Source organism: Marinomonas profundimaris (assembly GCF_000508165.1).
GTDB lineage: Bacteria > Pseudomonadota > Gammaproteobacteria > Pseudomonadales > Marinomonadaceae > Marinomonas > Marinomonas profundimaris.
Genome location: NZ_AYOZ01000001.1, coordinates 288,357 through 403,699, shown reverse-complemented (window position 1 = coordinate 403,699; position 115,343 = coordinate 288,357). Strand labels below are relative to the sequence as shown.

Here is a 115,343-nt window from a genome sequence, read left to right as displayed (position 1 = left end):
AGAAAATCATTTACCAAGCCTGCTAGCTCTGCCCCCTCGTACCGCCATCAATAAGCAGAAGCGGACGCCACGCGTTCGGCTGATAAACCCATCGCGATTTTTAGAGATTGCGTAGACGACATCGCCATAACATTCAATTGATCCGTGTAAACGTCATTAGGAAGCTGAATGTCTGTACGCTGCGCCATGACGGTTTTAAATTTTTCAATATCCACGGAATCAGGGCCGTTTTTAATCGAATTTAACTCGTCTGCTGTCAGGCTTGCCATGCCAGCACCCGGTAAATAAATCGCACCTGTAATAAAGTCTACGCCAAATGCCACCACACCAGGAACAAAGAAAAACAACAACCCAATGGCGTCAAGCGCCGCAACACCAACGTCTATTTGACCGTTAGTTTGTCCGCGACGTTCAGGATAAAGTAAGGTTCCGCATGCCGTTACCTGTGTAACAAGCAGCGCCGCTGCAATGCCTCGCGTGATATACGTAACACCTAGAGGTTTCTTCAAATACGTCATATTGATTCCTTATCAGAGATGAATATCGCGCCACTCTATATCGAAACACGGGGACAGCACAAACCAAACCATCTTTGTTTCACAATGCTTTCGAGCTACACAGACGTTATTTGCTCATCGAGCTTGTCGATGATGTAAGCACCAATTGGAAAGGCGCTGGTCGCCGCTGGTGAAGGCGCGTTGCATACATGCAGCGTTCTTGGGCTGTGTGCAAACAGAAAGTCATGCACCAAACTACCGTCGTTCATCACGGCTTGCGCTCGAATGCCAGCGGGGTATGGCTGCAAATCATCCAACGTAATCTGGTCGCAATACTTTTGCACTTGCGCTAAATAGCCCGGCTTATACCAAGAATTTTTGGTTTCCACCAAACCGGTTCGCCAATGATTCATCAACAGTTTCCAAAAACCAGGGAAACGCACCATATCAAAAATGTCTCTCATGTCGATGTTAATTTTGCCATAACCTTCACGTTTCCAACCTTGTACGGCGTTTGGTCCAACGGTGACCGAACCATCAATCATACGAGTCAAATGTACACCCAAAAAAGGTAAATCTGGGTCTGGGATCGGATAGATCAGATGGTTCACAATCTGGTTGTGCTTTTCAGGTAATTTATAATATTCACCGCGAAAAGGAATAATCTGAAAATCCGTTGGAATATTGAGCATTTTGGTCAGTCGATCCGCCATCAACCCACTGCAACTGACAAGATAAGACGCGTGAACCACATCGTTGTTTAATGTGATGGCAACACGCTCGTGACTTTCTTCCAAGCTCACAACTTGGCTATTTAAACGAAGCTCGCCGCCTTCTTTGGTAAAGAGTTCCGCCAGTTTTTGGCAAATTTTTCGATAATTCACGATGCCAGTAGACGGGACAAACAACGCCCCCAGCCCTTTTACGTTGGGTTCGCGGGCATTTAACTGCGCTTGATCCAGTTTATGAACTTCTAAGCCATTTTCATGACAACGTAGGTATAAAGCTTCCATGCGTTCATACTCCAACGCATTGGTCGCCACTAATAACTTCCCACACTCATCAAATTCAATGTCATGCTGATGGCAAAACGCTTTTGTGGCTTTTGCTCCTCTTTGGCAAAAATCGGCTTTTAAACTGCCTGGCGCATAATAAACACCCGCATGAATAACACCCGAGTTATGGCCAGTTTGATGCGTACCGACGTCCGCTTCCTTTTCGATCAATAAAATTCGGTAGGTAGGATAACGTTGAAGCAGTTGCCAAGCCGTTGATAAACCGACAATGCCAGCCCCAATGACCGCGATATCGTAAGTTCCTTCCTTTAATTGACTCGCCACAGCAATGCCTCTTTTTAAATGAATTTTAATTGTCATTATGTCACGGTTACGCGATAAAAAAACCAGATCAACATGTCTGCTGTCTGGTTTTATATTCTATTTTCCTTTGAGTAACGTTAAAAAATGGTCTTTATTTTTTCCCCACTGAATACGTCATGGAAACCTTTCTACTCGCTTGAAATTCCGCCATCGTTTCACCTCGCATGCTGGCATACACTTCTGGGTTTGACTTTCCTAACACGGCGGAAAGCTTTTCTAACCCAAAGAAGATCGCGCCATATTGGATCATTTCAATCCAGCGTAGATGTCGAATCATGTCTTTCTCTTCCTCTGTTAAGTCATACTCTGACATGAGCTCTTCTTGAGAAGATAAGAATTTTTCACGGTGTTCAGATATGGAAAGTCGACGCAAAAAATCATTGATTCGATACGCTTTATGACTCACTTCTAAGGTGAAAGGATAGGTTCCTTCTAACGCTTCAATACCGTCCAGTTGCTCATTCAAATACGCGTCAGGAACAACCTGCGCCACGGTGTCTGTGTCTTCATAAATAACGGTAGCGATGTTGGTCATAGAAGGCAAATAGGTACTTCGATGCACTTGCTTTACTTGATCCGACAGCGCACCACGCATAATAAGCCACATAATAACTTCTGCGCCTTCGTATCCGCCTTTTGTCGCGTATTCCGCATGCGTTAGCTCTGTAAGCGCACTAGGATCGGATTCGAGCTTATCGAGAAACTCGTTGTCCCACGCTTCATCGTTAAAACCACAACGCTCGCCATGAACTTGATGCGACAATCCACCCGTTGCGACAATTGCCACTCGCATATTGTCATCGGGAAAACTTTGAATGGCTTTGCGCAGCGCTTTGCCTAATTTATAACAACGTTTTGCGGTCGGCGCTGGAAACTGTAAAACCCCTACTTGAAGCGGTACAACTTTTCCCTCCCAAACACGGTCATTCACTTCTGGGGCGATCATAGAGAACGGAGAGAAAAATCCGTGATCCAGTGGCTTTTTCTGAAAGGTTGCCAGATCAAATTCGTCGTTCATCAAGGATTGAGCTATATGCCGTGACAAATCAACATGACCTTGCGCCGCGGGATAATCTCTCGCGCCACCGCCTTCGTCTGCGGTTTCATAGGCGTCATCCACACCGAGTGTGAACGGCGAATAATGATCAAAGAAAAACGAAGTTATATGGTCATTGAATATGAGAAACAGCACATTCACTTCCTTCTCATGAACCCAGTTTTGCAGTGCACTGAAGTCATCAAATATCGGCTTCCATGCCGCATCGTTTCCCTTTTTCGCATCTTTTGCAAACGCAATAGTAGGCGAATGTGACGCGCCAATGCCGCCAATAATTTTAGCCATGATAGATTTACCCTATGATTTTTTTTTGGAACAGTGGATACAGAAGAAGAATAATCATAAACTAAAAATACAACAATCCAGAAAATTGGAACGAACCGTTTCCCTATGAAAACAATAACCACAAACTTACAACACCACCTCAGCGATATCCCTGCGTTTGTACAAGTAGTGGAAACCAAAAGCATGTCACAAGCGGCAAAGCAGCTCGGGGTATCAAAATCAACGATCAGCAAATCCATTGCCCGTTTAGAAGAAACACTAAATTTGCGATTACTCGAACGAAACTCTAGAAACATTTGGGTAACAGCAGAAGGGCAAACACTGTATCAGCATGCTTGCCAAATCCTTCAACTCGTCAATGAAACAGACAATGCGATTGCTGGCCTGCAAGCAGAACCCGCCGGACGAGTTAAGGTCGCGATGCCGATGGCCTTCTGTCGTGAATTACTCGCTCCGAAACTCCATGTTTTTCAGTCTCGCTACCCTAAGATTCAATTGGACATTATGACCAGCGGACACTCACTTGATATTTTTCAGCACGAAATAGACATTGGCGTCATTGTAGGAAGTCTTGAAAATTCGGAACTTATCGCTACGCCATTGTATTCAGGCAAACTCAGATGGATTACGACACCTCAATACTTGTCGACGCAGGTCACTACACTAACGCCAGACACGTTAAAAACCCATATTCACATTTGTGAAACACGCTATGGGGGCGATCGCTTTCCAGTGCAATATGGAACAGAAAAAGTACACCTGAACCTGCAAACAAACATCACTCACTGCAACGATCCATTAACCGTACGCGAGGCGATATTGTCAGGCTGTGGCATTTCCCTGCTTCCGGAACAGTATTGTATGAAGCAAATAGCGACGGGGCAGTTAATTGAGGTGGCTAAAGAGATTAAACCCGACATTGAAGCCGCAAAGTTAACGGCGCTTTATCCCAGTAGGAAAAACCGTTCGCAGCGAATTGATATCGTATTGAGGTTTTTAAAAGAAGTATGCGATGAGCTAAAGAATGAAACAACGTAGCACGAAAACACGATGAATCAGCCCCGGTTCAAATTATAGCAAGACCGATTTGCTTAGTGCTTGTTGTCGTTAGAACGCCAATGCCGTTCAAATATAACCGGTGATCGCCGATATTTTTCAATACATTGTTGACACACACACGCCCTATTTACATCGCCTTCTGATAGTAATGCTAACAACCCTGATGGCACATGGGTATTAAAGCACCAGCAAGCTTGATCCGACTGAACGGAACAATCATTGTGCTCATGGCAAAATGGACAACGTTTCATAACAACACTTCATGATCAATTGATTTTATTGTAGACAAAAAAATCCCTGCCGAAGCAGGGATTTTAATCATCAGTAATGCTTTAAAAATGACTCGCTTACCAGCCAGTAATTTCTTTAAGACCAGCACCGATATCAGCCAAAGAACGAACCGTTTTCACGCCCGCATCTTCTAGTGCTGCAAATTTCTCATCTGCTGTGCCTTTACCGCCAGAAATGATCGCGCCAGCATGACCCATACGCTTACCAGCAGGTGCAGTAACACCAGCAATGTAAGAAACAACAGGCTTAGTCACGTTTGCTTTGATGTAAGCAGCCGCTTCTTCTTCCGCTGTACCACCGATTTCACCGATCATAACAATCGCTTCAGTCTGTGGATCGTTTTGGAACATTTCCAATACGTCGATGAAGTTAGTACCTGGGATTGGATCACCACCGATACCGACACAAGTAGATTGACCGAAGCCAGCGTCAGTCGTTTGTTTTACAGCTTCATAAGTCAAGGTACCAGAACGAGATACGATACCTACTTTACCTGGCATATGGATATGACCAGGCATGATGCCGATTTTACATTCGCCAGGAGTGATAATACCTGGGCAGTTAGGGCCGATAAGACGAACGCCTAAAGCATCACACGCTACTTTACAGTCAAGCATATCCAAAGTAGGAATGCCTTCTGTGATACAAACGATTAGTTTGATACCAGAGTTAGCCGCTTCAAGGATAGAATCCTTACAGAAAGGCGCTGGTACGTAGATTACAGTCGCTTCCGCGCCAGTTTGCTCTACTGCTTCTTTTACTGTGTTGAAAACAGGTAGGCCAAGGTGAGTTTGACCACCTTTACCAGGTGTAACACCACCCACCATTTTTGTTCCGTATGCAATCGCTTGCTCGGAATGGAATGTACCTTGTCCGCCAGTGAAACCCTGACAGATAACTTTAGTATCTTTATTAATTAATACAGACATTATTTGCCCTCCGCAGCTTTAACAACTTGGATAGCTGCATCTTTAAGACTGGTAGCCGCGATGATATCAAGATCAGATTTCGCTAGTACTTCACGACCAAGGTCAGCATTCGTACCTTCTAGACGTACAACAACAGGCACGGTAACGCCTACTTGTTCAACTGCACCGATAATACCTTCAGCGATCATGTCACAGCGAACGATGCCACCAAAGATGTTAACCAATACCGCTTTAACATTGCTGTCAGAAAGGATGATTTTGAATGCTTCAGCAACACGTTCTTTTGTCGCGCCGCCGCCTACATCTAGGAAGTTAGCAGGTTTGCCGCCGTGTAGGTTTACGATGTCCATTGTACCCATTGCTAGGCCGGCACCGTTAACCATGCAGCCAACGTTTCCGTCTAGTGCTACGTAGTTAAGTTCCCACTGTGCTGCATGCGCTTCACGCTCATCTTCTTGAGATGGATCGTGAAACTCTTGCATTTTCTTCTGACGGTAAACTGCGTTGCTGTCGATGCCAATTTTGCCATCTAGACAATGAAGGTTGCCTTCGTCAGTGATTACCAATGGGTTGATTTCTAATAGTGCGAAATCGTAGTCGTGGAACATTTGAGACAAACCAAGGAATACTTTAGTGAATTGCTTGATTTGAGTTGGGTTAAGACCCAATTTAAATGCCAATTCACGAGCTTGGTAAGGTTGAGCACCAACTAGCGGATCAATGATCGCTTTATGGATTAGCTCAGGTGTTTCCTCAGCCACTTTCTCAATCTCAACACCGCCTTCAGTAGAGGCCATGAAAACAACGCGACGTGTAGAACGGTCAACAACAGCACCTAGGTACAATTCGTTTGCGATGTCAGTGCAAGACTCAACTAGAATCTTAGCAACTGGCTGACCATTTTCATCAGTTTGGTAAGTAACTAGGTTTTTACCCAACCAGTTTTGTGTAAATGCTGCAACTTCTTCATAAGAATCAACAAGTTTTACACCGCCTGCTTTACCGCGACCACCAGCGTGAACCTGAGCTTTAACAACCCACTTGTCTCCGCCAATTTTTTTCGCTGCTTCCACTGCCGCTTCCGGCGTGTCTACTGCGTACCCTGTAGATACTGGCAGACCGTATTCAGCAAAAAGCTGTTTAGCCTGATATTCATGTAAGTTCATTTGATTCTTCCGCTCATCTGAATGATTGACATAAGCTCTGTCCGCTAAGACAGAAATTACCGGCTTTAAAGCCGGCAAATCTAATTTTTATTAACGCTTTTTACGGTTTGCAATATGGATGGCATGACCATCTACTGCCAACGCTGCTTCATGTACCGCTTCACTTACCGTTGGGTGAGCGAATACAGTCAAAGCGATGTCTTCTGCTGTGGAGCCAAACTCCATAGCGATAACCGCTTGAGCGATCAAATCAGCCGCATGGCCACCAATAATATGGCAACCTAAAATGCGATCTGTTTCTTCACAAGCAATCATTTTAACAAAGCCATCTGTGTCATTTGCTGCCATAGCACGACCAGAAGCTGCAAATGGGAATTTACCCACTTTGAATTTAATGCCTTCCGCTTTCAGTTCTTGCTCATTTTTACCAACCCAAGCAAGTTCTGGGTGAGTATAAATTACAGAAGGAATGCAGTCATAATTCATTTGCGCTTTATGGCCAGCAATAATGTCCGCAACCATCACACCTTCTTCAGATGCTTTATGCGCAAGCATTGGTCCACGTACGATATCACCAATCGCGAAAACACCTGGAACAGAAGTACGGCACTGCTCATCCACGAACACAAAACCACGTTCGTCCAATTTCACACCGGAATCGTCAGAGAAACAACCTTCCGTGAATGGCTTACGACCAACGGCAACAATCAACTTATCGAATGTTTGTTTTTGCTCTTCGCCTTTCGCATCAAGGTAAGTAACTTCTACTTCTTCGCCATTAATCTGGCTACCTGTTACGCGAGCGCCAGTACGGATATCTAGATGCTGCTTCTTGAAGATTTTTGCCGCTTCTTTAGCAAGATCTTGATCACAAACGCTTAAGAAAGAATCCTGCGCTTCAAGCACAACAACTTCAGAACCCAAACGAGCCCATACAGAACCCAACTCTAGACCGATAACGCCAGCACCAATTACGCCAAGACGCTTAGGTACAGCACGGAAATCAAGCGCACCTTCGTTATCAACGATGATGTCACCTGTGCGTGGCGCTGGTGGAATATTGACAGGAATAGAACCCGTTGCCAAAATCACGTTTTCAGCATCGATAACCGTAACCGTGCCATCGTGCGCCGTGAATTCTACTTTTTTGTTCGCTAGAACTTTACCGAAGCCTTCAAAGCTAGTAACGCCATTTGCTTTGAAAAGACCAGTAATACCGCTGGTCAATTGATCAACGATTTTGTCTTTACGGTCAACCATTGTGTTGACGTCCATAGCGACATCACCAACACTAATACCGTGAACGCCGTAAGCTTCTTTCGCATCATGGTATTTGTGCGAAGAATCCAACAAGGCTTTAGAGGGAATACAACCCACATTCAAACAAGTACCGCCTAGACGCGGCTTACTATCTTTGTCCAACCATTTTTCAATACATGCTGTTTTCAGACCTAACTGAGCAGCACGAATTGCAGCAACATAGCCGCCAGGGCCGCCGCCAATTACAACAACATCAAATTTATCAGACATAAGAGGTTCCATTTTTTCAGTCAAACTGAGCAGCGCTTTATGAGCGCTGCTGCAGAATCAATTCATACTCTACATTGGTATGAACACTTAAATTTACGTACTAAGATTTTAAACATTAAATCTCAAGTAACAGACGTGCTGGGTCTTCTAGCAAATCTTTGATTGTTACTAAGAACTGTACCGCTTCTTTACCGTCAATCATACGGTGATCATAAGACAAGGCTAAGTACATCATTGGCTGGATAACAACCTGACCATTTACCGCCATTGGACGATCTTGGATTTTATGCATACCCAAGATAGCCGTTTGTGGTGGATTAATAATCGGAGTAGACATCAAAGAACCAAACGTACCGCCATTAGTAATGGTGAACGTACCGCCTTGCATGTCATCCATACCCAATTTGCCATCACGTCCACGGATTGCAAAATCCATGATATTAGATTCGATGTCAGCCAAGCCCATGGCTTCTGTGTTACGCAATACAGGAACCATCAAGCCACGGTTAGTAGAAACCGCAACACCAATATCTTGGTAGCCATGATAAACCATGTCGTTGCCATCAATAGAGGCATTAACCGCTGGGAAACGTTTTAGTGCTTCAGTAGCCGCTTTAACGAAGAAAGACATAAAACCAAGTTTCGTGCCGTTATGGGCTTTCATAAACTCGTCTTTGTATTTCTTACGGATCTCCATAACAGGACCCATGTTGACTTCGTTGTATGTCGTCAACAAGGCCGCTGTTTGCTGAGCTTCAACCAAGCGCTTCGCAATCGTGGCACGAAGGCGAGTCATTGGAACGCGTTTTTCAATGCGTCCGTCAGCACCCAAGGCCGGCATTGCTGCCGCGGCAGCTGGAGCAGCAGATTTAGCCACTGGTGCCGCCGGAGTAGATACTTTCGCTTTTGCTGCGGCATCAACATCTTCTTTTGTGATACGACCGCCTTTACCGGTACCTTTTACTTGCGCAGCCGTCAAACCAGCTTCTGCCAATGCTTTGCGAGCAGCAGGGCCAGCAACACCATCTTCGTCCGCTTCTTCTGTAGCGGCAACAGGTGCTGCAGCAGCAGGCGCTGTCGCTGCACCAGAAGCGCCAACTAAGAAATTAGCCAACACTTCATCGCTTAAGACCGTTTCGCCTTCCGCTTTAAGAATATCGCCAATCACGCCATCCGCTGGTGCAACAACCTCTAGAACAACTTTGTCTGTTTCGATATCAACGATGTGCTCATCGCGTGAACAAGCTTCACCTGGCTGTTTGTGCCAAGCAGCAACCGTGCCGTCGGCAACAGATTCAGGAAAGGTTGGCGCTTTAATCTGAACAGATTCAGACGCTGCTGTTGGCGCTGCAGGAGCTGCTGAAACAGGAGCCGCTGCTGGTGCTGCTTTTTCAGCTGGTGCTGCAGATGCCGCTGCACCAGCAACAAAAGTCGCCAAAACTTCATCGCTAAGTACGATGTCGCCTTCCGCTTTTAATACGGTTTCAAGTACGCCGTCAGCTGGAGCCACGACTTCCAAGACAACTTTGTCTGTCTCGATGTCAACGATGTGCTCATCACGTGCACAGGCTTCGCCTGGCTGTTTGTACCAAGTAGCAACGGTGCCGTCGGCTACAGATTCTGGAAAAGTAGGTGCTTTAATTTCAATGCTCATTTTATACCCTTATCTCTTTGACAGGCTATGGTACTAACCAACTAATGCGTCGTTGACCAGTGCTTCTTGTTCTTCAACATGGATAGACATGTAACCAGCCGCTGGTGCAGCAGACGAAATTCGACCCGCAAAGCGGATTTTTAATTCCGGATACAATTTTTCCAATACTCGATTCATACGGTGACGATTGGCATGCCAAGCACCTTGGTTTTTCGGCTCTTCTTGACACCAAACCAAGCTCTCAACATTTTTGTACTGTTCTAACACAGACTCAAGGTCAGCGTATGGGAACGGGTACAACTGCTCTAAACGAATCACAGCAACATCATCTTTTTGCAGTTCTTCACGACGATTAAATAAGTCGAAATACACTTTACCGCTACAAAGGACAATACGTTTAACTTTGTCCGCTGCAATCGTTTCAGATGATTCTGGTAATACCGTTTTAAAGCTTCCTTCCGCCAAGTCTTCCAAAGTAGATATTGCTTGTTTATGACGCAACAAGCTCTTAGGAGACATAATAATAAGCGGACGACGCATAGGACGAATCGCTTGACGACGGATGATATGGAAAATCTGAGACGGTGTCGTTGGAACACAAACTTGGATATTGTATTCAGCACAAAGCTGCAAGAATCGTTCTAGTCTCGCCGAAGAATGCTCAGGACCTTGACCTTCATAACCGTGCGGCAACAACATTGTCAGACCGCATAAACGACCCCACTTATGTTCACCACTGGTAATAAATTGGTCAATCACCACTTGCGCACCGTTTGCGAAGTCACCAAATTGTGCTTCCCAAATAACCAAACCTTTCGGTGACGTACTTGCATAGCCATATTCGAATGCCAATACCGCTTCTTCAGATAAGTAAGAGTCATATAGATCCAACGTAGGCTGGTCTTCAGACAAATGCTTCAGAGGAATATAAGTACTGCCATCTTTTTGACTGTGTATAACAGCATGTCGATGCGAGAACGTACCACGACCAGAATCCTGACCCGTAATACGAATTGGGTAATCCTGTTCAAGTAACGTAGCAAATGCCAACGTTTCCGCATAACCCCAGTTAAGTGGTAATGCACCCGCTGTCATTTTATCGCGATCTTGGTAGATTTTCTGAACTTGGCGCTGAACAACAATGCCATCAGGGACGCTGGTTAATTTCTTAGCCATTTCCTGTAATTTGGCCATTGGGTATGTTGTATCACCCGCATCCGTCCATTCAACACCAATGTAAGGCTTCCAATCGACAAATGAACCGGTCTGAGATTCAAGCACAAGACTCTTAGAAACATGACGAGCATTGTCTAGATCTTCTCGGTTTTCATTCACCATTTGATCAGATTTCATTTGAGTTACAACAGATTCACCAACCAAACGCTCTGAGTACAAAGTACGAGTCGTTTTAAGCTTGCTAATCACACTGTACATCAATGGCTGAGTACCAGAAGGCTCATCCGTTTCGTTATGACCACGGCGGCGGTAACACACCATATCGATCACAACATCACGGCCAAACTCGTAACGGTAATCCAATGCCAGCTGAGTAACGAACAATACAGCTTCTGGATCATCACCATTAACATGGAAAATTGGCGCTTGAATGATTTTAGCAACGTCTGTTGCGTATTCAGTAGAACGCGAATCTTCCTGACGGTTAGTCGTAAAACCAACCTGATTGTTAATCACGATATGAACCGTACCACCTGTACGGTATGCGCGGGTTTGAGACATCTGGAATGTCTCCATCACCACACCTTGACCAGCGAAAGCGGCGTCACCGTGAATCGAAATAGGAACAACGGTTTTACCTGATGTGTCTTTACGACGATCTTGACGAGCTCGAACTGAGCCCTCAACAACAGGGGAAACAATTTCCAAATGTGATGGGTTAAATGACAGAGCGATATGCACTTCACCGCCCGCTGTAATCACATTTGAAGAGAAACCTTGATGGTATTTAACGTCACCAGACGTATTAACCAGTTTTTTACCTTCGAACTCATCAAATAGGTCTTTCGGGTTTTTACCCAAGGTATTAACCAAGACATTGAGTCGACCACGGTGAGCCATACCAATAACAACTTCTTTTGCACCCAGTGCACCAGAACGTTGGATCAGTTCGTTCATCATTGGAATTAGACTTTCAGCACCTTCAAGGCCAAAACGTTTTGCACCAGGGTATCGACTAGCAAGGTATTTCTCTAGGCCTTCCGCTGCAGTTAAACGCTCTAATAGGCTTTCACGGGTTTCTTGAGAGTATTCTGGACGGGAACGAACTGATTCGACACGTTGTTGAAGCCACGCTTTTTCCTGCGTATCAACAATGTGCATAAATTCATAACCGATGCTTCCGCAATAGGTCTTTTCTAATTCAGAAACGATTTCACTGAGCTTTAGTGATTCTTTATTAAAAAACAAAGACCCAACATTAAACTCAGTATCTAAGTCTGCACCTGTCAATTGATGATAACCAATATCAAGATCGGCTACTTTCTCACGTTTTTGCAACCCAAGCGGATCAAGTGTTGAATGTTGATGCCCACGAACGCGATACGCATTGATCAACTGCAATACATTGATTTGTTTCTGCTCATGATCTGAACTAGCCACTTGTCCTGTAGAAACAGGCATAGAGCGGAATTTGTTCTTACCAATCTGTAGAAATTGCTCTTGAATCACGGAATGAGGAAGATCCGTTGATTGTGCTTCGCTTACACGAGGCAATTGGTCAAAACATTTACGCCATTCTTCCGACACTGAGTTCGGATCGACGAGGTAGCTTTCAAACAACCCTTCTACATATTCCAAGTTTCCACCTGAAAAATGCGAGGTGCTCCACAGCAACTCCATTAAACTTTCGTGCATTCTCGATCACCCTTATGTTCGAGCCAGCTACCGGGGTCCCGGTATCAACCTAAGGCTTAGGTCGATCATTTTATCAGGCCCGTAAGGCTATTAAAGCCTCGATTTTTTGTTTATTTCCAGCTACTTTCGCCCTTTTACGTTTAATACTAAACCACTAAGAACCATTCATTTAAAAAATAAACCATCCTGAATCCCTTATCACTGAGTTAGTGGTTTTTCTTAGTGCATCCTTGCTCGTAAAGATCGAATTTTAAATTCTTTTCATTGCATTCTCTAGAAGAGAATACGCAAAAATGGCGGCATTGAATATGGATTCAAGCCGCCGGCTTTTCGTGGTCACACTATAGTATTATGAAAGACCACTCGAAGCATTATTAAGTCGCTCTTTGCAAAAGCATAGTACGAATATTACCAATTGCCTTAGTTGGGTTTAACCCTTTAGGACAAACATTCACACAGTTCATGATGCCGTGGCAACGAAACACGCTGAACGGGTCATCTAAATCACTAAGACGTTCCTGTGTTGCCGTATCACGGCTATCCGCCAAGAAGCGGTAAGCTTGTAACAAGCCAGACGGACCAACAAACTTATCTGGGTTCCACCAGAAAGATGGACACGCCGTTGAACAGCAAGCACATAGAATACATTCGTAAAGACCATCAAGCTTTTCACGCTCTTCAGGGCTTTGCAAGCGCTCAATTGCTGGTGCTGGCGCATCATTAATCAAGAACGGACGAATTTTCTCGTACTGCTTGTAGAATTGCCCCATATCAACAACAAGGTCACGCACCACTGGCAAACCTGGAAGTGGACGTAATATCAACTTACCTTTTTTGACCGCTTCTGACACTGGCGTAATACACGCCAAGCCATTCTTACCTGACATATTCATGCCGTCAGAACCACACACGCCTTCACGGCATGAACGACGATAAGAAATACTTGGGTCCTGAGCTTTCAACAAGTTCAAAACATCAAGTACCATCAGGTCTTTACCTTCAGGCAAATCAATTTCGTAATCCTGCATATAAGGAGCGTCGTCCTTCTCAGGATTGTAGCGATAAATACTAACTAACATTGACACAACTCCTTAGTATGAACGAATTTTAGGTGGGAAAGCTTCCATCGTTTTAGGCGCAAAATTGACATCGCGCTTAGTCACTTTCTTATCTGCCGGGTGGAACAACGAGTGTTTCAACCAGTTTTCATCGTCACGTTCAGTAAAATCATTACGAGCATGAGCGCCACGGCTTTCCTTACGGAATTCAGCAGGGATAGCGGTCGCCTCAGCAACTTCCAATAGGTTTTCAAGTTCAAGTGCTTCAATACGAGCCGTATTAAACGCCTGACTTTTATCTTCAAGGTGCAAGTTTTCAACACGTGCACGAATTGCTTTTAACTGAGCCAGACCTTTTTGCATTGCTTCGCCATCGCGGAATACACCAAAGTAAAGCTGCATAACACTTTGTAAATCATCACGAACTTGAGCAACACTTTCGCCGCCAGTCGTACTGTTTAGACGATTTAAACGAACCATCGCATTTTCAACGTTAGCACTATCGGCATCCAACAACTCAAACCCTTCGTCCAAAGATTTTTTAACCTGAAGACCAACTGCTCGACCGAAGACAACCAAATCAAGTAATGAGTTACCGCCAAGACGGTTAGCACCGTGTACAGATACACAAGCGGCTTCACCACATGCATAAAGACCACCAATAATAACATCTTCACCGGCTTCGTTTTGCTTAAGCGCCTGCCCACCAATATTTGTTGGAATGCCACCCATCATATAATGACAAGTAGGGATAACAGGAATAGGTTCTTTCACTGGATCAACGTGAGCAAAAGTACGCGACAACTCAAGGATACCTGGAAGGCGTTGATTCAACGTCTCTTCACCCAGGTGATCAAGCTTAAGCAACACGTGATCACCTTTAGGACCACACCCGCGCCCTTCTAAGATTTCAAGAACCATAGAACGAGCAACAACGTCACGCCCAGCAAGATCTTTTGCGTTTGGCGCATAGCGCTCCATGAAACGTTCGCCGTCTTTATTGATCAGGTAACCACCTTCACCACGACAACCTTCTGTAACAAGCGTACCCGCACCGTATATACCAGTTGGGTGGAACTGCCACATTTCCATATCCTGCATTGGGTAGCCAGCACGCAACGCCATACCGACACCATCACCAGTATTGATATGGGCATTGGTTGTCGATTGGAAAATACGACCTGCACCACCCGTTGCGATAACCGTTGCTTTCGCTTTAAGATAAACCGTTTCGCCAGTCTCGATACAAATAGCAATAACACCGACAACTTCATCTTTGTCATTTTTAACAAGATCGGTCGCATACCATTCGTTAAGGAAGGTTGTACCGCCTTTAAGGTTACCTTGATAAAGTGTATGTAGAAGCGCATGACCTGTTCTGTCTGCCGCCGCACAAGTACGAGCAGCCTGCCCGCCTTTACCGAAATCTTTAGACTGACCACCGAATGGGCGCTGATAGATACGCCCTTGTTCTGTACGAGAGAATGGTAAGCCCATGTGCTCTAATTCAAAAACGGCCTGAGGACCAACAGAACACATATACTCAATCGCGTCTTGGTCACCAATATAGTCTGACCCTTTAACAGAGTCATACATGTGCCAGCGCCAATCATCATTTGGATCATCACTTGCGATCGCACAAGTAATACCGCCTTGGGCAGACACTGTGTGTGAACGCGTTGGGAAAACTTTAGTAACACAAGCTGTATTTAAACCAGACTCTGTTAGCTGAAGCGCTGCACGCATACCTGCGCCACCACCACCGATAACAATGGCATCAAAAGAAATTGTACGAATATTTGCCATTACTTATAGCCCCCAAATAACCTGAACACCCCATACGACATAAACAAACATTGCTAAGCCACATAGAGATTGAAAGAAAAAACGAGGACCAGTAGCTTTAATATAGTCAGTAGAAATTGACCACAAACCAATCCATGAATGAATACCAATAGACAAAAGCACCATCAAACTGAAGATGCGCATCCATGTTGCTTCAAATAATCCGCTCCACTGATCGTATGTAAGATCAGGATTAAGCAACAAATAACCAATAATAAAAACGGTATAGAAAGACAAAACAAGAGCAGAAACTCGCTGCATCATCCAATCGTAAAGGCCTGACCGACCAAAACTTGTAATCTGAGTTACCATATCCACACTCCTGCTAACACAATGAGAACCGCAGCAATCACAAGGTTTGCAATAGCGGCGTTACGCCCACTTTCTAATTCTTCAAAATGCCCTAAATCCATAAACAAGTGTTTCACACCCGCTACAAAATGATACATCAATGCAGAAACAACGCCCCAAATAATAAACTTCGCAAGAAAGTTTGTTTGGAGTGCATTAACCACCGTATCAAAACCTTCTTGAGATTCTAGAGAAAGATCGAATGCATAAAACAAGAAAGCCAATCCTACGAAAAGGATAATTCCTGTTACACGATGAAGAATAGACACGATTGCTGTGACGGGTTGAGATATTGTTAAAATATCTAGGTTGACTGGTCTTTTTTTATTCACGATTTTTTACACCATCTTATCGATTGAATGGTCAATCACGACCCCATGTCTATACGTAACTACATTCGCTGTTGGATCAGAGTAATATAACCACGGCATAGGCCTGCTTTGAAAATCTCATCGATTTGCAAACAAATGTCTAAAAGCGACTCTCTTTTATCCATTAGCATAAACAAATCAATGAAATCGTCTGAGGCGCAATTATAGACCAGCGAAAAATACTAAGACAAATAGACTGAACAAGAGGTTTTCAATGATCACCATTCAGCAAATGAATGTAACCATAAGCCGAAACAATAATGGTATAAAATTACATGATTTTGCCCTCCTAAAAAACAAATAAAGACAATACTAATCAATAGGTTAAGGGCAAACAAAGACAACCTTGACTTTATAGCAACTCTCTACTTTGTCAGATAATTACAAAAATACGCACACGAATGTAAAGACTCTGTAAGCGATCAAGATTGACTTTCATAGGCTAGAAACAGTATTTTTTCCGCACCTTCTGGGCTAAGCAGGGTAAAACCACTCCCTTTTAGCTCCGAACCAGAATACGAAGGAGACCATAAATGGCTGATAAAAAAGCGCTACTCACAGTGGATGGGATCGATAAAACTATCGAACTACCTGTTCTTTCAGGCACATTAGGCACAGACGTTATAGACGTTCGCAGCTTAGGTGCTAACGGTGTATTCACCTACGATCCAGGATTTATGTCTACCGGCTCTTGTGAATCCTCTATTACCTATATAGATGGTGACGCAGGAATCCTTTTGCATCGCGGCTACCCAATTGCCCAACTTGCAGAGCATTCAGACTATCTTGAAACATGCTATTTGTTACTTTATGGAGAACTTCCTGATAAGGATCAAAAAGTAGAATTTGAAAAAACGGTTGGCAAACACACCATGGTGAACCAATCAATGCACAAATTCATTGAAGGCTTTAGAAATGATGCCCACCCTATGGCTATCATGTGCGGCCTTGTTGGCGCACTTTCTGCTTTCTACCAAGATCATATGGACATAAACAATCCTAAGCATCGTGAAATTGCGGCATTCCGCTTAATTTCCAAAATGCCTACGTTGGCAGCAATCTGCTTTAAGTATTCGAAAGATCAGCCAGTTATGTACCCACGTAACGACCTATCCTACGCTGAAAACTTCTTGTACATGATGTTTGCTACACCTTGCGAAGACTACAAAGTCAATCCAGTATTTGCTAAGGCAATGGATAAGATTTTCATTCTTCACGCTGATCACGAACAAAACGCATCAACCTCTACTGTACGCCTAGCAGGTTCTTCTGGCGCAAACCCATTTGCATGTATTGCGGCAGGTATTGCGACGCTTTGGGGGCCTGCTCACGGTGGTGCAAACGAAGCAGTACTAACCATGCTTGAAGAAATTGGTGACGAAGAAAACATTGATGAATTTATAGCAAAAGCAAAAGATAAAAACGATCCATTCCGCCTAATGGGCTTTGGCCATCGTGTTTATAAAAACTTTGATCCTCGCGCAAAAGTGATGCGCGAAACCTGTGATCAAGTTTTAGCTGAACTTGGCATGTCAAACGATCCTCTATTGAAGATTGCTAAACGCCTTGAACAAATTGCTCTCGAAGATCCTTATTTCGTAGAGCGTAAGCTTTACCCGAATGTAGACTTCTACTCAGGCATTATTATGAAAGCCATTGGCATTCCAACCAGTATGTTTACAGTGATCTTCGCTATGTCACGTACTATCGGCTGGATCTCCCACTGGAACGAAATGATCAGTGGGCCATACAAGATTGGCCGTCCACGCCAATTGTATGTAGGTCAACCTGAACGAGATTACCCTACCGACAAGTAATTTCTCATTTTAAAGACACAAAAAAGCCGCGTTTTTAACGCGGCTTTTTTTTGTCTAAAAACACACACTATTCTTCGTCTTCTTCAACAATCTCAGTCACTGTAGATTGGCCACATTTCAGGCATTCACCCTCTATCCATACCCTATCTTTCGTTTCAAACTCCTTAGGGTTACGCATACCTAAATCCACTTCCATACAGTGGTTACACCAAGTTTGAGACAAAAAATCATTTTGCTCCTCTATTGAGCGTGCAAAAAAATCACGCTCAATTACTTTCTCTTCCAACACGTCCGTCATTTATCGCACTCCACTGTATTGATAAGAAACAACCCTATTTGCATCCGGGTCCAATGCGTTTAATGGTGCCTTAATAAGCAAACGACTTAATGAAATCGAGTTGAAAAACTTCTCTTTGTCACCATCGATTTCAACAGAAAACGCGACTTTTTCCCCATCAACCTGCACCAAGATGACATCACGCACCACCCCGATACTTTCCAAATAAGATTGCACTTTATTCATGATTTTATAGCTCACAACCCCAGAGACCTGAACATTCAAACGACTGGCCGTACTACCATCACGCACCGACGCATAACGAGAGGAAAACACCTTCGCCAGCTTTGAACTCCCTTGCTCTATGATGTCGCTTAGCGTTTCTCCACTTAAATCAAATCGTTCCGTCTCGCCGCTTTTTAGCATTACTAGCAAACCACCACCAATGTGTCCGGCATAATGACTAACCCTCAACACTGCGACCGAATCTGTCTGATAACGATTACTCGCACTCGCAATGCTGTCTTCAAAAAAGCCCCATACATCCGATGCCGAAATGCTCTTTTTATCGACATCGTCCAATAATGGTGCATATATCGGCACCCCAAGCCCCCCCGTCACATGAGCAAATTCATTCAGCGTCTCTGAGGGCTCTCTTGAACCAGAAAGCGTTCTTACTCCGTTATTGTCACTCACCAACCAAATCAAAACGGATGGTCGGTTGTCCCCCCATACAGGCAAATTATGCTGAGACAAAAAATTGTCAATCGAAGCTTGATAAAAAGTCACCTTGACCTGCTTCCCAGGAACCAAACCATTCTCAGACGACAACAACTCACTTAAGGAAGCAACAGAGTGCTGCGCAACCCAAGTTGACGCTTTTTCCTTAGCTTGATCTAAAATATCGTCTGTAATCGCATCTTTATCGCCAGACACTTTCACCAGCACATTCTCTACGGCCAAACCAAATGCCTCATTCAGCATTTGTGCCTCCGATTGCGTTACCGGTAAATTAATTTCCGCCTTATAAAGCCCTTGAACAGGAACCGCATTCGCCGACGAAACAAACAAAACACTGATAAGTAATAAAAATATACGAGAATTCATAACCCTTCCTTCGTTTATTTGCCTATTCTACTGTCTTAATCGCAAAGAACCATAGCCCTAATGCGTCACTATGCTAAAATGCCTTTTTTTCCCTCGTACCATGATAAGGCATAGGCAATGACCAAGTCGGACAAACCATCGATTAGTTATAAAGACGCAGGCGTAGATATCAACGCTGGCAATCAACTTGTTGAACGCATCAAAGGCGTAAGCAAAAAAACTCGTCGCCCAGAAGTTATGGGTGGCCTAGGTGGATTTGGTGCCTTAACTCGCCTTCCAACAAAATACAAGAATCCCATTCTTGTCTCAGGCACGGATGGCGTTGGAACAAAACTTCGCTTAGCAATGGACCTTAACCAACACGACACAATTGGCATCGACCTTGTCGCAATGTGTGTAAACGACTTAGTCGTTGCTGGTGCAGAACCACTGCTTTTCCTTGATTACTACGCAACAGGCAAACTGGATATTGACGTTGCTGCAAACGTTGTAACAGGCATTGGCGAAGGCTGCTTGCAAGCTGGTTGTGCATTAGTTGGTGGTGAAACCGCTGAAATGCCAGGCATGTATCACGACGGAGACTACGATTTAGCGGGCTTCTGTGTTGGCGTTGTTGAAGAAGACAACATCATTGATGGTAGCAATGTTAAAGCGGGCGACAAACTTATCGCTCTTGGCTCGTCTGGCCCTCACTCAAATGGCTACTCTTTAATTCGCAAGATTTTAGAAGTAAGCAAAGCGGACCTCAATGAAAAAATTGACGGCGTGGCTTTAAAAGATGCCTTGATGGAACCAACCCGCATTTACGTGAAGTCTATCCTTAAATTAATGGAAAGCATTTCAGTGAACGCATTGGCTCACATTACTGGCGGTGGTTTGCTAGAAAACATCCCTCGTGTTCTTCCTGAAGACGCGGCCGCGAAAATCGATGCAGATAGCTGGAAACGCCCGGCTGTATTTGATTGGCTGCAAGAACAAGGCAATGTTGAGCAAGAAGAAATGTACCGCGTTCTGAACTGCGGCGTTGGCATGGTACTTTCCATTGATGCTGACAAAGCTGACGAAGCTCTTGCCATTCTGACAGCAGAAGGCGAAAACGCTTGGATTATCGGTGAGATTTGCCCTCGCAATGGCGGAAAAGATGTACTGATCTCTGATCTAGAGACGCAGGCATGAGTTTCCCTATCGTTGTCTTAATTTCTGGCAGCGGCAGCAACTTGCAAGCTTTGATAGATCAAAGCTTGCAAGGACAACTTAATATCAACATCTGCGCTGTTATCAGTAACAAAGCAGAGGCTTATGGCCTAGAGCGTGCCAAAGTAGCAGGCATACCAACTCATTCTCTAAGTCATAAATCATTTGATAGTCGCGAAGCATTTGACACTGAACTGCAAAAGCTCATTGATCAATATCAGCCTAAACTGGTTGTCCTCGCTGGCTTTATGCGTATTTTAACCGAAACATTTGCGCAACATTATGAAGGTAGAATGCTTAACATTCATCCGTCGCTGCTGCCGAAATATAAAGGTCTAAATACGCACCAACGTGCTATTGATGCAAACGAAACAGAACATGGTGTGTCTGTACATTTTGTTAGTCCAGAATTGGATGCTGGCGCGGTTATTCTGCAAGCCAGCACAACAATCGCAGAAGATGACACCGCAGAATCCTTAGCGAGTAAAGTCCACTCAATGGAACACATCATCTATCCTCTGGCCGTAAAATGGTTCAGTGAAGATCGATTAACATTCCATGATGGAAAAGCGTATTTGGATAAGAGCATGCTTTCAGAAAGCGGTATGCTTTATACCAAAGCGCTAACATAGATGTAGGAGAAAGTATGAGAACTCGTAAAATCCCAATGTGTTTAATGGCTATTTTTATGAGTATTCCCATGCTTTCTTTTTCCTCTACACCCGCACCGGATTCTTTCCTTACGCCTTATACTGCGGTCTATAGCACCGTTTGGAAAAAAGGCATCAGCCTCAAAGTGGAAGGCAAACAAACACTTTCAAAAAAATCAGACGACCTCTGGGCGTTCGTTTTTTCAGCAAACAGTATGATTGCATCTTTAGATGAATCCTCAACATTCCGCGTTGAACAACATCAAATCATTCCCATAATCTACGAATACAAAAGCGCTGTTCTCGGCAAAAAAAGAACCGCCACCCTCACTTTTGACTGGGAAAAAAACCTCGTCAGGAATGATGTAAAAGACAAGCCCTGGAACCTTGCTATTAACCCAAACACTCTAGACAAGTTGTCCATTCAATTGCAATTAAGGCAGGACTTGAAACTGGGTAAAAATGAATTCGATTATCAAATCGCCGACGGTGGTTATATCAAAAACTGGCGTTTTGAACGGGAAAAAATGGAAACCATTAAAACCAAGCTGGGCCGACTACTTGCCATCAAAATCATTCGAACGGACAATTTAGACAAAGGAAAGAGAACGTCTTTTTGGTTTGTGCCAAAACTGGATTATTTACTGGTTAAGCTTGAACATAAAGAAGATGGCGAATCGTATTATTTAGACATCGATTCTATTAAGTCACACTAAGAAGCAACATTAACTTAGCAAGTCTGGCGTATTCACATTGAGTAATTCTTCCGACTTGTCCCATAAAACCGAATCACATCCAAACGCCTCATAAAACGCCATGACGCTATAGCGCTCCCCCTTATCCAGAAACCGCTTTAAACATGCCAGAGAAGACTCAACAGGCAAAATAGCATGCAAAGGATGACCTCCAAAACCATCCGCCAAATACTGAATACGATCAGGAAACACCTTACTCGCTTCTTCAAGCCGAACAAAAGCATCGCGACTAATACAAGGGGTATCACAAGGTGAAATCAATAAATGCGATGTATTAGCGAACACTAAGCACGCCAACAATCCCGACAACGGCCCTTTATTCTGATAATCAGGGCCATCAGATACAACATCAAAACCAAGCGCTCCATAAGAATCGAGGTTACGATTAGCGTTGAGAAAAACAACGCTGGCCACATCCCGCAATACACGAGCGACCAACAACGCCATAGGAACCGACTGATACAGCATCAAGCCTTTATCCTGACTCAACATTCGCTCGCCTTTTCCACCCGCCAGCACCGCACCTGATAATGTCATGACCTTCACCTTTTATGCCGCTTTGATCAAACTATCTTTATTACGGTGTTGCCAAATTTCATCAGCCAACGCCAAGCACTCTTCATGAGTTACAACGCCGTAAATAAGCCCTGCAACAGACGCAAGCGTTTGCCTTACCGCCTGCTCACCAAACTGATCAATTTGAACACCACTCCAATGATCCGCCAGACGCGAAAGGTCTAAATTGTGCTTAAGACGCTTATGCTCTTTTTCCGCTTTTGGCCAGTCCATTTGACTTGCCATTCCATGCTGCCACTTTAGCAGCGTAACATCGCGTTCAGGGTTCACTTCCGCTTCACCATTGCCGCCTCGGAAGACGAGCACAGATGGATCGTTTAGTTGTTCACAAGCCGCGACATGCAAATCATCGTAACCACGATGAAACACACCGTGAACACTGTGATCCGCTCTAAATGGGTTCATCATTCGTACTACGGTATTTACAGGAGAACGTAAACCAAGTGTGTATTTTAAGTCCATCATTTGGCTTAACACTGGGTCTATACTATTCAATGAAATATACGCAAAACCAGTCTGATGAAGACGTTGCTTTATATCCAAATAAGAATGGCTAATAGGCAAACCCAAGCCCTTAATGGCTTCATCCACATAGATGCGATCTTCCCCCGTAAATGCATGACCGTGCATAACAACATTTAAGCCATTATTTGCCAATGCCAGCGCCGCCAACAAAAACCAAGGAAGCTCATTTCGCTTACCAGCATACGCAGGCCAATCTAGGTCCACTTTTATATTGAGTGTTTCTTTTTTCGCTAAGAAAAGACGCGTCGCCTTGGTAAAGCCTACAGTTTCTTCTACTGTTTCCTCACGAATTCGAATTAACATCCAAAAAGCGCCCAATTGCTCTGGGGCAACATCTCCGCGAAGAATCAGTGTCATGGCATGCTCTGCTTCCTCTACCGTCAAAGTGCGCGCGCCCTTTTTTCCTCTCCCTAGGATTCTGACATAAGGTGTGAAGTCGTTACTCATTCTGGTCGTCATGCGGACAACTCCGTGATAATAGGTATAAAGTGTTTCAATTCAGGAAGACAAGAACCGCAATTGGTGCCGCATTTAAGCTTCGCACCCAATCCCTCAACAGAGCAAACTCCGCCTGCGACGGCTTTTTCAATTTGCTTACTTCCGATCTGGAAGCACGAACACACTATCTCACCTTTGTCTTCAACATTGGCCGGTGAACCCACTAAGATAGCCATTCGTTCCAAATCCGATAGCACGTCATTATTAACCAATGTCATTGCTAACCAATCACAGGAAATCGATTCAGGTTTCGGATGCAAGTATACCGCGAGCGCCAGCTTTTGGTTATCAATATACGCCAGTCTTATTTGCTGAGTTTTGGGGTTGGTATATTCCAGCCACTCACCTTTTTCCTGATGCCCATCTGTAAATAAAGACTGGAGAGAAGCCACACTTTGCCCGACCGGCCAAACCACCTCGTAATGATAGCCATGCTCTGATGGGACGTAGCACCAATAAGTAAAGTCCAACGTTTCCAAGGGTGTTGCAGAAATCACCACACCATAAGCGCAGTTTTTCACTGCTTCCAGCGACACCTGAGCATGCTTGGATTCAGGTTGACCTGATAAAGGGTCGACGACTTGTGGAATAAGATTTGATACAACCGATGCATTCGAAAATTGCTGAGTCCAATGAATTGGCACAAACACATTCCCCGGCGCCACAGCACGACTGATTTTTGCTTTCAATAACACCTCACCATAAGGCGACGTAATACGAACGAGTGTTTTATCTTCTATACCGAGTTGCCTTGCATCTTTAGGATGAATTTCAACATAAGGCTGATCCGTATGCTTAGTGAGTAATGCCGCATCACCGGTTCTTGTCATCGTATGCCATTGATCTCGGACTCGGCCTGTATTGAGAGTAAATGGCCAGTCTGATGTTTTTTCTTGAAGCGGTAAAATGGGAACGATCGGCACAAACTTAGCCCGTTTATCTGGTGTAAAGAAACGGCCGTCTTCAAACATTCGCTTCGTTCCTTCCGGTCGGCCTTTTGGCACCGGCCACTGCACTGGCGTCAAAGCATCGTATTCAGACTTGGTAATCTGGCTAAAATGCCCAATATCAAAATCCCGTTTTCCGCTGTTCTCAAAAGCCGATAATGCAGCATGTTCTGCAAAAATTTCATGAACATTACGATAAGAAAATGCGGATTGATACCCAAGTCGTTTCGCGACTTCACAAATAGCCCACCAGTCATGTTGCGCTTCACCTGGCGCTGGTAATAGACCACGCTGGCGAGAAATCCTGCGTTCGGAATTGGTCACTGTGCCGTCTTTTTCACTCCAACCCGTCGCCGGAAAGAGCACATCCGCCATTGCTGTTGTGTCCGTGTGTGCTTTGCAATCACTCACAATCACTAATTCGCACTTTTCTAATGCCCGTCTAACTTGAGCAGTATCGGGCAAGCTCACCATCGGGTTCGTTGACATAATCCAAGCAACTTTAATTTTGCCTTCTTCCATTGCTTGAAATAAATCTACGGCTTTTAAGCCATTTTCAGTGGCCATATTAGGCGCCTGCCAAAATCGCTGAACCAACTCCAGCGCACCCGGTGTTGCAAAGTCCATGTGTGCCGCCAATTGGTTTGCCAAACCACCCACTTCTCGTCCGCCCATAGCATTCGGCTGTCCGGTAATCGAAAATGGCCCAGCGCCTTCTTTGCCTATTCGGCCTGTTGCTAAATGGCAGTTAATAATCGCATTACACTTGTCTACACCAGAGGAGGATTGATTGATACCTTGGGAATAAAAGGTCACCGTCTCAGGCGTTTCAACCCACCAATTGGCCAACTGCATTAAGTCTTCGTCACTAATACCACAAAAATTCGCGGCCGACGTCAACGTCGGCGTCGATTCCAACGCCTGATTTAGCGCCTCTTTAAAACCATTTGTGTGTCGAGATATAAAACCATTATCCAACACACCAGCCTGCACAGAGTGTTGCAGCAAAAATGAAAAAATAGCCGCATCGCTTCCCGGTTTAATGGCCAAATGCAAATCGGCAATATCGCAGGTGGCTGTCTCTCTAGGATCAACCACTACAACTTTCATATTAGGACGCTGCTTTTTCGCTTCCACTATTCTTTGATATAAAATGGGGTGCGTCCAAGCCGCGTTTGAACCGACCATAATCAATAAATCACACAGCTCTAAATCTTCGTAATTACAAGGCACCGTATCCGAACCAAATGCACGCTTATAACCCACTACAGCAGACGCCATACACAAACGAGAGTTTGTATCGACATTAGCCGTACCGATAAAGCCTTTCGCTAACTTATTGGCGACATAATAATCTTCGGTAAGAATTTGACCAGACAGATAAAACGCAAAGGAATCAGGACCATGATCTTTTACCACTTGTGCAATTTTTCCACTCACCGTTTCCAATGCTGAATCCCAAGAAACAACGTCACCATTCACGCTAGGAGCCAGTAATCTATCATCAGATTGCAGCGTTTGGGAAAGACTGCTGCCCTTAACACAAAGACGACCAAAATTGGCAGGATGATCAAGATCACCAGAAACAGGGGGAACCTCTGTCAGTCCAGATTTGGATGTAGAATCTGGAACCGTAAAATTGACACCACATCCTACGCCACAATATGGACAAGTCGTTTTTGCAATTGTTGCTGTCATGGACCTTCCTTTAAACCGTTTTCAAAAACACCTTAAAAAAACAAAAAAGGCCCAATCGCTTTTCTAGAAAAGCGATTGGGCCTCGTTGCCTTTTGTAATATCTGACTGCTTTATGTGTGAACCTTCGTCGGCTCAAGATGCATCAGTTATATAAAGTAAAGCAATTAACAAGCCAACTTCAAAAGGGTATTTTTACTTTCGTATCACTACTTTACAACCAATTAACGAACCGCATAGGCATCACGCTAGACACAAAGCACCAAAACGGCGCATCTATTTGAAAAATGCGCCGTCATGTTCAATGTCCGGCAATGTAAACATCATCGCCGTCTAACTTCACTTGCCAATGTGGCACACAAATATCTTCTTCCAGACACGCACCTGAAGACAAAACAAAGTGCTGCTTATACAACGGACTCGCAACAACCCAGACGCCTTGTAAATGTGCGATTAAACCTCTCGACAACACATTGGCTTTCCCAATAGGATCCCAGTTACCAATTGCAAAGATTTTGTCTTCTGATTCAGGTACATAAAAAAGCGCGACCTGCTCACCATTCACCATGGCAGCCACTCCGGCATCGACAACAAGATCACTTTGCTTACACACTAATTTCCACTGCATCGTCATCTTATTACCCCACTTTCGCTATTAACTGTTGTTTTTCAAAATCGGTTGCTGGGCGAACCTGATTACGCTCTTCCACAAACACGACATTCGTATCCGCGCCGTCATAGTTTACAAATTGGCGGAACGTTTTTAGCGCTTCTGGGTCTTCTAGCGTGGTTTTCCACTCACATTGAAATGTATCCACGACATGCGCCATGCGGTTTTCCAATTCTTCACACAAACCAAGCTTGTCATTAATCACTACGTCTTTGAGATACGCTAAACCGCCTTCTAAACCATCCATCCAAACTGACGTTCGCTGAAGACGATCGGCGGTTTTTGTGTAAAACATCAACACGCGATCGATGTACTTAATCAAGGTTTCGTCGTCTAGATCCGTTGCGAATAAATCGCCATGGCGAGGTTTCATTCCGCCATTACCACAAACATAAAGGTTCCAGCCGCCTTCCGTTGCTATCACACCGATGTCCTTGCTTTGCGCTTCCGCACACTCACGCGTACAGCCTGATACCGCGAATTTAATCTTATGAGGCGAGCGTAGCCCTTTATAACGATTCTCAAGGTCGATCGCCATTTTCATGCTGTCATTCACACCATAACGACACCACGTACTTCCCACGCACGATTTCACCGTTCGCAGTGACTTACCATACGCTTGCCCTGTCTCAAAACCCGCTGCAATTAACTTGGCCCAAATTTCAGGTAACTGGGCCAAGGTCGCACCAAATAAATCGATACGCTGACCGCCTGTCACCTTGGTATACAGGTTATATTCTTTGGCCACTTCACCTAACACAATCAATCTTTCTGGTGTAATTTCACCGCCAGGAATGCGGGGAACCACCGAATAGGTACCGTCCTTTTGCATGTTCGCTAAGAAACGATCGTTGGTATCCTGAAGACTGATGTGTTCTTTTTTCAGCACATAATCGTTCCAAACACTGGCTAAAATAGAACCCACAGCCGGTTTACAAATCTCACAACCATGGCCTTTACCATGTTTTTCTAGCAGGCTACCAAAACTCTTAATCTCTTCAATTTTCACCATGTTATATAAGTCTTGGCGCGTATAAGAAAAGTGCTCACAGATGTCTGTGCTGACCTCAACCCCAAGTGCAAGCAATTCATTATCAACCACTTTTTTCAACAGGGCCGCACAACCACCACAACCCGTTCCGGCTTTCGTCACACCTTTAACATCACCAACAGACAAGGCACCATTACAAACTGCATCGCTGATATCTTGCTTAGAAACGTTGTGACAACTACAGATTGAAGCGGTTGCTGGTAACGCATCAACGCCTAAGGCAGCTGGCGCGCCGTCCATCGCAGGTAAAATCAATGACTGCGCTTGTTCGGGTAGATCAATCGCGTTGAGGTAGTATTGCAGTAACGTATCGTAATAGCTGTTATCACCAACCAGCACCGCACCCAATAATTTCTTACCATCTTCAGAAACCACCATTTTACGGTAGCTTTGGCTTATCTCATCTTGATAAACAAAGACCTTACAGCCTTGTGTTTGAGCATGCGCATCGCCGACAGAACCTACATCACAACCAAGTAATTTAAGCTTTGTACTCATATCAGCGCCCGTAAAAGACACACTCACATCGCCTAACAAATGACCCGCAGCCGCTTTTGCCATGGTGTAACCTGGCGCAACCAAACCGTAAATACGGTTATTCCAAAGTGCACACTCGCCAATAGAATAAATATCTTCATCGCTCGTCTGACAATAATTATTAATGGTAATACCGCCACGCTCACCCATGTCTAAGCCAGACTGCTTTGCCAAGGCGTCTTGAGGGCGAATGCCCGCTGAAAACAAAATCAAATCGGTTTCAAGGTGCGTGCCATCAGCAAAGTTCATGCGATGAAAAGACGTTTCACCATCAACAATGTCTTTCGTCGCCGTGTCGGTATAGACCTTCACGTCCAAGCCCTCAATCATACCTTTAAGAACACTGCCACCTTTTTCATCGAGCTGAACAGGCATCAGGCGTGGTGCAAACTCAACCACACTCGTCTCAAGCCCTAGGTTTTTAAGTGCATTGGCGGCTTCCAATCCCAATAAACCACCACCAACCACCGTACCGCGCGTCACTGTTTTCGCACAGTCACGAATCGCATCCAAATCTTCAAGCGTACGATAAACAAAGGTATTGTCACGTTTGTGACCCGGAATTGGCGGCACAAAAGGATAAGAACCTGTCGCCAACACAAGCTTGTCGTAAGACAGCGACTCGCCGCTTTTTAGACAAAGTTGTTTCGTTTTACGATCTATTTCAGTGACCAAGCTATTGGTAAAATAACGAACACCGTTATCATCGTATAAAGTACCGTCCGTCATCGCCAAATCTGCCGCGCCTTTGCCAGTGAAATATTCACTTAAATGCACACGGTCATAGGCTAAATGCGGCTCTTCACCAAAAACAGTAATATGAAAAATTTCATGGCCACCTTGAGCGATTACTTGCTCTACAAAGTGATGGCCTACCATGCCGTTACCCACCACAACAAGATGTGGTTTATTCGCCGATAGAGGTGTATTGGAAGTCATCGTATTTCCCCTTGCTTACATTTTTTCTTATAACATCTAGAACGGCTTATTTAAGCTACTTGAGGACGGCAATACGCTTCGCCAAAAATCAGTAATTCAAGCATGTCAGAGATGTTTGTCTTGTTTTGAATAAGCTGGAAATACCAGCTTCCATCGGCGACGTTGCCATAAAGAATTGCCCCAACCAGTAAGCCGTCGTTGACCACCAGTTTGCGGTAATGATTTGCTCCTACATCTTTAAAAAAAATGCAGGAATCTCCCTGAGTTGGCTGAATCCTTCCGACTGAAAAAAGATTCACACCCGATACTTTGAGCTTGGTTGGTGTTGGCTCAATCGCAAAACGGGCTTCCTCTCCGTTCAACACCGCCATCAACACTTTGATCTGCGTCCAAATAGGTGCGACCAAACCAAATGTTTGTTGATCAAACTCACAACATTCGCCCAATGCAAACACATCCGAATGAGACGTTTGCATTTTTTCATCCACTAATATGGCTTGATCCACTTTCAAACCGGCGGCTTTCGCCAGCGCCACTTCTGGCGCAATACCAGCGGCCATTACGACTAAATTCGCCGCCATTTGTTCGCCATTCTGGCAAACGGCATGCGTCACCAAGCCTTCCTTCGATTGCAAAAATGAAGCGGGAGATTCACCTAATCGAAATTGAATCCCCATGCCCTCTAATCGTTTAAGCAAGAGTTGGGCCGATTCCACATCAAGCTGTCGATTTAACAACCATTTCGAACGATGAAACACGGTGACAACGTGACCACGCTTTGCCAGACCAACAGCGGCTTCCAAACCCAACAAACCACCACCAATCACACAGATTGGCTGTGCATTATCCAGTTGAGTCATTTGATCTACGTCTTGCCATGTGCGAAAACCCATAACATTTGACGCGCTTGCACCATCAATTGGCAATATTCTGGCTCGCGAGCCGGTCGCAATAACAAGCTTGTCATATGACACCGATTGACCGCTTTCTAAAACGAGTATTTTTCCAGCCAAATCCATGGAAACAACACCATCGCCAGAAATGATATGAATGCCTTCACGCTGCATTTTTTCGGTATCAACCAATGGCATTTCCGCATCCGAAATGTCATTCGCCAACAAAGAAGACAACATGATTCGGTTGTAGCCAACTTGAGCCTCTTCACCAATTAACGTAATGGAATAATGCGCGTTTTGTTGCTGCATTAAATCATGTGCCAGCTTGCTGCCCGCCATGCCTGCACCCACAATAACAATACGAACAAGATTCGATTGGAGAGTCATATTAAGCGTTTGCCACTTTATTATTTTCAGTGGGCTTTGCTTCTTTAACCGCCACGATGGGTTCGACCTTACGTTGCTTTTCATACAAAAAGGTCAGCACTTGTGCGCGGTAATCCACATATTTAGGGTCATTTGCTAACGCTAAGCGATCACGAGGACGCTCCAAATCGACACTCAAAATCTCACCGATGGTCGCTTCTGGGCCATTGGTCATCATGACAATACGATCCGATAACAGAACCGCTTCATCCACATCATGAGTAATCATAATGACGGTGTTGTTTAAGTCTTTTTGGATTTCCATAAGAGAATCCTGCAGATGCGCTCGAGTTAACGCATCCAAAGCACCAAAAGGCTCATCCATCAACAGCACGCTTGGCTCCATCGCCAGCGCACGCGCGATACCGACGCGCTGCTTCATACCACCTGAAATCTCATCTGGACGTTTATCTGCGGCGTGCGTCATGTGAACAAGTTCTAAGTTATGCATGATCCAATCGTGCATTTCTTTTTTGGATTTGGTTTTCTTAAAAACCTGTTTTACGGCCAATTCAACATTTTGATAAGACGTTAACCATGGCAGCAATGAATGGTTTTGAAAGACAACCGCTCTTTCTGGTCCTGGACCTTTAACCTCTTTACCATCCAATAGAATGCCGCCTTCCGTTGCGTCATACAGTCCTGCAACAATATTCAGCACCGTCGATTTACCACAACCAGAGTGTCCAATAAGAGAAACAAACTCCCCTTTTTCTATTTTTAAACTGACACTATCAAGCGCTTTAAATGAGCCTTTTGCCGTTGGGAACTCGATGGAAACTTTACTAATATCTAAATGTGTTGGCATGTTACTCTCCAATTAATCTGTCTCTAATGAACGTCTACTTAGCGCAGTACTTGTGTTTTATCCCAAGAGACATAGCGCTGAATCATTAACATCGCCCTGTCTAATAAAAACCCGATAAAACCAATCATCAACACAGCCACCATAATTCGACCTAACGAGTTAGAACTGCCATTTTGGAACTCATCCCAAACGAATTTTCCTAACCCTGGGTTTTGCGCCAACATTTCCGCCGCAATCAATACCATCCAAGCAATACCCAATGACAAGCGAAGTCCGGTGAACATCAAAGGAATCGCAGAAGGAATCACAATTTTCATCACATGTGTGACCCAACCCAAGCGCAATACCTTGGACACATTCAGTAAATCTTTTTCAACCGCCGCCACACCAACTGCGGTATTGATCAATGTTGGCCACATGCAACATAACGTCACTGTAAACATCGAGGTTAAAAAGGATTTCGAAAACATAGGGTCATCAGAAACATAACTCGCACTGACCACCATGGTCACCAAAGGCAACCAAGCAAGCGGAGAAACGGGTTTAAAAACTTGAATTACCGGATTAAGCGCACTGTACACAGAACTGTTCAAGCCGATCAAAATACCCAATGGAATCGCAATCAGACTCGCCAAACCGAAGCCTGCCAAAACGGTGTAAAGACTGGTAAAAATCTGATCGAAAAAAGTCGGCTTGCCGGTGTAATCTCTTAACTTACCAACATAGCTAGGGTCTTTCGCTTGACGTGCCGCAATACGTTTTTCTTGGCGCTCATAAAATTTATCTTCTTTAATACGCTCATTAGTATGCTCTGCAACAAGGCTATTCCATTGCTCATACACAACAACAGGGCCAGGAAACTCGCCCAAAGAAGTATGAACTCGACTTGCGCCAACCTGCCACAACAAAACAAACGCCAAAATACCAAAAAGAGGAAGCAGTAAACTTTTCACAGAAAAGTTTTCTACTTTCTCTTTCAATGACGCTATGGATAAGCTCGGTATATTCATATTTCTCTTCTCACTCTATTTGACGAAATAAGACAGCCAAATGACTGCCTTATTGTTTACTTCCGTTATATTTGGTCATCGCCTTTCAGACCAATTTTAAAGCTTTTCAAGTAATCATTCGGGTGCTTGCCGTCGTAGCTCACGCCATCGATAAAGTCGCTTTGCGCTGGTTTAAAACCATCTTCTTTATCAAAATCAGGAAACTCAGAGGCCGTCATCAAACCATCTTCTATCAAGGATTCAGCCGCTTGAGCATAGATATCAGGACGGTAAACATCTTTCGCAATCTTCATGAACCACTCGTCTGATTTTGGCTCTGCAATTTGCCCCCAACGACGCATTTGAGTTAGGTACCAAATCGCATCGCTGTAATACGGATACGTTGCGTTATGACGGAAAAACACGTTGAAATCAGGTACTTCGCGCTTATCGCCTTTTTCGTACTCGAACGTTCCTGTCATGCTGTTTGCGATGACATCGTAATCCGCACCGACATAGTCACTGCGTGACAATATCTCAACCGCTTCTGGACGGTTGGCATTGTTGTTTTCATCCAACCATTTAGCCGCACGTATCATGGCTTTTACGACACGGATGTGCGTATTAGGATTTTTTTCAGCCCAACCACTGCTCACACCAAATACTTTTTCTGGGTTGTTTTTCCAGATTTCATAATCCGTAATAACGGGAACACCAATGCCTTTAAAGACAGCCTGTTGATTCCACGGTTCGCCTACGCAATACCCTGAAATCGTGCCCGCTTCCATCGTGGCGGGCATTTGTGGTGGTGGTGTTACGGAAAGCAGCGCGTCTGCATTTATTTGTCCACTTGTGTCACCTTTCGCTGGTGCGTAGTAACCAGGATTAATACCTCCAGCCGCTAGCCAATAACGCAATTCGTAGTTATGAGTAGAGACAGGGAACACCATGCCCATTTTGAAAGGCTTGCCTTCGGCTTTATATCTGTCAATGACCGGCTTAAGAGCACTCGCACTGATGGGGTGAATCGGCTTACCATCAGCGCCGTTTGGAATGTTCTTTTTCATTTCCTTCCAAACGTCGTTTGAAACAGTAATACCGTTACCGTTTAGATCCATACTAAACGCCGTCACAATGTGCGCTTTCGTGCCATAGCCGATTGTCGCGCCAAGTGGCTGGCCCGCTAGCATATGCGCACCATCAAGCTGCCCATCAATCACGCGATCAAGCAAAACTTTCCAGTTCGCTTGTGCCTCTAACGTGACATAAAGACCTTCATCTTCGAAGTAGCCTTTTTCATAGGCAATCGCCAATGGCGCCATGTCCGTTAGCTTAATAAAGCCAAACTTCAGCTCTTCTTTTTCTGGATAACCTAACTCAGCCTGAGCCACTCCAGATAAAAGTGCAGAACCGACTAATAAAGAGATGCCCACTTTTTTAGCTGAATATGCCAGCTCAGGGAAAGGAAAAACCGCTTTCAAAGATCTCATGTTCATAGCTACGCTCCGCGTGTGGAAAGTCAAAAAACAAAAAAGGCGCGTGCAAATCACAATAATGTGTTTGCAGGCGCCTTTGCCATTCATAAACAGTTCTACATTGAACCATTAATAATGTGGGTGACAATCAAGCATCATTGCTAACGTCACCGAATTCTATATTTTAAATAATGCATGCATCATGCCAAAAGATACAACACACTGATTTATAAGAAAATAATGTTTTTTAACTTCTCACTATATGAATATAAACTGCCATCAACATCACGATGCTCGCACAACTTTCTTGCGGTGCGCACCATAAAAAGACACTCGATCAGTCTTTTTTCCTTGACGAGTCATCCGCATGAAAGTGGGCCTTACCTCCATCCACAGCAACCAACCATTCAGACTCTTCTTCAGCAGACAAACGCCATGAATCGTCACTCGCATCCTCAACCCCCAATGCCTTGAAATACAAATCTTGCCTGTAGACCTGCTCCGCGACATCACTTAAAGAGTCAATTTTGCCCAGCTGTTGCCAGCGATGCATTTGCGCCATGATCCACAATGCATAGCTCGGTAAAGGCTTGTTCGTTTCATGACCTGAGAAACGCTGATACGCCTCCATTGGCCAATCAAACTGCCCTTTTGGCTTTATGGAACCAAAACCATAAACCAATTGCTCAACGGTACAATTAAGAAAATCAGGATGGCTTAATATAGTAATAAGCTCAGTGTGATTTTTAGGATCATCGACCCACGCACAGGCTTTCTCCAGTGCTCGAATCATCGCCAAATGCCGTTCTGGTTCTTTCTCCGCCCACGCTGAATTCACGCCAAACACTTTTTCTGGCGTACTCCCCCAAATTTCATACCCCGTCACCAGCATATGACCCACACCCTGCTCTACCGCAAGACTGTTCCAAGGTTCGCCAACGCAATAGCCATCTATTTCACCTTGCTTAAGGCTGTCGACCATCTTGACCGGTGGAACAACGATAATTTGCACGTCTTTATCGGAATCAATACCAGCGCGGCTGAGCCAATCTCGTAATTGATAATTATGAGAAGAATAAGGATAAACCATTGCAAAACGCAGCGGTTCGGCTTGATCGTCACGGCTGTCTATGAATTTTTTCAACGCAATACCAGAACGCATCTCGGCAGAAGAGCCTGCGAATGACTGGAGTTGTTCATACAACGCATTACCAATCGTAATTCCGTTGCCATTATGGCTCACCGTAAAGCTGGTTTGCATGGCCGTTTTGATCGTGCCAATGCCTAAGCTCGCGGCAATTGGCATAGACGCCAACATGTGCGCGCCATCTAATAAATTGAACGCCACTTTATCTCGAATACTGGCCCATGACGCTTCTTTAGACAAAACCACGTCCACGCCTTCTTGGATAAAAAAACCTTTCTCCTGTGCAATAACAAAGGGAGCGCAATCGATTAATGGTATAAACCCCACACGAACAGGGGCGTTATTTTGAGTAGAACTATTTGATGTCTTTAGGCTCATCTTGAACCTCCCATCAGTTCCATCACTGAAATAATATTTCGAGCGACATCTGTCATACGTTGACTGCGATCCATCGCAAGCTTTCTAAGCGCTTGATACGCAGCAGGTTCATCACACTTTTGATGCTTCATAATCAAGCCTTTCGCTTTATCTATCAGTTTTCTATCTTCAAGCTGGCTCTTTACTGATTCCAGTTCAGAGCGCAGCGCATGAAATTCACGAAAGCGAGCTATCGCCACCTGCAACAGGGCTTTGACACTGCCACTCTGAACACCATCCACCACATACGCACTTACGCCAGCTCTTATGGCCGCTTCGACATGATGAGAATCGTCTTCTTCTGCAAACATCACAATTGGGCGCGGGTTGTCCTTAGTCAGTCGAGACATATTTTCCAGCATATCTCGATCGGGAGATTCAATATCAATGATAACCATATCAGGTTGATATTCGGTGACTGCCTCGGTTAGGTTTTTGGCATTTTCAAGACGCCTGATAACACGATAACCACTGTCCGTCATTGCTTGTTCCACAATGGCTGCTCTCGCGGGCTCATTATCAACAAGCATCACTGTTAACTCTTTTACTGGGGGCGCAGACATGGTGCACTCTCTTAAAAAACAATAAATACATTACGAGAGAATGCAAAATGTGCGCCATTTCGGCACACAAATAATGAATGAAAAAAACATCAGAAAGCCTCATTAAGAGGCTATTCGAGAACAGAAAGGAAGAATAGGAATAAAATAAAAATCAGAAGCGACCAAAAAAGGTGCAAGAGAACACTTTCTAACGGCTTATATTAGAGCGTGGTGTTGTAACTTTTCGCAAGTAACGCCAAAGCCAATCGATCCTTGGTATTGGTTTTTTTAAAAATAGACGTTAAGTGTGCTTTCACAGTACGCTCGGTAATGTCCATTTCAAGTGCTATCTGCTTATTAGGCCAACCTTTTGCAATAAGCTGCGTCACGCTCAACTCCCTTTCTGATAAGGTAGCCAGTTCACTATCATAGGTTTTTGCCGTAAGCGCCGACTGTTGAATAAGTTGTTGGATGAAAACTTTCCCACCCCAAATTTCACCCGAATCAACCACAGACAACACAAGTTTTAATTGCTCTTTACCAATATAAGGAGCGCATTGCCCACTGACACCAGCAGAAAAAAGTCTGAGCGCTGCGGCCTGGCTTGTTTGATTAGGAAATACGATGATTTTTTGGTTTGGGTACCTCGAACGCAATGCAACCACATCTTCAACTTGCGTTGAAAATGACTGATCTTCTAAATAAATAAAGCAATATTTAAACACGGCCGAAGCAGCTTTAAATGCATCATAGACATCTTCTAAACGCTCAACACGAACCAATGATTCTGCATCACCAACCACTTGATTCCAATGTTCCCATACCGCGTCATCTGTATTCCAACACAAAATTTTCAATATCAATCTCGTTTTATCAAGTGCAACCCAACTATTCTAACCAGCAAAAAAAACCGAAGTGTTAACATTTGTTACTCGTCTGCACTCCTAAAGATTTTTTTGTAATTACCGCTCACGAAGCGCATTCTGCTGCGCCTTTAAAATGGGCTTTAATAGGTAATCCAAAAGCGTCTTTTTGCCTGTAATAATATCCACTGTCGCTTGCATACCTGGAATAATAGGCAATGGTGCCTTCTCCGTTCCTAGGTAATTTTTATCGGTTCTAACACGAACCAGATAAAAGCTATTCCCTTCTTCATCAAGAATAGTATCCGCACTAATATTTTCCACTACGCCATGCAGACCACCAAAAATAGCAAAGTCGTAAGCAGATAGTTTTACGACGGCGCTAAACTTAGGCTGTATAAAACCAATATTTTCTGGTCGAACTTTCGCTTCAATTAACAAGGAATCTTCAATCGGGACTATTTCCATCAAATTCATACCCGGCTTAATAACACCACCGACCGTATTTAACTGGATTTGTTTCACGATGCCTTTTAACGGCGACCTAACCTGTGTTCTAGACACTTTATCTTGAAGAGAGACACTGGTCTCACGCAGTTGATCTAACTTACTTTTCACGCTCGTTAAGTCCTCTTGAGCATCCACCCGAAACTGAGCATCACTTTCTTCGAGTTTACTTTGTGCTTCTTTCAAGGCAGAACGAGCACGCGGAATCGCTAATTGAGTAGCGTCCAAATCCCCTTTCAATTGATTCACCTGGCGTTCCAATTGCAACAGCTCAACTCTCGATACCGCGCCTTGCTCAAAAGCAGGCCGAGTTAAATCCAATTCTTCTTTCGAAAAGACATAACTCTGTTTTAAATTATCTAACTTAGCTTGCTGCTCAACAATTTCTTGTTTTCTTTGCTCAATTTGCTGCTGGAAACCTGCTTGGTTCGTACGCAACGACTCCAATCGATTCTTGTATAAATCCAACTCTCGATTCACCACCAGAGGATATTCTTCCTTGGCGCTTTCCTCGAATTCCGGTGTCACACCATAAGATTCGGCCTGTAGACGCGTCGCACGAACCTGTAAATTAATAAACTCTGCTTGCTGCTCACGCAATGATGACAAGGCTTCCGTATTCTCAATGGTCATTAATATCTGACCACTATCGACAACCTGACCAACTTGCACGTTGATCTCTTTTAAAATACCACCTTCAAGATTCTGTATCTGCTGCACTTGACTGGAAGGAATGACCTTACCTTCTCCAACCGTTACCTCATCCAGCGACGTATAATTTGCCCACACCAACGCAACCGCGACAAAAACAAAAATAACCCACAAGATAATTCGTCCACCTCGTGGGGTTTTTAACATTAACGCAGCATTACGGTCGGTCAAATACTCTAAATCATCTTGTGAAATTTGGTTTTTGTTACTCATAATTAACTGACCTTCAGCTTGCCTTGACGCAATGCTTCGTGCACTTGCGCCTTTGGGCCATCCGCAATCAAGCGGCCATTATCCATAACAATAATACGATCGACCATATCGAGCATTGAGGCCTTGTGAGTAATCAATATTAACGTCTTGTTCTTCACGCCTTCTATTAAGCGGCGCTTCATTCGCGATTCTGTTGTATTGTCCATGGACGCCGTGGGCTCGTCCAAGATCAGAATGGGTGGATCAAATAACAACGCCCTAGCAATCGCAATACTTTGACGCTGACCACCTGAAAGCAACATACCTCGCTCTCCTACCATGCTGTCCAACCCGCTTGGCTTGCGATTTGCAAACTCCGACACACCAGACAAATCCGCCGCACGAATGATGGCATCGTCTTCCATATACGGAACACCCATTACGATATTGTCCTTTATGGAACCGTAAAATAAATTAACATCTTGCGAAACAGAACCGATATTACGTCGTAAATCGGTTGGATTTACTTGACGTAAATCCACGCCATCAATCCTTAGGGCTCCACTGTCTGGTGTATAAAGCCCTGTCATCAATTTCCCTAGGGTCGATTTTCCTGAGCCAATTCGACCAATAATCGCGACTTTTTCACCCTGCTTAATATTAATATTAATGGCGCTGACCGCTGCCTGCTCTTGATCAGGATAAGAAAAATTAACCGCTTCAAATTGAAAGTCCCCTTTAAACAAGGGACGATGCACAAACTTAACGTTATCCGGTTTTTCTACCGGCGACGCCATAATTTCATTCAAGGAAGTAAACGCCGATTTTGCTTGGTTATAACGCGTCGCCAAACTCGCTACCTGCGCCATTGGCCCAAGCGCTCGACCGGTTAACATCACAGAAGCCACTAAAGCCCCCATACTCATGTTGCCTTCCGATATCTGATAAACGCCAACAATAACAATAATCACCGTCGTTAACTGCTGTGCCACCATAGCAAAGGAGGAAGAGGATTGTGACAGCTGACGTGTTTTCACCCCCCAGTCTGCGATATTACCAACGGCATTTTCCCATTGTTGCTGAAAAACCCCTTCAGCATTATTCAATTTGACGCTTTCCGCGTTATAAAGACTTTCAATCAACACCGCATTTTTCTGCGACGCGGTTTTTTGACCTTCCTCTATTGAACGGCGCAAAGGTATTTGAATAATGATGCTGTATAAAACAATCAACGCAATGGTCACGATTGGAATGTAGCCCACAGGACCACCAATCAGCCAAATAACCCCAATAATCAAAAACATAAAGGGAATGTCAACTAAGGTCGTGATAGAGGCTGACGTAATAAAGTCTCGGATACTTTCGAATTCTTGAAGGTTTTTTGCAAAGGCGCCAACCGATTTTGGTCGAGACGCCATGGTGATGTTATTTACCTTGGCAAAAATCGTGGCCGATATCAAAATATCCGATTTCTTGCCTGCAATATCAATAAAATAAGCGCGAAGCATTCGCAATAAAAAGTCGAACAAATACACCACCGCTGCCCCAATAGCCAAGACCCACAATGTATCAAACGCGTTATTTGGCACGACCCGGTCATAGACGTTCATCACAAAAAGCGGACTCGCGACCGCAAAAATATTAATGAGCAATGAAGCAATAAAAACGTCGCGATATATACGCCAAGAACCAGAAACGGTTCCCCAAAACCAGTGGCCTTTTTTCAACTCTTCTTCATTGCTTTTTTCAGAACGTTTATCAAACTGATACAAGGGGCGAACAAAAAAACAGTACCCAGTATAAATCGCATTCAGATCGGCCAGTGACAGCAACACTTCACCCTCACCGGACTCAGGCTGAAGCACTTTAGCGACCCCTTTAACGCTGTCTACTTCTAATAAAATACACGCTTGTTTGTCTTCCAATAAAAGCACAGCAGGAAGCACCATATTTGGAACTTTCTTTAATGCTCGCTTAACAAAGCGCGAGCTAATGCCAATACGTTGTGAAGCTCGCTGAAAGAGCTCCGGTGTCATGGCATTATTTGTGATAGGTAAGCCCGCAGCAATTCCGTCCGCAGTATAAGGATTGTGAAAGTATTTACTTAAAAGAACGAGGCAATCTAATAGAGGGTTTGGATATTCTAGTGTTGTGTCATGCGTATTCCATTGTGGACCAACATTTCCAGAGTCATCTCCTTTTAGTTCTTCCATTATCTCTTCGCCAGACTCATTGATAATGTCACTTTCATCGTGTGACTTACTTCCTACAGGTGACGAAGAGTTCTGTTCTGAACGATCAGAGTCAGACATACTCTATTTTCTCCTAAACAACCGAAAATCTGATTTACAAACCAACAATACAATGGCTACAACTATAGTCTAGAATAGTGTTTATTAGGTAATATGTGAAGCGAACTAATAGCCTTAGTACAAATTGAAACATAGAAGGAAATCAACATGCTATACGCAAAAGTCAACGAAAATGGTGAGATTGTGGATGTCGCTACATCCCATTCAGACGAATACTCATTATTGGTGGCGCCCAACGAACCGACGGTTGCGAAGCTATTAGAAAATAAATTCACCACATCAAGCAAAAGCACACAGGACATGCTGACCAATTCAGACAGCGATATGATGCGAATTTTAGAAGATCTCATTGACCTTTTATCTGAAAAGCGTCTGATACAATTTACGGAATTGCCGATGGCGGCGCAGAAAAAGTTACTGAGCAGAAAGTGGGTTCGTGGTGTACATAATGGCCAGGATGATAGCCTGATGGTAGATCCCCATAAAGCGGAAGGCGACAGTGATTCTTTAATTTGATGCTCTTGCTTTTAGTCAAGCAAGAGCAGGTAGCCTCCCCTTCCCTACATTTCTTGGGCTCGGCCAATGACAAACCCTTGCCCACCAGCAACATCAAAGCGCTTTAATGCCATTAATTGCTTGTCGTTTTCAATGCCCGTTGCAATTACTTCAATATGCAAACTATTAAACATCTTACACAAGGTGTGCATAAAGAAGGACTCAGATTCCTTGCCTGCCGCCATACGAGTGTAGGATGAATCGACTTTGACATAATCTGGCATCAGCGTTTGCAAATACTGGAACGCTGAGAATTGCTTACCAACATTATCAATACCAAATATAACACGCTGTGTTTTAAGCATCTGAGCCAACGCATTTGACTGTTCTTCTTCCAGCAAAACACTCTGCTCCGAAATTTCAAACATCAGTTTGCTCTTAATATCCGGCGTCAAACTGTTTAGCGTTTTACCTAACCATTCAATGAACGCGGGTTTCGCATAAGACGATGCGGATAAATTCACCGTCAAAGGAACATCCACCGGTCTAGATTTAATATACTCAATCACTCGCCCAATAATCACCTGATCTATTTGACTCGCCAAATCAAACTGTTCAGCCAATCCTATAAAGTACCCAGCATGGTAGTTTTTACCCGCGTGATCCAACCCCATAAATACCTCTTCATGCAACATCGAAGGAGTATCACCAATGATCGTCACGACCTTTTGCTTCTTAAGTTTGAAAGCGCGATGTTGGATCGCAGATTCCAAAATTTCTTTCCAAGCGGTACGGCTAATCGACAGATTTTGCCCCATATTAAGATCAAAAACCTTACTGGTATTGCTCCCTTCACGCTTTGCTTCACGCAATGCGGCATCCGCTTGTGACATCGCATTGGAACGAACGACAGAGCCATCAATAGTAACTGCCCCGATATTGGCTACCGATTCTGAATAGCTGATACTGCCAACATTCAAATCCATCAACTCGACCATAATTTCTTCAACTACTTGTTGCAGCTGACTGTGATCGAAATTTGGCACCAGCAGTACAAAATCCGCACCAGACAAACGAGCCAATGTCGTATAAGAAGAAATGGTCGCGACTTTCTTCGCCAATATGTCAGCTGCAGATTGAATGAACATATCGGCAGATTCATAACCACGTTCATTATTCAATTTCGCCAAATCAGCAAGACTGATCAAAACCAACCCATCCACACCGCGCTCTCGTTCTGAAAAGTGTGACTTCATCTGATTTTCAAAAAAATGTCGATTTCCCAGACCACTGACAGGATCTTTAAACGCTTTAGCTTGAAGCCATTGAGCCGTTTCGACTTCCGACGCAAACTCTTTTTTCAGCTTTTCAGCCATTCGGTTCATAGACAGCACAACGGATTTCAGCTCCCTTGTTTTTGGAACCTTAATCATTTCGATAAATCGACGCTGCTGGATTGCTTCGGCTTGCTTTTCAAGCTCTGCCAACGGTCTAAATAAATAGCGTAACGCGATACTGCCCAAAATAAGCGTAATCGAACCGATGATAAAAAATGACACTAACAAATCACGCGTTGCCAACCAAAGTTGGTTATAACCATAGCCTGCGCTGCCGGTAATGTAGACCTGCCCTAGCTCACTCCAGCCATTTGAGATTACAGCTTTGGCCACAGGGACTTTAAAATCGATGAGATCAATAAACCAACTCGGCACACCGTCAATTTTGGTTTCATTGGCGCGAGCAATATCTTGGTCATTATCATAAACATGGATTTTCACCTCAGAGAAATAGCCACTGTCGAATACCGCATTAATACTGCTTTCTACAGACGCATAATCTTCTAACGCCATAAAATCCGACACGGACATACTTAATGATGTTGCGGAATCCTGAGTGGTAGATTCCAGCTGCCCGATTAAATAGCCTTTAGTGGTGTTAAAGTTGATGCCCATTACAACAGCAAGCATCAATGAAAATATGGCGATAATCGTTATCATTAATTGGCGGAACAATGTCATCTATGTTCTCCTAATTTGTAATCGTATTAAGTCGATTATTTAAATCTGTCCATAAGCTCAATCGTGATGAGCCCCCTACCAACACACCGCGTCCTTTTTCTTTTGAAAGCCATAAATTTTCAGCATTAAAGGAATAAATGGGCAGCAAATCATTTCGCTTTGACGCAGGTTTTAATTCTTTATCAAGATTATCGAGCAAAACAGGGACAGAGGTTGGTTTGTGGTAATAGGCCAACACCATATGATGCTGATTGAGCTTTAACGCCTTAACATACACCAGTCGAAGTTTTTCATCAGGCACGCCCAGCTCTCTTAAGGTAAAATATTTAGCGATGGTAAAGTCTTCACAATCCCCCGCTTGCATCCCTAAAAATTCAATAGGCGTCGCCCAATAATCTTCTTTGCCCCACAGTTTAATATCGTCAACAAATTCCATTTGATTAAAGAAGTCATTCACCTTCTTGAGTTGATCGACAATGGAAAGGGATTTAGATTCGTCAACCAGTCTGCGCCAAGCCAAAATACGTTTTTCTGCACCAACGCCATACACCGCACCCGCTTGTTTAGCCAACGTGCGATATTTTGATGAAACATCCGCGTACAACCAAAATGACGAAACGCAACACATGACCATAAGCACACAAACACAACGTTTGGCGCTATTGAGAAAGAAAAAAAACGAACCGAGTCGTTTTTTCATTTCACCGTCACTTATCAGACTTAAACTTTACATCAAAAGCGGCCAACTGCTCTGGTGTCGCTTTTGGTTGATACTTGTTTTTCCAACTCTCATAAGGTTCACCATAAACAAACTCTCGCGCCTCGTCGTACTCTATTTTCTCACCTTGTTGCTCAGCTTCTGCCATATACCACTTACTTAAACAGTTACGACAAAAGCCAGCCAAATTCATGAGATCAATGTTCTGTACGGATTTATTAGCATCAAGGTGCTTCAAAAGGCGACGCAGAACGGCGGCTTCAATTTCAGTTTGCTTATTCATAATACGCTCTAATCTCTGTTTTAATTTACCGTATTGACCACACGTTTATAAAAGCGATCAATCATGACGATGACTCAGTGGCTGCCTTCTCCATTGCCACGCTTGTGCCGCTACCATGAACGCTCGTAACGGCTGCATATTCTCGCCTGACACTTGCTCAATACTATAAGCACACGCCTCTAGAGTCGACAAGGACACATCACTTGGCGATTTTCGAATACTGTACTGCCCCGACGGCGGCCGTGAAAAACACACCGCATCAAATCGGTGTAACAAGGGTTCCGTCAAATACATTTTTTTGGCCTTACGCCACGTCGCATCGAGTAAAATTAGCCCTTCGATGCAACTCGCTTCCGACGCCGTTATAGCCTCAACGGGCATCGCGTCATCCGAAGGAAAAACCAATCGCCATTTTGCCGCGTCTTTCTGTATCAGCAATAATTGCAAGGCATCTACATCATTCGTTGAGACGCACGTCACTGATGCCAACCCCAAACATAATAATGGCACAGTATTCTTAGCGTGCGTCGCTTCTTTTGGGTCTTGTACGATCAATATTTTTAAGCGCGTAGAAAGCGCGGGTATCCATTCGCAAACGCACTGAGTCAGTAGAAAGCCACAGTTTGCGCAAACCGCTCTACTAACTCGTTGACCTGAACGTTCATCAAGACAATTTGGCAAGGTAGGCCTTCACCACATTATCCCAACCAAGATCCAATGCCTCAGCCGTCAACGCGTGCCCTATCGACACTTCCGTTATTTTCCCTTGCTCGCACAACGTCTGAACATTGTTTAAATCCAAATCATGGCCTGCATTCACTCCTAAGCCAGCATCCAGAGCTGCTTGAGCTGCCGCTTGATACGTCGCAAGCACATCACTAAAACCGTCCTTCCCATACGTATTCGCGTATGCTTCCGTATAAAGCTCAACTCGATCTGCGCCGATGTCCTTTGCCAATACCATATTTTCAACATCGGGATCCATAAACAACACAACACGAATCCCTTTCGCTTTCAGTTTTGCAATCACTGGGCGCAAAGCGTCTTGATCTCGTGCGAGGTTCCAACCATGGTCAGAAGTCAGTTGATTCGGATCATCAGGAACAAGCGTGCATTGATCTGGCTCTACTTCCAAAACGACGTCCAAAAATTGCGCATCTGGAAAACCTTCAATGTTCAATTCTGCGCCAGGAAAACGTTTTAGCAAGTCTTTTAAATCATGAGCATCTTGATACGTTGCGTGACGCTGGTCAGGCCTTGGATGAATCGTGATACCAAAAGCACCAAGTTGTAATGTTCGCTCAGCCATCTCGACCATATTTGGGTAATTTCTTCCTCGAGAATTTCGAAGCAAGCCAATTTTATTCAGGTTAACGCTTAAGTGTGTCATTCAAATTTTCTCGATAGGACCATTTCTTCGCATTATAAGGCAAACAGATAGTGTCCATCACTAAAATACCAAACAAGATATGCGTTCAACCCACTTTATGCACAAAAGCTTATGATAAACTGAGCGCAACAAAACAGGAGCCTAAGATGACATATGAACGCTTCCAATCCATATACGATAGAGCCGCGCTTCGTCATGGTGGAAAAAACGCCCTTGAAGAAATGTTCTGGCGGCCATTAAACACAGCCCAACTCAGCCTAATGAGCGACGACAGGTGGTTATCGGCCTTTTCCCAGAAAGTGTTTCAATCAGGCATTAACTGGAAAGTTGTCAGCAATAAATGGCCAGGATTCGAAACAGTATTTTTCAATTTTGATATTGAAAAAATGCTGCTCATTCATGATGAAATGTGGGAGGAAAAAGCCAAAGACATTCGTATTATTCGCAACCTTGGCAAAGTCATGACCATTCGTGAAAATGCTCTAATGATAAGCGAATGTCAGGCAAGTCATGGCTCCTTTTCTCAGTTTGTTGCCAGCTGGCCCAGCGACAACATTACGGGGTTGTGGGCTTATCTAAAAAAGCACGGTGCAAGACTCGGCGGCAACACTGGCCCTTATACTCTCAGAGCCATGGGAAAAGACACCTTTATGCTGACAAAAGATGTTGAAGGGTATTTACGTCTAAACGACATTATTACCACAGGCAGAGACACGCAATCAGCATGGAAAGCCGCACAGAATGCGTTTAATCATTGGCATCAAGAAAGCGGCCGTTCTTACGCGACAATAAGCCAATGCATTGCGCTAAGCGTCAACTAACTATTTTCGAACTTTATATTTCATATTTTAGGAGAACCCATGGCCGATTTGCGTATCGACATTATTTCTGATCTCGTTTGCCCTTGGTGCTACTTAGGTTATTCACGCTTAAAACAAGCCATTGAACAACTCGGTGATGATTATCGTATCGACATTCGCTGGCAGCCGTTTGAGCTGCACCCAGATATGCCAATTGAAGGTGCCGACAGAGAAACCTACCTCGGCGAAAAATTTGGCAGCCCTGAAAAGCTAAACGAAGCGACACATGCACTTCAACAAGTTGGCATTGAAGCAGGTATATCATTCAATTTTTCAGAAAAAGATCGCTTGCCGAATTCCAAACTTGCGCATCAGTTTGTGCACGCTGCCACAAAATCAAATTTAGCAACGCCTTTTGTTTTGGCGGTCTTCCACGCCTATTTTACGGATGGGAAAGACATAGGATTAAAAAGCACATTAGAAGACATTGCGTTGAGTATTGGTTTGCAAAAGTCGGATATCGAATACGCACTTAGTCCTGAAGCGAAAACACTCACAGAGAAAAAACTGCAGCACTTACGCCGCTTAGACATAAACTCCGTACCAACATATGTGATCAACGATAAGTTTCTGATTCAAGGTGCGCATGATCCTGAGTCTTTTCTCAAAGTACTTAACGACATTGCAGAAAAAGACGCTTAGCCCCGAGAACACATTTCTCATCAGAGGGTTAAAGGCCTTTTTTAGCCCTCTCTTCAATAATCTATTAAAAAAACTATCAAAGAATACAAACAGATAAATTTTTATCTATTGATAATCATTAACATTAAAAATACAATCGTGAGATTAAAATATTAGTGCGAGTGATTTTCATTTATGTACGTTTGTATTTGTAATCAAGTATCAGACAGAGCCATTAAAGCCTCTATACAGGAAGGAGCGACTACCATGCGTGCCCTGTATAAAGAGCACAGCATTGGTAGTCAATGTGGTAAGTGTTGCCAGTGCGCAAAAAAGCTACTCAATAACGAGCTGATCAAAATTGCTGAAACCCAATTCCAAGTAGCTTAAATCACAACAAAACCATTACATCTGAGATTGAAGGTAATTCTCAAGCCCAGAAACACCGATTAAATGCTGCTGAGTTTCCAACCAATCGATTTGCTCTTCTTGCTCTTCTAATATTTTTTCCAGCGTATCACGACTCATAAAGTCCTGTTTTTGCTCACAAACGTCGATCGCCGCTTTCAGCGCCGACAACGTATCCAATTCAAATTCCATGTTGGCTGCAATCATTTCTTCGCTATTTTCACCAATGCGCAGACGACCAAGGTCCTGTAAATTCGGCAGGCCTTCTAAAAACAAAACACGCTCAATCAAACGATCGGCATTTTTCATTTTCTGAATAGACGTTTTATAGTCCGCTTTATCCAAGGCGCTAAAACCAAAATCTTTGAACATACGAGCATGAAGAAAATATTGATTAATTCCCACCAATTCATTCGCCAACACTTGATTCAGCTTAGCAATAACGTCGCGATCCCCTTTCATAAAGTGTCTCCTTAGTTACCCATTTGCGATTGATAGTAATTCTGCATGCCAATTTTTTCCATTAACCCAAGCTGTTGCTCTAACCAGTAAACATGATCTTCTTCTGTATCAAACAATAGCTTTTCAAGCGTTTCACGCGTTTGATAATCGCCTTCTGACTCACAAACAGCAATGGCATCGCGCACACAGCTAACCACTTCTAATTCAAGTGTTAGATCATTTGAAATCATAGAGCGCAGATCAGAACCGATAAGCAAATCACGGCGTTTTGTCATACATGGAACACCTTCCAAAAACAAAATACGCTTAATCAACCAATCCGAATGCTGTGTTTCTTCTTCCATTTCATGATTCAGGCGTTCATACAATTTATTCAAGCCCCAATCATCATACATGCGTGAATGTATAAAATACTGATCAATTGCAGCCAATTCATTTGCCAATAACGCATTTAAACTGTCTATTACTTTTTGACTACCTTTCATTGTCGTTTCCTCTTATTGGTCGCGAATCCACTTCACGTAATGAGTCATTTACTCAGTGTTTTATCCAAATTGGCACGGTGGTCTAGCCGATAAGTCTATGACCACAACGCCTATTTATCCATTTTAAAATAAATCTTGTTTCGTTGGCTCATTCACTTTAGCCAGTTTTCCTTCCCCAGCTTTAACCTCAAGAGCATCTATACGTTGGAAACCTCTCGGTAGTTTTAAACCTCTACGTCCCCGCTCCCCCAGGTACTCTTCCAAGTCCTTTTCAGCGAAAGACATAAAACGTTTACCGGCATAAGCAGTTAACAAGTCATTAGGCTGAACACACGCCATCGCAACCACCAACTCTTCTCGGTCGGCTGCCCGTGCAGAAGGGATACTGATCATTTTATTACCCTTGCCTTTTGCCATTTGCGGCAAAGAAGCCACATCAAATGCGAGCATGCGCCCTTCATTTGATATGGCTACAACGCGACCCTGCTCCGGATGTTGAACCAACACTGGCGCCATGACTTGAGCACCTTTAGGCAAGCTCAACGTTGCTTTTCCGGCTTTATTTTTCGCGTACAAATCTTTCAGCTGCGCAACAAATCCATAACCTGCATCACTTGCTACCAAATAATGCGCGTCTTCGCTGTCTAGAATCATCGACACAATGGTCGCGTCTTTTTCCAGTGATATTCGACCGGTTATCGGCTCACCTTGTCCTCGAGCGGAAGGCAAAGTATGCGCTTTGACGGAATAGGTTCGACCATTAGACGCAAGCAGAACCAACGTTTGATTGGAGCGCCCTTTTGCACTGACCAGAAACTCATCGCCCGATTTGTAGCTCAAGCCATGCACATCAATATCGTGACCTTTCGCAGCGCGAACCCAACCTTGTTTAGAAATCACCACAGTGATTGGGTCATTTGACAATAAGTCTTCTTCGCTAAATGCTTGAGACTCTTTGCGAGCAACCATCGGAGTACGGCGATCATCACCAAACGCATCGATCGCTTCTTGAATCTCTTCTGTAATCAGTTTTTTCAACTTACGGTCTGAAGACAACAAACCCTCTAATTGCTTGCGCTCTTTTTCCAGCTCATCCTGCTCGCCCTTGATGCGCATCTCTTCGAGTTTGGCGAGATGACGCAATTTCAATTCAAGAATCGATTCAGCTTGCATATCGGTTAAGCCAAAACGCGCCATCAACTCAACTTTTGGCTTTTCTTCTGTGCGTATAATATCGATTACTTCATCAATATTTAGATACGCGATTAATAAGCCTTCTAAAATGTGTAAACGATTCAGAACTTTGTCGAGACGAAATTGCAAACGGCGACGTACAACATCGATACGAAAGCGCAGCCATTCAGATAAGAAATTCTTAAGGGGTTTTACTTGAGGCAAGCCATCTAACCCAATCACATTCATGTTTACGCGATAGGACTTTTCCAAGTCTGTCGTCGCAAAAAGGTGCGTCATGACAGCATCAATATCAACACGATTGGATTTAGGCACAATGACTAAACGTGTTGGGTTTTCATGATCTGACTCATCTCGTAGATCGACCACCATAGGCAATTTCTTCGCCTGCATTTGCGCGGCTATTTGCTCTAGGATTTTACTACCAGACGCTTGATGAGGCAGTTCATTAACAACGATTTCACCTTCTTCAATCGTAAAACGGGCTCTGGCTTTAATCTGGCCTTTACCCGTTTCGTATAACTTAACAATGTCGCTCTTCGGCGTGATAATCTCACTGCCTGTCGGGAAATCTGGCCCCTGAACAAAGTTAAGCAAGTCATCAAGGCTTGAATCAGGGTTGTTCAACAGGTGAATGCAAGCACCGCCAATTTCACGCAAATTATGAGGCGGAATATCCGTTGCCATACCAACAGCGATACCTGTTGTGCCATTCAATAATAAATTAGGTAATCTTGACGGCAGCACAGACGGTTCTTGCAACGTACCATCAAAGTTTGGCGTCCAGTCTACTGTGCCTTGACTTACCTCTCTGAGTAATACATCCGCGTATTTAGAAAGTCGAGATTCGGTATAACGCATCGCAGCAAACGATTTTGGGTCATCTGGCGCGCCCCAGTTACCCTGACCATCAACCAATGGATAGCGGTATGAGAAAGGCTGAGCCATGAGCACCATGGCTTCATAACAAGCACTGTCACCATGAGGATGGAACTTACCCAACACATCACCCACGGTACGAGCGGATTTTTTGTATTTCGCGCTGGCTTTTAAACCCAACTCGCTCATCGCATAGACAATGCGTCGTTGTACTGGTTTTAAACCGTCGCCAATATGTGGCAATGCTCGATCTAAAATAACGTACATGGAGTAATTTAAGTACGCTTTTTCTGTGTAGTCTTTTAATGAAAGGGTTTCATTCGACTCGAAATTTGACAACTCACTCAAGGAAACTTTCCTTCTACAATCGTTTGCATGTGCAAATTATCGACACACACGGATTTCATAAACTATTCTGGACTCAACTATAAAGAAACACCCCAACACACTGCAACACTCACCGTAAAATTATCGTGGAAAGGTCCGTATTCTCGTGCTTCAATACAACGGATATTTAAAAAGGTACTGATAATGAACTTATCTGATCACAATACGCTCGCCCCAATGAGCTATAGCCTAGGCGAGCCCAGTAAGCACACTATCATCTATCAACAAGATGACCTTTTTATTGCGCACGAACATCTTTTTCAAAACGCTACGCCAACTCGATTTTATCACCATAAAGACGATAGTTTTCTTTTTGTCATTAAAGGCGAACTGTACTTACAACAAAACACATCAGACGATGAAAAAGAATCTGCGCTAAAAAAGCACCAAGGGATTTGGCTACAAGCTGGCTCGATCAACAGCATCACTTTATTGAGCCCGACTGTAGAGCTTTGCTTGATACGATTACAATCGACCACAAAAATAACCATGGGAAGTCTGTTTAAGAAAGTATCATCTGGTACGGTTGAATCAACCCTAGAAAGAAACAAAATCAAGACATGGCCACTTTGGCAGGGACAATCAGAACATATCGCACTGGAGCTGTATCCGCCACACTACAGAGAAACGCTTTACTATCAAAAAATGGCGACTCAATACTACCTACCACTCAACGGCATACTTTATATATCCAACGAACAAAAGCTGCCCACGGCCTGCCCAAGCCTAGGTCAGGTTATCCCTAAGAAAACCCCAAGAGCGATTTTAAACCCGAGCTCAGAAAGCATTACCGTTCTGACGGTGACGACGCAACAGCACTCAAAAGGAAGAGTGTTGTTACTCAAAAAAACCTCTTAAAAAAGGTTAATGCTTTGATTAATCGTCTTTAGCGGAGTGTTAGTGCCGTCAGAATATGATTTTCCCATTGCCCATTGATTTTCAAATAATCTCTCGCTGTGCCTTCTATGTCAAAACCCAGTTTATCCAACACCGCCGCACTTCGAACATTTCTAGGCATATAACTCGCCTGTATCCGATCAATACGAAGATCCTTATGAAGGTACTTTAAGCCAGCGCTCAGAGCCTCTTGCATAATACCTTTCCCTTGCTCACTCTCGCGTAAACTATAGCCGAGATTACAAGCTTGAAAGACACCGCGAATAATATTCGAATAGTTACTGTACGCGAGTATTTTGTCTTCATTAGGAGTCAAAAAACACAACACAACCCCAGTATCTTCTAAAAAATCTCTTCGCATTTCTCGAACTCGTAACTGGCACGTGTCAAAAGAATAGTAGCCTTCACTTCTCAGTGGCTCCCATGGCGCCAGAAAATCTTTCTCTTCATTTATATAGTCATATAAAAGTGAGGCCTGAGCTTCTTCTAACACCTTTAATATGCCTCTTTCTGTCTCGATTCGTGGAAAACGAGAAGCATGCAATTCTTGCAAAGCATTTTTAAATGATACGTCTCCTTTCACCTCTAGCAGCTTTACGGAATATTCCTCATACCAAAAACTCTCACCGATAGACAACGTTCTGCGCTGCATATCATGATTAAGCCACGCATCGGCGGCTTCTCGAGTTTGCCAATATGTAAGCAGTACATCCATTTCTCCAGCCGCATACTCAGCCCCTAAATAGCCAGGTAAGTCTTTGGCCAAAGCCAGTGTTTTTTCAGCCATGATTCGATAAGTAAGGTCACTCAACAACAACTTACTAGACAATAAAACAGCAAAATAAGGCAGTGTATTTGGGGAACTAAATACGTTCATCGTCTCTCTATAGTAAGTGGTTAAGGGTTTAAATGAGGGTGGACTGTCGATTATATCCGCGCGTATTCTAAATCTCAGACTATAGTTAATATCTACGTCTTGGACAGATCTATACTGACGAGGACACTATCTCTCATAGCGCCTTGTAATACAAAGCTCGCAATTCGCTTTACATTGCCGTCAGATACACATGTTGCACTATTTTTAAACTCTTTTTAGGCTTCGAAAAGCCAAGTGCAAGTAGATCTTCCTTATTGAGATTCCTCCCCTAAATCAATAAGGATATGGATAGCCTTGTGCCCGCATACCGCGGGCACTTTTTTGTTCTTTGACTATTTTTCCCAAGTAATTCCAGCACCTGACGTGATCGCTTGATATTGATCTGGTCGACGGTCTCGAAATAAACCAAAAGACCGACGCGCTTTACGATTCGCGTCTAAGTCATACTCCGAGTACAAAATAGTACTTTCATTTCGATCAGCAACGCATTTCATTGCGCCCATTTCATCGGTCATAAATGACGAACCGTAAAACTGAATAAAACTGTTTTCACCTTCTTCTCGACCCACGCGGTTTGCTGCAATAACCGGCACCATATTCGCGGCAGCATGCCCTTGCATGGTTCGTTGCCAATGATCTTTCGAGTCCCATTCAGGATACGGTGGCTCAGAGCCAATGGCCGTAGGGTAAAAAATCAATTCAGCACCCTTTAAAGCAAGCTCACGAGCCAATTCTGGGAACCATTGATCCCAGCAAATACCGCAACCAATGCGGCCGAACTGGGTGTCCCACACTTTTATTCCAGTGTTTCCTGGCGTGAAATAGTATTTCTCTTGGTAACCAGGTCCATCAGGGATATGTGTTTTGCGGTACAAGTCCATCACATCGCCATTGGCATCTATCATCACCAAAGAGTTATAGAAAACATTGCCATCGCGCTCAAAAAAGCTAATAGGCAAAACAACGCCCAACTCTTTTGCAAGTTCGCTCATCGTTTGAATGGCCAAGCAATCATTAACCGGCTGAGCCCAGTCAAAATACGCTGGTTTTTGATCGATGCAAAAATAAGGCCCCATAAACAATTCTTGCAAAAGAATGATGTTTGCCTTATTCGCCGCCGCCTCTCTTACTTGTAAAACGGCATTGTCTAAATTCGCTTGAAAATCCTTGCTGACCGCCATCTGAACGCAGGCCACTTTTACATTACTCATTTTCCACTACCTCCAAAAAAGTATGGACCGTCATTAACACAACGGTATGTTTTATACCTGAGTTAGATACGTTGTGCCTTCAAGCACTTTTTTATAGGTTGCCAAAAGCGCAACTTGTTCATCTTGACTCAATGGGCTTGACGCCACTTTATCTTGATAGCGTTTCATTAATTCATGCTCATTATAGCTAACCGATTTGAGTACATCCTGAACACTGTCACCCTTCAAAACGTGATCAATTCTAAAACCATCGTCGGTCAAATACACATCAACAGAACAGGTGTCACCAAACAAATTATGCAAGTCACCCAAGGTCTCTTGATAAGCCCCAACCAAGAAAAAGCCCATTAAATAGTCTTCCCCTTTTGCTGGCGGTGGTGGCAATGGCAAAGATGACTCAATACCTTGACCATCAACATAGCTGTACAAGCAACCATCTGAATCACAGGTAACATCTTGAATTTTTCCTCTAAAAGAAGGCGCTTGTTCCAACCCTTGCAAAGGCAGAACAGGGAACAATTGATCAATCCCCCACGCATCTGGCATAGATTGAAAGACGGATAAGTTAACAAACAATTTTTCAGCCAAACGCTCATTCAACTCATCGATAACAGAACGATGCCCTCTATTACGGCTGTCTAATCTAGGCAACAAATTACGACATGCAGAAAGAAAAAGGTTTTCCGCTTGCGCTCTTTGAGAAAGGTTTAGTTGGCCATGATTGTACAGGGCCAAACTGTCGTTAAAGTCATCTAACAAGTCATGATAAACCTCAACCAAAGATCGACTCTCTTCATCATCCTGACCTTTTAAACTTTGATAAGAGCTCCACAGTCGCTGTAACTCCAACACACTGTCATCCGCTGGCTCCTCAATAGGCAAGTGTTCAGCGCCATGCGAAAAAACATCCGCAATCATCATGGCATGGTGAGCCGTAACCGCGCGCCCAGACTCAGAGATTAAATGCGGATGTGGGAGTTCGTATTGCTCACACACATTATGAAAAGCGAACACAACATTATTGGCGTACTCACCAATACTGTAATTGGCCGAGAAATCATTTTGACAGCGAGTACCTTCATAGTCGACACCCAAACCACCACCAACATCGACCCACTTAACCTCAACACCCATTTGGTGAAGTTCTGCGTAATAACGAGCGCATTCTTTAAGACTGTTTTGAATATCACGAATACGGGTAATTTGTGAGCCAAGGTGAAAATGAATTAATTCAAGGCAGTGCAACAAGCCAAGCTCACGTAAACGATCAATAGCTCGCAATAGTTGAGATGTCGTCAGACCAAATTTAGATTTTTCACCACCGCTGTTGCCCCAATGCGTCGTGCATGTCGATGCCAAGCGAATACGAATACCAATGCGAGGTTGAACACCAATTTTTTCGGCTTCCTCCAAAATCCAGTCAAGCTCGTGCATTTTTTCCACAACGATAAAAACCTGATGACCCATCTTTTCAGCCATTAAGGCAAGATGAATAAACTCTCGATCCTTATAGCCATTACATACGATGATGCCATCCGCTTTTTTATGCATCGCCAGCACCGCCATCAATTCTGGCTTACTGCCTGCCTCCAACCCAACGGTAGAAGGATTATCCGGCTGACAAGCTGCAATTTCTTCGACAACCCGTCGCTGTTGATTGACCTTAATTGGATACACAATGGCGTATTTTGCTTGGTAATCGTAATGCTCTATCGCCTGCTGAAAGGAGTTACTGATTTTTTCAATGCGCGAATGAAGAATATTAGGAAATCGAACAAGACACGGATAAGGGATCCCTTGCTCTTTCAGTGCAGAAGAAAGCTCCGTTAAATCAATGCTATTTTCCCTATCAGGCAAAGCAATCACTCGACCTTTATCATTGATTGAAAAAAAACCGCTGCTCCAATGACTAACATTGTAAAGCTCCATAGAGTCTTTGATTGACCAAGGCTTCATATCATCTCCATAAATCTAACGAACTGTAAACTAGCGCCCTTTTTATAGAGGCACATCATTGTGAAACACAGATATATTTTAGTTTCTTTTAGCATAAAAAAAGCGGGGCTAAGAAATATCTTAACTCCGCTTTAATGTAGCCGTCGAACACATTAAGAAACGCGTTCGCCATGTGCTTGCTTGTCTGCGTGATAAGACGAACGGACCAAAGGTCCACACGCTGCATGCTTAAAGCCTAAGTCTTTTGCCACCTGCTCATAACGAGCAAATTCTTCAGGTGGTACAAAGCGTGCCATTGGGAAATGATGCTTAGACGGTTGCAAATACTGACCGATGGTCAACATATCAACATTGTGCGCTCTCAAGTCTTTTAGCACTTCCACAATTTCTTCAAACGTTTCACCCATACCAACCATCAAACCAGATTTAGTTGGTACATCAGGACAACGATCTTTGAAATTTTTCAATAGGTCCAATGACCACTGATAATCCGAACCCGGTCGCACTTGGCGATATAAACGTGGGATAGATTCCAAGTTATGGTTGAACACATCAGGCGGCGCGATAGATAACGTATCAACTGCAACATCCATTCTGCCACGGAAATCAGGCACAAGCGTCTCAATTTCAATGTTTGGACTTTCCGCGCGAGTCTCTCGGATACATTCAACAAAATGCTGCGCACCACCATCACGAAGGTCATCACGATCGACAGAGGTAATCACTACATATTTGAGCTTCATATCGCGAATAGCGGCCGCCAACTCTTTAGGCTCATCTTCTTTCAACGGATTCGGGCGACCATGGGCCACATCACAGAAAGGACAGCGACGGGTACAAATTTCACCCATAATCATGAAAGTAGCCGTACCATTACTGAAACATTCACCTAAGTTCGGGCAATTCGCTTCTTCACAAACAGACGCTAATTTATGCTCACGCAACGTGGCTTTAATACGAGCGATCTCAGGCGAGGCTGGCATACGAACACGAAGCCAATCTGGCTTCCTAGGAATCTCTTCTGTTGGAACAATCTTAATAGGAATACGCGCCATTTTATCGGCACCGCGTAGTTTTTCCCCTTGGACAACGCGCTTGCGTTCTGCAGTCATTCTATTTCCACCCTTGTTGGATAGTCGGATAGGTATATCCGAGTTGTTCAGCCAGCTGATTCGCCAACTGAACTTTAACATTCGATAAAGTTACATCTTTGTTTAGACGTTTCATATCAACCATCTGTAAGCCTTGATAGCCACACGGGTTAATACGATTAAATGGGGTGAGATCCATATCAACATTTAAGGCAAGTCCATGAAATGAACAACCTCTGCGAACACGCAACCCTAATGATGCGATTTTTTGTTCGTCCACATAAACACCTGGTGCATCTGGCTTTGCATATGCTTCAATTGAGTTCATTTTCAAAGTATGAACCACAGAGTTTTCAAGCACATTCACCAAATCACGAACGCCTATTCCAAGGCGCTTTAGATCAATGAGAACATAAGCCACCAATTGACCTGGCCCATGATACGTGACCTGACCACCTCGGTCGACCTGAATCACCGGAATATCACCGGGGGCCAACAAGTGCTCTTCCTTGCCAGCTTGGCCTTGTGTGAATAAAGATGGGTGTTCCAACAACCAAATTTCATCAGCATCGTCCTTTGAACGAGTCTGAGTGAAATGTTTCATTCGCTCCCATGTGTCGGCGTACTCAACAACACCTAAGTCACGACCTATTAAATCAAGCGCCATCTACATGACCATCTTAACGGCTTCAATCGCCATCAAATCACGATGCAACGCCGATAATTGAGCTTCACTGTGCGCCACTATTCGGAAACTATAGCTAACAAAACGACCTTTGCTAGAGCGATTCACACCCTCTGCGTTTGTGTCCATTTCAGGCGCATGAATAAGCAGACGCTGTGTTATTTCCGCATGAATACCATCCACATCAAGCGAAACCACTTTGATGACATAATTGTCGCAAGGAAATTCTATTTTGGGTGCATCTACTGCTTTCTCAGCCTGATCACCGTCTTTTGTAATAAGTGCCATTAACCTACCATTCGCCCATTCAGGCTTAAAACAATTTCATGAAAAAGAGTTTTATCTTATCAAACATGCGTTTGAAGAAACCGCCTTCTTCTACCGCTTCGAGCGCGACAACAGAACGCTCCAATAAGATGTTACCCTCTGAGCCAACAACAATTTTACCCAATACATCACCAACCGCGATAGGTGCAATAATTTCTTTTTGCATATCGAGTGTCGCTGGAATTGAAGCCCCTTGCTGACGCGGCATAGTCACAAGAACATCATCAGCAAATCCGACCTTCACATTCGATTCACTACCACCCCAAACACGGGCATTATTTACTACTTGTCCACGACTGTATAACTTACGTGTTTCATAGTATCTAAAACCATAATCCAATAATTTTTGAGATTCCGCAGCGCGAGCAGCATCCGATTTTGTCCCCATAACAACGGTAATCAAACGTGTGCCATTTCGTACTGCTGTGGCAGCCAAACAATAACCCGCCGCATCAGTATGGCCTGTTTTCAAACCATCTACTGTTTTGTCTCTCCACAACAACTTGTTGCGGTTAGGCTGGCGAATATTATTGTAAGTAAAGTCCTTCTCAGAATACATACTGAAATTTTCTGGGAACTGCAAAATCGTCGCACGGGCTAATTTAGCCAAATCATGCGCACTGGAATAATGATCTTCAACAGGAAAGCCCGTTGCGTTCACAAAATGCGTATTCACCATTCCAAGTAGCTGTGCATGCTGATTCATTAAATCAGCGAAGGCTGATTCACTTCCCGCAATATGCTCCGCCGCCGCCACACTCGCATCATTACCAGACTGAATAATGATACCGCGCATCAAGTCTTCTAATTTTACTTGAGTCCCTTCTCGTATAAACATACGAGAACCTTCCATTCTCCAAGCCTTTTCGCTGATATTTACCATATCATCTAATGACAAATTACCACGAGCAAGCTCATATTCGATGATATAAGCCGTCATCAATTTAGTCAGACTGGCTGGCGGCAAGGCTTGATCCGCATTATGATTAACCAAAATATCGCCCGTGTAAGCATCCAATAAAATATAGCTGCTTGCAGACAATTGTGGCGGTGCAGGAATGAGAGAAGGGGCGGCAAATACAGAGCCGCTAACAAAACAAATGACTAGGGATAAAGTAACTAGGAATTTTTTCATGCTCAAAAAAATCGTCTTCTTAAAAAATGTGAATAAATGATACTAGAGCACTCTATTAATCTCTAGCCCAAACAAAGAGTACTTAAGGAATTAAAGCCACCCTGACAGGGTCACCAAAACCTTCTTGCTGTAATTTTTTCTGCCACTCATCTAATTCAGCGGCATTGCTAAACGGTCCGACTAATACCTTGTACAAACCATCCTCTTGCTTGTTGACCAACACATTTACGCTTGTATCAAATGCTTCAAACAGACGGAGTTTCAATCGATCGGCAGAGTCTTCCGCGCTAAACGCGCCTAATTGAAGGTGAGAAAATACCAGTTCAGATGTCGCATTCGAAGCACCGCCCGGTAAAGCCGTAGAAGCTTTTGCTGGCAAGGCTTCTGGCGTAACTTCATCCACCTTCTCCGCTGCTTTTGATGGCGTATAAGTCTGCCCTCTAGCTGGCGTAATTGCTTCAATACGAACCCGCGCCAAACCTTTTTTATGGTAGCCCAATCGAGCTGCAGCGGCGTAAGAAAGGTCAATCAATCGGTCGCCATGGAATGGCCCTCGATCATTCACTCTAACAATAACAGACAACTGATTGTCTAGGTTCGTCACTTTAAGGAATGTCGGCAAAGGGAGCGATTTATGCGCAGCCGAGAAGGCATACATATCATATATTTCCCCATTTGAGGTTTTATGCCCATGGAATTTCTTCCCGTACCAAGACGCAGTACCTTCCGCAACATATCCTTGAGCTGAATCCATTACCCAATATTTCTTACCCCAAACTTCATAAGGGCTTTTATTGCCGCCACGGGTTTTTGCCTCCCATCTCGGCACTAAATCAGGAAGGTGGTCGACTTTAATGTCTCCCGTTGGCGCATGATCTTGTAAAATAGAGTAGCGGCCGCCCGCAGAGGCCTTGTCGTAGTCTATATTGTCTTTTCCCAATACATGACGCGTACTCATACAACCATTTAGTAGCAGCAAACTTATACTGGCAATAAACAGTATGTTAATGGCTTTCATAGTTTCCTATACTCTGAGCAAGTTCCAACACTGACATCGCATATCGTCGACTCGGGTTGTAATCCATAATGGTAAAAAAGTTTTCATAGGCCAACCAAAAAGACACTTCATCTGGACCTGTACGCAGACCAATAAGACCTGTTTTTTGAAGCACAAAAGGTTGAGTTGGCAATACATCTAACGATGACCAAGTCGCCATGTCCGTCGTCGGCACTCTTCCACGATTGATGTCGTCCACGACCTTATCCTGATCCGCAACATGCGCAGTGACAAACCAAGGCTGAGCCGTTTTCCAACCATGATGTCTTAGGTAATTGGCCACACTGCCAATGGCGTCGGCTTCTGAGCCCCATAAATCAATATGGCCATTTTCATCATAATCTATGGCCAATTTCTGATAGTTACTGGGCATAAACTGCACCATTCCCATCGCGCCACTGTAAGAACCTTTAGTTTCCCCTATGTTCCAACCTTCTTTACGAGCCAGCAACAAATAGGCTTCTAACTCACTTTGAAAGTATTCTTTACGCCTCGGGTAATCAAATGCCAAGGTCGTCAACGAAGTAAACACATCCTTCGATCCTGTAATGCGTCCGTAATAGGTTTCCACCCCTATCAAAGCCACAATCACATTGGATTCGACACCAAACTCTTGCTCTGCTTTATTCAACCATGCCGCGTTTCGCTTTGAAAACTCACGACCCAAACTTGCCCTATCATCGTTCACAAACCGAGTTTTATATTCATAGTAAGGCGTTATTACTTCGGGCTGATTATCGGATTTTTCAATCACTTTCGGACGAAGTTGAATGTGTGAAAAAGCCAATTCCAAACGAGCTTTATCGTAGTTATGTTCTTTCACTAAGCGATTAATAAACCGCTGAACTTCAGGGTTGCCCGCATAGGAATTTGCCCATTCTTTAGGCATATCTTCAAGCAGTGTGTCGCTCACACCTGAATGAGAAGGCAATGTAGAATGTTCTACACCACTGCACGCCGCAAGACTAAGCGTTAAAATGAACAATATAGATTGCTTAATCATTACCTTGCCCTTTTGTGTGTTTGTATAGACATGAGAATACCAAATGTCGCCATGATAGTAATAATAGAAGTACCACCATAACTAACGAGCGGTAAGGGTACCCCAACAACAGGCAGAATACCTGACACCATGCCAATATTTACAAACATGTAAACAAAAAAGGTCAGCGTCAAACTGCCGGCAAGAAGTCGTGCATAGTTATCGGCTGCATTTGCGGAAATGTACAAGCCTCGCGCGATCACCAGTAAATACGCAAAAATCAACACCCCACAACCAAGCATGCCAAACTCTTCAGCAAGCACTGCAATGATAAAATCCGTGTGACTTTCCGGTAAAAAATCCAATTGAGCCTGAGTTCCTTCTAACCAACCTTTACCATAAAGGCCACCCGAACCAATCGCCGTTTTGGATTGTATGATATTCCAGCCTGACCCAAGAGGATCACTCTCTGGGTTTAAGAAGGTTAATACACGTTGGCGCTGATAATCGTGCATAAATTGCCACAATACATAACCGGCAATCGGAGCAACCGCAGTAGCACCCAAAATATACCGCCACCGGAGCCCCGCCAGAAACAACACAAAAATACCTGAAACAGCCACCAATAAAGACGTTCCTAGATCCGGTTGCTTAGCAATAATCAACACGGGTAAAACAATTAAACCTAGAACGGTCAAAATGTGTTTGAAATTTGGCGGAAGCTGTCTATCTGAAAAATACCAAGCAATCATCATTGGCATGACAATTTTCATAATCTCCGAAGGCTGAAAGCGTAAACCTCCTGGCAAAGCCAACCAACGCTGGGCACCTTTCGCCCCAACCCCAAACAACAACACCCCCACAAGGAGAACCGTGATAAAAATAAACAATGCAGGGGAAGCACGACGCATATATTTGGGAGGCAACTGTGCCAATCCCACACAAACCAGCAAACCAATTACGAGTCGAAATGACTGCCTTTCTACCATGGCAACATTTTGGCCAGACGCAGAATATAAAATAAACAGCCCGCCCCCTATCAGCAACAATAAGGCGCCCATTAGCAATACATCAACATGCACCAACTTCCATAAACGGGCATTGGTAAAAGACAAGGCTCTACGATAAAAGCTCTCAGTCATTTTGCTTCCCTTTTAAATAGTCATAACGGTCAGGGTAATCATCGTGTAAGTAGGCATCAAACAGTTGTCGAGTTAAGTCTGCGGGTTTAGAGCTGCTTCCGCCGTTTTCAAAAATAGCAAATACGGAAATCTTAGGGTTTTGAGCCGGAGCAAAACCGATAAATAGCGCATGGTCATGTAAGCGTTTCGCTAGTTTTTCAGAGTCATACTCTTCATCTTCTTGCAAACTGAATACTTGACCTGTTCCTGTCTTGCCCGCAATATCGTAGTCCGTTCCCTGTAGACGTCGCGCCGTCCCATGCGAGTCTGTGATAACTTTTCGCATTGCATCTCTCATGCGATCCCAATTCCGTTGGTCTTTCAAAACGATATCGTGCTCACCGCCGAGGCCACTTTCAAATTCCACGGGTTGCTCCCCTATCAAGCGAGTCATACGCGGGTAAAAATAATGCCCTTTACTAGCAAGTGCTGACGTCGCAGAAGCAATCTGCAATGGGGTCGCCACCATAAACCCTTGCCCTATACCAACATTCACCGAATCTCCCGGATACCAAGGCTCCTTGTATTTGGCTTTCTTCCATTCATTGGATGGCAATAAACCATTGCTCTCGCCATTCAAATCCAGCAAATTACTTTGACCAAAACCAAAACGCGTTAAAAAATTATGAATTGGCGTAATGCCCATTTTGTTGGCCAACTGATAATAATACGTGTCTACAGATTCAATAATGGAGCGCTCTAAATTGATCCAACCATGTCCAGTTCGCTTCCAATCTCGGTAGCGACGTCCATCAGGGTTGATTTGATAGTAGCCTTTGGCAAAATATCGTTCCGTCCAAGACGCAAAACCATATTCAAGACCTGCCAACGCCATAAAGGGTTTTATCGTAGACGCTGGCGGGTACCCTCCACGTAATGCACGATTAAAAAGAGGAAGTTTTTTGGATGTACGAAGGGCGGTATAATCTTTTACAGAAATACCTCGAACAAATAAATTAGGGTTATAACCAGGCTTCGAAACCAGCACTAGAATCCCACCGGTCGTCGGGTCTATGGCTACAACAGATCCTGTGTAATCCCCCAAAAGATCATAGGCATATTGCTGCAATCTAGCGTCAAGATACAAATGCAAATCTTTCCCGGGTGTCGGGTTTTGCCTTTCAAGCTCAGACATAATACGACCACGAGCATTAACCTCAACTTTACTAAGCCCCGCCTCACCAAACAGCGTTTTCTCATAAAAGCCCTCAACACCTGTTTTGCCGATAAACAAAGCGCCTTGATAGGCTTCCTTATCCACTCTCTCCAGGTCTTTCGAGGTAATTCGACCAACGTAGCCAATCGCATGAGCAAATGCCTCACCGAACGGGTAATAGCGTGTTAACTGCGCTTCCACTTGAACACCGTCAAGTTTATATAAGTCGACTGACACCCTAGCCCACTCTTCGTCTGTGAGCTGAGATTTTAATGTGAGGGATTGGTAAGGACGACGGTATTCTTTGCGCCTGTCTTCAAAGTCTTCCCATTCACTATCACTAATATCGATAATGCCAGAAAGCATTTGTTTTAATTGAGGGAAATCAGTAACTCGTTCAGGTATAACCGTCAAACTGTGTATTGGGCGATTATCGGCCAATACAACACCATTGCGATCATAGATCAAACCTCTCGGTGGCGGCTCTGTCACCAACATCACTCGGTTATCGTCCGCTTTGGTTTGATACAACTTGTGTTCTATAACTTGAAGATAGAATAAACGAGCCATTAGCACGACGGCTAACAGTAGAACAAAAACAGCAGAAGCTAGCACACGACGCTGTGTGAGCTGCTGCTCTTGACGATAATTACGGAAGTTTTGATGCCGACGACTCATCAATTCCTCCTTATCTATGATATGGGTGATTATTCATTAGCGTCCAAGCACGATAAATTTGCTCCGCTAACATAATTCTCACCATTGGATGCGGTAACGTAAGGCGGGATAATGACCAAACTTGATCGGCACGAGCAGTACACCTTGGGTCGAGCCCATCAGGACCACCAACCAATAAGCTCACATTATAACCATCCATTCGCCACTGTTCTGTTTGATCGGCAAGTTGCTCCGTGGACCACTCTTTTCCAAGCACTTCCATCGCGATAACTTTGTCTCCAGAAGGAATAGCTTCGAGCATACTATCTCCTTCCTTACGAATCGCCTTAGGAATATCCGTATTTTTTCCACGCGGTGACATCGGAATTTCAACAAGCTCTAATGCAAAGTCTTTCGGAAGACGTTTAGAGTACTCATCATAACCTTCCGTCACCCACTTCGGCATTTTAGTACCAACAGCTATCAAACGAACACGCATCTAAAGAGCCTTACAATTGTTCTGGTTTAATATCCCACAACTTTTCAAGATCATAAAATGCACGAGCTTCTTCCGTCATTACATGAACGACAACATCGTGTAAATCAACCAATACCCAATCACTTCCCATGCCACGACCTTCAGAACCTAATGGCTGAAGACCTTGTCCTTTTAAGTGTTCGAATACATTTTGGCCCAACGCGTTAACATGACGCTTCGAGGTACCAGTACAAATCACCATGTAATCCATCATGTCGGTATGACTGCCTACATTTAACACAGTGATTTTGTCGCCCTTCACATCTTCTAATGCTTCAACAGCAAAAGCCAATATTTGATCTGCTGTGAGGTTAAGTTGACTCATATAATTACGTTACCCTATCGATATAATTGATGTTCTTCTATGTATTTCTGGACTGGTTCTGGCAGTAAATACGCAATCGACTCATTCTTACGAGCTAACGCTCTAATCATGCTAGAGGATATCCCTAAAGGAGTGAGTGTCTCGAACCAGACCCGTCCTGAGGGCGCGCATTGTAACTCATGCGAGGATGCGGCACGATAGTTTTCGCAAAAAGCACCCAATTCAGAAATCAAGTCGGGCTCCCAACCAGGTCGAGAGACAACTAAAATGTGTGCATACTGAACCAATTCTTGCCAATCCTGCCACGTTGGAAGTGACAAAAAGCTGTCCATTCCTAACACCATAATCAGTGACTCATCCGGGCCAATCTCAGATCGAATATCCCGCAATGTATCCACACTGTAACTCGGACCTTGTCGATCCATTTCACGAGAATCAACACTCAGTCGATCATCACCAGAAACGGCCAATTTTGCCATTTCTAAACGCTGAGCAGGACTCACACCCGGCCACCCTTTATGAACAGGCTGATAACAAGGAACCAACTTCAACGCAGAATAATGATAACGGTCCAATATCTCAACAGCGGTCCTTAAGTGACCATTATGAACAGGATCAAACGTCCCGCCCATAATCGCCAAACCAGACGATTCAGCCCTACCTTTGTCTTTAGTTGTCACGAGTATGACCGTCACCAAGCACAATGTACTTTTGGCTTGTTAAACCCAACAATCCAACCGGGCCTCGAGCATGAATTTTATCGGTAGATATACCAATTTCAGCACCAAAGCCGTATTCAAAGCCATCAGCAAATGATGTGGAAGCATTCACCATGACTGATGACGAATCGACTTCCGTCATAAACGCACGTGTTTTTGAATAGTTCTGCGAAACAATCGCGTCCGTGTGATGAGACCCGTACTTATTGATGTGCGCAATCGCCTCATCCATATCTGAGACAATTTTAATAGACAATTTCGGCGCTAAATATTCCGTGTACCAATCCTCTTCTGTCGCCACACCTAGTAGAGAACTAATGTGGCGAGCTAAATCACACCCAACCAACGCAACCTCTTTTTCTTGGTAAGCAGCAACCAACTTAGGCAAAATGCTCTCTGCAACGGCCGAATGAATAAGCAGAGATTCCATCGCATTACATACACCATAACGACGTGTTTTGGCATTCATAGCGATCAGGAACGCTTTATCCAAATCAGCTTCATCATCTATATAAACATGACAATTGCCATCTAAATGCTTAATAACCGGCACGCGAGCGTCTTTACTAATTCGCTCAATTAACCCCTTGCCACCACGAGGCACGATGACATCAACAAATTCTGGCATGGTAATTAATTTGCCTACCGCTTCTCTATCGGTTGTATTTAGTACTTGAACCGCGTGTTCTGGCAACCCCGATAAAACAACACCTTTTGTTACCGCCTCTGCGATGGCTTGGTTTGAATAGAAAGCCTCAGAGCCACCACGCAGGATTGTGGCATTACCAGACTTCAAACATAAGCTCGCCGCATCAATAGTAACGTTAGGGCGAGACTCATAAATAATACCAATAACACCAAGCGGTACGCGCATTTGTCCGCGCTGAATGCCGGATGGCAAAAAGACCATACCGGATATTTCTCCAATAGGATCAGGCAAAGACGCAACTTGCTTCAAGCCTTCGATCATGCCATCAATTCGAGCATCATCTAATAACAAGCGATCCAATAACGCTGGATCAAGACCTTTTGTTCGACCATTCTCCATGTCTTTTTGATTTTCCTCAATCAATCGAGGTCGTGCATCTTCCAAAGCGTCTGCCATAGCAAACAACGCCATGTTTTTTTGCTGAGTGGATGCTTTAGCAAGTAGACGAGAAGCCGCCCTAGCTTGCTGACCAATTCGATTCATATAAGATTCTAAAGACATTTTTAATCTCTAATAAAAGTAAAAAGAACAAACAGTAGATCACCAAATAAGTCGTGATCCCATTAGACAAGCCAGTATACTATCACATTACTTTTATTCATTTAGTGACGTTTTTCACGAAAAGGATCATCCTGTGCCGCCATCAGACTCATTTTCTTTATCAACAATTGGCACAATACACTCTTGTTACAAAGAAAAATTTGGCATTCCTAAACAGCCAGGTCTGGTAGACGGAGCGACCGCCCGGCTAGAACTCCTTCCTCCCTATAATCGACTAGATACTCTGGATGGATTAAGTGATTTTTCACATATCTGGATTCACTTTATCTTCCACGCTTGTATAAAAGAGGGCTGGAAGGCAAAAGTACGCCCACCACGTCTAGGTGGAAATAAAAAGCTGGGGGTTTTCGCCACAAGAGCCACACACAGGCCTAACCCGATAGGCTTGTCCGTCGTTAAAATAGGCCGCATATATCAAGAAGAGAAAAGAGTATTCATCGATCTACATGGCGCAGATCTACTGGATGGAACCCCCGTTGTAGATATAAAACCTTACTTACCCTATGCAGATAGCATTACAGATGCAAAAGGAGGGTTTGCTCCAGAGCCGACACACACAAGATCTGTACGATTCTCCGACCTCGCCAAACATCAATGCGAGAATTATCAGAGCTTGCACAACAAAGACATTAGCACTTTAATAAAACAAATCATCGAACAAGACCCAAGACCGTCATACTTATCTGAACAGACAGATAGAGAGCATGGCATTAAGCTTTGGGACATCAACATAAAATGGTGCGCAAGAATTGACCATTTTGAAATTCTTAGAATTGAACACGAGTAAGAGAGTAGAACATGAATAAAAAACAGTTCTTAAACACTTACAAAAAAATTGATGCAATGGAGAAAGCAGAGACTAAAGCCGATGATAAAAAGCCACTTTATCGCTCAGAACACGACGAACGCCTCATAAAAGACTTTCATTACGCGAAGTTTCAAAAAAATCTTGATAATGCCCAAAAAAGTGATGCACTAAAAACCCTCCTTGAAAAAGAAAACTGGGATGAAACAGACACTGAAAAACTTTTAGAATCCTTACGCTAAAAAACATACACAAGGTCTATACCCATGGTTATCCACATGTTTTGTGTATAGTTTTCCTGTCAATAAATTCACAAATTTTAGGCATAAAAAAAGCGGGCCTAGGCCCGCTTTTTAATAACAGCTAAAAATCAAAACTTAGTTTTGGTTTTCTAGTTGCGCTTTGATCAAATCACCGATAGTGGTAGGACCATTCGCTTCAACTTGTTGTTTCTCAGTATGAGATTTCAACGCTGCTTTTTCTTCAGTTGCATCTTTTTGCTTGATAGAAAGAGTAATAGTACGCGCTTTACGATCAACATTAATGATCGCAGCTTCTACTTTATCGCCTTCTTTCAATGCAGTTGTTGCATCTTCAACGCGCTCACGGCTAATTTCAGATACTTTCAAAGTAGCTTCAACGCCTTCAGCAAGAACAACTACAGCACCTTTCGCATCAACTTCAGAGACAGTACCGTTAACGATAGTGCCTTTGTCATTTTCTGCTACGAAAGCAAGGAACGGGTCTTCTTCAAGTTGTTTAACACCCAAAGAGATACGCTCGCGCTCAGCGTCGATAGACAATACTACTGTTTCTAGCATATCGCCTTTCTTGTATTGACGAACTGCATCTTCACCTGTTTCGTCCCAAGATAGGTCAGATAGGTGAACAAGACCGTCAATGCCGCCGTCAAGGCCAATGAACACACCAAAGTCAGTGATAGACTTGATTGCGCCAGAGATTTTGTCGCCTTTGTTGAAAGAAGTAGCAAACTCTTCCCATGGATTCATGGTGCACTGCTTGATACCCAAAGAGATACGACGACGCTCTTCGTCAATGTCAAGAACCATAACTTCAACTTCATCACCAATCTGAACAACTTTAGATGGGTGAATGTTTTTGTTAGTCCAATCCATTTCAGAAACGTGTACTAGACCTTCAACGCCTTCTTCAAGTTCAGCGAAGCAACCGTAGTCAGTCAAGTTAGTAACTTTAGCCGTTACTTTTGTGTTCTCTGGGTAACGTGCTTTGATAGCAACCCATGGATCTTCACCCAACTGCTTAAGACCTAGAGACACACGGTTACGCTCGCGGTCGAACTTAAGAACTTTAACGTCGATTTCATCGCCAACAGCAATGATTTCGCTTGGGTGCTTAATGCGTTTCCAAGCCATGTCAGTGATGTGTAGAAGACCATCAACACCACCAAGATCAACGAAAGCACCGTAGTCAGTAAGGTTCTTAACGATACCTTTAACTTCTTGACCTTCTTCAAGAGAGGCAAGCAATGTTTCGCGTTCAGCGCTGTTAGTCGCTTCCATAACGGCACGACGAGAAACAACAACGTTGTTACGTTTTTGATCAAGCTTGATAAGTTTGAACTCTAGATCAACACCTTCCAAATGAGACGTATCGCGGATTGGGCGAACATCTACCAAAGAACCTGGTAGGAAGGCACGGATGTTAGCGATATCAACTGTGAAGCCACCTTTGACTTTACCGTTGATAACACCGTGAACAATGGCGTTTTCTTCGTAAGCTTTTTCAAGCACAGACCAAGTCTCTGCACGTTTCGCTTTTTCACGAGACAATTTAGTCTCACCGAAACCATCTTCAACAGCTTCAAGTGCAACTTTAACTTCGTCACCGATGTTTAAGCTGAACTCACCACTTTCCGTTAGAAACTGAGAACGAGGAATTACGCCTTCAGATTTAAGACCTGCATGAACAGTTACCCATTCGCTGTCAATATCAACAACAATACCAGTAACAATTGAGCCTGGCGCCATTTCGACGGTTAACAGGCTTTCTTCAAACAGTTCTGCGAAGCTTTGAGTCATTGTATTTCCTATATGATCGGTTTAGCTAGGCCAAACCTTAATCCACATTGCCAGCAAATATGGGTCAGTTTTTTTGGATGATGCGACAAAGGCCTGCTGGCCCTTTGTCGACTTGAATAACATTTGATCTATTCTAGCACATTCTAGGTGCAAAAAAGTAGACGCGAGAAAGAACAGGTTATACAAGACCCGCCTTTGCTGTTTCAGCAAAAATCATCTCGACAACCTGCTCTATATTCAAATCTGTACTATCGATAACTAAAGCACCTGCAGCAGGCACAAGAGGCGCAATGGTTCTATTAGCATCGCGTTCATCTCTCTCTTTAATCGTCTTGACCAATTCCGCTAGATTAACAGTTTCACCTTTTTGCTGCAATTGCTGCAAACGCCTCTGAGCACGCTCTTCGGCGGATGCTGTTAAAAATATTTTAATCTGAGCCGATGGAAAAACCACTGTCCCCATATCACGCCCATCTGCCACCAAACCCGGTGCCTGTGAAAAAGCACGCTGACGCAGCAGCAACCCTTCGCGGACCTCAGGAATCGCCGCTAACTTAGACGCCCTATTTCCGACATCTTCCGTTCGAATTGCCTGAGTAACCGTTTCACCTTCTAGAATAATTTCAACTTTACCTTCATCAGACTGCTGAAATTGAATATCCAAATGCTCCGCTAAGACCTTTAACGTCTCCACATCGTCCGAAGACATTCCATGATGTGAAACAGCGAGAGCAAGCAATCGATACAAAGCACCACTGTCCAGTATGTGCCATCCCAGCTTTTCTGCGATTAACTGACTTACAGTGCCTTTACCGGCACCACTTGGACCATCAATCGTAATAACTGGGCCTTGGTTGATCATAACTATTCCTCTTAAAAAACTATTGCGCCACTAAGCAATGAAAACCTAATTGCCTAGCAACACTCTCCAACTCACTAAACTCTTCTAATAATTTTTGACAGTCATTCACTTTCGTCACTGACTGACTACGCACTCCCAATACAAGCATGGCAAGCGCCAACTTATCATCGCCAGCACAATCAAGCTCTCCACCTTTCGGCAAACCACCTTCAATAACCAACTCACCACTTTCGTAAGCACAGGTAATTTTCATTTGCCTAAGTGCATCCACTAACGCCAGCACCCTGTCTTCATGATGGTACGGTAAAGACCCAATACCCTGAATACGACTTTCGCCCGACGCATACACCGCCGCAACACACAATAAAGGCAATACATCCCTAAATTGATAACTTTGCTCAGCCGTCAAAGAAAACGCCTTTAATTCTGCAAAACCTGAACGAAGCTCACCTACCGACAATCCCAGTTCATTTTTCGGAGACATTAAAATATCGGCGCCAATCGATCTCAAAAACATCATAAAGGCAAACGAAGTTGAGTCCAAACCTGAATTCTCAATCAACAATTCAGAACCTGGCAACAAACTGGACAACAACACCAACCAAGATGCTTCATACTCATCGCCTGATAACACAACATCGACGCCTATCAATCCAGCCGGCAAAACTCGAAAACCTGCCCCATCATCCAATATTGACACACCAAAATGACGTAACAACACCTCACAATGAGACAACCCCGGCAAAAACGGCACGACTCGCCCCTCAAGAGGCGAATAGATCGCCGCCAAAAATGCAGACATTCTAAGTCGCTCAGAGCCCGTGTTTAACTCAATAGACACATCCAAAGACACATCTGGCGATAGGTTCACGGGCAAGCAGTCCGCTATCTCAGATTCAACACGGCCGCCCATTTGACGAACCAGAGAAAACAAATCACCAAATGATTGATTTAATAGTTTGTCTTCCGCCACAACAGACACAGAAAAAGGCTGCCCCGCCAACACGGGTAACAATAAATACAAACTTTCTCTGGATTGATGAACATTGATGGGAGCTATAGGCGCTTTTAGTCCACGAAGACCAACGCCATGAACTCGCAAGTAATCCGCAGTAACTTCTTCGATCACCACACCCATATCGCGAAATGCCTGCATGGTGATACGAACATCACCAGTCAGATCTATGTTCTTTATTTCGCTCACACCTTGTGACAGCGCCGCTATTGTAATGGCTTTATGTGACAATGATTTGTCACCCAATAAAGAAATATTGCCCTTTATCGACGATGCAGGCAAAACAGAAACCGACATTGGGCGCACTTCTTTTACCGAACCAATGGTACGCTGCTCCAACAAACGAAGAAAATGATCTCGAGCCGACTTTGCCCGTGTAAAAACACCAAACATACTCGCCCCATCTCCTTGCTCTATCGCGGTTCGCATATCAGCAAGTCGATCGGTAAAATGATCCAATGTGGCTAACGTGGCGTCTTTGTTAGCCATAAAAACATCTCGCCACATAACAGGATCGCTCGATGCAATTCGCGTAAAATCACGAAAACCACCCGCCGCAAACTTAAATACATCCTGACTACGATCGCCATTAGCAAGTGCATCCACCAGAGTATAAGCAAGAAGATGCGGCAAATGACTTGAAGAAGCCAATACATGATCATGGTGTTCGACATCCATACTCACGACATCTGCACCAACCGAACGCCACAAACGATGGAGACGATCCAATAATACTGGATTACTGTCTGACAACGGCGTCACAATGGCCATGTGTTTTTCAAACAGCAAAGGATTGGATGCTAATACACCACTTTTTTCTGCACCCGCAATAGGATGACTGGGAATAAAATTAGGAGGCACGTCCGAAAACACGCGACGAGCAGAGTCAATCACACTGCCTTTTGTCGAACCAACATCCGTCACCAGTGTCGTCGGTAAAAGGTACGGCTTAATTTCAGATAAAACAGATTCCATTGCCCGAACTGGCGTCGCTAGAATAATGATATCCATTTTAGTGACATACTCTGCCGTCAGTTCCGCAGGATAATCAATGACACCAGTAGAAACACCTAATGCCAATTCACCGTCTCGGCGATCTGCACCATACAATGTTGCTAAACCTCGCTCTTTCAGCGCTTTAGCAAATGAACCACCAATCATACCAAGACCGATAATCATGACATTGCCGAATTTCTTTTTTGCTTTAGATGCCATATCCGCAGGCATCTGAAAATCATTCTCACCAGTCAAAGTACAACACTCTTCTAAAATTTCTACAACACAGCCACGGGATAGGAGCCTAACACCTTAACTTCCGACGCCCGCTCTCGTAACTCATCAATGACAGCACAACATTTTTCGTCTAAATAATGACCGACAAAATCTATGTAAAAAATATAACCCCAGCGACTCACTAATGAAGGACGTGTCTCAAGTCTCGTCATATCAACACCGTGGCGTTCAAACGCCTCAAGCAAATGATACAAAGCACCCGGCTCATTTTTAGCGCTTATTAACAAAGAGGTTTTGTCTTTTCCACTCTGCGGAACATCTTGATCACCAACAATCAGAAAGCGTGTTGTATTGTCTGGACGATCTTCAATATTGGCAGACACTTTTGACAAACCATACAACTCACAAGCCACCTCACCGGCAATCGCAGCAATGGCTCGACCACTTCGACCAGCCTCTGCAACAAGGCGCGCTGCCTCCGCATTTGAACTTACCGCCACACGCTCCGCGTGTGGCCAGTAACGATCCAACCACGCACGGCACTGCGCCAAAGACTGCTGGTGCGAATAAATGTGCGTTACGTCCTCGGAGTTGATATTTGGACTCACCAAAAGATGATGATGAATCCGTTCTTCCACTTCTCCACATATTCTTAAACGCGAATCTCGGAAACTATCTAAAGTATGATTAACCACACCTTCCGTCGAGTTTTCAACCGGTACAACGCCATAATTCGCCGCGCCAGATTCCACTTCACGAAACACCTCATCAATCGCCGCCATTGGCGCACTAATAATAGATTTTCCGAAGTGCTTTAACGCCGCCTGCTGAGTAAACGTACCCTCTGGCCCCAAAAACGCAATACGCATCGGCTTTTCAAGCGCAAGGCAAGAAGACATTACTTGGCGAAAAATTTTTGCCATTTCTTCATTACCTAAAGGCCCTTCGTTACGCTCCATCACTCTACGCAAAACTTGCGCTTCACGCTCAGGACGATAAAAAACGACCGATTCATCACCTTGCTCAGCCAGCTTCACTTCAGCGACTTTTTGTGCACAACTTGCACGCTCATTGATGAGCATTTGAATTTGCGAATCAATCGAATCAATACGATCACGCAATAAAGGCAGCGTTTCTGGCACCACCTGCTTAGAATTCGACATATTAATTATTATCCGTGAGTTTTTAATGTCTGCAAGGAACTATTGTCCGTGACGTTTTTCGAAAGCGCGCATGAAATCAATCAAGGCAACAATACCTTCCATCGGCATCGCGTTATAAATGCTCGCTCGCATCCCACCAACAGAACGATGCCCTGCTAATGTACGTAACCCCGCCGCCTCAGATTCCTCAATAAAAAGCGCATCTAACGAATCATCCGCTAAAATAAAAGGCACATTCATACGTGAGCGAAAAGCGGGATCAACAGGGTTTGAGTAAAAATCACTCGCATCAATAAAATCATACAATGCTTGTGCCTTACGAATATTAACCGACTCTATCGCTTCAACACCGCCTTGCTCTTCCAACCATTCAAATACAAGATCCGCTAAATAAATAGCAAAGGTTGGTGGCGTGTTTATCATGGAATCATTCGCCGCCAAATGAGCAAAATTCCAAACGGATGGCAGATCATCACTGCTTCGAGCCAATAAATCCTTACGGATAATACAAATCACCACACCCGCCGGGCCAACATTTTTTTGTGCGCCAGCGTAGATTAAACCGTATTTACTCACATCAATTTTGCGAGACAAAATCGTTGAAGACAGATCCGCCACAATAGGAAGACTGGTTTCCGGCAATTCAGAAAACTCAACACCACCTATGGTTTCATTTGGGCAAATATGTAAATAAGCCGCTTCGCTGTCTAAATTTAAAGTAGACAGATCAGGCACGGTAGAATAATTCTGCTCCTGAGAAGACCCAACAACATCAACATTAACGTATTTTTTGGCTTCTTTAATCGCCTTTGAAGACCATGCGCCTGTATCCAAATAACAAGCCGAGTCAAAGCCATTGGCTAAATTTGCAGGAATCTGAGCGAACAAAGTAGACGCGCCCCCTTGAACAAACAGAACCTCATACTCATCGCTAATATTAAGCAAACGAGACAAACGAGCTTTAGCCGATGCAAGAATAGACATAAACTCAGCACTACGGTGGCTCATCTCCATCACGGATACACCAGCACCATGCCAATCCAGCATTTCAGCCTGGGCTTTCTTCAAAACAGCTTCCGGAAGCGCTGCTGGACCAGAACAAAAATTATATACTCGACTCATCCCGCTCATTACCTCTAAATATTTTCAGGACCTAGCTACAACAAAAGCGACGCACCTAGGTGCGTCGCTTTATTTTCTACTCAGTGTCTGTATCGACGATATCAGGAGATTCATCACCATCATTTGGTGACGGATTAACATCGGCGCCATCAGCCTCGTCAATCTCAACATCCTCTTCGTCGTCTTCAACGACACGCTCGATTCCAACCAAATGCTCATCATTCGTCAAACGAATCAAAGTAACACCTTGCGTGTTTCGACCTTGACAAGACACTTCCGTCACTCGAGTACGAACCAATGTACCTTGATCTGTGATCAGGATAATTTCATCTGTTTCATCCACCTGAGACGCGCCAACCACAGGGCCGTTACGATCAGATACCTGAATACCGATCACACCTTGACCACCACGACCGTAAACTGGGAAATCTTCTACCAATGTACGTTTACCGTAGCCGTTTTCACACGCCATCAATACTGCAGAACCGTCTTGAGGAACAATAAGGGAAACTACTTTCGCACCTTCACCTAATCGAATGCCTCTCACGCCTGCCGCTGTACGACCCATTGGGCGAACATCGGACTCTTTAAAGCGGATAGTCTTACCAGAAGATGACACCAACATAATGTCATTATCACCCGTCGTAACGGACACACCAACAAGCTCATCTGTTTCGTCTAAGCTCAATGCAATCAGACCCGTTGAGCGAGGACGAGCAAAGTTTTGCATCGCTGTTTTCTTCACGGTACCGTTTGCGGTTGCCATAAAGATGTAGCTGCTTGCTTCCACATTTGCATCATCCGCAATCTCTTCATCGCCTTCTTCTTTTTCTGCGTCTTCAACAACAGGCAAAGGCAACAAGGCAGAGATTGACTCGCCTTCTCGTAGCGGTAACAAATTGACGATAGGACGACCTTTTGCACCACGGCTGGCGACCGGAATTTCAAATACGCGCAACCAATACACTTTACCAAAATTACTGAAAAGCATAATAGTGTCATGACTGCTCGTAACCAAAAGATGTTCGATATGATCTTCATCTTTCATGCTAGCTGACGATTTACCACGGCCACCACGACGTTGCGCCTGATACTCTTCTAACGGTTGAGATTTTGCATAACCGGTATTCGAAATTGTCACAACCATTGGTGCTTCATCAATCAAATCAGCAATAGTCAAATCTTGACGAGACGTTAGGATTTCAGTACGACGAGCATCGCCAAACGTATCACGCACTTCTTCAAGCTCTTCGCGAATCACTTCCATCAAACGATCAGGGTTAGACAGAATATTTAGCAATTCACCAATAAGCTCAATCAGAGACTTATATTCGCCGAGCAGCTTATCATGCTCCAAACCCGTTAAACGATGTAGACGCAAGTCCAAAATCGCCTGTGCTTGGTCTGGTGACAAATGGTAAGCGCCATCAACAAAACCATAACCTGCTTCGAGGTCATCTGGACGACAAGCATCGGCGCCAGCACGATCAAGCATGGCAACCACATTACCTGGCTCCCAAGACTCACTTACGATCTTTTCTTTTGCTTCTGCTGACGTCGGTGACGTACGGATCAATTCAATTACACGGTCAATGTTGGCTAAAGAAACAGCCAAACCTTCAAGAATATGACCACGCTCACGCGCTTTGCGAAGTTCAAAAATAGTACGACGGGTAACCACTTCACGGCGATGCTTAACAAAGCATTCAAGAATTTGTTTGATATTCAATAACTGAGGACGACCATCAACCAAGGCCACCATATTGATACCAAACACAGACTGCAATTGAGTTTGCGTAAAAATATTATTCACAACGACATCTGGATTCTCACCACGTCGAAGCTCAATAACAATACGCATACCGTCTTTGTCAGACTCATCACGTAATTCACTAATCCCTTCCAGCTTTTTGTCTTTCACAAGCTCAGCGATCTTCTCGATCACTTTTGCTTTGTTTAGCTGATAAGGAATTTCGGTGAAAACAATGGACTGACGATTGCCTTTTTCCATGTCTTCAAAGTGATGACGGGCGCGCATGTAAATACGCCCACGGCCTGTTTTGTAGGCTTCAATAATACCAGCACGACCATTAATGAACGCCCCTGTCGGGAAGTCAGGCCCTGGTATATGTTCGATAAGATCATCGATCGTAATGTCTGCATTATCAATAACAGCAAGACAACCATCGATGATTTCCCCAAGATTATGAGGCGGAATGTTCGTTGCCATACCAACAGCGATACCGGCAGAACCGTTGACCAACAACCCAGGCACACGTGCAGGCAACACTTCAGGCATAAACTCTGTGCCGTCGTAGTTAGGCACGAAATCGACCGTTTCTTTCTCAAGATCCATCAAAAGATGATGAGAAATTTTCGCCATTCGGATTTCGGTATAACGCATTGCTGCAGCGCTATCGCCATCAACAGAACCGAAGTTACCTTGACCATCAACCAAGGTATATCGCATTGAGAAAGGCTGCGCCATACGTACAATCGTATCGTATACTGCAGAATCACCATGTGGGTGATATTTACCAATTACATCACCGACGATACGCGCCGATTTTTTGTACGGTTTATTCCAATCATTTTTAAGTTCATTCATCGCAAATAGAACGCGACGATGAACAGGCTTTAACCCATCTCGTACATCAGGCAATGCTCGACCAACAATTACGCTCATTGCGTAATCAAGGTAAGATCCCTTAAGTTCATTTTCGATACTGACGGGAATAATTTCTTTGGCTAATTCACCCATAGATACAATCGATCCTTATGCCTTGGAGTCTGACAGACATCCTAATATCTTTTTTATAAGCGCCGCATCATACCATAAGGAAAAAAATAACACTCCTTTCGGTGGCATGTTTTGTCACCCTTTTGCGTTTATTCAATCGCCTTTACTCAAAACCTTGTTTGCCTTCACCAAGCGACACTGTCTATTATCAAGACAATACAAGTTTACTATTGGTCAGCTATTACGATAACGCTATACTAGTCCAATAACACTTCGGCTCATACCTACCCGAAGAAGTAACAACAACACACACATTTCACCGCTCCAACACCGAGCGCACATATTCAAGTTATCGCAACACAAAATGGAAGCCCGATATGCCAAATACACAAAGTAGCAATGTAGACCTAAATGAAGTGGCAAAGTTTGAAGCGCTTGCAAGTCGTTGGTGGGACACAGAAAATGAATTCAAGCCACTGCATGACATCAATCCATTGCGCACAGGCTACATTAACGAACGAGCGGCAGGGTTACAGGACAAAAAAGTCATTGATATCGGCTGTGGCGGCGGAATTTTATCGGAAGCAATGGCAAAACTCGGCGCCAAAGTAAAAGGCATCGACATGGGCGAAGCCCCCCTTGCTGTCGCAAAACTACACAAAGTCGAATCCAAGCTCGACATTGACTATGAAAAAATTACCGCAGAAGAAATCGCCCAGCGCGAAGCGGGTCAATACGATGTCGTAACCTGCCTAGAAATGCTAGAACATGTGCCAGATCCTGCTTCGGTTATTAAGGCCTGTATGACGCTTGTAAAGCCTGGCGGGCACGTATTTTTCTCCACCATTAATAGAAACCCAAAGGCCTACCTTTTCGCCATCATTGGCGCAGAATACATTCTTAACATGCTTCCAAAAGGCACTCACGATTACGCAAAATTCATTCAACCTGCTGAGCTCAACACCTATGCAAGACAAGCTGGACTGGAGGTAAATCATATGACAGGCATGAGTTACAACCCTCTAACCAAGGTATACAAACTGAATGACAAAGACGTGTCTGTAAACTACCTAATGCACACTCAAAGACCCGACGCCTAATTAAGGCATCAAGGAGGAGATATGTTTGATTATCAAGCCCCAAGCCAATTACTTAAAAACAAAGTAATTCTTGTTACTGGCGCAGGCGACGGTATAGGAAAAGCCGCCGCTATCTCATATGCAAGACATGGCGCAACGGTCATCCTATTAGGGCGCTCAATTAAAAAGCTTGAGTCCGTTTACGACTACATCGATAAACAGCACCTTCCTCAAGCCGCCATCGTTCCGTTAAATCTCGATGGCGCAGCGGAACACGACTACATAGAACTTGCCAACACGATTGAAACGGAATTCGGCCACCTTGATGGCATTCTTCACAACGCCAGTTTATTAGGCGAACGTACCACACTAGCAAACTATGACCCAACCCTGTTTGAACAAGTAATGCGCGTCAATGTCACCAGCCAGCTCCTCCTTAATCAAGCCCTGCTCCCTTTGATGCAAAAAGCCGGCAGCGCCTCTATTATATTTACCTCTTCCGGTGTGGGCAGAAACGCCAAAGCCAACTGGGGCGCTTACGCGATATCAAAATTCGCAACAGAAGCCATGATGCAAATACTGTCAAGTGAACTGGCCAGCCAATCACCAGCAATTCGGGCTAACGCAATCAACCCCGGCGCCACTCGAACCAGTATGAGAGCAAACGCTTACCCGGAAGAAAACCCAGACACCCTTCCCTCACCAGAAGACATTATGCCGCTCTATCTCTATCTAATGGGCAAAGACAGCCTAGAAATAAACGGGCAATCTCTCGATGCACAATAACATTTCGCTCACATGCAATGGGCGCCAAGCACGCCCATTGCATTGTACTACACACTTCAGATAGTCTGATTAAATGACTCAAACCCTAAAAAACACCCTCACCTATTTCGCCTTATCACTTCCTCTATTTATATCTTGTTATGCCCATGCGGATCTTAAACCACAAGAACACACACCTATTGACGTAAAGAGTACAATGAGCGAAAGCAACATGGCGTATCAAAACCAAAACACAATCAGTGACAACATCCTAAAAATTCAGAATAAGAGCCTAACGGATAAAAACGACTATTACCTAACAACACTTCCCAACAACCTGAAAGTACTGCTTATTAGCGACCCGAAGGCTGAACGTTTTTCCGCTTCACTTTCCGTCAATGTCGGCAGCTTCCAAGACCCAAAACAACAGCAAGGCTTAGCGCATTTTTTAGAACACATGCTTTTTCTTGGCACGAAAAAATACCCAGAATCAGGAAATTATCAATCTTATATTAATACCCATGGCGGCTCACACAACGCTTACACAAGCACAGACACCACGAACTTCTATTTCGACATAAAGCCTTCTGCCTATGAAGGCGCCTTGGATCGATTCTCACAATTCTTTATCTCCCCTCTTTTTAGTGAAACACTCACCCAAAGAGAAAAAAACGCCGTCGACGCCGAATACAAAGCAAAACTAAAAACAGAAAGTCGCCGCAACACACAAGCATTGAAAACACTTATCAATCCCGAACACCCTTACAGTCACTTTACCGTAGGCAACTTAGACACACTCAAAGACAGACCTAACAACCCACTGAGAGAACAACTACTCAATCTATATAAAGACAACTACTATAGCGCCAACATGGCTTTAGTAATGGTTGCCAATCGTCCATACAAAGAAATGGCAGCATTAGCTCGCCATTACTTTTCTGAGATCCCAAATAAAAACAGAACGATCAAAAAAACAGAAAGCAGCCCGACGCTCATTCCTGTTGGTAAACCCCACCTACAGTTTGTTCGCTCCCTCATAGACAGCAACACTCTGAGCTTTTACTACCAAATTGATGCCCAACAACACAATTACAAAACACAGCCCACCCGCTATTTGTCGTATATTTTAGGCAACGAAAATAAAGGTTCTCTATACGCATCACTAAAATCAGAAGGCCTCATCAACGGTATATCGGCAAGCACAAGCCCAGACTATGAAGACAACGCCTTCTTCACAGTCAAAATACACCTCACCAACGAAGGTCTGGAAAAAATAGACACGGTAGCAAAGCGTTTTTTTTCCACCATTAGCCTATTAAGATCATCGCCAATTAATTCACTGTATTTAGAGGAAGGACTAAAACTCAGCCAGCTTAGATACCACTATCAAGGCTATGTCGATCCACAAAACCTAGCACGCTCTTTATCTGCCAGAATGCTCAAAATCCCTACAGAGGACATTTTGAGCAGCTTCCGCTTAGAATCTGTCGCAAGTAAAAAGCAACTTCGACACCTACTCCAACAACTAAACCCTGAAAACCTACTAATTCAGGTCGCCACAAACAAAAGCTTCCCAGAAAGCTGGGCCGTCGAAGATCAGGCCTGGAAAGTTGAACCTTGGTACCAAAGCGAATACAACAACAGCGCATTAAGCCAATTATTTTTAGATTTAATCAATCTGTCCGTCAAAAACACCCACGTTAGCCTCCCAGAAAAAAACAACTTCATTCCGGAGTCTTTAGAATTAATTGAAGAAACAGACCCCACACCCTCTATCGTTTTTCAAAAGGAAGGCTTTACCTACTGGAACAAATCGGATCCAAGCTTCGACAAGCCCGTCATGATGAACTTTCTTGGTATTCGTTTTAACCATGCCGCAGACACCCCTCAGCACACGCTGCTAAATAAACTATGGAGCCGGCTATTTAACGACAGCATTAGCGAGTCAACCTACGCGCCATTTGTCGCTGGTTTAGGCTATGCCTTTTACCCACACACAAACGGCGCCACCCTAAGAACCAACGGCTACTCAGACAAACAAAGCACATACATCACCTGGCTAATAGACCAACTTTTCTTATTCCGGCCAAACCTAGCTCGCTTCGAACAAGCTAAAATCGAACTACAAAAAGACCTAACCAATCAAAAAAGCAGACAGGCATACCGTAATGCAAACAGCGCGCTAAGCACCTTAATTACGAAAAACAGCTTCGCTACAACACAACTTGAAAACGCACTCACAAAAATTTCTTTCGAAGAACTTCAAAATTACACAAAAAACGCCCGCGAAGACTTTGATATCATAGGCTACAGCACGGGCAACTCAACCAAAAAGCAAACCCAAAAGCTTGCCGATTCAATTTATAAACGCTTTGCAGGACGCCTTACACCAAAAGAACCACAACAAATAGAAACCAAAAAACTTACTGCTCAGCAAAAACACCACTATCAATTCGACTCCACCAGCGACGACAGTGTCGTTTTATACACACTAATAGACACCAGCAAACAGACATCAACCACCAACAAAGCCATCAAAGAAAAAGCCGGCTTTGCCATACTCAGAAAACTAATCAGCAGCCCGTTTTATCAAGAATTGAGAACCAAACAACAACTCGGCTACATTGTTGGCGCGCAAGATCTCAGTATACGCAACACACCTATTTTAGGGTTACTTATACAATCACCTAACAAAGACGCCATAACCATTATCAAAGCCATAGAGACATTTTTAGAAGAACAAAAGGAAAGGCTGCACAACCTTCCAGAAGGCGAGTTTGAAGACGCGAAAAGCACACTACTAAGTGAACTAAGAATGACAGCAAAGAACTTAAGCGATAACGCCTTAAGCGAATGGCACCAAATAGCCAAACCTGAACCAGATTTTCAAACAAGAGAAGAATGGATAGCGAGCGTGGAGGACATTCAAAGACAAGACTTTGTCGCATTCATTAAGGAAAAGCTTCAATCAACTGACAGCGCAAAGATCATCATTCACAACAAAACATTCCCAATAGAGCTGATTGATCAACACAACTGGATTGAAGCATCACCTGATACGCCAAACCTATAGAACAAGTACGAGACACATCAGAAGAAAGAAACAATCGAGTAACTCCCCCTACCCACCAATGAGTTTATTCAGTTTTTCTTCGGCGCTAACAGGAGCCGATTTTGCACCCGAAACACCGTCAGGAGACACATTTTTTCCGATAGGAGAAAAATCCCCTTCATCCGGCGCTGCATTTGCATCAGACGCCTCACTAGCTCTCATTTGATCACCGAAAACCCCAATTTCCGGCATCATACGAAGACGTTTTTCTTGAATATCATCAGGAATATTGCCCGTAAACAGCACGGTAAAAGGCGCATCTTTTGTGCGTCGATTTACCTCGTCATATATCTCTTGTTCACGCTCTGCTATGGCATTTTCCTCTAAATAGGACGAGCCTTTACCGTCCCCTGAAACAACCACGTTAGGCCCAAGTGTTTCGATCGTTTTTTCTGCAGAAATAATCGACACCTCGTCACGCGAGCTAACCACAATTTGATGCTGAGTTCGTATAACTTGATTGCCATAAATAATATCAATAGGCTGAACTTCTATCGTTTGCGCATTTACACACAACGACAAAGCCGCTAGCAACCCCAATGAATGCTTCATAATCACCCCAAAGTAACGATCCTTTCACTATAAGAGATAAAAAGGCATAAAAAAAGGAGCACAAGCAGCTATGCTTGAACCCCTTTTCGCTTCTTCCACAAAAAGTTAAAGCGTAATAACGTCAAAGTCTGCTTCAGGGTTGGCTTCCGCATCGTAATCAACACCTTTCACGCCAAATCCGAACAACTTCAAAAACTCATCTTTATAAAGCTGATAATCTGTCTCTGCAAACAAATTCCCGTCATTAATTGTCGGCCAAAGATCTCGACAAGCCTGCTGAACATCTTCACGCAATTCCCAGTCATCCAAGCGCAAACGATTTTTATCATCCGTTAACTCCGCCGGATTAAGGTTGTTATAAAGACGTTCAGAGAACAAACGATAAATCTGATCCATACAACCTTCATGAATACCTTCTGCACGCATCACCTTGAAAACCATCGCCAAGTACAAAGGCATCACTGGAATCGCAGAAGACGCTTGAGTAACAACAGACTTCAACACCGCGACGTTAGCACCACCAGCTAATGGCGCCAGTTGCGCATTAATTACACCAGACGCACGATCTAAATCTTCTTTCGCTTTACCTAACGCACCGTGCCAATAGATTGGCCAAGTGATATCAGAACCGATATAAGAATAAGCCACGGTGCGAACACCTTTCGCCAGAACGCCAGCATCACTAAGAGCAGACATCCACAACTCCCAATCTTGCCCACCCATAACGGTCGTTGTTGCTGCCACTTCTTCTTCTGTCGCTGGCTCAATTTCCGCTTCGATGATGATGTCTTTATTGGTATCAATCGCGGTAGACTTGTAAGTTTCACCAATAGGCTTAAGTACAGAACGAATCACTTCACCGGTATCTGGCATTTTGCGCACTGGCGAAGCCAATGAGTAAACCACCATGTCAATTTCACCAAGGTCTTCTTTAATTAGCTCAATCACTTTCGCACGAGCTTCGTGTGAAAATGCATCACCATTAATGCTTTTGGCGTACAAGCCTTCTTCTTTTGCTACTTTGTCAAACGCCGCAGAGTTGTACCAACCCGCTGTGCCTGTTTTTTTCTCAGTACCTGGCTTTTCAAAGAAAACACCAATGGTTGCTGCACCTGAACCGAATGCCGCTGCGATACGAGAAGACAAGCCATAACCGCTTGATGCACCGATCACGAGTACTTTTTTAGGGCCATTTTCAACAACCCCTTTGCTTTTAGTGAAAGCAATTTGCTCTCTTACATTCTGCTCACAACCAACTGGATGAGTTGTTGTACAAATAAATCCGCGAATCTTTGGTTTTATGATCATAATAATCTTCTCAACGTCATGTTTTGCTTACGTCTTACCTGACAATCCCTGCAAACGAGGCAGGTAAGACAAATCTGTTCGCCATGATACAATAGCTAAATGAATATGTCCTGATTCTCGCCTAAATCCTGAATCTAAAACACCTTTTTTACCTGAGAAAACACTGTGCACCTACTTGTCATTGGCTATGTTTGGCCCGAACCTAACTCTTCTGCTGCCGGCAGCAGAATGATGCAACTACTCAACTGTTTTCATAAAAACCAATGGCAAGTTTCTTTCGCCAGTCCAGCCCAGAAAACAGAGCACATGGCAGACTTGTCTCAACTCAATATCCAAGCCGAGCATATTGAACTGAATAACGCCTCTTTCGACCATTACATTGCCGACAAAAAACCAGACATTGTCATGTTTGATCGCTTTATGATGGAAGAACAATTTGGCTGGCGCGTAGAAAAATTCAGCCCCGACACCCTACGAGTATTAAACACCGAAGATCTTCACTCATTAAGACAAGCAAGACATGTTGCACTTAAGCAAAAAAAACCATTTCAAACGGAAGATCTTTACAGCGACCACGGTATTCGTGAAATCGCCGCCATCCATCGTTGCGACTTAACGCTAATGATCTCTGAAGTGGAAACCAAGCTACTTATTGAGGAGTTTCAAGTACCGGACACCCATGTTTTTCACCTTCCATTCATGCTGCCATCGCCATCAAAAACAGAAGATCTCACCCCTTTTGAACAACGCCAACACTTTATCAGTATAGGCAATTTTCGCCACGCGCCGAATTGGGATGCTGTTCTGCAACTTAAAACAGAAATTTGGCCAAAGATTCGCAAACGCCTACCCAGTGCCGAATTGCATATTTATGGTGCTTACCCACCACCAAAAGCGACTCAATTGCACAACGCCAAAGAAGGCTTTCTAGTCAAAGGCTGGGCCGAAAATGCACAAGACGTCATGCAGAAAGCACGCATATGTTTAGCACCATTGCGCTTTGGAGCGGGAATAAAAGGAAAATTAGTGGAAGCAATGCAAACGGGCACCCCGAGCATTACCACTCACATTGGCGCCGAAGCCATGCATGGCATTTTACCTTGGAACGGTGTCATCACAGATGACATTGACACCTTCATTGACGCGGCAGTTTCTCTCTATGATGACAAAACAAGTTGGCAGCTGATGCAACAAAATGGCAATGAGATATTAGCGTCACGCTATCAAGCAGAAGAGTGGGAGCCTAAACTCATTAACAGGCTAACACTGCAAACAACACTTAAAGACAAGCTTCGAAAAAAGCACTTTATTGGGCTAATGCTTCGCCATCATAGCCTAAAAAGCACTCAATACATGTCGCAGTGGATTGAGCTAAAAAATGCAATAGAAGAGAAATAACAAAGAAGCGTTGAAAGGCCAAGTCATACAAGCAACGCTAGTTGCTAACGAATTGGCTTTTCGATTCACGTTCACGGATTTTTTTCATTACCGCGAGTTGAGATGCTTTATTCATACTACCCCACAAGCTAATTTCTTTGCCGGTTCGATAACAACCCACACAGACATCGTCGTCATTAAGCAAGCACAAGTTAACACAAGGGGATTTTACTTGAGGTCTAGGCTTGGCCATTTCATCTGCCTTTTCCATTATTTGATACTGCCTTTATTTAAAATAAGCGCTGACAATACGGACGCATCGTCAGCGCTTTTTGCATTAAAATTCGGCGTTATGATAAACGTTCTGAACATCGTCTAAATCATTCAATAGATCCAGAAAACGCTCAAACTGCTCCAACTCTTCACCTTCGATAGGCGATGTGTTTTGAGCAACAAATTGAATTTCATCTACGTCAAATTCAATGTCACCAAGCGCTTCCGTTAGTGCCGCTTTCGCCTTGCCGTAATCGGTGTTTGGCGCAAAAACAGTGACTTTCCCATCTTCTAACTCGATATCAGTAACATCTACATCCGCCATCATTAAGGCTTCAAGTACCACTTCTTCGTCATCGCCGGCGAAAACAAAAATCGCACTGTGATCAAACATGTGACTCACACTGCCTTGGCCGCCGATTTTGCATTTCACTTTGTTAAAGCAAGTACGCACGTCACCAAAAGTACGGTTTGGGTTATCAGACAAACAGTCGATAATTACCATGGTATTACCCGGACCAAAACCTTCGTAGCGAGCCGTATCGAAATCTTCTCCACCACCGCCTTTCGCTTTATCAATCGCTTTGTCGATAACGTGCGTTGGCACTTGATCTTTTTTCGCGCGATCAATGAGGGAACGCAACGCCAAATTGCCATTTGGATCAATACCACCGGATTTTGCACAAACATAAATCTCACGGCCGTATTTACTGTAAACCTTGGCTTTTTGATCAGACGTTTTTGCCATGGACTCTTTGCGGTTCTGGAAGGCTCTGCCCATTACATATTCCTATTCTATGCAGTCTTAAAAGCTAGATTCTAACGTGTCACCCAAAAAGAAGGAACTGCTTGCTCTGCATAAATAGTATAAATACCTGCGCTTAGCGGTATAAAAGCAGTAAGGCGAAAGCCTTTTAATGTATTAAACAGAGTACCGATGAACCAATCAGACCATAGAGCGTCGAATCACGCCCGATAAAATATGTATGGCTTGCTGAATTTCCTCCAAAGAAAGACGAGCAAAACTCAGACGTAAAAACGCATCCTCTTGCGAGTGTTTATTTGGAAAAAATGGTGTGCCAGGCAAAACTAACACTTTCTTTTCTAACGCTTCAGTCATTACTTGTTTAGAAGAAACACCGTCAGGTAGCGTCAACCAAAAAAACATACCTCCAGCGGGTATGTTGAATTCAACCCTGTCACCCAGCTCTGCAACCAATGCTTTTGACATGGCATCACGTTTTTCTTTGTAGGATTGCTGAAGCTTAGCGATATGCGCTGGAAACATTTCAGATGCGACAAACACTGCAATCATATTTTGCCCCAAACGATTAGTGTGCAAATCTATAGCTTGCTTGATTTTGACCAAATGAGACGAAAATTCAACGCTGGAAACCACATAACCGGTACGAAGCCCTGGCCACAATACTTTCGAAAAGCTTCCCATGTATAACCAAGGCGCCTGCTTTAACAAGGCCGTGATGGGAGTGAGGTCGACCTCTTCGTAACACAGGTCTCGATAGGGGTCATCTTCAATCAGCAAGACCCCTTTCTCATCCAACAAAGCAGCAATGTCTTTACGACGCTTCAGGCTATAACAATGCCCCGTTGGGTTCTGAAAATTTGGAATCAAATACACCGCTTTCGGGTTCGCATTTTCTATGGCATTCCGCAATGCTGAAACCGACATCCCTTCACTATCAGAAGGCACGCCCTGTACCTTGGCACCTTGCAATTTAAACACCTGACAAGCGGCAAGGTAGGTGGGTTGCTCTGTTAAGATAGTCGAGTTTTCATCAAGGATGAGACGACTGATAATATCCAAACCTTGCTGAGAGCCATTGGTCACCAACACATTATCAGGCGTCACGTGTAAACCTCGCTCCTCAACCAGTCTGGCAATGATTTCCCGCAAACCCTTTTCACCCTCGCTTGCGCCATATTGTCGACTATCGGTTAATTGCGCCAACGCAGGATAAGCTGGCATTAATTTTTCATCAGGAAGGCCACCAGCTAATGATAAAATATCGGGTTGCTGACTATAGTGAAGTAATTCACGCACCAATGAGGCTTGCATATTAATGGCGTGTGAAGTGAGTAAATGAGAGATGTCCATATTAAATGCCCCGAATACTGTTGAAACAAACAGCATCAGGGATTATTCATACAGAAAAAAGATACAATTTTCAGGTTTTTCAAGGATACAGAATCAAACCTTACACAGATGCTATGTAAGGTGTTTAATAGATGGAAACCTACTTTGTCTTTTCAGATTTTGTCATACGTTCTATCCGTTGATCCTTTTGACGCCACAACTCATTCACCCACTGCTGGAAATACGCTCTGTATTCCGCATCGTTTTGATAATCCCCCAGCAACGTATTTTCAATCGGCATCGCGCGGGCGTGAATTTTAACCTCAGATACTTTTCCGCAAAGATAATCAAAAAAACTGGGAATGCCGTCAGGATAAACAATGGTTACATCAATAAGCTGGTGAAGTTTACCGTCCATCGCATTCAAGGCAAACGACAAGCCCCCTGCTTTGGGCATCAGCAAATGCTTAAACTGGCTGGATTGTTGAGCATGTTTTTTAGTTGTAAAACGAGTGCCTTCTAAAAAGTTCATTATGGCGACAGGAAAGTGCTGGAATTTATCGCACGCTCTTTTGGTGATTTCTATGTCTTTCCCTTTTAGCTCTGGGCGTTTTTGCAGCAACGCAGGGCTGTAACGTTTCATAAACGGAAACTCCAATGCCCACCACGCAAGTCCGATAAATGGCACCCAAATTAATTCTCTTTTTAAGAAAAATTTAATAAAGGGAATACGACGATTAAAAAGACGCTGGAGAATCAGTATATCGACCCAAGATTGATGGTTTGCCGTCACCATGTACCATTCATTCAGTGAAAAGTCCTTTTCCCCTGATACGTCAAGAACAGCCTTCCCCAAGCAACGCTGATTCAAATTATTGATGCCAATCCACAACGTTGCTATTCGATCTAGAATAACGTTTAGCACAGCACGCACTGACGCGAATGGCATCACGCACTTACAGAGCGCCAAGACCATAACAGGAACAAAACAAATCAAGGTATTTATGACAATCAAAAAGAATGAAACAGAGCCCTTCAACACAGACATAACCAAACCCAAATACAAAAAATAGCGGGCAATAATAACAGGAAATTATTGATTAGAAATCCTCATTATTTACACTACAACCAAGTAGCCAGCTTTCACATTAAAACTGTATAGTAAACAGACGATTAGAACGATGAATGAACACATTCGATATTTAAGGTATTTTGACATAGTATCGATGACTAACAACCACCTGCACATTTAGTGTCGCAGAAACAATAGGATCTCAGCCTCATTTATGGCTATTACAAAAGGGTTAAAAATTCGGCACAAACTTTTTGCCGTTTTTGTTTTGAGTAACATCCTACTCATTGTATCTATGTGGCAAGTATTTCAATGGAGCTTCGATCGAGGTTTCGTCTCTTATGCGACGGAACGTGACCGCGACTTCTTAGAACAAATGGCCAACAGAACCGCCAACCTCTACATCTATTACGACGATTGGTATTTTTTAGTTCAAGAAAGTCGAATGGAGAGAGAGTGGCATCAAGCGAAATTAGAAAACCTTCGCGATTTAGTACCACCGCCTAGCACACCAAATTTGGATTTGATTTACCCATCGCAATATTACCGTCAGCGCTTTCTCTTATTCGATGAGCAACAAAAGCCCATCATAGGAAAAACTCGTTTCACTGATGCAGAAACCCATGCCGTCAAAGTAAACAAAAAAATTGTTGGTTACGTTGGCCTACGCTCCATTAGAGAGCTTGTTCAGGATCAAACGTTGCGCTTTGTTCGCCAACAAGGTGAGGCATTCTTACTTATTTCGGCATTCATGTTAGCCATTGCCGCGCTCTTAACTTGGCCTTTAGCTCAATGGCTCAGCCGCCCAATTATATCTATGCAGAAAGCCACAAAGAAGCTGTCTGCTGGAAAGTTTGAAACGAGAATCACTGTGAAAGGAGCGGACGAGCTATCAAGCCTTAGCTGCGACTTTAATAACCTCGCCTGCACGCTTGAACACACCAGAGAGGCACGTAAACGCTGGGTTGCCGATACTGCACATGAATTACGAACGCCAGTGGCCATTCTCAGAGGCGAAATTGAAGCGATGCAAGACGGCATTATAAAAGTCTCTCCCGAGAGCCTTGCTTCACTCCACCAAGAAACACTGCACATTGCGCGTTTAATAGACGATTTAAACCAGCTATCCATGCATGACATGGGCAGTTTGAGCTATGAAATGGACGATGTGCTAATAAACGACATACTGGAACAAACAGTTCAGTCAATGACACTCCCATTCAAAGAAGCCGGTTTGGGATTAGAGTTTGAATATTTGCAAAAGAAACCTATTGTTATAAATGGTGATGCGGATCGACTCCATCAGCTCTTTTCGAATTTGATGAATAACTCATTAAAATACACAAATTCGCCTGGCAAATTAATGATCAAACTCTGCAAGCAGAATAATAAAGTCGTTATTCTCTTCGAAGACACGGCACCCGGCGTTTGCGAAGAAGATAAAAACCGTATATTTGAACAGTTTTATCGAGTTGAAAATTCGAGAAATAGAGCAACCGGAGGAAGAGGCCTCGGCCTTGCCATTTGCTCTAATATTGTAGATGGACATCAAGGCGTGATAAACGCCTACCACTCTCAAGATGGTGGTTTAGGAATAAGACTAGAATTCCCCTTAAATTAATTTGGAATACATAATATTATGAGCAAAGTACTGATTATTGAAGACGAACCAAAATTAGCAGAATTAATGGCCGCGTATTTAGATCAAGCTGGCTACGAACACCACCACCTTGATCGCGGAGACATCGCGGTTAATTACATCAAAAACAACCAAGTGGACATTGTCCTATTGGATTTAATGCTACCAGGTTTGGACGGTGTGGAAATTTGCAAACAAGTTCGCCAATTTAGCGGTGTTCCTATTATCATGGTCACTGCAAAAGCAGAAGAAATTGACCGTTTAATTGGCCTTGAAATGGGCGCAGACGATTATGTATGCAAACCTTTCAGCCCGCGTGAAATTGTTGCTCGTGTAAAAGCAAACTTACGTCGAGTTGAGCTTGATCAAGCCGAATCACCAAGAACAGATGGTTTTGACCTAGATGTAGACCGCTTACGAGCAACCTACAAAGGCGAACTCATCGACCTAACAACGGTTGAGTTTCAATTACTTCAATTACTTATTAAAGAGCCCGGCCGTGTGTTTGGCCGTGACCTTATTATGAAAAGTATTTATGCAGACAGTCGCGTCGTTAGTGACCGCACCATTGATAGTCATATCAAGAAACTTCGCAAGAAAATTTCTGCGGTAGCACCAGAATTAAATGTTATTCACTCTGTTTACGGCGCAGGCTACCGCTTCGAAAACAACGATTAATACACTCTCTCTAAGGAATGGCGTTGAACAACTTTTTAGACGTATTGGTGTTTTCTTTCTCTATTACCATGCCAATATTTTTAATATTGGTATTAGGGGTTGTCCTTTACCGCATTCGAATCATCAATGATAACTTCATTGATGTTGCGTCTAAATTGGTGTTCAACGTTACTCTTCCTGCTCTGCTTTTTATTAGCATTTCCAAGACAGACTTATCCAGTAACACTCATTTTTCGTTAGTGATTTACGCTATGGTTGCGGTTACTCTTAGCTATTTCATTCTCGATTTCATCTTGTCCATTTGGGAGCCAGATAAGGCCGATAGAGCCGTTTTGGTTCAAGGCGCATTTCGCTCCAACATGGGAATTATTGGGTTGGCGTATTGCGTCAACGCTTACGGGGATGAGGTTTTCTCTGTGGCATCGGCGTATCTTGGTGGGGTCACCGTACTCTTTAATATTTTGTCCGTTATTGGCCTAAACCGTGCGTTAGGCGGAGAGACTAATATAAAAGGAATTCTGAAAGGAATCGCAAAAAACCCTCTTATTATTGCCATTTTAGCGGCTTTTTTGTCGTCACTCACCGGATTTACATTACCGCAAACCCTCCACAAAGCCGGAGATTATTTTGCTCAAATGACACTGCCTTTAGCATTATTATGTGCAGGCGCATCGTTAAGCTTCAAATCATTAAAAAGTGGTATGCTGGGCGCACTAATGGCGTCGGTAGGAAAATTGATTTTTATTCCTTTTGCACTAACGCTTGGCGGTTACCTATTAGGCTTTAGAGGGATGGAACTTGGCGTGCTATTTTTGATGTCATCCGCTCCCACCGCGTCAGCTAGCTATATTATGGTTCGGGCGATGAATGGTAACTCTGCTCTCGCCGCCAACATCATCGTGATTACAACCATCGCTTCCTTGATTAGTACCAGCATTGGCGTTACTTTGTTACGCAGCTTTAACCTAATCTAATAAAACCCTGCACTGATTGATCATAAAAAGGGTAGCGAGACTCTCTTTGATTTCACAATTCCGCAAACATCGCCTTTTTTTTCTGTCCCTCGGGGGCGCCGTACTTACTCTTCTCTTTTTTGGCGTCAACACCATCGCCTATCAAACACTGATTATAAGCAAGCATTCTGAAGGACAGGACCAGCTACTTGATTACGTCATTGAATTAAGAAATGAATTAAAAAATTACCATATACTGCCCTACGCTCTCGCGGATAACCCAACATTATTAGCGTTTATGGACAATCCAAACAATCAGGTACTAGAGCAACGCCTTCAGCGGCAATTAGAAGATTTGACTCATGTTTCCAAAACTCAAGATTGGTTTATTCTGTCAGCTCAAGGCGATCTGCTTGTTTCAAGCGAACAAACATCCCATTTTTCTTTAGAAAACTATTTTAACAAACAAGACTTAAGCAATGTCCTGAAAGAGCAGCAAGGGGAATACATTCTCGTCTCAGGCTACGACCCCCAGCAATTTAAATCTGCTCACCTCGTACTTGCTCCCGTGTATACATCAACAGGGCTAGCTGGTGCAGTTGCGGTTAAAATAAATGTCAGTGATTTAATTGAGCGCTGGAACCTTCACGAAGACATTGTGGTCATGACAGACCAAAACAATCTAATTTTCTTAGCCAATAGACTCAACCGGCTCTTAGTAAGCGATTGGTTAAACAATCATACTGACGTCCAATTTTTAAACAAAACCCGTTCAAAAATCTATCACCTCAACGGCGAAAACTATCTTTTGCAGGACGTCACATTAGATGACCTCAAATGGCATATTCATTACCTATCTAACTTAAAAGGCATACAAAGAAAGGCCCAGAACATTGCGTTCATTAGCCTAGGCATATTCGCATTAATCTTTCTATTTTGGCTCTATCGTCGGGAACGCTCCCTTAAAATTGCCTCTAAATTGGAAAACGAAATACTCATTGCAGATAGCGCTCAGCGCCAGCGCGTATTAATAGAGAACACACACGTCGGATTGTTACAACTTACTAAACGGGGTGAAATATCTTTCGTAAACCCGATGGGGCTGCGTTATTTCGGACAAAGAGCACAACTTAATGAACATTACTTATATGAGTTTTTACCTGACTGCTTAGAAAACCAAAGCGCCCTCGCCTTTATTAAATCATTACCAACACAAGAAATAGAAAACGCTGCACTTACAACCAACCTGCTAGAGCAAGAAGTCATCCTACAAAAAGACAATGGACAAACCTTCCCTGCGTTGCTTTCTGTATCCTCTCTTAAGTGGAGTGATTCACAAGGCTATCTGGTGACACTGATCGACATCAGCAAACGTAAAAAAGCAGAACTCAGTTTATTAGATGCCAACTCCCGACTGGAAGAACGCGTTCTAGAAAGAACAAAAGCGTTAGAGGCTGCACAAAAAGAGCTATTAAGAACAGAAAAGCTCGCCGCAATAGGACAAATGTCCACCGCCATTGCTCACGAACTTAATCAACCATTAACCGGCATAAGAACATTAGCCTATACCGCCGAGCTGCTACTAAAACGTCAAGACTCAGAACAAGCCTTGAAAATACTCATTGATTTGGAGTCCTTGGTGGTCAGAATGCAAAATCTCACCAGTGAATTAAAGGTACTGGCTTATCGAAGACCTGAGCAACTAACACCTACGTCCGTCAAAGAATCTTTGCAAAGAGCCATTGACGGTCTTGGGGACGAGGTTCATGGCGTTCACTGGGAAATAAAACTAAACGATTTAGATAAGGTGATGGCCGAACAGACCAGATTGGAAAGAATATTTTTAAATCTAATCAGCAATTCCATTCAAGCCTGCTCTGAACGAAACATCACACCCAGTATTAAAATATCTCTGCATACCCATGACGAGCAAATAACCATAAACTATCAAGACAATGGCCCAGGTATAGAAAAAAATAAAGTAACTCATATTTTTGAACCTTTTTTTACCACAAAGCCCATAGGCAAAGGGTTAGGGCTTGGACTTGCCATCAGCGCAAACCTCGCGAAAGATATGAATGGCACACTCACTGCACACTATAACGACAATTCGCAGCTGATATTTCGACTAACTCTGCTTAAGGCTTAACATGGAAAATAACACGAATAACCAAATTGAAATTTGGTTGCTTGATGATGACGACATCGTTCGCTCAACAACCGCTCAATGGTTACGCCTATCAAACTATGCGGTAAGAGAGTTTCAAGAAGCTCAGGCGTTAATTAACGGCTTTCAGACTGGCCTACCTTGCATCATTGTTAGTGACATTCGTATGACGCCCATTGATGGCCTTACCCTAATGAGTAATTGCCTAATCATCGAGCCAGAACTGCCTTTTATCCTGATTACGGGTCACGGTGATATTGATACCGCGGTAAACGCGTTACGCGACGGCGCATTTGATTTCCTTGAAAAGCCCTTTGATCCGAATCGATTACTGCAAACCGTCGAAAAAGCCATTCGCCTTAGAACCGTCCAGCTGCAACATGCTAATCAGTCACAATATCTCGGAGACCTCCATGGCTTGGAGGAAACCATCATAGGCCAGAATGAACAAATTATTCGAGTCAGGCAACAGATCCACACTTTTGCCAGCATGGACACGCATGTCATTGTTTATGGTAAAACTGGCTGCGGCAAAGAACTGGTCGCAAAAGCGTTACACGACTGCAGCCCTAGAAAAACAAATCCTTTTGTGGCAATCAACTGTGCCGCTATTCCGGCGGAACTGTTTGAGAGCGAACTTTTCGGACATGAAGCCGGCGCCTTTACGAGTGCAAACAAACAAAGAATCGGTAAACTCGAGCATGCCAGCGGTGGTACTTTATTTCTCGACGAAATAGAAAGCATGCCACTTGCCATGCAAATTAAATTACTGCGAGTCTTACAGGAAAATCAACTAGAACGCGTTGGCAGTAACAACACGATAAAAATAGACCTTCGTGTCGTGGCGGCCGCAAAAAGTGATTTGCAAACTCTAGAAAATTTCAGACAAGATTTATTTTTTCGTCTTAACGTATCGCAAATTCATCTGCCAGATCTCCGCAATAGAGGCTCAGATATCCCTCTACTTTTTGAGCATTTTTGCCGCATGGCAGTCAAAGAACGTGGTGGAGATTTTAGGCAACTGAGCCCAATAGACCATGAGACTCTGACCTTATACGGATGGCCTGGGAACGTACGCGAACTTAGAAATGTAGCGTTACGCTATGCTTTAGAACCCAACACAAGTGTGGCTAAAATTTTAGCGGGTTACCAAGCTCAAGACGACATCGACACCATCACGCCTCTCCCGCTCAGCGTTAAAGTACAAGAATTTGAACGCAGCTTAATCGAAGCCAGTATTCGTCAACAAAAAGGCAACATACAACTTGTGTTAGAGCAGCTTCAATTGCCAAGAAGAACACTCAACCAAAAAATGCAAAAATATGGCCTAAATCGAACCGATTACCTAGACTAACCCCACATCACACCATCATATCGCTTAAAAATATTAAGAAAGTGATTCTCATATATATATTTTAATGAGAATCACTTGCATTAATGGTTAAAAAACTTTTTAATGATAACCATTATCATATTAGAGGCGACATACAATGCAAATCGACATGCGCAACGTGTATGACAACACTGGAAAAATCACAGAAAAAGTTTCGCCATGGCTATCTGGTCATAAGCAGTTGCTCGCTCTGCTACCGAATTTGCAGCTACTTAACCAGCACCTAAGTAGCACTACCAATGTCTCTATTCAGGAAGAAGCGCAAACAGGGCTCTACTTTTCGTTCCTAGGCACTAAGCCTATAAAAACAGCAAAAGATATAGAGTCTGTACAGATTTCATACCAGCCTAAAAATATCAGCGGTCAATTTTTTATAGAACAAGGTAAAGAGCACAGCTTATTGCAAGCACGCATCAGTCCAGCCCACTTAGCGTCGGTCTTGGGCGAAACAGAAGATCAGATTATTCAACACTTCAGCACGATGCGTGACAAGTTAGGAAATGACAATGCCGTCATTCAGCTCCCTGTTACAGAAAGAACCACGGATATCATAAAACCAATTTTGGCGCACAAAGGCCACTCTATCAGTTTAGCGGGCCATTTATATTCTCTTATTTTTACATTAATAGAACAGCTACAAATGCTTAGTCATTTATCGCAATGTGAAGATTGCCAAAGCAAGCTGTTTCACGCTCAGAACCTATTAGAAACACCAGAGCATGACGCAATTAATATCCAACAATTAGCGCAAAAAGTTGGCTTGAATACAGAAGCACTGGCTATCGGTTTTCATCTAATAGTGGGACAATCTATTGAGAGCTACGGAGCACGTAGCCGTATTAAATATGCAGCAGCCCTACTGAGACAAGACCCTGCCGCCAAACTCCATATTGTAGCGCAAAGCGGTTTTTCAGAAGACCAATTTGAAGCGGCCTTTATTAAACACTTTGGTGTAAGTAGCCACCAATATGGACAAATTCATTAAGTAATAGGAACAGCATTAAACATGGCTCAATCATCCATCGCCCTTATTTATGGCACAGATACAAATAACACAGAAGAAGTTGGACACAAGATTGCTAAACAATGGGAAGATCTTGGTGAAACAGTAGATATATTTAACATCAAGGACATAGAACTTAGCCAACTTGAGCAATACTCCTTACTCATTTTAGGCATCCCTACTTGGGACTTTGGTGGTATTCAATCCGATTGGGAAGATATTGGAGACAACTTAGGTGAGCTCGCTCTAGGCGATACAGCAATCGCCTTATATGGGCTAGGTGATCAATTTGGCTATGGCGATTATTTTGTAGATGCCATGGGATGGTTATACGAAAAACTACTACCAACAAGCGCCACTTTTATCGGTCAATGGCCGACAGAAGGTTACGACTTCGAAGCATCAAGAGCTTGCGTTCATGATAAAGAAAATTTTATTGGTCTCGCAATAGATGAAGATCAACAGTTTGAACTCACTGATGCTCGTATCGAGCAGTGGGTTATCCAACTTTACGCAGAAAGAGCAGTAGAAGCTGCATAAATCATCACCTGACTGGCCATTGTATAGAAGCAAACGACTCAAATTTGGTATACCAAACATTCGCTGCCCTGAATGCCCAAATTTAGCTTCTATCAATGAGATGATTTACAGTTTGCTCTACACAGCGTAAAGAACGTGGCTACCTCTCCTTTCTCTCCTGCTTGGAGGTAGCCACGTATTTCTTTCTCTAGCCACTGTTTTTTTCTAACCACAATTCGCTATGATATTGGACTCTCACTCATTTATAGTGGATCTGCATGAACCTACAACTTTCCGACATTGTCATTCTTTTTCTAGTCTTTACCGTCATTTATTCATGGTGGCGAAACGCATCCATTCGAGAACAAGCACTTATCCAAGTAAAAAAGCACTGTGAGTCTCTCAATTTACAATTATTAGAAGGCAGCGTTGCTGGGGAAGAATGGAAACCGGTTTGGCATCATGGGCAAATTAAAATCAAAAGAGCATACAAATTTGAGTTTAGCTCAAGCGGTGTCGCTCGTTACCCTGGAAAAATAAGTTACTTAGGACAACAACAGATAGGGATGTGGTTAAGCCCACACGACTTCTAAGCTGACACACCATTTTACAAACTTACAATTCTTTAAACGCTAAGTACTTATGCATAAAGAATAAGGTCAATATATCCATATTTTTATGTCATTTAATTGCAAATAAGGCCATAGTAGAAATAGAATGGTTAAGTAAATATTTGTAATGCTTTGATGGACATGAGCATAAGATAAAAAGTATCCGCTATTTCTTATCTTAACGTCTATCGTTAAATCTATAATAAAAAAGTGCAGGATAAAATATGTTGGCAAACCTTAGTTTTCGCACCAAGTTGCTCTCCTTACTGATTGCAGCTATTCTTGGATTCGTTGTTGTAACTGCTGTTGCTTTACAAGGATTGAATGTACAAGAAACCTCCTCATCGAAATTTGAACGCCTTACCTCCATAGACAAAGATCTCTCCTTAGTTGTCATTACCTTAATGGAAGAGTACGAAACCCTTTCAAGCATCGACAACAGTTCTTATGAAAGCTTCCTTGAGCAATTAAACACTGGGCACGATGAGTTCACTGCGACATTAAAAAAAGACACGGGTACCGTTCAAGACCCGAATATTAGAAAAAACCTCGACAACATCGCTATATCACTAAACAACTACAGTGACGCGTTAAACCAATTGGTAACCCAAAGACAAAAAGTAGGTTTTAATGGCTCTTCTGGTCTAAAAGGTGAAATTTCACAATTGGGAGAAAGAGTCACAGAAGAAATTTCATTCTTAAGCCTTGTTAAACAAGAGTTCCTACCCGTACGTGAAGCGGAAAAAAACTTTATATTTGAGCCAGTCCAGGCAAACAAAGACGCCTTTATGGAACGCTTTGAGAAGTTTAACAAGCGCGTAATAAATTTTGGGCTTGAGGAGCGATTTGGCGAAGTCATTAACCAATATTTTTCTGCTGTTAATAATTTCGATCAAGAAAACCAACAGCTAAAAAACCTACAATCAAATTTTTTAGCAAGCAAAGAAGACTTTAATCAGACTCGCTTAGTTGCCGTGGACTACATGCAAAAAGCCGTCATTGATGCACGCCAACAAGCTGCGGCCAGCTCTAAACAAGCAAGCATTAGCTTAATTATTGTAAGTATTATTGTTGCTGTCGTCGCGGCCCTCATGATGATGGGTATCGGAAGCAGCGTTAACAAAACGCTTAATCAAATTATTACAGATTTAGGCAAAGTAAAAAGTGGCGATTTAACCGCCCGCTTGCATGTAAATGATAAACGTAATGATGAATTCGATTCTTTGTGTAGCTCAGTCAATGAAATGACCAATGGACTTGGCGCCGTTATTGGCGAAGTCGTTAGCACCACTCAAGGTGTGAATGGAATGGTAGCGGAGCTCAACAAATCGGTAACCAATATTGCGGACAGTAACCGTTCAGTCAGTGAGCAAACCAATTCTTTGGCCGCTGCAACAGAAGAGATCTCAACCACTATTTCTAGCATTTCTATCACGACAGAAGACCTCAGTAGCCAATCTCAACATACTTATGAGTCAGCAAAAGTCGGTGCAGAAACAATAAAAGGTGCGCTATCTAACCTTACAAGTACTATCAGCGTTGTGAATAAAACCAGCGAGCAGCTAAATGAGCTTGGCCAACTGTCGAAAGACATCGACAACGTCATCGGAATGATTAATGACTTGGCAAATCAAACCAACCTACTTGCGTTAAATGCAGCCATTGAAGCAGCACGAGCGGGTGAAGCAGGACGCGGCTTCTCGGTTGTTGCAGATGAAGTTCGTTCTCTTGCTGAAAAAACCGTCGACGCAACCGCAAAAATCACTGATATTGTAAGCACGATTCAATCGTCTACTCAAACCGCCATTGAAACAATGCAGAGCGGCCAAGAAAGCCTACACGCTATTGAAACATTTAGTGAAAAAGCAGAACTGGCTATTCGAGAAATTGAGCAAAACGCACAAACAAGCTCAGCGTCATCAGTCGATATGGCTCGCTCTATTCAAGAGGTGTCTAAAACAGCCGTACACATGAGTGAAGAAATGGACAAAATTGCACAACAACTGCAACGTGATAACAGTTATATCAACAGTATTGAAGGCAATACGCGTGACATACATAATCAGGTAAGTAGTTTAGACAAAAAGACGAGTGTATTTACCACTCGTGCTTAGTAATTGCATAAAAACTAAGACGAAAAAAAACCGGCCTTGATAGCCGGTTTTTTTTACTTTAACAATTCACTAATATTTATAAATCTGCGAACTCTTTTTCCCAACGCTTCGCTTCTTTCTTAGATGGCCCGCCCAAAACGTTTACCGCAGTACGCATTCGCGCACGGGAAATATCAGAACCTAAGATGGCCATAGAATCAAAAACAGAAACAGACGCTGTTGTTCCAGATATCGCAACAAACAATGGCGCAAAAAAGTCTTTCGGCTTAATTTCCAACGTTTGCGCAAGGGTTTTCATTTCATTGAATATTTCGTCTTTTTCCCATTTATTTAATGCTTCCAAGCGCCACAAAGCAAACTGCATAGCTTTACGAAGTGCTTCTTCTTCTATTTTGACAGAAGCAAAATCTTCTTTCGTAATTGGCAACATACCTTTCAAGAAAAATCCTGCGACATCTGCAACATCAGAGAAAGTTTCAACACGTGGAATCACCAACGGAAGAATTTTCATCAAATATTCTGGATTAAGCGCCCATTCAACGTATTTCTGAGCAAAACTCTCTGGCGTCAAATTCTCTCGAATCCACATACCATTTAGCCAACTCAATTTTTCTACATCAAAAACTGGACCACCCAAAGAAACACGCTGAATATCAAATTGCTCAATCATTTCATCTAATGAGAATTTTTCACGCTCGTCAGGCATCGACCAACCCATACGACCAAGATAGTTAATCACCGCTTCAGACATGTAACCCATACGTTGATAATACAAAATACTGGTCGGGTTTTTACGTTTTGATAACTTTGATTTGTCTGGATTTCGGAGCAACGGCATATGACATAACGTCGGCATATCCCAACCAAAATATTGGTATAACAAAATATGTTTAGGCGCAGAGTTAATCCATTCTTCACCACGGATCACGTGGGTAATCTTCATTAAATGGTCATCAACTACGTTGGCCAAATGGTAAGTAGGCATACCGTCTGCTTTAAGCAACACTTGCATGTCTACCTGAGCCCAATCGATTTCAATGGTGCCGCGTAGCATATCTTGAACGACACACGTTCCCTCTTCTGGGATTTTCATGCGGATAACGTAAGGTATGCCAGCATCAAGCTTAGCTTGAACATCTTCTGGCGTCAGGGACAAAGCACGACCATCGTACTTTTGTGGCAAGCCCTGCTCTTTTTGCTCAATTCGCATTTGATCCAACTCTTCCGTTGTTTCAAAAGCGTAAAAGGCATGCCCTTTATTCACCAACTCCATTGCGTATTGACCGTAAATATCACCACGCTCACTTTGACGATAAGGTCCGTATTCACCACCAACATCTGGACCTTCTGCCCAATCAAGCCCTAACCAGCGTAATGCGTCTAAAATCATTTTTTCAGATTCAGGCGTGCTACGAGTCTGGTCTGTGTCTTCAATACGTAAAATGAACTTGCCGCCCATTTTACGTGCGAACGCCATGTTAAACAGTGCAATATATGCGGTGCCTACATGCGGATCACCCGTTGGTGATGGCGCAATACGTGTTCTAACCTCTGACATAAAAATCTCATTTATCCGTTATCTGAAATGCCGCCATTATAAGCCTCTCAGCGTCTATGAGTAAGAGGTCTATCGCATATTTTCGAGTTAGAAGTTTGATATTTTTTAAACTTCAGTTACCCAACCGCATAACGCACTCCAAAAAAGCACGCCCTAAAAAGCAAGCACCAAGAGTGAGCGCCTTAGAGAAACACCCAACGTAAACTAAAATTTTCTATCAACAGCGAGCCGATTAGACCTCGCATGAATAAAGGGACTGGAATAAAAACAACCATAAACTCTGTCATGGTCTATTTATTGCTGTAAATAGAAAAACATTATTAAAAAAAGAACGAAAAAATCAGTAATAAGGACCCCCTCTATGCTACTGACCCCAGGCACTATTTTGATTGCAGCTCTGCCGTATTATGCTCGCTTACTTATTGTCATATTACTCGGTACTATTACCATTTCAGCTACATTCATCCCCGGTATTTTTACTCAACCTAATATACCAATTACATTGTGCACAATGTTGTTAGTGTATTTTTCAATGTCGACCAGCAAACTAACAAAACAGCGAGTAAAAGAACTCTCCCGATATTTAACCAATGTAGAGCAAACTTCCGTAATAAAACTGTCCTATAACGACTCCGAATTTAATGGATTAGCAAATCATATTAACGGGCTATTACGGATACTAAGCAGACGTGAACACCTATTACAAAGTTGCTCTCAAGAAACACGCTATACCGCAACAGAACTTCAAAACTCATCCAATGCGGTCGCCGATGGAGCACAAGAAGAATATTTAGCGCTAGATGCCTTGCTAGTTACGAGTAAAGAAATGAGTTTAACCATCAGTGATATTCTTTCTCGAATCAATTCAACATCAGAAACCGCCAGCCTTACAAGACAACAATCTGAAGAAGGTCAAGTGGCGTTAGAGGAACTAAAACAGCATATCAATGACATGCAAGCTAAGGTCAGTTATAACCAATCACAAATGACTCAACTCATTAAAGTCACGCAAGACATCAGCAGCTTTGTTAGCACAATTGAGCAAATCACATCGCAAATTAACCTACTGTCCTTAAACGCTTCGATCGAAGCAGCAAGAGCAGGCGAAGCTGGAAGAGGTTTTGCCGTGGTCGCGAATGAAGTTCGATTACTGGCTGAAAATACCGAAAAAACCGCTCAAGACATCAGACTATTAGTGTCTTCTATTGCCGCTCAAGTTCAAACGTCAGAGCAAACAAGTCTAGAATTAATGGAATTCTCTACGAGCGTATCGAGCGGGTCAGATAAAGCCGCTTCTTCTTTAATCTCTATCCATCAAGCCGCCCAATCTACTCAAGAAGAAATCCACCATTCAACCCTTCTAATCAAAGAGTTCGATTCCGCCAACACAAAAATGTGTGATCGATTACAAAACATCGCTAGCGTTAGTGAGCAGCACAGCCAAGCCAGTCGAGACACAAAAGACATGGTGAAATACATGGAATGGCTTTCTTCTCGATTAGAACAAAAGGAAACAGAAGTATGATGGTAACCAGTCTCTTCGCTCTAACCTGCATCACCATAATTCTACTCGCCTTTGGGCGCTTAATATGGTCAAAGAAAGCGTCTAAGCGGCGCGCAATCACTGGAATATCTGGCATTACATTATTCATTGAATTAATCAAAATCACACAACAGCATAGGGGGATGCATTCTGGATTTCTGAATGGAAATCTAGAATTTGAATCAAAACTCATCAGTCTCGAATCAGACATCACCAAGCTCTACACCAGCTTGCTCAAATTTGAAACTGAGAACGCTTATCCACCTTCGATCAGCACGCACTACCCATACAAGCAATGGCAGCGCCTAATAGACAACAATACACTTAAAAGTGCAGAGAGTTTCCAATTACACTCGGGTCTTATTGCTCGTCAATTGGATGCCGTGTGGGATATGTCTGATGAATTTTCATTAACATCCAACCACCAAGAACACATACAAAATTCGGCTCAGCAACTGGTTAAAACCTTACCAGAATTGGCAGAATCACTTGGCCAAGTCAGGGCATTATCCGTGCAAGTAGCTTCCAAACATGAAATGAGTGCCGACAAAAAATTACAGCTATTATTTACCTTAGGGAAAATAGAAGAACACCATAAAAAACTCACTACATCACTCCCACAAGCAACCGAAAAACGACTTATTGCTTTTATCCAAGAAATAAAAAACAGCATCAATCATTCAACATTGGATAAGCAAAACCCCGATGCAATCTTTGAGGAGGCCACTCAAGTTATAGATGAAATTTTCGTCTTTATTTTTGATGGTTTTGATTCTTTAAAAACAAGTATTAAAGACATCAAGGTCTTGTTTTAGCAGAATACCTAAGCTGTGAAAGGCGGACACCAACATCAACGTCCGTCTTTAATGCAACGAGTGACCGAGATTGCAAACATTGCTCATAACCGCCCGCTAACATGGACTGAATACGTTCTGAGAAAAACGTTAAATTCGCATATATTTCTTCTATCGTAGGAAAGCTATTTATGATGGTGAGCGCTGTTTTCGGACCGATTCCTTTCACTCCTGGAATTCGATTGGTGGTATCGCCCACTAAAGCCCAATAATCGACCAATTGATGTGGTTCAACACCATATTTTCCAGGCACCCAAACTTTGTCATAACCTAATTTGGCAAAATAATCGTATTGAAGAATACGCTCATCATCTAATAGCTGAGTAAAGCCTTTATCGGTAGAAACAATATAAGACTGTACATTGTTATGCGCTGCTTTGACCGCTAACGTCGCGATCAGATCATCAGCTTCCCAACCATCTAATCGTAAACATGGAAAGTGATTAAAACGGAAAACTTTCGCAAAATCAGGCAAAGCGTCCAGCAGTGCATCATCCATTGGAACGCGGCCTAGTTTATATTCAGGGTACAGTTTATGGCGCCATGTTTTGCCATTAGAATCAAAAACAACAACCGCATAGGATGGATTAAATTGATCCGCTAACTTCACTAATGCGTCGATGGCAATACTTTGCGTGCGTTCAACTCGACGTACTAAATCCTGTTCAGACTCTAATGCAGCATAAAGACGTCGAATCACATTCAAACCGTCAATAATCAGTAATTTTTTTCCCACTCCAAACCCTTATTTTTGCTAGATTAGATTGCAATCATATAAAGTTATTAGGTTACCATGAGTGAGCCTACTTCACGATAACGAGTATGATTGAATACACACAAACAAAAAGGACTCTTTGATGAAAAAGCTATCTACCGATTTTTACATAACAGCTTTTTTAGCGGTTGTTATGATTCGCCCTGCTTTTGCAGAACCCATAAGTGCGGTTATTGGGCTAGAGAACAGTCAGATCGTAGAAAACAACCAGCCTCTTAGTCTCACGCCTAATATCGGTACATTGATACCACTCAGCGACGCCTTTTCACCGATTACGTTTTTACAGAGCGCCAATAATGCAAACTGGTTTGATGAAGTAGGCAAAAAAATCCGGGTAGAACACAAACAAAGAGACTTAAACTACACAGGCTTACTCACCAAAATTGATCAGGACACGGGCAACTTTTCACTATTGGTTCATGAACGCCCAACCACATTACCGATTAGCGATTTCTATATAATTCCTCTTGAACAAACAGATAAACCAACGGATGTAATGGCTTCATTCCCCGTCAGCTATCAAACAGGACAATTATCGTGGACACCTCAGCTCAGTCTAATATTTGATAACGACCGTGTTTTAGTCTCTCAACAAGCGCTTTTGCATAACAACTCAAATACCAATATTGAAATACAAGACAGCCTGCTGCATTACTCTAGAAGCTCATCGCCTCGACTCTTCAAAGCAGAACGAAACACCCTAGCAATGAGCACAGCACAACAGGACGTAAATTACCAAGACAACGAAATTAGCTTATCGCTTGGCCATCACCTCATCGCAATCGCGCCTTATTCAAACACGCTTTATGCTTTGCCAAGCAACCACTCTAAAATAGACAAACAAACACACACCGCCAATGTTTACACTCACCAAAACAGTTCAGGAAGAACAGATCTGGATTTTAACAACAAGGTTACTTTCACCTTAAAAAAAGACGGTCTTCCAGGGCAATACCGAACATTCTGGAAAAGAAACAATCTTCTTATTCCTGGAAATACAGTTACATTAAATACCGTTCGCGCAGACTACCCACTGAATATTGTCACAAACAAAAGCCAAGATATAACAGGCTATCTAACGTTAAAAAGTGCGTCTTCACAAAAGCTTCCGAGCACGCAAGTATGGGAAGTAACCATAGAAAATCACGCCAATAAAGCGCAAAGCTATTCAGTAGAACAAAACACGAACGGCATTATAGAGGTGTTGGAAGGAAGTAATGCGGCAAAAGCAAATGCCAATAGCATTATTGTTGCTGGTAAAATCAAAGCGAATTCGAAAAAAACGATTACGTATAAAATTGAATTAAAGAACTAAACTTTTGGAATGGAAGAAGAATCGCACTGAAATAACCACGACTCTTGCGTTAATTTTCCACAATCGAAGCCTATTCAAAGTATTTCGTTATGATATGGTCAATAGTCATAATAGATATAGCGAGAATGGCACTGCCACAAGCGAAAAACTTGCGGTACTATTATAACTATATTTCATACTACGAGCCCACAGAGATCTATGAAAAAGCATATTATACCCTCACTCATCGCTGCAGCCGTTCTAAGTAGTACAGCTGCTCACGCAGAAAGCATTTACGAAGTTTATAAACTGGCGAAGCAAAACGATCCTGGTTTAAGAGCGGCAGCCGCGACTTATCAAGCTCAAAAAGAAGGGGTAACCGTGACGAAGGGGAACTTATATCCTCAAATCACCTTCAGCGGTAGCCTTGGATATGAGTCTCTTGATAGCCCTGCAACGGATTATGACAAAACGTCTAACTCGCTAGCGCTTAACATGGATTACCCTATTTACTCTCCAGCACTAAACTACGCCGTTGACGCAGTAGAACTGAGCTCTAAAAGTGCCGGTGTAAGCTATGAAAATTCTGAAGAAGATTTAGCGCTAACAACACTCACTGAATACTTTAATCTTTTGATTGCACAATCAACACTTCAAACTACTGAAGCCTTGGTGAAAAGTACAGCAAGTCAGTTAGACCGATCTAAAAAACAATACGAAGTCGGTTTGGCTTCCATTACCGACCTACAAGACGCTCAAGCAGAATATGACTCCGTGCGAGTCACGGAGCTTACTGCTCGATCAAGCGTTGCCTATGCTCAAAAAGCACTGCTCCAGCGCACAGGCCGCGAAATTAAAAGCATTCCTGAGCTTGCTAAAGACTACCCAATCTCTCTAAATAAAAGCCTCACGGTTGACTCTTTAATTGATCAAGCTCGACGCAACAACAAAGAACTTCAGATTCTTGACATCACGGTTGAAACTGCCGAAAACAACATCAGCATCCAAAAATCTAGCGGCCGCTCGCCAACCGTATCGTTAACGGGCTCTCTGTCTCGCACCGATGCAGATTACGATATTGTATCAACGTCTGAAGGCGTAACGAATGATGCCACTATTTCATTAGGTGTTAGCATTCCATTGTATAGCGGTGGTGCAATCAATGCTTCTGTTCGCCAAGCAACGGCACAAGCAGAATCTGCGACTGAACAAAGAGCAAGCTCACTGCAAACGATCGAACTTAGCATTCGTAGCCTATATTTAGACCTACAAACCGCGGTTGCTCAAATAGCAGCACAACAACAGCTAATTCGCTCTCGTACAAGCGCACTTGAAGCAACGAAAGCGGGCTATGATGTTGGTACACGTAACCTTGTCGAATTGCTTGATGCTCAGTCTAATCTTTATGACGCACAAAATACTTACGAGCAATACCGATACAATTTTGTATTGAAAAAGCTAAGCCTACTTGAAGTCACTGGCGATCTGACAGAAAACAAGATCAAAGAGCTGGACAAATGGTTAGTTGCAAAGAAATAAGCGTTAATTGATCCATAAAAAAACCGTAAAACATTGTTTTACGGTTTTTTTGTGTCTAATGACTGTAATAACATCCACTCACTGAACTTGCCACATTTAGCGAGCAATCAATTTATCGCGCTTTGTGAATCGAGTTAATACTTTATACAAACCGTAGGCGTCACGACTGCCCGCCAATTCACGAATAGAGTGCATACCAAACGTAGGCAAACCAATATCAATCGTTGGCACGCCAATTTCACCGGACGTAATCGGCCCTATCGTACTGCCACAAGCCATATCACTGCGCACCACAAAGCATTGAACTTCGTAATTTTCTTCTGCCGCAATATCACGATAAACACTCGCTGTTTCGCTATTGGTTGCGTAACGTTGATTCGCATTTACCTTAATAACGGCACCTTTATTGATTGCAGGCGCATGGTTTTTATCGTGCTTATGCGCATAATTTGGATGCAATGCATGCGCATTGTCCGCAGACACCAACATAGAACGCTGAATAGCCTGAACATATTGCTCTGGATCTGGCGTTAAGCGATGCAATACATCTTCTAAAAATGGCCCGTTTGCGCCACACGCTGACAAACTGCCAATTTCTTCATGGTCCGTACAAATAAGCAAACTCGGGCGTTGCAAATCAGAATCCAATAAAGCGCGCAAACCAACAAAGCAGCTCAACAAGTTATCGAGACGAGCGGAGCAAATATATTCTTTATGCAAACCGACCAACGCTGCTGGTTGTGTGTCATATAAGCTCAATTCAAAATCTAAAATGGTTTCGATGTCCAAATCCGCATGTTGTTTTTTGAGTTGTGTTTTTAACAATTCATGCAGATCAAATTCATTTTCCGCGCCACACAATATTGGCAGAATTTCTTCTTGAGGATTTACAGAAAACCCTTCATTTGCTTGTCGATTTAAGTGAATCGCCAAATTTGGGACAACGGCAATCGGGTCTTTAAAATCCACCAAGCGACTTACGATGTTGCCATTCTGAGTCTTCAAAGTAATCCGACCCGCAATAGACAAATCTCTGTCTAGCCAAGTGTGAAGCAAAACGCCGCCGTAAACTTCCACGCCAAGCTGATGATAACCAAAACGATCTACTTGGGCATTTGGTTTTAGCTTAAAGCAAGGGCTATCCGTGTGCGCGCCAACCATGCGCCAACCTGTTTGATTAAACGTAAGTTGCGGTGTCGTAAAGGCAATTAAGGAAGACTCATTACGAGTAACAAAGTACTTTCCACCCTCTTCAATAACCCAGCTATCTTCTTCTAATAACTCAACATAGCCTTCAGCAAGCAATGCGCTGCGCATACTGTCTGTGGCATGAAACGGTGTCGGAGAAGATTGTAGAAATGACAATAAATCGTCGTTAAAACTTGAATGATCCATAATTTCCCATAAGCACAATGCTTTAAAAAAGTGACTTTTTAACACTTAGGCTAGCCTTACAGCCCCGTGTCTAATATGATTTTGCTAATGACGTATAAAATAGACTGAGAGAACCCTTACCGGATGAACTATAAACGCCTTTTATTTTGCCTTTTAGCTGGCTATACCTTTGCCTCGACGCCTGCGTCAGCTTACCAAGAACTGCAGCCACCTCATGAGTACGACAAAGTCTCAAAAGAACTCGTTGAGATGCTAGAAGGCATTCATTATAACAGACCTCATATTGATGATGCCATTTCAGCAAAGGCCTTTGATTACTATATTGACGCCCTTGACCCAAGTAAAAGCTTCTTTCTTAAAAGCGACATCGACACACTATCAAAATACCGAAACAGCTTTGACGACGCCCTAAGAAACGGCGACACGCAAGTTGCCTACACGATTTACAACCTTTACCTAGAACGCCTTGAGAAACGCCTATCAAGCCTTCAAGAACACCTTCCAGAAATGATTAAAGGCTTTGACTATAACATTGACGAAACCCTCAATGCGGACCCAGAAGCCCAAAAATGGGCTAAGACAGAAGCTCAACTGGATGATTATTGGCGCAAACGCCTCAAAAACCGCGCCTTAGTACTTAAACTGAACGGCGAAAACGAAGAAAAAATCATTTCGACGATTGAACGTCGCTACAAAAATCAATTAAAACGCGTGGACCAAACAAACGCGATCGACGTTTACCAAACCTTTGCAAATGCCATTACCGCTGCTTTAGACCCCCACACCAGTTATTTTGCACCGCGAGCATCTGAAACATTTAACATCAACATGAGCCTTTCACTCGAAGGAATCGGCGCTGTATTGCAAATGGACGACGATTACACAAAAGTCGTTCGACTGGTTCCTGGTGGCCCAGCGGCAACCCAAAGTGAACTTTCACCCAACGATAGAATCATTGCAGTTGGCCAAGAAGGCGAACCTATGGTCGACGTGGTAGGCATGCGACTTGATGACGTTGTCGACATGATCCGCGGCGAGCGAGATACAACCGTCATACTGGAGATCACGCCAAGCAAAGGTGACACACAAACCAGTAAACGCATTAGCATTGTTCGCAAAAAAGTGAAGCTCGAAGATCAATCCGCGAAAAAAGAAATTGTCGAAGTAGAGCGTGACGGAGAAACCTACAAAGTCGGTGTCATTTCACTACCGACCTTCTATTCCGATTTCGCGGCCATTCAAGCGGGCGATAAAGACTATAAAAGCTCCACGCGAGACACAAAAAAGCTGATCGAAGAACTGCGTGATGAAGACATTTCCGCCCTTATTCTTGATCTACGAAACAATGGCGGTGGCTCCTTACAAGAAGCCAATGCCTTGGCTGGTTTGTTCATTCCTTCTGGCCCAACAGTACAAATACGAGACCAGAGTGGACGAGTAACCCCGTTAGGCGATACTGATACCGCCATCACCTACAGTGGTCCAATGGCCGTATTAGTGAACCGAATGAGTGCTTCCGCGTCGGAAATCGTTGCTGGCGCCTTGCAAGATTATGGTCGCGCCTTAATCCTTGGTGACCAAACCTTTGGTAAAGGCACAGTTCAAGTCTTACAAGAAGTAGACAAAGGACAACTTAAAGTCACACAAGCCAAATTCTATCGTGTCTCAGGCGAAAGTACGCAGCATAAAGGTGTCATGCCAGACATTGCTTTCCCTTCTTTAATCGATAAAGAAACCATCGGTGAAAGCGCATTAGACAACCCTTTGGCTTGGGATAAAATCCATGAAACCCGCTATCCGGTTTATTGGAACATGCCTGCTTATTTACCTATTTTAGAGCCTCGCCATGAAGCTCGTATGGCAAAAGACCCTAACTTTATTGCGATCAACGCTCAGATAAAAGAATTCAAAGACCAGGTGGAAAACTACAAGTCCATATCTTTGAAAGAAAGCACTCGCATACAGCAAAAAGAAGACGACAAAAAGAGAGAGCTTGAACGTGAAAATAAACGTCGAAAAGCGCTTGGGTTAGAACAATTGACATCGGTTGATGACATAGAACCTGTCGAAGAAGATACCTATGCAAAAGAAGCATCGGAAATTTTATTAGACTTTATTGCCACCAATCAAATGGCGCAAAAACAGGCTGAGAAACAAACTGCTCAAAAGTAACAACACAAGAAAGTGAGAAGCCGCGATAACGGCTTCTCACTTTCTTTTTTTGAATCATCGAAAAACGCCCTCCTTTCACCTTAACGAATGTAATGAGACCATGGCAAAAGCGTCATCCGACCGGAACACCATCGACCTATTCGGCAAATCTGCTGGCAGACCCCGAACCCAACCGCTCAATAGAAAAGACCAATTAAAACTCAACAAACGCGCACAACGCGAAAAAGAAAAAGCGCAAGGACTTAAGCGCTTAGAGTTGCTCATTGAGCAAGAAACCATCGAAAAACTCGATGCGCTTTGTGAACTGAATGGCGTCAAGCGCGCAGAATGGTTGACCCTGCAAATCCATAAAAGCCTCGATAAAGCAAAAAAGAAAATCAGAAATTAACGCCCTCTTACTCCCTAAGAAGACGCAATAATTACCGCAATGAAAAAAGCCCACTCAGAATAGCGATTTGATATACTAGTCGGCCAAATTACCAAGCGACTGATTAAACAGACTCAATATGGCCAAACTGTACTTTTATTACTCGGCAATGAACGCCGGTAAATCGACCGTTCTACTGCAATCTGCTCATAACTACAAAGAGCGAGGCATGCGAGTTTTATTATTAACAGCGTCAATCGACGACCGGTTTGAAACTGGCCAAATTGCCTCTCGCATTGGTATATCCGCCGACGCCAGTTTATTTGATAACAGCACAGACATTATTAACCTAATCAAAGAAGAAAATCAGCAGCAGAAAGCGTTAAGCTGTATCTTGATTGACGAAGCGCAGTTTTTAACCAAAGACCAAGTTTACGCCCTTTCCGAAGTCGTCGATAATCTGCACATTCCAGTGTTGGCCTTTGGCATACGCACCGATTTCCAAGGTGAATTATTCGAAGGCAGCAAAGCATTACTGGCTTGGTCTGACAAATTAATAGAATTAAAAACCGTGTGTCATTGTGGCAGCAAAGCCACGATGGTTATTCGATTAAATGCACAAGGAATTCCCGTTAAAGAAGGCGCACAGGTAGAAATTGGTGGCAATGATCGCTATTTATCTGTGTGCCGAAAACACTTTAAAGAAGCCGTGAGAGACTAATTATGTGGTTCAAGAACGCCCAAATATTCCAATTAAAAGACACAGAATCACTAGATACAAACGAACTGATCGACAAAATCCCTGAGTTTCCACTGAAAGAATGTGGCTCTCAAGAAGAGTTCTCTTTCGGCTGGTTACCGCTTATCCGTAATAGCGAACAATGGAGCCTAGCCAGCGATCATTGCTTACTTTTTCGTGCAGGCAAAGAAGAAAAAGTACTGCCTTCTGCCGTTGTACGTGAAGAACTGGAAGCCAAGGTCGCAGAAATCGAACTGATTGAAGGTCGTAAAGTCGGCCGCAAAGAAAAGTCCGACATGAAAGACGAATTGGTGTTTACACTTCGTCCAAAGGCCTTTTCAAAGCGTACAGACATCTGGGCGTATATTGATTTAAAAGCCAAAATACTGGTTCTCAACAGCACCAATGCCAGCATGACCGAACAACTTTTCAAACACTTGCAAACCACCCTTGGCAGCTTCCCAATGACACCATTGCAAGCGCAAATCTCGCCTTCGTCTTTGATGACCGATTGGCTCGTTAAAAACGAAGTGCCGGCCAGCTTAGAAACCGGTGATGAATGCGAAATCCAAGACGCCTCTGAAGACAAAGCCACCATCCGTTTTAAAGCGTTAGAACCTCTTTCCGAAGATGTGACACGCCACTTAGAACAAGGCATGGCGGTTAAAAACCTCGCTCTTCGTTGGACTGACAAACTCAGCTTTGTGTTACATGACGACCTAACCTTACGCAAAATCAAATTCGACGATGCGCTAAAAGAAGCGGCGTTCAATGACTCTCAGGGTGGCGGTTTATCTGACATGGATGCCAACTTCTCTTTGATGTCACTCACCATGCGAGAGTTCTTTGGCTCTTACTGCTTATGGTTTGAAATCAGCTAAGCGATTTCTTGCTCAAGCTTTTCCACAGATATCGTGGATAAGCTTGGGGAGAACATTCGCCAAGCCAGTGAAGATGGTTATGCGCTTTAAATACCAAAGAACCAACACCAAATAAAAACCATCACAACCCAACTACGCATCATTTTGAGTGGATAAATGTCGAAACTTAAGCAAGAACAAGACATAGCAAAAAGAGTCACACTCGTCGGGGCTGTGTGGGACGCTATTTTAGGCTTGGCTAAAATTGTGGCGGGGTATTTTTCTCAATCTCAAGCATTGATTGCAGATGGCATTCACTCCCTTTCCGACTTAGTCACCGATGTGTTCGTCTATTTCGCTTCCGCCAACTCTCGCCAAGGGCCAGACGAAAACCACCCTTACGGCCACCTTCGCTTTGAAACCCTCACCACGGTATTTTTAGGCCTTGTTCTCATCATTGTAGCGCTCGGCATTGCCTTCGAATCCATTACGCAACAACAGACGCATGCGCAATTTACTTGGTATGGATTGGGCGCAATACTCGCGACGATTGTGATCAAAGAAGCCATTTTTCATTACACGAAAAAAGCCGGTGATGAGATAGGAAGTAAAATGCTTGTTGCTAATGCATGGCACAGCCGCAGCGACGCACTGTCGTCTATCGCCGTGTTAATCGGCCTTATTGGCGTGTACTTCGGGTACCCTTGGGCAGACATGGTTGCCTCGATTGTGGTTGCTCTATTGATTGGCAAAATGGCCGTCAGCATGGTGTGGGAAAACCTTGCGGAGCTCGTGGATACGGCACCAGACCCAAAGCTCATCGCTCAAATCAAAGACACGGCAAACAGTCTAAAACATGTCATGGCGCCTCATGATGTCAGAGCTCGCTCCATGGCGGGTAAAATTTATTTGGATATGCACATTCACGTGCCAAGCCATGCCAGTGTGAGCGAAGGTCATTACCTTGGCGACTTAGTGGCTTACACGATCAAACAAGCTCATCCGCAAGTTCAAGATGTGATGGTGCACATAGACACAGACGAGAAAATCCAGATCGAAAGCTTTATCCATACGCCGACATCTGGAAAGCCTGCGCACTTAAAACTGCCTGCTCGTCATCAAATACTCGCTGATTTAGGTTTTCTATTACGCCAACACACGGCGTATGTGGATATTCCCAACACACGACTGCATTATTTGAACGATCACCTACACATCGAGATCATCGCGCAGTCAGAAAAAGCGCCCGAAGGCGCAGATTTAACACGACTGACTGCGGGCATTTTACAAGACTTACAGACAACGCATTACATTCAAAAAGCCACCGTCTTGTGGGCTTTTCCTTCGTAAACTAAATAGACTAAGTATCGGCCTCGTCAGTAGAAGTGTCATTAAGGTATTCGACTG

At 43.5% G+C, this 115,343-nt stretch carries 103 protein-coding genes (2 of these 103 cut by a window edge); 35 read left to right on the top strand and 68 right to left on the bottom strand.

The window, feature by feature from the left end:
- Positions 1 to 26, top strand: the final stretch of a protein-coding gene (locus D104_RS21010; RefSeq protein ID WP_024022602.1) for a nucleoside-diphosphate sugar epimerase/dehydratase. It extends 379 nt beyond the left edge of the window; the window shows 26 of its 405 coding nt (coding positions 380-405); its start codon lies beyond the left edge, outside the window; its stop codon occupies positions 24 to 26.
- 21 nt (positions 27 to 47) lie between these two features.
- Here the strand turns inward: D104_RS21010 and D104_RS36930 are convergent, their stop codons facing one another.
- From D104_RS36930 to D104_RS21000, 3 genes are all read right to left on the bottom strand, one after another.
- Positions 48 to 518: a hypothetical protein gene (locus D104_RS36930; RefSeq protein ID WP_024022601.1), complete on the bottom strand. Its 471-nt coding sequence runs from the start codon at positions 516 to 518 to the stop codon at positions 48 to 50.
- Between the two features lie 95 nt (positions 519 to 613).
- Positions 614 to 1,873 (bottom strand): L-2-hydroxyglutarate oxidase, encoded by a 1,260-nt coding sequence (lhgO, locus tag D104_RS21005; RefSeq protein ID WP_024022600.1) that lies wholly within the window; start codon positions 1,871 to 1,873, stop codon positions 614 to 616.
- Positions 1,874 to 1,967: 94 nt separating this feature from the next.
- Complete coding sequence (locus D104_RS21000) at positions 1,968 to 3,218, bottom strand: gallate dioxygenase (RefSeq protein ID WP_024022599.1); 1,251 nt, start codon at positions 3,216 to 3,218, stop codon at positions 1,968 to 1,970.
- Between the two features lie 105 nt (positions 3,219 to 3,323).
- Between D104_RS21000 and D104_RS20995 the strand changes: the two genes are divergently transcribed.
- Positions 3,324 to 4,256: a LysR family transcriptional regulator gene (locus D104_RS20995; RefSeq protein WP_024022598.1), complete on the top strand. Its 933-nt coding sequence runs from the start codon at positions 3,324 to 3,326 to the stop codon at positions 4,254 to 4,256.
- 53 nt (positions 4,257 to 4,309) lie between these two features.
- Here the strand turns inward: D104_RS20995 and D104_RS37670 are convergent, their stop codons facing one another.
- The 10 genes from D104_RS37670 to sdhC all read right to left on the bottom strand — a co-directional run bounded on the left by D104_RS37670 (position 4,310) and on the right by sdhC (position 16,304).
- Positions 4,310 to 4,528, bottom strand: a complete 219-nt coding sequence (locus D104_RS37670) for a cysteine-rich CWC family protein (RefSeq protein ID WP_084545981.1) — start codon at positions 4,526 to 4,528, stop codon at positions 4,310 to 4,312.
- Positions 4,529 to 4,624: 96 nt separating this feature from the next.
- Entirely contained in the window at positions 4,625 to 5,497 is an 873-nt protein-coding gene (gene sucD / locus D104_RS20990) for a succinate--CoA ligase subunit alpha (RefSeq protein ID WP_024022597.1), read from the bottom strand.
- A complete protein-coding gene (gene sucC, locus D104_RS20985; RefSeq protein ID WP_024022596.1) occupies positions 5,497 to 6,663 on the bottom strand; it encodes an ADP-forming succinate--CoA ligase subunit beta in 1,167 nt (388 codons plus the stop codon). The genes sucD and sucC overlap by 1 nt, the downstream gene beginning before the upstream one ends.
- Before the next feature lie 90 nt (positions 6,664 to 6,753).
- On the bottom strand, positions 6,754 to 8,193 hold the full coding sequence (gene lpdA, locus D104_RS20980) for a dihydrolipoyl dehydrogenase (RefSeq protein ID WP_024022595.1): 1,440 nt from the start codon (positions 8,191 to 8,193) through the stop codon (positions 6,754 to 6,756).
- Between the two features lie 115 nt (positions 8,194 to 8,308).
- Entirely contained in the window at positions 8,309 to 9,847 is a 1,539-nt protein-coding gene (gene odhB, locus D104_RS20975) for a 2-oxoglutarate dehydrogenase complex dihydrolipoyllysine-residue succinyltransferase (protein WP_024022594.1), read from the bottom strand.
- Between the two features lie 33 nt (positions 9,848 to 9,880).
- Complete coding sequence (locus D104_RS20970; RefSeq protein WP_024022593.1) at positions 9,881 to 12,718, bottom strand: 2-oxoglutarate dehydrogenase E1 component; 2,838 nt, start codon at positions 12,716 to 12,718, stop codon at positions 9,881 to 9,883.
- A 374-nt stretch (positions 12,719 to 13,092) separates the two neighbouring features.
- Positions 13,093 to 13,797 carry a succinate dehydrogenase iron-sulfur subunit gene (locus tag D104_RS20965; protein WP_024022592.1) on the bottom strand — a complete coding sequence of 235 codons (705 nt, stop codon included), beginning with the start codon at positions 13,795 to 13,797 and terminating at the stop codon, positions 13,093 to 13,095.
- Positions 13,798 to 13,809: 12 nt separating this feature from the next.
- Positions 13,810 to 15,582: a succinate dehydrogenase flavoprotein subunit gene (gene sdhA / locus D104_RS20960; RefSeq protein WP_024022591.1), complete on the bottom strand. Its 1,773-nt coding sequence runs from the start codon at positions 15,580 to 15,582 to the stop codon at positions 13,810 to 13,812.
- Positions 15,583 to 15,585: 3 nt separating this feature from the next.
- Positions 15,586 to 15,933: a succinate dehydrogenase, hydrophobic membrane anchor protein gene (gene sdhD / locus D104_RS20955; protein WP_024022590.1), complete on the bottom strand. Its 348-nt coding sequence runs from the start codon at positions 15,931 to 15,933 to the stop codon at positions 15,586 to 15,588.
- The gene (gene sdhC / locus D104_RS20950; protein ID WP_024022589.1) at positions 15,927 to 16,304 is read right to left on the bottom strand and encodes a succinate dehydrogenase, cytochrome b556 subunit; all 378 of its coding nucleotides are present in this window, start codon (positions 16,302 to 16,304) and stop codon (positions 15,927 to 15,929) included. Before sdhC ends, sdhD begins: the two co-directional genes overlap by 7 nt.
- Positions 16,305 to 16,876: 572 nt before the next feature.
- On the opposite strand from sdhC, the gene gltA reads away from it, so the two are divergent.
- Positions 16,877 to 18,160 (top strand): citrate synthase, encoded by a 1,284-nt coding sequence (gene gltA / locus D104_RS20945; protein ID WP_024022588.1) that lies wholly within the window; start codon positions 16,877 to 16,879, stop codon positions 18,158 to 18,160.
- Between the two features lie 67 nt (positions 18,161 to 18,227).
- On the opposite strand, the gene D104_RS20940 is transcribed toward gltA, so the two are convergent.
- Together D104_RS20940 and D104_RS20935 are read right to left on the bottom strand one after the other, a co-directional pair.
- Positions 18,228 to 18,458 carry a hypothetical protein gene (locus D104_RS20940; protein WP_024022587.1) on the bottom strand — a complete coding sequence of 77 codons (231 nt, stop codon included), beginning with the start codon at positions 18,456 to 18,458 and terminating at the stop codon, positions 18,228 to 18,230.
- Complete coding sequence (locus D104_RS20935; protein WP_024022586.1) at positions 18,459 to 19,544, bottom strand: DUF2066 domain-containing protein; 1,086 nt, start codon at positions 19,542 to 19,544, stop codon at positions 18,459 to 18,461. It lies immediately after the preceding gene.
- 117 nt (positions 19,545 to 19,661) lie between these two features.
- Between D104_RS20935 and purM the strand changes: the two genes are divergently transcribed.
- Genes purM through D104_RS20920 form a run of 3 tightly spaced genes read left to right on the top strand, consistent with a single transcriptional unit; the run spans position 19,662 to position 22,104 of the window.
- Positions 19,662 to 20,720 (top strand): phosphoribosylformylglycinamidine cyclo-ligase, encoded by a 1,059-nt coding sequence (purM, locus tag D104_RS20930; protein WP_024022585.1) that lies wholly within the window; start codon positions 19,662 to 19,664, stop codon positions 20,718 to 20,720.
- The gene (purN, locus tag D104_RS20925; RefSeq protein WP_024022584.1) at positions 20,717 to 21,370 is read left to right on the top strand and encodes a phosphoribosylglycinamide formyltransferase; all 654 of its coding nucleotides are present in this window, start codon (positions 20,717 to 20,719) and stop codon (positions 21,368 to 21,370) included. The genes purM and purN overlap by 4 nt, the downstream gene beginning before the upstream one ends.
- Positions 21,371 to 21,384: 14 nt before the next feature.
- Entirely contained in the window at positions 21,385 to 22,104 is a 720-nt protein-coding gene (locus D104_RS20920) for a DUF3108 domain-containing protein (protein WP_024022583.1), read from the top strand.
- A 9-nt stretch (positions 22,105 to 22,113) separates the two neighbouring features.
- Here D104_RS20920 and mobA read toward each other — a convergent pair whose 3' ends face one another.
- The 14 genes from mobA to D104_RS20850 form a co-directional block, all read right to left on the bottom strand.
- Positions 22,114 to 22,680 (bottom strand): molybdenum cofactor guanylyltransferase, encoded by a 567-nt coding sequence (gene mobA / locus D104_RS20915; RefSeq protein WP_024022582.1) that lies wholly within the window; start codon positions 22,678 to 22,680, stop codon positions 22,114 to 22,116.
- Positions 22,681 to 22,692: 12 nt separating this feature from the next.
- Positions 22,693 to 23,703, bottom strand: coding sequence for a glycosyl transferase family protein (locus tag D104_RS20910; protein ID WP_024022581.1), 1,011 nt, complete (start codon positions 23,701 to 23,703; stop codon positions 22,693 to 22,695).
- On the bottom strand, positions 23,700 to 26,387 hold the full coding sequence (locus tag D104_RS20905) for a nitrate reductase (RefSeq protein WP_024022580.1): 2,688 nt from the start codon (positions 26,385 to 26,387) through the stop codon (positions 23,700 to 23,702). The genes D104_RS20910 and D104_RS20905 overlap by 4 nt, the downstream gene beginning before the upstream one ends.
- Before the next feature lie 298 nt (positions 26,388 to 26,685).
- A complete protein-coding gene (gene nirD / locus D104_RS20900) occupies positions 26,686 to 27,018 on the bottom strand; it encodes a nitrite reductase small subunit NirD (protein ID WP_024022579.1) in 333 nt (110 codons plus the stop codon).
- A 4-nt stretch (positions 27,019 to 27,022) separates the two neighbouring features.
- Positions 27,023 to 29,581, bottom strand: a complete 2,559-nt coding sequence (gene nirB / locus D104_RS20895; protein ID WP_024022578.1) for a nitrite reductase large subunit NirB — start codon at positions 29,579 to 29,581, stop codon at positions 27,023 to 27,025.
- Between the two features lie 50 nt (positions 29,582 to 29,631).
- Positions 29,632 to 30,864 (bottom strand): NAD(P)/FAD-dependent oxidoreductase, encoded by a 1,233-nt coding sequence (locus tag D104_RS20890; protein WP_024022577.1) that lies wholly within the window; start codon positions 30,862 to 30,864, stop codon positions 29,632 to 29,634.
- Position 30,865: 1 nt separating this feature from the next.
- Entirely contained in the window at positions 30,866 to 31,711 is an 846-nt protein-coding gene (locus D104_RS20885) for an ABC transporter ATP-binding protein (protein WP_024022576.1), read from the bottom strand.
- A 38-nt stretch (positions 31,712 to 31,749) separates the two neighbouring features.
- Positions 31,750 to 32,721 (bottom strand): ABC transporter permease, encoded by a 972-nt coding sequence (locus D104_RS20880; RefSeq protein WP_024022575.1) that lies wholly within the window; start codon positions 32,719 to 32,721, stop codon positions 31,750 to 31,752.
- A gap of 65 nt (positions 32,722 to 32,786) precedes the next feature.
- The gene (locus D104_RS20875) at positions 32,787 to 34,196 is read right to left on the bottom strand and encodes a CmpA/NrtA family ABC transporter substrate-binding protein (protein ID WP_031214404.1); all 1,410 of its coding nucleotides are present in this window, start codon (positions 34,194 to 34,196) and stop codon (positions 32,787 to 32,789) included.
- Between the two features lie 316 nt (positions 34,197 to 34,512).
- Positions 34,513 to 35,700 carry a CmpA/NrtA family ABC transporter substrate-binding protein gene (locus D104_RS20870; protein ID WP_024022573.1) on the bottom strand — a complete coding sequence of 396 codons (1,188 nt, stop codon included), beginning with the start codon at positions 35,698 to 35,700 and terminating at the stop codon, positions 34,513 to 34,515.
- Positions 35,697 to 36,302: an ANTAR domain-containing response regulator gene (locus tag D104_RS20865; RefSeq protein WP_024022572.1), complete on the bottom strand. Its 606-nt coding sequence runs from the start codon at positions 36,300 to 36,302 to the stop codon at positions 35,697 to 35,699. The genes D104_RS20870 and D104_RS20865 overlap by 4 nt, the downstream gene beginning before the upstream one ends.
- Before the next feature lie 200 nt (positions 36,303 to 36,502).
- On the bottom strand, positions 36,503 to 37,138 hold the full coding sequence (locus D104_RS20860; protein ID WP_024022571.1) for a response regulator transcription factor: 636 nt from the start codon (positions 37,136 to 37,138) through the stop codon (positions 36,503 to 36,505).
- A gap of 105 nt (positions 37,139 to 37,243) precedes the next feature.
- Positions 37,244 to 38,575, bottom strand: a complete 1,332-nt coding sequence (locus tag D104_RS20855; protein ID WP_024022570.1) for an HlyD family type I secretion periplasmic adaptor subunit — start codon at positions 38,573 to 38,575, stop codon at positions 37,244 to 37,246.
- Between the two features lie 2 nt (positions 38,576 to 38,577).
- Positions 38,578 to 40,866, bottom strand: a complete 2,289-nt coding sequence (locus tag D104_RS20850; protein WP_024022569.1) for a type I secretion system permease/ATPase — start codon at positions 40,864 to 40,866, stop codon at positions 38,578 to 38,580.
- Positions 40,867 to 41,013: 147 nt separating this feature from the next.
- Here D104_RS20850 and D104_RS20845 point away from each other — a divergent pair, with 147 nt between their 5' ends.
- Positions 41,014 to 41,382, top strand: coding sequence for a hypothetical protein (locus D104_RS20845; RefSeq protein ID WP_024022568.1), 369 nt, complete (start codon positions 41,014 to 41,016; stop codon positions 41,380 to 41,382).
- A gap of 44 nt (positions 41,383 to 41,426) precedes the next feature.
- On the opposite strand, the gene D104_RS20840 is transcribed toward D104_RS20845, so the two are convergent.
- From D104_RS20840 to D104_RS20820, 5 genes are read right to left on the bottom strand one after another with little or no spacing between them, the layout of a single operon-like run.
- Positions 41,427 to 43,379 (bottom strand): bifunctional diguanylate cyclase/phosphodiesterase, encoded by a 1,953-nt coding sequence (locus D104_RS20840; protein WP_024022567.1) that lies wholly within the window; start codon positions 43,377 to 43,379, stop codon positions 41,427 to 41,429.
- Between the two features lie 10 nt (positions 43,380 to 43,389).
- Positions 43,390 to 44,079 carry a transglutaminase-like cysteine peptidase gene (locus tag D104_RS20835; protein WP_024022566.1) on the bottom strand — a complete coding sequence of 230 codons (690 nt, stop codon included), beginning with the start codon at positions 44,077 to 44,079 and terminating at the stop codon, positions 43,390 to 43,392.
- Between the two features lie 7 nt (positions 44,080 to 44,086).
- Positions 44,087 to 44,380, bottom strand: a complete 294-nt coding sequence (locus D104_RS20830; protein WP_024022565.1) for a DUF1244 domain-containing protein — start codon at positions 44,378 to 44,380, stop codon at positions 44,087 to 44,089.
- A gap of 57 nt (positions 44,381 to 44,437) precedes the next feature.
- A complete protein-coding gene (locus D104_RS20825) occupies positions 44,438 to 45,061 on the bottom strand; it encodes a tRNA-uridine aminocarboxypropyltransferase (RefSeq protein ID WP_024022564.1) in 624 nt (207 codons plus the stop codon).
- The gene (locus D104_RS20820) at positions 45,045 to 45,770 is read right to left on the bottom strand and encodes a pyridoxine 5'-phosphate synthase (protein ID WP_024022563.1); all 726 of its coding nucleotides are present in this window, start codon (positions 45,768 to 45,770) and stop codon (positions 45,045 to 45,047) included. Before D104_RS20820 ends, D104_RS20825 begins: the two co-directional genes overlap by 17 nt.
- A gap of 146 nt (positions 45,771 to 45,916) precedes the next feature.
- Here D104_RS20820 and D104_RS20815 point away from each other — a divergent pair, with 146 nt between their 5' ends.
- The 3 genes from D104_RS20815 (at position 45,917) to D104_RS20805 (ending at position 47,641) form a co-directional block, all read left to right on the top strand.
- Positions 45,917 to 46,591, top strand: coding sequence for a DNA-3-methyladenine glycosylase I (locus tag D104_RS20815; protein WP_024022562.1), 675 nt, complete (start codon positions 45,917 to 45,919; stop codon positions 46,589 to 46,591).
- 15 nt (positions 46,592 to 46,606) lie between these two features.
- On the top strand, positions 46,607 to 47,272 hold the full coding sequence (locus D104_RS20810; RefSeq protein ID WP_327024803.1) for a DsbA family oxidoreductase: 666 nt from the start codon (positions 46,607 to 46,609) through the stop codon (positions 47,270 to 47,272).
- A gap of 174 nt (positions 47,273 to 47,446) precedes the next feature.
- On the top strand, positions 47,447 to 47,641 hold the full coding sequence (locus D104_RS20805; RefSeq protein ID WP_024022560.1) for a (2Fe-2S)-binding protein: 195 nt from the start codon (positions 47,447 to 47,449) through the stop codon (positions 47,639 to 47,641).
- A gap of 15 nt (positions 47,642 to 47,656) precedes the next feature.
- Here D104_RS20805 and bfr (D104_RS20800) read toward each other — a convergent pair whose 3' ends face one another.
- From bfr (D104_RS20800) to parC, 3 genes are all read right to left on the bottom strand, one after another.
- Positions 47,657 to 48,121, bottom strand: coding sequence for a bacterioferritin (gene bfr, locus D104_RS20800; protein WP_024022559.1), 465 nt, complete (start codon positions 48,119 to 48,121; stop codon positions 47,657 to 47,659).
- Between the two features lie 11 nt (positions 48,122 to 48,132).
- Positions 48,133 to 48,606 (bottom strand): bacterioferritin, encoded by a 474-nt coding sequence (gene bfr / locus D104_RS20795; RefSeq protein ID WP_024022558.1) that lies wholly within the window; start codon positions 48,604 to 48,606, stop codon positions 48,133 to 48,135.
- 123 nt (positions 48,607 to 48,729) lie between these two features.
- Positions 48,730 to 51,027 carry a DNA topoisomerase IV subunit A gene (gene parC / locus D104_RS20790; protein WP_024022557.1) on the bottom strand — a complete coding sequence of 766 codons (2,298 nt, stop codon included), beginning with the start codon at positions 51,025 to 51,027 and terminating at the stop codon, positions 48,730 to 48,732.
- Between the two features lie 183 nt (positions 51,028 to 51,210).
- Between parC and D104_RS20785 the strand changes: the two genes are divergently transcribed.
- Positions 51,211 to 51,924 carry a hypothetical protein gene (locus D104_RS20785; RefSeq protein ID WP_024022556.1) on the top strand — a complete coding sequence of 238 codons (714 nt, stop codon included), beginning with the start codon at positions 51,211 to 51,213 and terminating at the stop codon, positions 51,922 to 51,924.
- A gap of 28 nt (positions 51,925 to 51,952) precedes the next feature.
- Here D104_RS20785 and D104_RS36925 read toward each other — a convergent pair whose 3' ends face one another.
- The 15 genes from D104_RS36925 to D104_RS20710 all read right to left on the bottom strand — a co-directional run bounded on the left by D104_RS36925 (position 51,953) and on the right by D104_RS20710 (position 67,070).
- Positions 51,953 to 52,840, bottom strand: coding sequence for a GNAT family N-acetyltransferase (locus D104_RS36925; RefSeq protein WP_024022555.1), 888 nt, complete (start codon positions 52,838 to 52,840; stop codon positions 51,953 to 51,955).
- A gap of 332 nt (positions 52,841 to 53,172) precedes the next feature.
- Entirely contained in the window at positions 53,173 to 54,051 is an 879-nt protein-coding gene (gene aguB, locus D104_RS20775) for an N-carbamoylputrescine amidase (RefSeq protein WP_024022554.1), read from the bottom strand.
- 51 nt (positions 54,052 to 54,102) lie between these two features.
- Positions 54,103 to 56,007, bottom strand: a complete 1,905-nt coding sequence (gene speA / locus D104_RS20770; protein ID WP_024022553.1) for a biosynthetic arginine decarboxylase — start codon at positions 56,005 to 56,007, stop codon at positions 54,103 to 54,105.
- A 152-nt stretch (positions 56,008 to 56,159) separates the two neighbouring features.
- A complete protein-coding gene (gene lipA, locus D104_RS20765) occupies positions 56,160 to 57,119 on the bottom strand; it encodes a lipoyl synthase (RefSeq protein WP_024022552.1) in 960 nt (319 codons plus the stop codon).
- A gap of 1 nt (position 57,120) precedes the next feature.
- On the bottom strand, positions 57,121 to 57,765 hold the full coding sequence (gene lipB / locus D104_RS20760; protein ID WP_024022551.1) for a lipoyl(octanoyl) transferase LipB: 645 nt from the start codon (positions 57,763 to 57,765) through the stop codon (positions 57,121 to 57,123).
- Positions 57,766 to 58,071, bottom strand: coding sequence for a YbeD family protein (locus D104_RS20755; protein WP_024022550.1), 306 nt, complete (start codon positions 58,069 to 58,071; stop codon positions 57,766 to 57,768).
- Positions 58,072 to 58,096: 25 nt separating this feature from the next.
- Positions 58,097 to 59,245: a D-alanyl-D-alanine carboxypeptidase family protein gene (locus D104_RS20750; RefSeq protein ID WP_024022549.1), complete on the bottom strand. Its 1,149-nt coding sequence runs from the start codon at positions 59,243 to 59,245 to the stop codon at positions 58,097 to 58,099.
- Positions 59,246 to 59,327: 82 nt separating this feature from the next.
- Entirely contained in the window at positions 59,328 to 60,263 is a 936-nt protein-coding gene (locus D104_RS20745; protein ID WP_024022548.1) for a septal ring lytic transglycosylase RlpA family protein, read from the bottom strand.
- Entirely contained in the window at positions 60,250 to 61,305 is a 1,056-nt protein-coding gene (gene mltB / locus D104_RS20740; protein ID WP_024022547.1) for a lytic murein transglycosylase B, read from the bottom strand. Before mltB ends, D104_RS20745 begins: the two co-directional genes overlap by 14 nt.
- A complete protein-coding gene (rodA, locus tag D104_RS20735) occupies positions 61,305 to 62,426 on the bottom strand; it encodes a rod shape-determining protein RodA (protein WP_024022546.1) in 1,122 nt (373 codons plus the stop codon). The genes mltB and rodA overlap by 1 nt, the downstream gene beginning before the upstream one ends.
- Entirely contained in the window at positions 62,419 to 64,299 is a 1,881-nt protein-coding gene (mrdA, locus tag D104_RS20730; protein WP_024022545.1) for a penicillin-binding protein 2, read from the bottom strand. The genes rodA and mrdA overlap by 8 nt, the downstream gene beginning before the upstream one ends.
- 10 nt (positions 64,300 to 64,309) lie before the next feature.
- The gene (gene rlmH, locus D104_RS20725) at positions 64,310 to 64,777 is read right to left on the bottom strand and encodes a 23S rRNA (pseudouridine(1915)-N(3))-methyltransferase RlmH (protein ID WP_024022544.1); all 468 of its coding nucleotides are present in this window, start codon (positions 64,775 to 64,777) and stop codon (positions 64,310 to 64,312) included.
- Positions 64,778 to 64,787: 10 nt separating this feature from the next.
- Positions 64,788 to 65,141, bottom strand: a complete 354-nt coding sequence (gene rsfS / locus D104_RS20720; RefSeq protein ID WP_024022543.1) for a ribosome silencing factor — start codon at positions 65,139 to 65,141, stop codon at positions 64,788 to 64,790.
- Positions 65,142 to 65,155: 14 nt separating this feature from the next.
- On the bottom strand, positions 65,156 to 65,821 hold the full coding sequence (nadD, locus tag D104_RS20715; protein WP_024022542.1) for a nicotinate-nucleotide adenylyltransferase: 666 nt from the start codon (positions 65,819 to 65,821) through the stop codon (positions 65,156 to 65,158).
- Positions 65,811 to 67,070, bottom strand: a complete 1,260-nt coding sequence (locus D104_RS20710) for a glutamate-5-semialdehyde dehydrogenase (RefSeq protein ID WP_024022541.1) — start codon at positions 67,068 to 67,070, stop codon at positions 65,811 to 65,813. Before D104_RS20710 ends, nadD begins: the two co-directional genes overlap by 11 nt.
- A gap of 133 nt (positions 67,071 to 67,203) precedes the next feature.
- Here D104_RS20710 and tsaA point away from each other — a divergent pair, with 133 nt between their 5' ends.
- Positions 67,204 to 67,917, top strand: coding sequence for a tRNA (N6-threonylcarbamoyladenosine(37)-N6)-methyltransferase TrmO (gene tsaA, locus D104_RS20705; RefSeq protein WP_024022540.1), 714 nt, complete (start codon positions 67,204 to 67,206; stop codon positions 67,915 to 67,917).
- 11 nt (positions 67,918 to 67,928) lie between these two features.
- Positions 67,929 to 68,177 carry a hypothetical protein gene (locus D104_RS20700; protein ID WP_024022539.1) on the top strand — a complete coding sequence of 83 codons (249 nt, stop codon included), beginning with the start codon at positions 67,929 to 67,931 and terminating at the stop codon, positions 68,175 to 68,177.
- A 135-nt stretch (positions 68,178 to 68,312) separates the two neighbouring features.
- Here D104_RS20700 and rpsA read toward each other — a convergent pair whose 3' ends face one another.
- From rpsA to gyrA, 6 genes are all read right to left on the bottom strand, one after another.
- Positions 68,313 to 69,995 carry a 30S ribosomal protein S1 gene (gene rpsA, locus D104_RS20695; protein WP_024022538.1) on the bottom strand — a complete coding sequence of 561 codons (1,683 nt, stop codon included), beginning with the start codon at positions 69,993 to 69,995 and terminating at the stop codon, positions 68,313 to 68,315.
- Positions 69,996 to 70,173: 178 nt separating this feature from the next.
- A complete protein-coding gene (gene cmk, locus D104_RS20690; protein WP_024022537.1) occupies positions 70,174 to 70,857 on the bottom strand; it encodes a (d)CMP kinase in 684 nt (227 codons plus the stop codon).
- A 19-nt stretch (positions 70,858 to 70,876) separates the two neighbouring features.
- Positions 70,877 to 73,123, bottom strand: a complete 2,247-nt coding sequence (locus D104_RS20685; protein ID WP_084545980.1) for a bifunctional prephenate dehydrogenase/3-phosphoshikimate 1-carboxyvinyltransferase — start codon at positions 73,121 to 73,123, stop codon at positions 70,877 to 70,879.
- A gap of 23 nt (positions 73,124 to 73,146) precedes the next feature.
- Positions 73,147 to 74,268 carry a prephenate dehydratase gene (pheA, locus tag D104_RS20680; protein ID WP_024022535.1) on the bottom strand — a complete coding sequence of 374 codons (1,122 nt, stop codon included), beginning with the start codon at positions 74,266 to 74,268 and terminating at the stop codon, positions 73,147 to 73,149.
- Between the two features lie 39 nt (positions 74,269 to 74,307).
- A complete protein-coding gene (gene serC / locus D104_RS20675; RefSeq protein ID WP_024022534.1) occupies positions 74,308 to 75,390 on the bottom strand; it encodes a 3-phosphoserine/phosphohydroxythreonine transaminase in 1,083 nt (360 codons plus the stop codon).
- 76 nt (positions 75,391 to 75,466) lie between these two features.
- Entirely contained in the window at positions 75,467 to 78,151 is a 2,685-nt protein-coding gene (gene gyrA / locus D104_RS20670) for a DNA gyrase subunit A (protein WP_024022533.1), read from the bottom strand.
- A 356-nt stretch (positions 78,152 to 78,507) separates the two neighbouring features.
- Here gyrA and ubiG point away from each other — a divergent pair, with 356 nt between their 5' ends.
- From ubiG to D104_RS20655, 3 genes are all read left to right on the top strand, one after another.
- Positions 78,508 to 79,230 (top strand): bifunctional 2-polyprenyl-6-hydroxyphenol methylase/3-demethylubiquinol 3-O-methyltransferase UbiG, encoded by a 723-nt coding sequence (gene ubiG, locus D104_RS20665; protein ID WP_024022532.1) that lies wholly within the window; start codon positions 78,508 to 78,510, stop codon positions 79,228 to 79,230.
- 21 nt (positions 79,231 to 79,251) lie between these two features.
- Positions 79,252 to 79,995: a YciK family oxidoreductase gene (locus tag D104_RS20660; protein ID WP_024022531.1), complete on the top strand. Its 744-nt coding sequence runs from the start codon at positions 79,252 to 79,254 to the stop codon at positions 79,993 to 79,995.
- 196 nt (positions 79,996 to 80,191) lie between these two features.
- Entirely contained in the window at positions 80,192 to 83,047 is a 2,856-nt protein-coding gene (locus D104_RS20655; RefSeq protein WP_024022530.1) for an insulinase family protein, read from the top strand.
- A 48-nt stretch (positions 83,048 to 83,095) separates the two neighbouring features.
- On the opposite strand, the gene D104_RS20650 is transcribed toward D104_RS20655, so the two are convergent.
- Positions 83,096 to 83,638 carry a hypothetical protein gene (locus D104_RS20650; protein WP_024022529.1) on the bottom strand — a complete coding sequence of 181 codons (543 nt, stop codon included), beginning with the start codon at positions 83,636 to 83,638 and terminating at the stop codon, positions 83,096 to 83,098.
- Between the two features lie 105 nt (positions 83,639 to 83,743).
- A complete protein-coding gene (gene fabV / locus D104_RS20645) occupies positions 83,744 to 84,946 on the bottom strand; it encodes an enoyl-ACP reductase FabV (RefSeq protein ID WP_024022528.1) in 1,203 nt (400 codons plus the stop codon).
- Positions 84,947 to 85,111: 165 nt separating this feature from the next.
- On the opposite strand from fabV, the gene D104_RS20640 reads away from it, so the two are divergent.
- Complete coding sequence (locus D104_RS20640) at positions 85,112 to 86,344, top strand: glycosyltransferase (protein WP_024022527.1); 1,233 nt, start codon at positions 85,112 to 85,114, stop codon at positions 86,342 to 86,344.
- A 37-nt stretch (positions 86,345 to 86,381) separates the two neighbouring features.
- Here the strand turns inward: D104_RS20640 and D104_RS20635 are convergent, their stop codons facing one another.
- The 4 genes from D104_RS20635 to D104_RS20620 all read right to left on the bottom strand — a co-directional run bounded on the left by D104_RS20635 (position 86,382) and on the right by D104_RS20620 (position 89,739).
- Entirely contained in the window at positions 86,382 to 86,594 is a 213-nt protein-coding gene (locus tag D104_RS20635) for a DUF1289 domain-containing protein (protein ID WP_024022526.1), read from the bottom strand.
- 66 nt (positions 86,595 to 86,660) lie between these two features.
- A complete protein-coding gene (locus D104_RS20630; RefSeq protein WP_024022525.1) occupies positions 86,661 to 87,377 on the bottom strand; it encodes a YebC/PmpR family DNA-binding transcriptional regulator in 717 nt (238 codons plus the stop codon).
- A 165-nt stretch (positions 87,378 to 87,542) separates the two neighbouring features.
- Complete coding sequence (locus D104_RS20625) at positions 87,543 to 88,712, bottom strand: aminotransferase-like domain-containing protein (protein WP_024022524.1); 1,170 nt, start codon at positions 88,710 to 88,712, stop codon at positions 87,543 to 87,545.
- Between the two features lie 139 nt (positions 88,713 to 88,851).
- Complete coding sequence (locus D104_RS20620) at positions 88,852 to 89,739, bottom strand: acyltransferase (protein ID WP_031214398.1); 888 nt, start codon at positions 89,737 to 89,739, stop codon at positions 88,852 to 88,854.
- A gap of 238 nt (positions 89,740 to 89,977) precedes the next feature.
- Here D104_RS20620 and D104_RS20615 point away from each other — a divergent pair, with 238 nt between their 5' ends.
- From D104_RS20615 to D104_RS20575, 9 genes are all read left to right on the top strand, one after another.
- Complete coding sequence (locus D104_RS20615) at positions 89,978 to 91,384, top strand: ATP-binding protein (RefSeq protein ID WP_024022522.1); 1,407 nt, start codon at positions 89,978 to 89,980, stop codon at positions 91,382 to 91,384.
- Between the two features lie 18 nt (positions 91,385 to 91,402).
- Positions 91,403 to 92,080, top strand: a complete 678-nt coding sequence (locus D104_RS20610) for a response regulator (RefSeq protein WP_024022521.1) — start codon at positions 91,403 to 91,405, stop codon at positions 92,078 to 92,080.
- Between the two features lie 17 nt (positions 92,081 to 92,097).
- Positions 92,098 to 93,054: an AEC family transporter gene (locus D104_RS20605; protein ID WP_084545979.1), complete on the top strand. Its 957-nt coding sequence runs from the start codon at positions 92,098 to 92,100 to the stop codon at positions 93,052 to 93,054.
- 277 nt (positions 93,055 to 93,331) lie between these two features.
- Positions 93,332 to 95,182, top strand: coding sequence for an ATP-binding protein (locus D104_RS20600; RefSeq protein ID WP_235075876.1), 1,851 nt, complete (start codon positions 93,332 to 93,334; stop codon positions 95,180 to 95,182).
- 1 nt (position 95,183) lies between these two features.
- Complete coding sequence (locus D104_RS20595; RefSeq protein ID WP_024022518.1) at positions 95,184 to 96,554, top strand: sigma-54-dependent transcriptional regulator; 1,371 nt, start codon at positions 95,184 to 95,186, stop codon at positions 96,552 to 96,554.
- A 136-nt stretch (positions 96,555 to 96,690) separates the two neighbouring features.
- A complete protein-coding gene (locus tag D104_RS20590) occupies positions 96,691 to 97,578 on the top strand; it encodes a helix-turn-helix transcriptional regulator (RefSeq protein ID WP_024022517.1) in 888 nt (295 codons plus the stop codon).
- Between the two features lie 21 nt (positions 97,579 to 97,599).
- Positions 97,600 to 98,136: a flavodoxin gene (locus tag D104_RS20585; RefSeq protein WP_024022516.1), complete on the top strand. Its 537-nt coding sequence runs from the start codon at positions 97,600 to 97,602 to the stop codon at positions 98,134 to 98,136.
- Positions 98,137 to 98,393: 257 nt separating this feature from the next.
- Positions 98,394 to 98,708: a DUF3301 domain-containing protein gene (locus tag D104_RS20580; protein ID WP_024022515.1), complete on the top strand. Its 315-nt coding sequence runs from the start codon at positions 98,394 to 98,396 to the stop codon at positions 98,706 to 98,708.
- Positions 98,709 to 98,950: 242 nt separating this feature from the next.
- Positions 98,951 to 100,840 carry a methyl-accepting chemotaxis protein gene (locus tag D104_RS20575; protein WP_024022514.1) on the top strand — a complete coding sequence of 630 codons (1,890 nt, stop codon included), beginning with the start codon at positions 98,951 to 98,953 and terminating at the stop codon, positions 100,838 to 100,840.
- 76 nt (positions 100,841 to 100,916) lie between these two features.
- Here D104_RS20575 and gltX read toward each other — a convergent pair whose 3' ends face one another.
- Positions 100,917 to 102,398 carry a glutamate--tRNA ligase gene (gene gltX, locus D104_RS20570; protein WP_024022513.1) on the bottom strand — a complete coding sequence of 494 codons (1,482 nt, stop codon included), beginning with the start codon at positions 102,396 to 102,398 and terminating at the stop codon, positions 100,917 to 100,919.
- A 361-nt stretch (positions 102,399 to 102,759) separates the two neighbouring features.
- Here gltX and D104_RS20565 point away from each other — a divergent pair, with 361 nt between their 5' ends.
- Together D104_RS20565 and D104_RS20560 are read left to right on the top strand one after the other, a co-directional pair.
- On the top strand, positions 102,760 to 103,923 hold the full coding sequence (locus tag D104_RS20565) for a methyl-accepting chemotaxis protein (RefSeq protein WP_024022512.1): 1,164 nt from the start codon (positions 102,760 to 102,762) through the stop codon (positions 103,921 to 103,923).
- Positions 103,920 to 104,756: a hypothetical protein gene (locus D104_RS20560; RefSeq protein WP_024022511.1), complete on the top strand. Its 837-nt coding sequence runs from the start codon at positions 103,920 to 103,922 to the stop codon at positions 104,754 to 104,756. The genes D104_RS20565 and D104_RS20560 overlap by 4 nt, the downstream gene beginning before the upstream one ends.
- Here the strand turns inward: D104_RS20560 and xni are convergent.
- Entirely contained in the window at positions 104,740 to 105,531 is a 792-nt protein-coding gene (gene xni / locus D104_RS20555) for a flap endonuclease Xni (RefSeq protein ID WP_024022510.1), read from the bottom strand. The two genes, D104_RS20560 and xni, sit on opposite strands and share 17 nt — an antisense overlap.
- Positions 105,532 to 105,652: 121 nt before the next feature.
- Between xni and D104_RS20550 the strand changes: the two genes are divergently transcribed.
- On the top strand, positions 105,653 to 106,885 hold the full coding sequence (locus D104_RS20550) for a hypothetical protein (protein WP_024022509.1): 1,233 nt from the start codon (positions 105,653 to 105,655) through the stop codon (positions 106,883 to 106,885).
- A gap of 198 nt (positions 106,886 to 107,083) precedes the next feature.
- Positions 107,084 to 108,403, top strand: a complete 1,320-nt coding sequence (locus D104_RS20545; protein ID WP_024022508.1) for a TolC family outer membrane protein — start codon at positions 107,084 to 107,086, stop codon at positions 108,401 to 108,403.
- Positions 108,404 to 108,499: 96 nt separating this feature from the next.
- Here D104_RS20545 and D104_RS20540 read toward each other — a convergent pair whose 3' ends face one another.
- The gene (locus D104_RS20540; protein WP_031214397.1) at positions 108,500 to 109,798 is read right to left on the bottom strand and encodes a M18 family aminopeptidase; all 1,299 of its coding nucleotides are present in this window, start codon (positions 109,796 to 109,798) and stop codon (positions 108,500 to 108,502) included.
- Positions 109,799 to 109,921: 123 nt separating this feature from the next.
- Between D104_RS20540 and D104_RS20535 the strand changes: the two genes are divergently transcribed.
- The 5 genes from D104_RS20535 to D104_RS20515 all read left to right on the top strand — a co-directional run bounded on the left by D104_RS20535 (position 109,922) and on the right by D104_RS20515 (position 115,286).
- On the top strand, positions 109,922 to 111,970 hold the full coding sequence (locus D104_RS20535; RefSeq protein WP_024022506.1) for a carboxy terminal-processing peptidase: 2,049 nt from the start codon (positions 109,922 to 109,924) through the stop codon (positions 111,968 to 111,970).
- Between the two features lie 100 nt (positions 111,971 to 112,070).
- Entirely contained in the window at positions 112,071 to 112,358 is a 288-nt protein-coding gene (gene ybfE / locus D104_RS20530) for a LexA regulated protein (RefSeq protein WP_024022505.1), read from the top strand.
- A gap of 118 nt (positions 112,359 to 112,476) precedes the next feature.
- Positions 112,477 to 113,058: a thymidine kinase gene (locus D104_RS20525; protein ID WP_024022504.1), complete on the top strand. Its 582-nt coding sequence runs from the start codon at positions 112,477 to 112,479 to the stop codon at positions 113,056 to 113,058.
- Positions 113,059 to 113,060: 2 nt separating this feature from the next.
- Positions 113,061 to 113,957 (top strand): recombination-associated protein RdgC, encoded by an 897-nt coding sequence (locus D104_RS20520; protein WP_024022503.1) that lies wholly within the window; start codon positions 113,061 to 113,063, stop codon positions 113,955 to 113,957.
- A gap of 156 nt (positions 113,958 to 114,113) precedes the next feature.
- A complete protein-coding gene (locus D104_RS20515; protein ID WP_024022502.1) occupies positions 114,114 to 115,286 on the top strand; it encodes a cation diffusion facilitator family transporter in 1,173 nt (390 codons plus the stop codon).
- Positions 115,287 to 115,296: 10 nt separating this feature from the next.
- On the opposite strand, the gene D104_RS20510 is transcribed toward D104_RS20515, so the two are convergent.
- On the bottom strand, positions 115,297 to 115,343 hold the end of the coding sequence (locus tag D104_RS20510) for a DNA recombination protein RmuC (RefSeq protein ID WP_024022501.1). Its footprint extends 1,264 nt past the window's final position; the window shows 47 of its 1,311 coding nt (coding positions 1,265-1,311); its start codon lies beyond the right edge, outside the window; its stop codon occupies positions 115,297 to 115,299.

Bases quoted from the DNA above. Each gene is read 5' to 3' on its own strand.
- D104_RS36930 (WP_024022601.1), bottom strand. From the start codon at position 518: ATGACGTATTTGAAGAAACCTCTAGGTGTTACGTATATCACGCGAGGC.
- lhgO (WP_024022600.1), bottom strand. From the start codon at position 1,873: ATGACAATTAAAATTCATTTAAAAAGAGGCATTGCTGTGGCGAGTCAA.
- D104_RS21000 (WP_024022599.1), bottom strand. From the start codon at position 3,218: ATGGCTAAAATTATTGGCGGCATTGGCGCGTCACATTCGCCTACTATT.
- D104_RS20995 (WP_024022598.1), top strand. From the start codon at position 3,324: ATGAAAACAATAACCACAAACTTACAACACCACCTCAGCGATATCCCT.
- D104_RS37670 (WP_084545981.1), bottom strand. From the start codon at position 4,528: ATGAAACGTTGTCCATTTTGCCATGAGCACAATGATTGTTCCGTTCAG.
- sucD (WP_024022597.1), bottom strand. From the start codon at position 5,497: ATGTCTGTATTAATTAATAAAGATACTAAAGTTATCTGTCAGGGTTTC.
- sucC (WP_024022596.1), bottom strand. From the start codon at position 6,663: ATGAACTTACATGAATATCAGGCTAAACAGCTTTTTGCTGAATACGGT.
- lpdA (WP_024022595.1), bottom strand. From the start codon at position 8,193: ATGTCTGATAAATTTGATGTTGTTGTAATTGGCGGCGGCCCTGGCGGC.
- odhB (WP_024022594.1), bottom strand. From the start codon at position 9,847: ATGAGCATTGAAATTAAAGCACCTACTTTTCCAGAATCTGTAGCCGAC.
- D104_RS20970 (WP_024022593.1), bottom strand. From the start codon at position 12,718: ATGCACGAAAGTTTAATGGAGTTGCTGTGGAGCACCTCGCATTTTTCA.
- D104_RS20965 (WP_024022592.1), bottom strand. From the start codon at position 13,797: ATGTTAGTTAGTATTTATCGCTACAATCCTGAGAAGGACGACGCTCCT.
- sdhA (WP_024022591.1), bottom strand. From the start codon at position 15,582: ATGGCAAATATTCGTACAATTTCTTTTGATGCCATTGTTATCGGTGGT.
- sdhD (WP_024022590.1), bottom strand. From the start codon at position 15,933: ATGGTAACTCAGATTACAAGTTTTGGTCGGTCAGGCCTTTACGATTGG.
- gltA (WP_024022588.1), top strand. From the start codon at position 16,877: ATGGCTGATAAAAAAGCGCTACTCACAGTGGATGGGATCGATAAAACT.
- D104_RS20940 (WP_024022587.1), bottom strand. From the start codon at position 18,458: ATGACGGACGTGTTGGAAGAGAAAGTAATTGAGCGTGATTTTTTTGCA.
- D104_RS20935 (WP_024022586.1), bottom strand. From the start codon at position 19,544: ATGAATTCTCGTATATTTTTATTACTTATCAGTGTTTTGTTTGTTTCG.
- purM (WP_024022585.1), top strand. From the start codon at position 19,662: ATGACCAAGTCGGACAAACCATCGATTAGTTATAAAGACGCAGGCGTA.
- purN (WP_024022584.1), top strand. From the start codon at position 20,717: ATGAGTTTCCCTATCGTTGTCTTAATTTCTGGCAGCGGCAGCAACTTG.
- D104_RS20920 (WP_024022583.1), top strand. From the start codon at position 21,385: ATGAGAACTCGTAAAATCCCAATGTGTTTAATGGCTATTTTTATGAGT.
- mobA (WP_024022582.1), bottom strand. From the start codon at position 22,680: ATGACATTATCAGGTGCGGTGCTGGCGGGTGGAAAAGGCGAGCGAATG.
- D104_RS20910 (WP_024022581.1), bottom strand. From the start codon at position 23,703: ATGACGACCAGAATGAGTAACGACTTCACACCTTATGTCAGAATCCTA.
- D104_RS20905 (WP_024022580.1), bottom strand. From the start codon at position 26,387: ATGACAGCAACAATTGCAAAAACGACTTGTCCATATTGTGGCGTAGGA.
- nirD (WP_024022579.1), bottom strand. From the start codon at position 27,018: ATGACGATGCAGTGGAAATTAGTGTGTAAGCAAAGTGATCTTGTTGTC.
- nirB (WP_024022578.1), bottom strand. From the start codon at position 29,581: ATGACTTCCAATACACCTCTATCGGCGAATAAACCACATCTTGTTGTG.
- D104_RS20890 (WP_024022577.1), bottom strand. From the start codon at position 30,864: ATGACTCTCCAATCGAATCTTGTTCGTATTGTTATTGTGGGTGCAGGC.
- D104_RS20885 (WP_024022576.1), bottom strand. From the start codon at position 31,711: ATGCCAACACATTTAGATATTAGTAAAGTTTCCATCGAGTTCCCAACG.
- D104_RS20880 (WP_024022575.1), bottom strand. From the start codon at position 32,721: ATGAATATACCGAGCTTATCCATAGCGTCATTGAAAGAGAAAGTAGAA.
- D104_RS20875 (WP_031214404.1), bottom strand. From the start codon at position 34,196: ATGAACATGAGATCTTTGAAAGCGGTTTTTCCTTTCCCTGAGCTGGCA.
- D104_RS20870 (WP_024022573.1), bottom strand. From the start codon at position 35,700: ATGAGCCTAAAGACATCAAATAGTTCTACTCAAAATAACGCCCCTGTT.
- D104_RS20865 (WP_024022572.1), bottom strand. From the start codon at position 36,302: ATGTCTGCGCCCCCAGTAAAAGAGTTAACAGTGATGCTTGTTGATAAT.
- D104_RS20855 (WP_024022570.1), bottom strand. From the start codon at position 38,575: ATGAGTAACAAAAACCAAATTTCACAAGATGATTTAGAGTATTTGACC.
- D104_RS20850 (WP_024022569.1), bottom strand. From the start codon at position 40,866: ATGTCTGACTCTGATCGTTCAGAACAGAACTCTTCGTCACCTGTAGGA.
- D104_RS20845 (WP_024022568.1), top strand. From the start codon at position 41,014: ATGCTATACGCAAAAGTCAACGAAAATGGTGAGATTGTGGATGTCGCT.
- D104_RS20840 (WP_024022567.1), bottom strand. From the start codon at position 43,379: ATGACATTGTTCCGCCAATTAATGATAACGATTATCGCCATATTTTCA.
- D104_RS20835 (WP_024022566.1), bottom strand. From the start codon at position 44,079: ATGAAAAAACGACTCGGTTCGTTTTTTTTCTTTCTCAATAGCGCCAAA.
- D104_RS20830 (WP_024022565.1), bottom strand. From the start codon at position 44,380: ATGAATAAGCAAACTGAAATTGAAGCCGCCGTTCTGCGTCGCCTTTTG.
- D104_RS20820 (WP_024022563.1), bottom strand. From the start codon at position 45,770: ATGACACACTTAAGCGTTAACCTGAATAAAATTGGCTTGCTTCGAAAT.
- D104_RS20815 (WP_024022562.1), top strand. From the start codon at position 45,917: ATGACATATGAACGCTTCCAATCCATATACGATAGAGCCGCGCTTCGT.
- D104_RS20805 (WP_024022560.1), top strand. From the start codon at position 47,447: ATGTACGTTTGTATTTGTAATCAAGTATCAGACAGAGCCATTAAAGCC.
- bfr (WP_024022559.1), bottom strand. From the start codon at position 48,121: ATGAAAGGGGATCGCGACGTTATTGCTAAGCTGAATCAAGTGTTGGCG.
- bfr (WP_024022558.1), bottom strand. From the start codon at position 48,606: ATGAAAGGTAGTCAAAAAGTAATAGACAGTTTAAATGCGTTATTGGCA.
- D104_RS20785 (WP_024022556.1), top strand. From the start codon at position 51,211: ATGAACTTATCTGATCACAATACGCTCGCCCCAATGAGCTATAGCCTA.
- D104_RS36925 (WP_024022555.1), bottom strand. From the start codon at position 52,840: ATGAACGTATTTAGTTCCCCAAATACACTGCCTTATTTTGCTGTTTTA.
- aguB (WP_024022554.1), bottom strand. From the start codon at position 54,051: ATGAGTAATGTAAAAGTGGCCTGCGTTCAGATGGCGGTCAGCAAGGAT.
- speA (WP_024022553.1), bottom strand. From the start codon at position 56,007: ATGAAGCCTTGGTCAATCAAAGACTCTATGGAGCTTTACAATGTTAGT.
- lipA (WP_024022552.1), bottom strand. From the start codon at position 57,119: ATGACTGCAGAACGCAAGCGCGTTGTCCAAGGGGAAAAACTACGCGGT.
- lipB (WP_024022551.1), bottom strand. From the start codon at position 57,765: ATGGCGCTTGATTTAATAGGTCGTGACTTAGGTGTTGTTGAGTACGCC.
- D104_RS20755 (WP_024022550.1), bottom strand. From the start codon at position 58,071: ATGGCACTTATTACAAAAGACGGTGATCAGGCTGAGAAAGCAGTAGAT.
- D104_RS20750 (WP_024022549.1), bottom strand. From the start codon at position 59,245: ATGAAAAAATTCCTAGTTACTTTATCCCTAGTCATTTGTTTTGTTAGC.
- D104_RS20745 (WP_024022548.1), bottom strand. From the start codon at position 60,263: ATGAAAGCCATTAACATACTGTTTATTGCCAGTATAAGTTTGCTGCTA.
- mltB (WP_024022547.1), bottom strand. From the start codon at position 61,305: ATGATTAAGCAATCTATATTGTTCATTTTAACGCTTAGTCTTGCGGCG.
- rodA (WP_024022546.1), bottom strand. From the start codon at position 62,426: ATGACTGAGAGCTTTTATCGTAGAGCCTTGTCTTTTACCAATGCCCGT.
- mrdA (WP_024022545.1), bottom strand. From the start codon at position 64,299: ATGAGTCGTCGGCATCAAAACTTCCGTAATTATCGTCAAGAGCAGCAG.
- rlmH (WP_024022544.1), bottom strand. From the start codon at position 64,777: ATGCGTGTTCGTTTGATAGCTGTTGGTACTAAAATGCCGAAGTGGGTG.
- rsfS (WP_024022543.1), bottom strand. From the start codon at position 65,141: ATGAGTCAACTTAACCTCACAGCAGATCAAATATTGGCTTTTGCTGTT.
- D104_RS20710 (WP_024022541.1), bottom strand. From the start codon at position 67,070: ATGTCTTTAGAATCTTATATGAATCGAATTGGTCAGCAAGCTAGGGCG.
- D104_RS20700 (WP_024022539.1), top strand. From the start codon at position 67,929: ATGAATAAAAAACAGTTCTTAAACACTTACAAAAAAATTGATGCAATG.
- rpsA (WP_024022538.1), bottom strand. From the start codon at position 69,995: ATGACTCAAAGCTTCGCAGAACTGTTTGAAGAAAGCCTGTTAACCGTC.
- cmk (WP_024022537.1), bottom strand. From the start codon at position 70,857: ATGATCAACCAAGGCCCAGTTATTACGATTGATGGTCCAAGTGGTGCC.
- pheA (WP_024022535.1), bottom strand. From the start codon at position 74,268: ATGTCGAATTCTAAGCAGGTGGTGCCAGAAACGCTGCCTTTATTGCGT.
- serC (WP_024022534.1), bottom strand. From the start codon at position 75,390: ATGAGTCGAGTATATAATTTTTGTTCTGGTCCAGCAGCGCTTCCGGAA.
- gyrA (WP_024022533.1), bottom strand. From the start codon at position 78,151: ATGGGTGAATTAGCCAAAGAAATTATTCCCGTCAGTATCGAAAATGAA.
- ubiG (WP_024022532.1), top strand. From the start codon at position 78,508: ATGCCAAATACACAAAGTAGCAATGTAGACCTAAATGAAGTGGCAAAG.
- D104_RS20660 (WP_024022531.1), top strand. From the start codon at position 79,252: ATGTTTGATTATCAAGCCCCAAGCCAATTACTTAAAAACAAAGTAATT.
- D104_RS20655 (WP_024022530.1), top strand. From the start codon at position 80,192: ATGAGCGAAAGCAACATGGCGTATCAAAACCAAAACACAATCAGTGAC.
- D104_RS20650 (WP_024022529.1), bottom strand. From the start codon at position 83,638: ATGAAGCATTCATTGGGGTTGCTAGCGGCTTTGTCGTTGTGTGTAAAT.
- fabV (WP_024022528.1), bottom strand. From the start codon at position 84,946: ATGATCATAAAACCAAAGATTCGCGGATTTATTTGTACAACAACTCAT.
- D104_RS20635 (WP_024022526.1), bottom strand. From the start codon at position 86,594: ATGGAAAAGGCAGATGAAATGGCCAAGCCTAGACCTCAAGTAAAATCC.
- D104_RS20630 (WP_024022525.1), bottom strand. From the start codon at position 87,377: ATGGGCAGAGCCTTCCAGAACCGCAAAGAGTCCATGGCAAAAACGTCT.
- D104_RS20625 (WP_024022524.1), bottom strand. From the start codon at position 88,712: ATGGACATCTCTCATTTACTCACTTCACACGCCATTAATATGCAAGCC.
- D104_RS20620 (WP_031214398.1), bottom strand. From the start codon at position 89,739: ATGTCTGTGTTGAAGGGCTCTGTTTCATTCTTTTTGATTGTCATAAAT.
- D104_RS20615 (WP_024022522.1), top strand. From the start codon at position 89,978: ATGGCTATTACAAAAGGGTTAAAAATTCGGCACAAACTTTTTGCCGTT.
- D104_RS20610 (WP_024022521.1), top strand. From the start codon at position 91,403: ATGAGCAAAGTACTGATTATTGAAGACGAACCAAAATTAGCAGAATTA.
- D104_RS20605 (WP_084545979.1), top strand. From the start codon at position 92,098: ATGGCGTTGAACAACTTTTTAGACGTATTGGTGTTTTCTTTCTCTATT.
- D104_RS20600 (WP_235075876.1), top strand. From the start codon at position 93,332: ATGGACAATCCAAACAATCAGGTACTAGAGCAACGCCTTCAGCGGCAA.
- D104_RS20595 (WP_024022518.1), top strand. From the start codon at position 95,184: ATGGAAAATAACACGAATAACCAAATTGAAATTTGGTTGCTTGATGAT.
- D104_RS20590 (WP_024022517.1), top strand. From the start codon at position 96,691: ATGCAAATCGACATGCGCAACGTGTATGACAACACTGGAAAAATCACA.
- D104_RS20585 (WP_024022516.1), top strand. From the start codon at position 97,600: ATGGCTCAATCATCCATCGCCCTTATTTATGGCACAGATACAAATAAC.
- D104_RS20580 (WP_024022515.1), top strand. From the start codon at position 98,394: ATGAACCTACAACTTTCCGACATTGTCATTCTTTTTCTAGTCTTTACC.
- D104_RS20575 (WP_024022514.1), top strand. From the start codon at position 98,951: ATGTTGGCAAACCTTAGTTTTCGCACCAAGTTGCTCTCCTTACTGATT.
- gltX (WP_024022513.1), bottom strand. From the start codon at position 102,398: ATGTCAGAGGTTAGAACACGTATTGCGCCATCACCAACGGGTGATCCG.
- D104_RS20565 (WP_024022512.1), top strand. From the start codon at position 102,760: ATGCTACTGACCCCAGGCACTATTTTGATTGCAGCTCTGCCGTATTAT.
- D104_RS20560 (WP_024022511.1), top strand. From the start codon at position 103,920: ATGATGGTAACCAGTCTCTTCGCTCTAACCTGCATCACCATAATTCTA.
- D104_RS20550 (WP_024022509.1), top strand. From the start codon at position 105,653: ATGAAAAAGCTATCTACCGATTTTTACATAACAGCTTTTTTAGCGGTT.
- D104_RS20545 (WP_024022508.1), top strand. From the start codon at position 107,084: ATGAAAAAGCATATTATACCCTCACTCATCGCTGCAGCCGTTCTAAGT.
- D104_RS20540 (WP_031214397.1), bottom strand. From the start codon at position 109,798: ATGGATCATTCAAGTTTTAACGACGATTTATTGTCATTTCTACAATCT.
- D104_RS20535 (WP_024022506.1), top strand. From the start codon at position 109,922: ATGAACTATAAACGCCTTTTATTTTGCCTTTTAGCTGGCTATACCTTT.
- ybfE (WP_024022505.1), top strand. From the start codon at position 112,071: ATGGCAAAAGCGTCATCCGACCGGAACACCATCGACCTATTCGGCAAA.
- D104_RS20525 (WP_024022504.1), top strand. From the start codon at position 112,477: ATGGCCAAACTGTACTTTTATTACTCGGCAATGAACGCCGGTAAATCG.
- D104_RS20520 (WP_024022503.1), top strand. From the start codon at position 113,061: ATGTGGTTCAAGAACGCCCAAATATTCCAATTAAAAGACACAGAATCA.
- D104_RS20515 (WP_024022502.1), top strand. From the start codon at position 114,114: ATGTCGAAACTTAAGCAAGAACAAGACATAGCAAAAAGAGTCACACTC.